Source organism: Paenibacillus dendritiformis (assembly GCF_945605565.1).
GTDB classification, from domain to species: domain Bacteria; phylum Bacillota; class Bacilli; order Paenibacillales; family Paenibacillaceae; genus Paenibacillus_B; species Paenibacillus_B dendritiformis_A.
The window spans coordinates 1,255,631-1,370,973 of sequence record NZ_OX216966.1; the positions used below are offsets into that span (position 1 = coordinate 1,255,631).

Annotated in this window: 94 protein-coding genes and 2 pseudogenes (2 of these 96 running past the window's edge); 71 read left to right on the plus strand and 25 right to left on the minus strand. The window is 55.6% G+C overall.

Annotated elements, in window-relative coordinates; all coding sequences use genetic code 11:
- Nucleotides 1–690, minus strand: the 5' portion of a protein-coding gene (locus NNL35_RS05550) for an alpha/beta hydrolase (protein ID WP_006678623.1). Its footprint begins 333 nt before the window's first position; 690 of the gene's 1,023 nt are visible here — the first part of the coding sequence; it begins with the start codon at nucleotides 688–690; its stop codon lies off the left edge, out of view.
- Nucleotides 691–1,060: 370 nt separating this feature from the next.
- On the opposite strand from NNL35_RS05550, the gene NNL35_RS05555 reads away from it, so the two are divergent.
- Together NNL35_RS05555 and NNL35_RS05560 are read left to right on the plus strand one after the other, a co-directional pair.
- Complete coding sequence (locus NNL35_RS05555; protein WP_006678621.1) at nucleotides 1,061–1,810, plus strand: IclR family transcriptional regulator; 750 nt, start codon at nucleotides 1,061–1,063, stop codon at nucleotides 1,808–1,810.
- Nucleotides 1,811–2,407: 597 nt separating this feature from the next.
- Nucleotides 2,408–2,575 (plus strand): hypothetical protein, encoded by a 168-nt coding sequence (locus NNL35_RS05560; protein WP_254553009.1) that lies wholly within the window; start codon nucleotides 2,408–2,410, stop codon nucleotides 2,573–2,575.
- Nucleotides 2,576–2,995: 420 nt separating this feature from the next.
- Here NNL35_RS05560 and NNL35_RS05565 read toward each other — a convergent pair whose 3' ends face one another.
- On the minus strand, nucleotides 2,996–5,326 hold the full coding sequence (locus NNL35_RS05565) for a helix-turn-helix domain-containing protein (protein ID WP_238535458.1): 2,331 nt from the start codon (nucleotides 5,324–5,326) through the stop codon (nucleotides 2,996–2,998).
- Here NNL35_RS05565 and NNL35_RS05570 point away from each other — a divergent pair.
- The 6 genes from NNL35_RS05570 to NNL35_RS05595 all read left to right on the plus strand — a co-directional run bounded on the left by NNL35_RS05570 (nucleotide 5,315) and on the right by NNL35_RS05595 (nucleotide 12,312).
- On the plus strand, nucleotides 5,315–5,587 hold the full coding sequence (locus tag NNL35_RS05570; RefSeq protein WP_006679520.1) for a hypothetical protein: 273 nt from the start codon (nucleotides 5,315–5,317) through the stop codon (nucleotides 5,585–5,587). The genes NNL35_RS05565 and NNL35_RS05570 overlap by 12 nt on opposite strands.
- 104 nt (nucleotides 5,588–5,691) lie before the next feature.
- Nucleotides 5,692–6,672: an ABC transporter permease gene (locus NNL35_RS05575; RefSeq protein ID WP_006679521.1), complete on the plus strand. Its 981-nt coding sequence runs from the start codon at nucleotides 5,692–5,694 to the stop codon at nucleotides 6,670–6,672.
- A 47-nt stretch (nucleotides 6,673–6,719) separates the two neighbouring features.
- Nucleotides 6,720–7,601, plus strand: a complete 882-nt coding sequence (locus NNL35_RS05580; RefSeq protein ID WP_006679522.1) for a carbohydrate ABC transporter permease — start codon at nucleotides 6,720–6,722, stop codon at nucleotides 7,599–7,601.
- A 57-nt stretch (nucleotides 7,602–7,658) separates the two neighbouring features.
- The gene (locus tag NNL35_RS05585; RefSeq protein ID WP_254553011.1) at nucleotides 7,659–9,188 is read left to right on the plus strand and encodes an extracellular solute-binding protein; all 1,530 of its coding nucleotides are present in this window, start codon (nucleotides 7,659–7,661) and stop codon (nucleotides 9,186–9,188) included.
- A gap of 69 nt (nucleotides 9,189–9,257) precedes the next feature.
- The gene (locus tag NNL35_RS05590) at nucleotides 9,258–10,544 is read left to right on the plus strand and encodes a Gfo/Idh/MocA family protein (RefSeq protein WP_006679524.1); all 1,287 of its coding nucleotides are present in this window, start codon (nucleotides 9,258–9,260) and stop codon (nucleotides 10,542–10,544) included.
- 535 nt (nucleotides 10,545–11,079) lie between these two features.
- The gene (locus NNL35_RS05595; protein ID WP_254552890.1) at nucleotides 11,080–12,312 is read left to right on the plus strand and encodes an IS110 family RNA-guided transposase; all 1,233 of its coding nucleotides are present in this window, start codon (nucleotides 11,080–11,082) and stop codon (nucleotides 12,310–12,312) included.
- A 123-nt stretch (nucleotides 12,313–12,435) separates the two neighbouring features.
- On the opposite strand, the gene NNL35_RS05600 is transcribed toward NNL35_RS05595, so the two are convergent.
- Nucleotides 12,436–12,591, minus strand: a complete 156-nt coding sequence (locus tag NNL35_RS05600; protein ID WP_254553013.1) for a hypothetical protein — start codon at nucleotides 12,589–12,591, stop codon at nucleotides 12,436–12,438.
- Between the two features lie 64 nt (nucleotides 12,592–12,655).
- Between NNL35_RS05600 and NNL35_RS05605 the strand changes: the two genes are divergently transcribed.
- The 7 genes from NNL35_RS05605 (at nucleotide 12,656) to NNL35_RS05635 (ending at nucleotide 26,526) form a co-directional block, all read left to right on the plus strand.
- Nucleotides 12,656–13,054, plus strand: coding sequence for a hypothetical protein (locus NNL35_RS05605; protein WP_254553015.1), 399 nt, complete (start codon nucleotides 12,656–12,658; stop codon nucleotides 13,052–13,054).
- A complete protein-coding gene (locus NNL35_RS05610) occupies nucleotides 12,975–13,529 on the plus strand; it encodes an RNA 2'-phosphotransferase (protein ID WP_006678505.1) in 555 nt (184 codons plus the stop codon). The genes NNL35_RS05605 and NNL35_RS05610 overlap by 80 nt, the downstream gene beginning before the upstream one ends.
- A 524-nt stretch (nucleotides 13,530–14,053) precedes the next feature.
- Nucleotides 14,054–20,137: a 5'-nucleotidase C-terminal domain-containing protein gene (locus NNL35_RS05615; protein WP_006678506.1), complete on the plus strand. Its 6,084-nt coding sequence runs from the start codon at nucleotides 14,054–14,056 to the stop codon at nucleotides 20,135–20,137.
- A gap of 316 nt (nucleotides 20,138–20,453) precedes the next feature.
- Entirely contained in the window at nucleotides 20,454–21,575 is a 1,122-nt protein-coding gene (locus NNL35_RS05620; protein WP_006678507.1) for a response regulator, read from the plus strand.
- 79 nt (nucleotides 21,576–21,654) lie between these two features.
- The gene (locus NNL35_RS05625; RefSeq protein ID WP_006678508.1) at nucleotides 21,655–24,702 is read left to right on the plus strand and encodes a hybrid sensor histidine kinase/response regulator; all 3,048 of its coding nucleotides are present in this window, start codon (nucleotides 21,655–21,657) and stop codon (nucleotides 24,700–24,702) included.
- Nucleotides 24,703–25,035: 333 nt separating this feature from the next.
- Nucleotides 25,036–26,157: a cytochrome P450 gene (locus NNL35_RS05630; RefSeq protein ID WP_006678509.1), complete on the plus strand. Its 1,122-nt coding sequence runs from the start codon at nucleotides 25,036–25,038 to the stop codon at nucleotides 26,155–26,157.
- A gap of 189 nt (nucleotides 26,158–26,346) precedes the next feature.
- A complete protein-coding gene (locus NNL35_RS05635) occupies nucleotides 26,347–26,526 on the plus strand; it encodes a hypothetical protein (RefSeq protein WP_006678510.1) in 180 nt (59 codons plus the stop codon).
- Between the two features lie 131 nt (nucleotides 26,527–26,657).
- On the opposite strand, the gene NNL35_RS05640 is transcribed toward NNL35_RS05635, so the two are convergent.
- The 3 genes from NNL35_RS05640 to acnA all read right to left on the minus strand — a co-directional run bounded on the left by NNL35_RS05640 (nucleotide 26,658) and on the right by acnA (nucleotide 32,023).
- Nucleotides 26,658–27,566, minus strand: a complete 909-nt coding sequence (locus tag NNL35_RS05640; RefSeq protein ID WP_006678511.1) for a Gfo/Idh/MocA family protein — start codon at nucleotides 27,564–27,566, stop codon at nucleotides 26,658–26,660.
- 112 nt (nucleotides 27,567–27,678) lie between these two features.
- On the minus strand, nucleotides 27,679–29,082 hold the full coding sequence (locus NNL35_RS05645) for a hypothetical protein (RefSeq protein ID WP_006678512.1): 1,404 nt from the start codon (nucleotides 29,080–29,082) through the stop codon (nucleotides 27,679–27,681).
- A gap of 214 nt (nucleotides 29,083–29,296) precedes the next feature.
- Complete coding sequence (acnA, locus tag NNL35_RS05650) at nucleotides 29,297–32,023, minus strand: aconitate hydratase AcnA (RefSeq protein ID WP_006678513.1); 2,727 nt, start codon at nucleotides 32,021–32,023, stop codon at nucleotides 29,297–29,299.
- 323 nt (nucleotides 32,024–32,346) lie between these two features.
- Here acnA and NNL35_RS05655 point away from each other — a divergent pair, with 323 nt between their 5' ends.
- The 10 genes from NNL35_RS05655 (at nucleotide 32,347) to NNL35_RS05700 (ending at nucleotide 45,219) form a co-directional block, all read left to right on the plus strand.
- On the plus strand, nucleotides 32,347–33,342 hold the full coding sequence (locus tag NNL35_RS05655) for an amidase domain-containing protein (protein WP_006678514.1): 996 nt from the start codon (nucleotides 32,347–32,349) through the stop codon (nucleotides 33,340–33,342).
- A gap of 121 nt (nucleotides 33,343–33,463) precedes the next feature.
- On the plus strand, nucleotides 33,464–34,585 hold the full coding sequence (locus NNL35_RS05660; protein WP_006678515.1) for a D-alanine--D-alanine ligase: 1,122 nt from the start codon (nucleotides 33,464–33,466) through the stop codon (nucleotides 34,583–34,585).
- Between the two features lie 967 nt (nucleotides 34,586–35,552).
- The gene (locus NNL35_RS05665) at nucleotides 35,553–36,056 is read left to right on the plus strand and encodes a metallophosphoesterase family protein (protein ID WP_006679433.1); all 504 of its coding nucleotides are present in this window, start codon (nucleotides 35,553–35,555) and stop codon (nucleotides 36,054–36,056) included.
- A gap of 187 nt (nucleotides 36,057–36,243) precedes the next feature.
- Nucleotides 36,244–36,573 (plus strand): hypothetical protein, encoded by a 330-nt coding sequence (locus NNL35_RS05670; RefSeq protein WP_006679432.1) that lies wholly within the window; start codon nucleotides 36,244–36,246, stop codon nucleotides 36,571–36,573.
- A gap of 563 nt (nucleotides 36,574–37,136) precedes the next feature.
- Nucleotides 37,137–39,347, plus strand: a complete 2,211-nt coding sequence (locus NNL35_RS05675; protein ID WP_040734136.1) for a hypothetical protein — start codon at nucleotides 37,137–37,139, stop codon at nucleotides 39,345–39,347.
- 43 nt (nucleotides 39,348–39,390) lie between these two features.
- On the plus strand, nucleotides 39,391–40,581 hold the full coding sequence (locus NNL35_RS05680; RefSeq protein ID WP_006679430.1) for a HEAT repeat domain-containing protein: 1,191 nt from the start codon (nucleotides 39,391–39,393) through the stop codon (nucleotides 40,579–40,581).
- A 31-nt stretch (nucleotides 40,582–40,612) separates the two neighbouring features.
- On the plus strand, nucleotides 40,613–42,001 hold the full coding sequence (locus NNL35_RS05685; RefSeq protein ID WP_006679429.1) for a glycosyltransferase family 2 protein: 1,389 nt from the start codon (nucleotides 40,613–40,615) through the stop codon (nucleotides 41,999–42,001).
- A gap of 33 nt (nucleotides 42,002–42,034) precedes the next feature.
- A complete protein-coding gene (locus NNL35_RS05690; protein WP_006679428.1) occupies nucleotides 42,035–42,832 on the plus strand; it encodes a response regulator in 798 nt (265 codons plus the stop codon).
- Between the two features lie 94 nt (nucleotides 42,833–42,926).
- The gene (locus NNL35_RS05695) at nucleotides 42,927–44,285 is read left to right on the plus strand and encodes a nucleotide sugar dehydrogenase (protein ID WP_040734133.1); all 1,359 of its coding nucleotides are present in this window, start codon (nucleotides 42,927–42,929) and stop codon (nucleotides 44,283–44,285) included.
- On the plus strand, nucleotides 44,272–45,219 hold the full coding sequence (locus tag NNL35_RS05700; protein ID WP_006679426.1) for an SGNH/GDSL hydrolase family protein: 948 nt from the start codon (nucleotides 44,272–44,274) through the stop codon (nucleotides 45,217–45,219). The genes NNL35_RS05695 and NNL35_RS05700 overlap by 14 nt, the downstream gene beginning before the upstream one ends.
- 738 nt (nucleotides 45,220–45,957) lie before the next feature.
- On the opposite strand, the gene NNL35_RS05705 is transcribed toward NNL35_RS05700, so the two are convergent.
- On the minus strand, nucleotides 45,958–46,125 hold the full coding sequence (locus tag NNL35_RS05705; RefSeq protein WP_254553017.1) for a hypothetical protein: 168 nt from the start codon (nucleotides 46,123–46,125) through the stop codon (nucleotides 45,958–45,960).
- A 280-nt stretch (nucleotides 46,126–46,405) separates the two neighbouring features.
- Here NNL35_RS05705 and NNL35_RS05710 point away from each other — a divergent pair, with 280 nt between their 5' ends.
- Entirely contained in the window at nucleotides 46,406–47,062 is a 657-nt protein-coding gene (locus tag NNL35_RS05710) for a stalk domain-containing protein (protein WP_254553019.1), read from the plus strand.
- Nucleotides 47,063–47,380: 318 nt separating this feature from the next.
- Here NNL35_RS05710 and NNL35_RS05715 read toward each other — a convergent pair.
- The 4 genes and pseudogenes from NNL35_RS05715 to NNL35_RS05730 all read right to left on the minus strand — a co-directional run bounded on the left by NNL35_RS05715 (nucleotide 47,381) and on the right by NNL35_RS05730 (nucleotide 50,821).
- Nucleotides 47,381–48,084 (minus strand): annotated as a pseudogene (locus NNL35_RS05715) (Crp/Fnr family transcriptional regulator).
- Nucleotides 48,085–48,155: 71 nt separating this feature from the next.
- A complete protein-coding gene (gene rd / locus NNL35_RS05720) occupies nucleotides 48,156–48,320 on the minus strand; it encodes a rubredoxin (RefSeq protein ID WP_006679878.1) in 165 nt (54 codons plus the stop codon).
- Between the two features lie 15 nt (nucleotides 48,321–48,335).
- The gene (locus NNL35_RS05725) at nucleotides 48,336–49,556 is read right to left on the minus strand and encodes an NAD(P)/FAD-dependent oxidoreductase (RefSeq protein ID WP_006679877.1); all 1,221 of its coding nucleotides are present in this window, start codon (nucleotides 49,554–49,556) and stop codon (nucleotides 48,336–48,338) included.
- Between the two features lie 29 nt (nucleotides 49,557–49,585).
- Nucleotides 49,586–50,821, minus strand: a complete 1,236-nt coding sequence (locus NNL35_RS05730; RefSeq protein WP_006679876.1) for an FprA family A-type flavoprotein — start codon at nucleotides 50,819–50,821, stop codon at nucleotides 49,586–49,588.
- A gap of 357 nt (nucleotides 50,822–51,178) precedes the next feature.
- Between NNL35_RS05730 and NNL35_RS05735 the strand changes: the two genes are divergently transcribed.
- From NNL35_RS05735 to NNL35_RS05785, 11 genes and pseudogenes are all read left to right on the plus strand, one after another.
- Complete coding sequence (locus NNL35_RS05735; protein ID WP_006679875.1) at nucleotides 51,179–51,520, plus strand: cupin domain-containing protein; 342 nt, start codon at nucleotides 51,179–51,181, stop codon at nucleotides 51,518–51,520.
- 135 nt (nucleotides 51,521–51,655) lie between these two features.
- The gene (locus tag NNL35_RS05740) at nucleotides 51,656–52,216 is read left to right on the plus strand and encodes an RNA polymerase sigma factor (RefSeq protein ID WP_006679874.1); all 561 of its coding nucleotides are present in this window, start codon (nucleotides 51,656–51,658) and stop codon (nucleotides 52,214–52,216) included.
- A 300-nt stretch (nucleotides 52,217–52,516) separates the two neighbouring features.
- Nucleotides 52,517–53,011, plus strand: coding sequence for a zinc ribbon domain-containing protein (locus tag NNL35_RS05745; RefSeq protein ID WP_006679872.1), 495 nt, complete (start codon nucleotides 52,517–52,519; stop codon nucleotides 53,009–53,011).
- On the plus strand, nucleotides 53,008–53,625 hold the full coding sequence (locus NNL35_RS05750) for a CPBP family intramembrane glutamic endopeptidase (protein ID WP_006679871.1): 618 nt from the start codon (nucleotides 53,008–53,010) through the stop codon (nucleotides 53,623–53,625). Before NNL35_RS05745 ends, NNL35_RS05750 begins: the two co-directional genes overlap by 4 nt.
- Before the next feature lie 99 nt (nucleotides 53,626–53,724).
- Nucleotides 53,725–54,048, plus strand: coding sequence for a hypothetical protein (locus NNL35_RS05755; RefSeq protein ID WP_006679870.1), 324 nt, complete (start codon nucleotides 53,725–53,727; stop codon nucleotides 54,046–54,048).
- Between the two features lie 195 nt (nucleotides 54,049–54,243).
- A complete protein-coding gene (gene uvsE, locus NNL35_RS05760) occupies nucleotides 54,244–55,245 on the plus strand; it encodes a UV DNA damage repair endonuclease UvsE (RefSeq protein ID WP_006679869.1) in 1,002 nt (333 codons plus the stop codon).
- 118 nt (nucleotides 55,246–55,363) lie between these two features.
- Nucleotides 55,364–56,134 (plus strand): enoyl-ACP reductase FabI, encoded by a 771-nt coding sequence (gene fabI / locus NNL35_RS05765; RefSeq protein ID WP_006679868.1) that lies wholly within the window; start codon nucleotides 55,364–55,366, stop codon nucleotides 56,132–56,134.
- A 227-nt stretch (nucleotides 56,135–56,361) separates the two neighbouring features.
- On the plus strand, nucleotides 56,362–57,219 hold the full coding sequence (locus NNL35_RS05770; protein ID WP_006679867.1) for an inositol monophosphatase family protein: 858 nt from the start codon (nucleotides 56,362–56,364) through the stop codon (nucleotides 57,217–57,219).
- Nucleotides 57,220–57,379: 160 nt separating this feature from the next.
- Nucleotides 57,380–57,634, plus strand: a complete 255-nt coding sequence (locus tag NNL35_RS05775) for a hypothetical protein (RefSeq protein ID WP_006679866.1) — start codon at nucleotides 57,380–57,382, stop codon at nucleotides 57,632–57,634.
- Nucleotides 57,635–57,809: 175 nt separating this feature from the next.
- Complete coding sequence (locus NNL35_RS05780) at nucleotides 57,810–59,228, plus strand: sulfatase family protein (protein WP_006679865.1); 1,419 nt, start codon at nucleotides 57,810–57,812, stop codon at nucleotides 59,226–59,228.
- A gap of 167 nt (nucleotides 59,229–59,395) precedes the next feature.
- A pseudogene (locus tag NNL35_RS05785) lies at nucleotides 59,396–59,509 on the plus strand (cupin domain-containing protein); the annotation flags it as partial.
- A gap of 1,036 nt (nucleotides 59,510–60,545) precedes the next feature.
- Here NNL35_RS05785 and NNL35_RS05790 read toward each other — a convergent pair.
- On the minus strand, nucleotides 60,546–61,901 hold the full coding sequence (locus tag NNL35_RS05790) for a C39 family peptidase (protein WP_006679863.1): 1,356 nt from the start codon (nucleotides 61,899–61,901) through the stop codon (nucleotides 60,546–60,548).
- Nucleotides 61,902–62,084: 183 nt separating this feature from the next.
- Here NNL35_RS05790 and NNL35_RS05795 point away from each other — a divergent pair, with 183 nt between their 5' ends.
- The 7 genes from NNL35_RS05795 (at nucleotide 62,085) to NNL35_RS05825 (ending at nucleotide 68,951) form a co-directional block, all read left to right on the plus strand.
- Entirely contained in the window at nucleotides 62,085–62,726 is a 642-nt protein-coding gene (locus tag NNL35_RS05795) for an RNA polymerase sigma factor (protein ID WP_006679862.1), read from the plus strand.
- A complete protein-coding gene (locus NNL35_RS05800) occupies nucleotides 62,674–64,377 on the plus strand; it encodes a DUF4179 domain-containing protein (protein WP_006679861.1) in 1,704 nt (567 codons plus the stop codon). The genes NNL35_RS05795 and NNL35_RS05800 overlap by 53 nt, the downstream gene beginning before the upstream one ends.
- Nucleotides 64,378–64,620: 243 nt before the next feature.
- Nucleotides 64,621–65,418, plus strand: coding sequence for a hypothetical protein (locus tag NNL35_RS05805; protein WP_006679860.1), 798 nt, complete (start codon nucleotides 64,621–64,623; stop codon nucleotides 65,416–65,418).
- Nucleotides 65,419–65,454: 36 nt separating this feature from the next.
- Entirely contained in the window at nucleotides 65,455–66,825 is a 1,371-nt protein-coding gene (locus NNL35_RS05810; RefSeq protein ID WP_006679859.1) for an ABC transporter substrate-binding protein, read from the plus strand.
- A 137-nt stretch (nucleotides 66,826–66,962) separates the two neighbouring features.
- Nucleotides 66,963–68,339, plus strand: a complete 1,377-nt coding sequence (locus NNL35_RS05815; RefSeq protein ID WP_006679858.1) for an ABC transporter substrate-binding protein — start codon at nucleotides 66,963–66,965, stop codon at nucleotides 68,337–68,339.
- Nucleotides 68,336–68,647, plus strand: coding sequence for a hypothetical protein (locus NNL35_RS05820; protein ID WP_006679857.1), 312 nt, complete (start codon nucleotides 68,336–68,338; stop codon nucleotides 68,645–68,647). Before NNL35_RS05815 ends, NNL35_RS05820 begins: the two co-directional genes overlap by 4 nt.
- Before the next feature lie 76 nt (nucleotides 68,648–68,723).
- A complete protein-coding gene (locus NNL35_RS05825) occupies nucleotides 68,724–68,951 on the plus strand; it encodes a hypothetical protein (RefSeq protein WP_006679856.1) in 228 nt (75 codons plus the stop codon).
- Between the two features lie 69 nt (nucleotides 68,952–69,020).
- Here NNL35_RS05825 and NNL35_RS05830 read toward each other — a convergent pair whose 3' ends face one another.
- Entirely contained in the window at nucleotides 69,021–70,136 is a 1,116-nt protein-coding gene (locus NNL35_RS05830; RefSeq protein WP_006679855.1) for a phosphotransferase, read from the minus strand.
- A 664-nt stretch (nucleotides 70,137–70,800) separates the two neighbouring features.
- Nucleotides 70,801–71,943 carry a tryptophan synthase subunit beta gene (gene trpB / locus NNL35_RS05835; RefSeq protein ID WP_040734446.1) on the minus strand — a complete coding sequence of 381 codons (1,143 nt, stop codon included), beginning with the start codon at nucleotides 71,941–71,943 and terminating at the stop codon, nucleotides 70,801–70,803.
- Between the two features lie 323 nt (nucleotides 71,944–72,266).
- Here trpB and NNL35_RS05840 point away from each other — a divergent pair, with 323 nt between their 5' ends.
- From NNL35_RS05840 to NNL35_RS05855, 4 genes are all read left to right on the plus strand, one after another.
- Nucleotides 72,267–73,148, plus strand: coding sequence for an ROK family protein (locus tag NNL35_RS05840; protein WP_006679852.1), 882 nt, complete (start codon nucleotides 72,267–72,269; stop codon nucleotides 73,146–73,148).
- A gap of 838 nt (nucleotides 73,149–73,986) precedes the next feature.
- A complete protein-coding gene (locus NNL35_RS05845) occupies nucleotides 73,987–74,943 on the plus strand; it encodes an acetamidase/formamidase family protein (protein WP_254553021.1) in 957 nt (318 codons plus the stop codon).
- 41 nt (nucleotides 74,944–74,984) lie between these two features.
- Nucleotides 74,985–75,749 carry an alpha/beta fold hydrolase gene (locus tag NNL35_RS05850; protein WP_006679851.1) on the plus strand — a complete coding sequence of 255 codons (765 nt, stop codon included), beginning with the start codon at nucleotides 74,985–74,987 and terminating at the stop codon, nucleotides 75,747–75,749.
- Nucleotides 75,742–76,791: an ATP synthase beta subunit C-terminal domain-containing protein gene (locus NNL35_RS05855; RefSeq protein ID WP_040734439.1), complete on the plus strand. Its 1,050-nt coding sequence runs from the start codon at nucleotides 75,742–75,744 to the stop codon at nucleotides 76,789–76,791. Before NNL35_RS05850 ends, NNL35_RS05855 begins: the two co-directional genes overlap by 8 nt.
- Before the next feature lie 125 nt (nucleotides 76,792–76,916).
- On the opposite strand, the gene NNL35_RS05860 is transcribed toward NNL35_RS05855, so the two are convergent.
- Complete coding sequence (locus NNL35_RS05860; protein ID WP_006679945.1) at nucleotides 76,917–78,476, minus strand: IS1182 family transposase; 1,560 nt, start codon at nucleotides 78,474–78,476, stop codon at nucleotides 76,917–76,919.
- A gap of 221 nt (nucleotides 78,477–78,697) precedes the next feature.
- On the minus strand, nucleotides 78,698–79,711 hold the full coding sequence (locus NNL35_RS05865) for a LacI family DNA-binding transcriptional regulator (protein ID WP_006679235.1): 1,014 nt from the start codon (nucleotides 79,709–79,711) through the stop codon (nucleotides 78,698–78,700).
- A gap of 391 nt (nucleotides 79,712–80,102) precedes the next feature.
- On the opposite strand from NNL35_RS05865, the gene NNL35_RS05870 reads away from it, so the two are divergent.
- The 9 genes from NNL35_RS05870 (at nucleotide 80,103) to ptsG (NNL35_RS05910) (ending at nucleotide 92,279) form a co-directional block, all read left to right on the plus strand.
- On the plus strand, nucleotides 80,103–81,416 hold the full coding sequence (locus NNL35_RS05870; RefSeq protein WP_006679234.1) for an ABC transporter substrate-binding protein: 1,314 nt from the start codon (nucleotides 80,103–80,105) through the stop codon (nucleotides 81,414–81,416).
- A gap of 2 nt (nucleotides 81,417–81,418) precedes the next feature.
- Nucleotides 81,419–82,297: a carbohydrate ABC transporter permease gene (locus NNL35_RS05875; RefSeq protein WP_238535445.1), complete on the plus strand. Its 879-nt coding sequence runs from the start codon at nucleotides 81,419–81,421 to the stop codon at nucleotides 82,295–82,297.
- A complete protein-coding gene (locus NNL35_RS05880; RefSeq protein WP_006679232.1) occupies nucleotides 82,284–83,123 on the plus strand; it encodes a carbohydrate ABC transporter permease in 840 nt (279 codons plus the stop codon). Before NNL35_RS05875 ends, NNL35_RS05880 begins: the two co-directional genes overlap by 14 nt.
- Before the next feature lie 35 nt (nucleotides 83,124–83,158).
- Nucleotides 83,159–84,823, plus strand: a complete 1,665-nt coding sequence (locus NNL35_RS05885) for an alpha-glucosidase (protein ID WP_006679231.1) — start codon at nucleotides 83,159–83,161, stop codon at nucleotides 84,821–84,823.
- Nucleotides 84,820–85,767, plus strand: a complete 948-nt coding sequence (locus NNL35_RS05890) for an MTP-1 family protein (protein WP_254553023.1) — start codon at nucleotides 84,820–84,822, stop codon at nucleotides 85,765–85,767. The genes NNL35_RS05885 and NNL35_RS05890 overlap by 4 nt, the downstream gene beginning before the upstream one ends.
- 37 nt (nucleotides 85,768–85,804) lie before the next feature.
- Nucleotides 85,805–86,872 carry a BtaManbiosPhlase gene (locus NNL35_RS05895; protein WP_006679229.1) on the plus strand — a complete coding sequence of 356 codons (1,068 nt, stop codon included), beginning with the start codon at nucleotides 85,805–85,807 and terminating at the stop codon, nucleotides 86,870–86,872.
- 66 nt (nucleotides 86,873–86,938) lie between these two features.
- On the plus strand, nucleotides 86,939–89,503 hold the full coding sequence (locus NNL35_RS05900) for a beta-mannosidase (protein ID WP_254553025.1): 2,565 nt from the start codon (nucleotides 86,939–86,941) through the stop codon (nucleotides 89,501–89,503).
- Between the two features lie 48 nt (nucleotides 89,504–89,551).
- A complete protein-coding gene (locus NNL35_RS05905; RefSeq protein ID WP_006679227.1) occupies nucleotides 89,552–90,568 on the plus strand; it encodes a zinc-dependent alcohol dehydrogenase family protein in 1,017 nt (338 codons plus the stop codon).
- A gap of 118 nt (nucleotides 90,569–90,686) precedes the next feature.
- Nucleotides 90,687–92,279: a glucose-specific PTS transporter subunit IIBC gene (gene ptsG / locus NNL35_RS05910; RefSeq protein WP_006679226.1), complete on the plus strand. Its 1,593-nt coding sequence runs from the start codon at nucleotides 90,687–90,689 to the stop codon at nucleotides 92,277–92,279.
- A gap of 405 nt (nucleotides 92,280–92,684) precedes the next feature.
- On the opposite strand, the gene NNL35_RS05915 is transcribed toward ptsG (NNL35_RS05910), so the two are convergent.
- The 3 genes from NNL35_RS05915 to NNL35_RS05925 form a co-directional block, all read right to left on the minus strand.
- Nucleotides 92,685–92,852 carry a hypothetical protein gene (locus NNL35_RS05915; protein WP_254553027.1) on the minus strand — a complete coding sequence of 56 codons (168 nt, stop codon included), beginning with the start codon at nucleotides 92,850–92,852 and terminating at the stop codon, nucleotides 92,685–92,687.
- 449 nt (nucleotides 92,853–93,301) lie between these two features.
- Entirely contained in the window at nucleotides 93,302–94,513 is a 1,212-nt protein-coding gene (locus NNL35_RS05920; RefSeq protein WP_006679549.1) for an MFS transporter, read from the minus strand.
- Nucleotides 94,514–94,541: 28 nt separating this feature from the next.
- Nucleotides 94,542–95,126, minus strand: a complete 585-nt coding sequence (locus tag NNL35_RS05925) for a TetR/AcrR family transcriptional regulator (protein ID WP_006679548.1) — start codon at nucleotides 95,124–95,126, stop codon at nucleotides 94,542–94,544.
- A 157-nt stretch (nucleotides 95,127–95,283) separates the two neighbouring features.
- Between NNL35_RS05925 and NNL35_RS05930 the strand changes: the two genes are divergently transcribed.
- Together NNL35_RS05930 and NNL35_RS05935 are read left to right on the plus strand one after the other, a co-directional pair.
- Nucleotides 95,284–95,877, plus strand: coding sequence for an RNA polymerase sigma factor (locus tag NNL35_RS05930; protein ID WP_006679547.1), 594 nt, complete (start codon nucleotides 95,284–95,286; stop codon nucleotides 95,875–95,877).
- The gene (locus NNL35_RS05935; protein ID WP_138985676.1) at nucleotides 95,834–96,787 is read left to right on the plus strand and encodes a hypothetical protein; all 954 of its coding nucleotides are present in this window, start codon (nucleotides 95,834–95,836) and stop codon (nucleotides 96,785–96,787) included. Before NNL35_RS05930 ends, NNL35_RS05935 begins: the two co-directional genes overlap by 44 nt.
- A gap of 59 nt (nucleotides 96,788–96,846) precedes the next feature.
- On the opposite strand, the gene NNL35_RS05940 is transcribed toward NNL35_RS05935, so the two are convergent.
- The 4 genes from NNL35_RS05940 to NNL35_RS05955 form a co-directional block, all read right to left on the minus strand.
- Entirely contained in the window at nucleotides 96,847–97,488 is a 642-nt protein-coding gene (locus tag NNL35_RS05940; protein ID WP_006679545.1) for an SGNH/GDSL hydrolase family protein, read from the minus strand.
- Nucleotides 97,489–97,642: 154 nt separating this feature from the next.
- The gene (locus NNL35_RS05945) at nucleotides 97,643–97,828 is read right to left on the minus strand and encodes a hypothetical protein (protein WP_006679544.1); all 186 of its coding nucleotides are present in this window, start codon (nucleotides 97,826–97,828) and stop codon (nucleotides 97,643–97,645) included.
- Entirely contained in the window at nucleotides 97,809–98,969 is a 1,161-nt protein-coding gene (locus NNL35_RS05950; protein WP_006679543.1) for a hypothetical protein, read from the minus strand. The genes NNL35_RS05945 and NNL35_RS05950 overlap by 20 nt, the downstream gene beginning before the upstream one ends.
- 45 nt (nucleotides 98,970–99,014) lie before the next feature.
- On the minus strand, nucleotides 99,015–100,208 hold the full coding sequence (locus tag NNL35_RS05955; protein ID WP_040734219.1) for an MBOAT family O-acyltransferase: 1,194 nt from the start codon (nucleotides 100,206–100,208) through the stop codon (nucleotides 99,015–99,017).
- Between the two features lie 1,262 nt (nucleotides 100,209–101,470).
- On the opposite strand from NNL35_RS05955, the gene bioD reads away from it, so the two are divergent.
- Genes bioD through NNL35_RS05980 form a run of 5 tightly spaced genes read left to right on the plus strand, consistent with a single transcriptional unit; the run spans nucleotide 101,471 to nucleotide 106,220 of the window.
- Nucleotides 101,471–102,265 (plus strand): dethiobiotin synthase, encoded by a 795-nt coding sequence (bioD, locus tag NNL35_RS05960; RefSeq protein ID WP_100226238.1) that lies wholly within the window; start codon nucleotides 101,471–101,473, stop codon nucleotides 102,263–102,265.
- Complete coding sequence (gene bioB, locus NNL35_RS05965; protein WP_006675145.1) at nucleotides 102,262–103,272, plus strand: biotin synthase BioB; 1,011 nt, start codon at nucleotides 102,262–102,264, stop codon at nucleotides 103,270–103,272. The genes bioD and bioB overlap by 4 nt, the downstream gene beginning before the upstream one ends.
- A complete protein-coding gene (locus NNL35_RS05970; RefSeq protein WP_254553973.1) occupies nucleotides 103,272–104,516 on the plus strand; it encodes an aminotransferase class I/II-fold pyridoxal phosphate-dependent enzyme in 1,245 nt (414 codons plus the stop codon). The genes bioB and NNL35_RS05970 overlap by 1 nt, the downstream gene beginning before the upstream one ends.
- Nucleotides 104,513–105,352: an alpha/beta fold hydrolase gene (locus NNL35_RS05975; protein WP_006675143.1), complete on the plus strand. Its 840-nt coding sequence runs from the start codon at nucleotides 104,513–104,515 to the stop codon at nucleotides 105,350–105,352. The genes NNL35_RS05970 and NNL35_RS05975 overlap by 4 nt, the downstream gene beginning before the upstream one ends.
- Nucleotides 105,312–106,220, plus strand: coding sequence for a methyltransferase domain-containing protein (locus tag NNL35_RS05980; RefSeq protein ID WP_083835485.1), 909 nt, complete (start codon nucleotides 105,312–105,314; stop codon nucleotides 106,218–106,220). Before NNL35_RS05975 ends, NNL35_RS05980 begins: the two co-directional genes overlap by 41 nt.
- Before the next feature lie 67 nt (nucleotides 106,221–106,287).
- On the opposite strand, the gene pfkB is transcribed toward NNL35_RS05980, so the two are convergent.
- Both pfkB and NNL35_RS05990 read right to left on the minus strand, forming a co-directional pair.
- Nucleotides 106,288–107,223: a 1-phosphofructokinase gene (gene pfkB / locus NNL35_RS05985; protein WP_006675141.1), complete on the minus strand. Its 936-nt coding sequence runs from the start codon at nucleotides 107,221–107,223 to the stop codon at nucleotides 106,288–106,290.
- 141 nt (nucleotides 107,224–107,364) lie between these two features.
- The gene (locus NNL35_RS05990) at nucleotides 107,365–108,234 is read right to left on the minus strand and encodes a class II fructose-bisphosphate aldolase (protein WP_006675140.1); all 870 of its coding nucleotides are present in this window, start codon (nucleotides 108,232–108,234) and stop codon (nucleotides 107,365–107,367) included.
- A gap of 90 nt (nucleotides 108,235–108,324) precedes the next feature.
- Between NNL35_RS05990 and NNL35_RS05995 the strand changes: the two genes are divergently transcribed.
- The 7 genes from NNL35_RS05995 to ptsG (NNL35_RS06025) all read left to right on the plus strand — a co-directional run.
- Complete coding sequence (locus tag NNL35_RS05995; protein ID WP_006675139.1) at nucleotides 108,325–109,383, plus strand: SIS domain-containing protein; 1,059 nt, start codon at nucleotides 108,325–108,327, stop codon at nucleotides 109,381–109,383.
- A 193-nt stretch (nucleotides 109,384–109,576) separates the two neighbouring features.
- A complete protein-coding gene (locus tag NNL35_RS06000) occupies nucleotides 109,577–110,368 on the plus strand; it encodes a DeoR/GlpR family DNA-binding transcription regulator (RefSeq protein ID WP_006675138.1) in 792 nt (263 codons plus the stop codon).
- An 866-nt stretch (nucleotides 110,369–111,234) separates the two neighbouring features.
- Nucleotides 111,235–111,720, plus strand: coding sequence for a PTS sugar transporter subunit IIA (locus NNL35_RS06005; RefSeq protein ID WP_006675137.1), 486 nt, complete (start codon nucleotides 111,235–111,237; stop codon nucleotides 111,718–111,720).
- Nucleotides 111,721–111,744: 24 nt separating this feature from the next.
- Nucleotides 111,745–112,005 carry an HPr family phosphocarrier protein gene (locus NNL35_RS06010; protein WP_006675136.1) on the plus strand — a complete coding sequence of 87 codons (261 nt, stop codon included), beginning with the start codon at nucleotides 111,745–111,747 and terminating at the stop codon, nucleotides 112,003–112,005.
- 108 nt (nucleotides 112,006–112,113) lie between these two features.
- Nucleotides 112,114–113,853: a phosphoenolpyruvate--protein phosphotransferase gene (ptsP, locus tag NNL35_RS06015; RefSeq protein WP_006675135.1), complete on the plus strand. Its 1,740-nt coding sequence runs from the start codon at nucleotides 112,114–112,116 to the stop codon at nucleotides 113,851–113,853.
- Nucleotides 113,854–114,071: 218 nt separating this feature from the next.
- Nucleotides 114,072–114,929 carry a glucose PTS transporter transcription antiterminator GlcT gene (gene glcT / locus NNL35_RS06020; protein ID WP_006675134.1) on the plus strand — a complete coding sequence of 286 codons (858 nt, stop codon included), beginning with the start codon at nucleotides 114,072–114,074 and terminating at the stop codon, nucleotides 114,927–114,929.
- 308 nt (nucleotides 114,930–115,237) lie between these two features.
- Nucleotides 115,238–115,343: the 5' end (the start) of a glucose-specific PTS transporter subunit IIBC gene (ptsG, locus tag NNL35_RS06025; protein WP_006675133.1), read on the plus strand. 1,460 nt of this gene lie beyond the right edge of the window; only the first 106 of its 1,566 coding nucleotides appear in the window; the start codon lies at nucleotides 115,238–115,240; the stop codon falls past the right edge of the window.

Consider the following 115,343-nt stretch of genomic DNA (forward strand, 5'->3'; position numbering starts at 1 on the left):
CAGCGGCACGTACTGCTTCAGGTTGTGGTACAGCGTATCCGGCTCCAGCAGGAAGGTGCTGTCCAGAATCATCGCGTCGATGTCCTCGGTCATGAGCGCGGCCTGGAGGGCAGTGCCGGCTCCCATCGAGAAGCCCCAGACGACGATATGGGAGGCTCCCCGTTCCTTGGCCAGGTTCACGGCGCCGAGCAGCTGCTCCTTCTCCAGCTTGCCTCCGGTGGCGGTTGTCTTGTGCTGCTCCGAGGCGAAGCCGTAATCGAACATGATGACGTTATAGTCAAGCCGGTGGGCGAACTGGGCCAGATCGTACATCGGCACCCAATATTCTTCGCGGTTGGCGCCATAGCCGTGGCTGAAAATGATGGTGCGCGACGACGCGGAGTCCGAAGGAATATACCAGCCGTCGACGAGCGTATGGCCGTCGGCCGCCGGAAAGGTCACCGTCTCGTAAGGCATTCCCTTGGCCTCCATCGGATTGGAGAAGAGCGGAGGCACCTGCGGGTTCGCGAACATCCAGGCGATAAAGCCGTGCAGAGCGAGGAAGATGACCGATGCGGCGAACACTGTCGACAAGGACAGGGCGATCACGATATGCTTCAGGCGGATGCGGCGTGCGGCCGCAGGGGCCAGACCCGAGGGCCCGATCCATTCCGGTTGAAGCGCGGGTGATGTGACGACAGGTGTGCTCATGGGCATGACCTCCTTCTGGATGTGCGGGAAAGGGAGAAAAGCTCGCAAAGCGAGGTATCGACATAAAATGACATTAACTAGATCGAAAGTCTTGGTTTTTGGTAAATAAAAGCTTTCTGTTGAAAGCGTTTCATTTGCTCTGAAATGTACTACTATCGTATGCCGCGAGCCGCATAACGTCAATAAAAGTGCATGATTTGTAAGGTGTTTGTAATCGTCCCGTAACATTGCAATCCCGGTGTAAAAAATGTCGAAATCCGGGTCATTGGTCGGGGTGACGATCGGCGGTCCGTCCCTTTACGGCATCGGAAAAGGGGGTTATACTAGATGTAACGTAGTTTCACTCAATGGAACGAAAGAGGGAGATGGCGTGGAGGAACGAGGAAAATTAACCGTCCGTGCCGTGGAACGGGCGCTCGATATTTTGATGTGCTTCACGGAGCAGTATGAGATGAGCTTGACCGAGTTGGCCGCTCGGGTCAACTTGAATAAGAGCACCGTGCACCGGCTGCTGACGACGCTGGAGGATCGCGGCTTCGTGCTGCGCAACGGCGACAAGTACCGCCTTGGCTACCGGGTATGGGAGCTGTCCGCGAACCTGACGCAGGTCGGCGACGCCGCCCAGCTGCTGCTTCCCGAGATGGAGGCGCTGCGCGACCGGCTGGGCGAGACGGTGAGCCTGTATGTGCGCGACGGCTCGGACCGGATTCGCATTCAGGCGGTGCAGAGCAACCAGGCGATCCGGCGGGTGGCCCCGGTCGGGGCGCGGCTCCCGCTGTTCGTCGGCGCGTCGAGCAAGGTGCTGCTTGCCTTCGCCGATCCGGCCGAGCGCGAAGCGGCGCTTCGGGATGCCTTTTGGCCGCCGAGTGTCGACAGCGAGGCATGTATGAACCAGCTGGAAGAGGTGCGCCGTCAAGGGTACGCGGTAAGCATCGAGGAGCGCGAGCCGGGAGCGGCCGCTGTATCGGTGCCGATATTCGACCGCGGCGGCAAGCTGGCAGCGGCGCTGTCGGTCTCCGGCCCGGTCAGCCGGATGTCGCTCCAGACGCTGGAGGCGTATGCGCCGCAGTTGACAGAGGCCGCCCGCCGGATGGCGACGATGCTGCGCTCGATCGGATAACCTGCCAAATGATATCAACAAATGGCGATGTTCCGTTAATTGCTTCCTATGCCGTAGTGTGCGGCGGGCTGCACAAGCACACGGGGATGCCTCACAGGCACTGCAAAATGATGGAGATGACGAGTTAACAGAGAGTGTGGATGCGGGAAAAACGGCGGCGCTTGCAAACCGGTGGAAGAGGGATGAAGCAGTGAAATGCTGCGCGGATGCATCAATTTCTCTTCTTTAAGCCGCTATTTGATGAAATTCCTGCAAAAGTGAGGCTGTTGGAAAACCCTGTTTTTTGCGAAGGGGTGGAGATGGTCCATTTTCCTCATCAAAACTTTGACTCTCAGAGCGTTTTAAGTCGATTTATTCTACCGGGAGACGAGATCCATCACAGGCGAAAAGTCCCATAGACTACTCAATGGCCTGATTTTACGGGATCCAAGCGACCGCGTCGGATCCCGGGGGCATCATCGCCTTCAGGAAGCATCATCGCCTTCAGGAAGCATCATCGCCTTCAGGAAGCATTATCGGCCTGCTGGAAGCATCGTTGCCTCCTGGGGGTTGGACGTGCGGAGGAAATTGCTGCTATTTTACAGGAATTTCGGCTTAATGAGTCCACATCCCAAGGAATTGCTGCAAATCTACATCATTTTAGGCCCTTTTGCTTCAAGCCGAAGCGAAACGGGGGAAATTCCTGTAATTTTGCAGGATTCCCTTTCTGGAAACGTCGTCCATATCGAATTGCTGTATTTATGCAGGATTTCGCTTACCGAATAGGCGTGTCTGGAGAAATCGTGGAGTTTTGCGGATTTCGCCTGCCGGATGGGCGTGTCTAGGGAAATGGTGCAGTTTTCAGGCCGTAGAAATATCCATTTTCCTACTCAAAACTTCTTTCTCAACAGCCTGAAAAGTACATGATTTCCATCGATTTTTGCCTTTTATCGATTGGATAATCAGAAATTGATGCCGTTTTGCAGGATTCCTTGTGACGGAGTACACGTCATAAAGGAAAAGTGTATTTTTACAGTTTTTCGGCGAGTGGAGCTTTAAGAATCAGGGGGGCTGTCTCATTGTAGTAAAAACTACTTATGGGACAGCCTCGTTTTTGTCCATGAATTCGAGGTCAGGGACTGGCCGGATCTCCGCACCGGGAACTGCGAGTGAAGGGAACAGCCTCTTCTCCGCGCGGGGATGACCTTATCCGGCATGCCGCTGCCGGTATTGGCCGGGTGTCATGCCTTCCAGCTTCTTGAACATCCGGTTGAAGTAAGAGGGCTGGTAGCCGACCGATTCCGCGATCTCGTTGATTTTCATATCGGTCGACAGGAGCAGCTCCTTGCATTTGTTCATCTTGAGCGACGTCAAGTAATCGACGTAGTTGGAGCCGGTCATCTGCTTGAAGGCCTTGCTGAGCTGGGATGCGCTCACGCCGGCCTCGGCGGCGACGGTGTCGAGCGACAGGTCGCTCATATAATCGTGGCCGATGCGCTCCAGCATCTCCTCGACCAGCCGCTTCATATTCGCGCTGTAGCTCTTGTTCAGCGAGGCGATGTACGGCTTGATGATGCGGGCATGGAACCAGGCCAGGCAGGCGCGCGTGTCGCGCAGCCCGTTCAGCTCCTCCTGCAGGCCTGCCGCATCGAACACCGCATACGGGTTGTGCCCGGCCTGGAGCATCGCGCGGTGGATGTTGCCGACGAGCCGCATCAAGGCCTGGTGGATCAGCCATTCGGCCGCCCCGCCTGCATGAAGAGCGGTGACGAACTGCTCCACCGCTTGCACGGCTTCCTCTTCCAAGCCCATATTGAGGGCGTGAATGATGTCCTGCTCCAGCTCCAGCGGGAATTCGACGCTGCCCGCCGTCTGGGACAGGACATGCTCCGCATCCAGCAGCTGGCTGCCGGAATCGAAGGTGCGATGGCGCAGGGCGCGCCGCGCCTGCTCGAGCGCATACGGCACGTCGAGCCAGGACGAAGTCGGCCCGCTGATGACGATCGTCGCCTCCAGACGGAGCACATCGCGCAGGGCGCGCAGACATTGATCGCAGAGCTGCTCGATCCGGCGCCGGGATTCGTCCGGTTCCGTCCCCGGCAGGATAAGCACGGCGCCGAAGGAGCCGTCGAGGAAGTTGATCAGGTGGACGTAATCGGCCGCCTGCTCGGACAGCTCCTGCACGATGTTGATGGCCGCATAGGCCATCAGATGCTCGTCCCGGTCGGAGAACGGCTCCCGGCCAACCCCCAACTTATGCGGCTGAACAACGACGGCCGCGAAGCGTTTCCCCTCGATATTCACTTGCAGCAGCTTCAGCTTCTCGCGAATCTCCCGCTCGCTCAGGTGCGAAGCCTGACCGGTCACGAACTGGTTGATGAATGCTTCGCGCACGGAAGGAATGGATTGATCGAGGCGGCTCTGCAGCGTCTCATTCGCGAACCGGTACTGCTTCCATTCCTTCTCGATATAGTCCAGCTCATTATGGACCGCCGACTCCGGCGTCCGCCAGCCGCCGAGCATCGTGACGACCCGGCGAATCGGCCGGTACATCCGGCGCGAAGCGAACCAGCTGAGCGCAAGCGCGGCCAGCAGGGCGAAGGCCCACAGGACGAGCACGACATGGGTATACGGCCGGGTAGGGGCCGTAATGACCGACAGCGGGGTTCCCGCGATATAGGTCCACGTTCCGCCCATTTTCTCGAAGGAGACGGTATTGACGAGCAGCGAGTCCCCGCCTTCGATTGGCATCTGCCATGTTCGCGGCGGAGGGAGCCGTCCGGGTTCGGCCGGGGCAGGCTCTTCCTGCAGATGCTCTCGAATGAGCGGTAGCGCGTCCGGATGGTCCGACGTCGTCGCGGAATGGCCAATCACATGCCCCTCCGCGTCCAGCACATACGACAGGTTGTCCGTATTGGCGAAGATATGCAGCTTCGACGGATTGATGTAGATGACGATCGCGCCGAACGATGTCGATCCGTTGAACGGGAGCTTGAGGACGATCGCGTGCGGCGCGCCGCCCTTGGCGAACGGGCGCACGAGATCATGCACCCAGTAGATGCCCTTCTCTTCCTGCAGCAGCCGGCCCCAGCGCCCGGCATCTTGCGGATCCTCCAGCGTGCGGAGGCCGAGAGCAGGCTGCAGCACTTTGTTCTGCTTTTGCACGTACAGGTACACCTGGTCGATCAGCGGATCGGCATTTTCAATCAAGGTGAGCGTATCAAGCAGCTGGAGCGTCTCCTCGAATTGATGCCCGAAGTCCATGTCGGACACGGACGGCTTGAAATGCGGCTTCACGACCATGTTCAGCGCATATTGGACAAGCTGGGAGAATTGCTCGTCAATCTGCTTCGCCGCATCCTGGAGCGCGTCCTCGTTCTTCTGCTGGAACTGGTTCACCATATGCTGGTTCCCGATATATAAATAAGCCGCGCTGATGACCGTCAGCGGAAGACAGGTCAACAGCACAGCCATTGCGATGGTCTTCCAATAAAACACGCCTTTCGAAGACAACAGGCTTATCCATTGTCGCCTCAACGGTTATCCTCCCATCATGCAGCGGATTCGGATCGCGGAAGTCCGGATGCCGTTGTCTTCATCATACTGAATGACATGCAGGTTGAAAAGGCTTCCAATCAAAATTGTCCCGTTGGAAAAGGGGAGAAAAAGCGCCGGAGAGGGCTGGAAAAAAAGTGCAACATCCGGAAATCCGATCGGGCGGAAACGGCGCTGCAGCGGCGTTCCGTCCAGGCAGGACGCGGCTTCTCGACCTTGTGCGGCATAGCGGTAAAGGGGTGAAGCCAGTCTGGAAAAAAAGTCAAATTGCATGGAATGATGATAGCGTTTACATTAGCACTACCAAGCCATAAAGCTTCGATTCGAATAGAAAGCGAGGGTGACCGATGAGCTCACAGCCAACGAATATCGCCGCCGAGCGAACAGCAGGTCCAGCGCCCCGTGTTCGCGCTCGTGCCAGCAAGCGTAAGCTATGGTCCGATCTGAAGCGCGACAAGTATTTATATTTGTTAGCCCTGCCGGGACTGCTGTTTTTTCTCATTTTCAAGTACATTCCGATTACGAATCTGGTCATTGCCTTCCAGGATTACTCTCCGTACTTCGGCGTCACGGGCAGTCCCTGGGTCGGGTTCGAGCATTTCAGCCGTTTTTTCGCCAATGAAGATTTCTATATGCTGCTGCGGAATACGCTGGCGATCAGCTTCCTGAATCTCCTCTTCTTTTTTCCGGCGCCGATCATCCTGTCTCTCATGCTGAACGAGGTGCGGAACTCGGTGTTGAAGCGCACGGTGCAGTCGCTTATTTATATTCCGCATTTTCTGTCATGGGTGCTTATTTACGGCTTGACGTTCCTCATGTTCTCCCAATCGGAGGGGCTGGTGAACAAGCTGCTCGTAGCGATGGACAAGGAGACGGTCGACATTTTGTCTAACCCGAATTATTTCTGGGGCTTGCTGACGGCGCAATCGATATGGAAGGAGGTCGGCTGGGGCACGATTATCTTCCTGGCGGCGATCGCCGGCATCGATCCGCAGCTGTATGAAGCGGCCGTCATGGACGGAGCGGGGCGGATGCGCCGCATCTGGCATATTACGCTGCCGGGCATGCGCAATGTCATCATGATTCTGTTCATTCTCCGCCTCGGCACGATTATGGATACCGGCTTCGAGCAGATTTATCTGATGATGAACTCGGCAGTAACCCATGTGGCGGATGTATTCGATACCTATGTGTACCGCATCGGAATCAAGCAGGGCGAATTCAGCTACAGCACGGCCATCGGGCTGTTCAAGTCGGTCGTCGGCGTCATTCTCGTCGTGACGGCGAACAAGGTAGCGAAGCGGTTCGGTCAAGACAGCTTGTACTAACTTGTTGTATAACCTCGATTAGAAAAGCAGGAAAGGGGTCGAATGCCATGAGAGAACAGTGGCGGGATCGGTTGTTCCAGGCGAGCAACGTGACGGTGCTAATTCTGTTCAGTATCGCCACCGTGTTCCCCATTTACTATACGATTGTGCTGTCGTTCACGGATCCGACGGAATATTACATGCGGCCGTTAATTCTGTTCCCGCAGCAATGGACGCTGGACGCCTATAAATATTTGCTGTCCAACGGGCTGTTCATGAGCTCGCTCGGAATCAGCGCCTTCCTGGCGACCGTGGGCACGGCGTTCAGCCTTATCGTATCGGGAGGACTCGCTTATGCGCTGTCCCGCAAGCGGCTGCGCTTCCGCAAAGCCATTATGATGATGATTCTGATTACGTTCCTGTTCCAACCGGGGCTGGTGCCGCTGTATCTGGTCGTCCGCAATCTCGGCCTGATCGACAGCGTCTGGTCACTGATTTTGCCGAGCTTGACGAGCGCCTGGTACGTGCTGCTGATGAAGGGGTTCTTCGACAGTATCCCGGACAGCCTGGAGGAAGCCGGCCGCATCGACGGCTGCAACGAGATCGGGGTGTTCTGGCGCATTATGCTTCCGCTGTCCCTGCCGGCGCTGGTCGCCTTCGGCCTTTTCTTCGCGGTAGGCTACTGGAATACGTACTTCAATGCGCTTATGTTCATCAACGACCAGAGCAAATGGCCGCTGCAGGTGCTCCTGCAAAATATGCTGGTCGATCCGACGGCGATGGGCGGCGGCACGGGTGGCGGCATGGACTTCCATGTGAACCGCCAGATGCCGACCGAGACGCTCAAAATGGCCGCGGTCGTCATTGCGACGCTGCCGATTATGATGGTGTATCCATTCTTGCAGAAGCATTTCGCCAAGGGTGCGATGGTTGGCTCTGTCAAAGAATGACGCGATAAGGATGCACACAAAAAGAAGCATGTTCACGTAAAAAAAGGAGGGTCCACGATGATTCACAAGCAACCACGCAAGCTGGCTTCCGCGTTGAAAACATCGATGCTCATTCTGCTCGCCTGCTCGCTGCTGCTGACGGCATGCGGCGGCGGAGGCAAGAGCGCTTCGTCCGGAGGAGACGGTCCGACGAAGATCTCGATTCAGACGTTGAACTATGCGACAGACATGGTCAACAGCAGCAGTCCGATCTGGAAAGAGCTTGAGAAGCGCACCAATACGGAGCTGGACATCACCTGGCTGACACCGACGACGATCGAGGACAAGGTCAATGTCATGCTCGCTTCCGGCGATATGCCGGATGTCGTCTTCGTGGAGACGCTCAACAACGCGCAGCTCCAAAAAATGATCAAACAGGGCGTCTTCTGGGATTTGACGCCATTCATCAAGGATTATCCGAACTTGACGGACGGGGTCAAGGCGTCGATGTGGGACGAGACGAAGGTCGATGGCAAAAATTACGTCATTCCGCGCTATTACCCCAGCTTTGGCGGCGGCGCCTTCGCGATGCTCCGCAAAGACTGGCTCGATGCGCTGAACCTGGAGGTGCCGACGTCGCTCGACTCCCTGTTCGACGTGCTGAAGGCGTTCAAGGAGAAGGATCCGAACGGCAACGGGCAGGCGGATGAGATTCCGTATGCGGCCTCTCCGAGCTCGATGGCCTTCGTCTACAATATTTACAACGAGACGCAGGGCAACTGGAAGCTGAAGGACGGCAAGCTCGTGCCGATTATTACGGAAGACGCCTCCCGCGACGCGCTGCTGTGGATTAAGAAAGCATATGATGCGGGTTTGTTCCCGAAGGATTTCGCCATCTTGAAATTTTCGCAAATACTGGATACGTTCCGCAGCAGCAAGGTTGGTGGCACAGGCTTGTCCATGAACCATGTCTGGGTAACCGGCAAGCTGATCCGCGACATCGACCCGAAGGCGGATCTGTATCCGCTGCCCTACTTGGAGAATCCGAACGGCTATAAATATACGCCATCCGGCGCCGCGTACTACGGAGTGTATTTGATTCCGAAGAAGGTGCCGGAAGATAAAGTGAAGAAAATTCTCGAGCTGTTCGATTACGGCAACAGTCCGGAAGGGAATATTTTGACCTACTATGGTCTGAAAGATATCCATTACAAGGAAGAGAACGGGAAAATCGTGCCTACGGAGCAGGCGAAGAAAGATTTGACGGGAGACGGCAACATGTCGAGCCTCTTCCATCTGATTAGCGACGATATGGCCATTGGTGCCGTCGGCATGCCGGATGAGCTGTACGAACGCAACGTCGAGATCGTGAACGAGCGGAAGAAGCATGTCGTACCGGAACCGGAGCGGGGCCTCTACTCGGAAGCGTATAATCGCTACTTTCCGGAGATAAAGAAAAAAGTTGACGATATGCGTACAAAAGTAATTATTGGCAAAGAGACGATTGAGGAGTATGATAAATTTATCGAAACAATCAAAAAAGATAAAGATTTAGTCAAAGTTATTGACGAAATGAATCAGGATTACCAAGCCGCCCAAGCAAAATAAGCAGAGTATGCCGGGGGAACGCCGCTTCGTGCTGGCGTTTCTCTGCGTCGTCCAAAGGAGAGATGTCATATGAATCCGATTACAGCAATTGTCATTGGCGCAGGCGACCGGGGGGCGCGCGCTTATTCGCCGTACGCCCTGGATAATCCGCACGAGCTGCAGCTTGTCGGCGTGGCCGATCCGAATGCGGAGCGGCGGCAAGCCTTCGCCGAGCAGTTCGGCCTCAGCGACGAACAGCAGTTCGAGACATGGGAAGCGATCCTGGAAGGGGGCCGGCGTGCCGATGTAGCTATTATCTGCACGATGGACCGCATGCATTATGAGCCGACGCTGCGGGCGCTGGAGCTTGGCTATCATGTATTGCTGGAGAAGCCGATGTCGCCGGAGCCGCGGGAATGCGTCGAGATGGAGCTGGCGGCGAAGAAGCATAACCGGCTGCTGACGATATGCCATGTGCTGCGCTATACGTCGTTCTGGTCGGCGATGAAGCGGGAGATCGATCGCGGCGCGATCGGGGATATCGTGTCTATTCAATTGAACGAGAATGTGGGCAATATGCATATGTCCCACAGCTTCGTCAGAGGCAACTGGCGCAACAGCGACGAATCGAGCCCGATGATTTTGCAGAAGTCGTGCCATGACATGGATATTTTGGCGTATCTGATGAATGAGCCCTGCGTGCGGGTCAGCTCGTTCGGATCGCTGATGCATTTCCATGCAGGGCATAAGCCGGAAGGGGCGCCGGCCCGCTGCATCGAGGGCTGTCCGGCGGAGCAGACCTGCCAATACCATGCGCCGCGCTATTATCTCGGCGAGGGCATCGACTGGGCGCGCAAGATTACGGATGACTACACGAAGGAAGGCATCCTGAAGGCGCTGCGGGAAGGTCCGTACGGACGCTGCGTCTATCAGACGGACAACAACGTCGTCGACCATCAGGTCGTCAACCTCGAATTCGCGAGCGGAGCGACCGCGATGTTCAGCATGTGCGGCTTCACGCACGACAATACGCGCATCGTGCAGGTGATGGGCACGAAGGGAGACATCCGCGGCAATATGGAGGATGACTCGTTCACCATCACCGACTTCGTGACGAAGGAGAAGCGGAGCGTGCAGCTCGCTCCGTCCATCACGGGCCACGGCGGCGGCGATTCGGGCATCGTGCGCTCGTTCCTGAAGGAAGTGCGCGGCTTCAGCTCCGGCACGGAGAGCCTGTCCTCGGCATCGGTATCCGTACGCAGCCATCTGATGGCCTTCGCGGCCGAGCAGTCCCGCCTCCAGGGCGGCCAGGTCATCGACCTGCAAGCGATGTACGACGAACTGGCGGGCGCGGTCCCGGCAGGGAAGGCGGAATAGCATAGCAAGGCGATTAGGCGATCACCCCTGGAGTTGGTGCGGGGTGATCGTTTTTGTTTTTCCTCGGTTGCACCATCGACGCCGGCCGCAATCCTGCAAAAATCAGGCTGTTGAGAAAGTCCAAAGGATTTTTGGGCACTTCATCAGGACCTGTCTCTCAGTAGAAAAATTTTATCTGATCGAAGTGCCTGAAAACTGCACAATGAAGTCTCTATCCGATAGGCGAAATCCTCAAAACTGCACGGTTTCGCAAGACACGTTGATTCAGTAGGCAAAATCCTGCACAAACCCCCATGACGTCTACGACGTCACCCCCCAGAATGAAAATAGGTAGATGTAAACTTTTAAAGTTACTGTAGATGGTAATCATGAGACTAACAAATCCAAGGACGACTGTATTATTGGGGTACGACCCTGTTGCACAAACCGTCCAATTGCGATCGCGAGAACCGCCCAATGCACACCCAAGTGCGTGTATAAAATTTCCTTATTCAGGTCGCATGATTTGTTAGTACACATGAAAGCAGGTGCAAGCATGGATGCCGTACGCGAATGCTGTTGCGGATTAGATGTCCATCAAAAAACAGTAGTTGCCTGTATCCTTTACGGGGATTTAGAATCCAAGCCCAAGAAAGTCATCGAAAGCTTTGGAACAACAACTACCGAACTACTCCGACTTCAAGATTGGCTTAACGCACATGAGTGTAAAGAAGTAGCCATGGAGAGCACAGGTGTGCTGTGGAAACCGGTATGGAATATTTTAGAGTCTAGCTGCTATTTAGTGTTGGCAAACGCTAAACAAATCAAGAATACACCAGGGCGTAAGACAGACAAGAAAGATGCGGAGTGGATTGCACAACTTCATCGTTGTGGTCTCATTCAACCAAGCGTGGTGTTGCCGCAGCATTTGCGGGATTTACGAGATCTAACGAGGTATCGTCTGAGAATCGTGGTGACCATTGCTTCTGAGAAGAATCGTATCCATAAAATTCTTCAAGACGGAAACATCAAGCTTACGAGTTTTATGAGCGATTTGTTCGGCGTATCCGGGCGTCTGCTTCTGGAAAAGCTCATGGACGGAGAAGTGCTCGTAGAAGATGACGTACGCGAACTTGTCAAAACCAAGCTAAAAACAAAAGTGCCTCAGTTAGTTGAAGCTCTGAATGGTCAGCTACGGCGACATCATCGTGTTATGATGCGTGCACACTGGAAGCACCTGCTGTTCGAGGAAGCAGAACTGCAAGAAATTGAATCATTAATCGACGAACAGCTTGAGCCTTATCGAAAAGAGATTGAGTGTTTAGACAGCATTCCCGGAATTGACAAGTCTTGCGCTTCCGCTATATTTGCAGAAATGGGGCCGGATATCGCCACGCGTTTTCCCACGGTCGAGCAATTCACCTCATGGGCAGGGGTGTCTCCAGGTAATAATGAGAGCGCGGGGCGCAAGAAAAGCCGGAAATGCCTGCAAGGGAACAAGTATCTGAAACGTAGCATAACGCAAGCGGCATGGGCAAATTACAGGTCAAGGAATCGAATAGGTGAGCACTTTAGACGGATACGGAAACGACGAGGCGAAAAAACAGCAAGCGTAGCAACCGGACATCTCTTAATTAAGATCATTTATGCCATGATGAAAGAAGGAACGCCATACAAAGAAATAGACATGCAGGTACGCATGTCTAAACAAAGAACAGCTAATTTTTACGTAAAGAAACTCCAAGAGCTGGGCTTTGCACTTCAACTAACTGAAAACGAAACAAGCTAAATTTTGAAAATGTTGTGATCATTTTCGGGGGGTGAGTCTTTTTTTGCTTTCTTAGAGTAATAATGGCCCGAAAAAGTTCTATTCATACATTTTGAAAGGGCTGTCGTGCTTACTTCAACGTTTTTATTTTCGTATAAAATACAGCAATTCGGTAGGGACGACTTCACCAGAAAGGAAATCCTGTAAAACTGCAGCAATTTCACCCGTTTCTCTTCGACTTAGCTCAAAAGGGCCTAAAATGATGTAGCTGTGCAGCAATTCCTCGAAATGTGGACTCATTGAGCCGAAAATCCTGTAAAATAGCAGCAATTCCCTCCACACGTTAAAACCCCAGGAGATTAGGATGTCTCCAGAAGGCGATGACGCTCTGAATGCCAAGTTTCGATTAGGTACTCACCCCTCCGAAAAAAAGGGGTTTTCCAACGACCTGATATTTGCAGGATTCCCTTTTTTGCATATCGGTGTCTATCAAAAAGCTGCATTTCTGCATCATTTGGAAGGTGTCGGAATAGAAAAATTGTATCCCCCTGAGCCAAGAGCAGGAGAGGAGGGCGAGCATATGCTACACATCGGCTTCCCAGGAGGGCCAATGACCGATGAATCGATTGCCAAGGCAGCGTCGTATAGGAATAGTAGAGTTCATGTTATGGAGGCGCTATTTGATGACGAGACGGGATATAGATGTGTTCAAATTAAGCAAGGAAATATCGTATGCGCTGAGGCATGCGCCTTGGGAGTATGAATTAGAATTGGATGAGGAAGGCTGGGTAAGCCTGGAGCAGCTGCTGCAGACGCTTCGCCTGGACCAACGATGGGAGTCTGTCAATGAGCAGGATATCCACAATATGATGGAGGCGGCGGACAAACAACGGTTTGAGGTTGCGGAGGGGAAGATTAGAGCGTTATACGGTCATTCCGTGCCCCGCAAAATCGTCAAGCAGGCGGAGACTCCTCCCCCGGTGGTGTATCATGGAACGGCGAGACGCTTTGCAGCGCAAATCTTGAAGGAAGGACTCCGGCCGATGGGGAGACAATATGTCCATTTATCCGCTGATAAAGAGACAGCCATGCTGGTCGGGAAACGAAGAGACGCTGCCCCGGTGTTGTTGAAGGTGGATGCCGAGACGGCCCGGAACGAAGGGATTATGTTTTATCCGGGCAATCATACGATATGGCTGGCGGACTTTATTCCTCCCAAGTATATATCCATAGAATGAGCCGAAGGATGGGATGATCAGGATGCATGGGTGAACTTTGTTCTCTCTGGGTAGACGGATTGCGATCTTGTCCACGTATAAGTGGACAAGAGGGGGATATGGCTATTGAACAGAGATGAGTCTACATATCGTGCATCAATCCATCCCATAGTCCCATATATAGGGTTTGAACGGTTGGGGAGCATCTATCTCTTCCGCAGAAAAGTGTCCACTATTTGAAAGACATTTCTTCGTATTTTCCACAACGAGAGGACGTATGATGGGGCTGCAGCAACGTTGACGAGATAAGCCGCTGCCTTCGGAATAAGCGAGAGAAAATTAGAATAGCATCGCGTTATTTACCTTGATTGATTGCCTGTCTTTCAAGGTTTCTTTTTGTGGAATGATAAGGAGGGATTGGTAAGGCAATTCCGGCATGAATAAACCGGGTTTCTTCATATATTCTTTACAGTCCTCTAACACCAAGGTTATACAGACAAGCTACGATTTGTAATGATAACCCATATTGGGAAGGGAGCGACAAAATGGTACATCGGATCTGGACAAAGTCAATCCGTGTCATTGTGGCGGCCGTATTGCTGCTGTCTTCGATCGCGCCAGCGGGATGGACCGCAGGAACGGCAGCCGCTGCAGCGAAGGCGGTGCTTACCGTCGCCGATGCGATCGCGAAGAACAATGACGGCAAGTCCTACACGGTGGAAGGGTATGTTGTCGGCTTTGCTATCAGCAGCACCACATTTACGCGGGATAGCGCGAAATTCAACTCCGATACGAATCTGGTCATCGCAGACAGCGCTGAGGAGACGGCAGAGGACAGAACGCTGTTCGTCCAAATCGCGTCTCCGTTCAGACAAGAGTTCGGCTTGCAATCGAATCTAGGCCTGATCGGTTCCCGAATTCGAGTCACCGGAACGCTGGAAGAGTATTTCAAGCCTCATCGCGGCGTCAAATCAACCACCTTCATGGAAAAGGTCACCGTCACGCCTCCGGATCAAGCGGCATCCGTAACCGCCATTCCGCCTTCCGGAGCGGTGCAGGCGGGGACGCGGGTGAGTCTCTCGTCGCCAACCGTGACCGCCTCCGTCTACTACAATCTGAACGGCAACTCCGATAAGTCCGAATTCATTCCATATACGCAGCCGATCGAGATTACTGGCCCGACGACCATCAAGGCCTATGCCAAGCAGGATGGGCTGAAGGACAGCGATATCGCCGAATTCATCTATTCGGTTGTAACGTCCTCCAGCATTGCAGAGGCAAGAGGGGGGAATGCAGGCGATACCGCCCTGGTGCAAGGCATCGTGACCTACAGGGAAGACACGGGAAGCGGCTTCTCCAATCTGTATATTCAGGACGATACGGCGGGCATTGTCGTCCGCGGCCAGAATATTACGGCGGAGCAAGGGGATAAGATCGAGGTGCAGGGCAGGCTTGAGCTGTACAACGGTCTCCTGCAGTTGAATAAGGAGCCGGGAGGCAGTCTCCGAATGGTGGAGCCGGGCTTGCCTCTGCCGGCGGCAAAGCCGATCACCTCGGCGGATTTTGCCCAGGAGGCCGGGAAGCAGTACGAAGGCCAGTTGGTGGAAGTCGCCGCGGCTGCGATCGACCGCAGCAGCGGCTCTACCTACTATGCCACTGACCAGCTTGGCGCAGGCATTGTCATTTACGCCAAAAACGTTCCCGCAGCGCTTGCGGTCAGCCGCACCTACGAGAGGATTGCCGGCGTCTTGTCCTATCATAGCTCGTACGGGTACCAGCTGATTCCGCGAGCATATGCGGATGTGGTGGAGACCGAGCTGTCCGTAACGGCCAGCCTGCCATCCGGGAATGTCGCGAAGGGCAGCGAGATTGCGCTCAGCACGCCGGCTTCCGGCGGCGTCATCTACTATACGCTGGACGGAACGGAGCCGACGCAGGCCAGCGCCCGCTACGCAGCGCCGATCGCGATCCAGGAGGATACGACGATCAAGGCCATCGTTGTGAAGGATGGAGCTATCAGTGCGGTCTATACGTTCACGTACAAGGTGCTGAAGGATACCGGCCATCTCCTGATCCACGATATTCAGGGCGAAGGCCATCGCTCTCCGTACGCGGATCAAGCCGTGACGGGCGTGGAAGGCATCGTGACGTTCAAGCGGGATAAGAGCAACTTCTACATTCAGGAAAGCAATCCGGACCGGTACAGCAAGGATGGCCGGGCCTCGGACGCCATTCTCGTCTATCACAAGGACAGCCCGGCGAAGGTCGGGGACCAAGTAAAGGTAGCCGGCGTAGTCAAGGAATATAAGGAAAAGACGTATTCCAGCAATCCGGTCGATCTGACGACGACGGAAATCGCGGCATCGAGCGTGGATATTATTTCGCATGATCAGGATCTGCCTCCTCCTGTTGTGCTGGGGAAGGATCGAATGATTCCGCCATCGATCATTACGGACGGCTATCAATTGACGGATGCTTATTACGATCCGGAACGCAATGCGCTTGATCTGTACGAGAGCCTGGAAGGGATGCGCGTCATGATCGAGAACCCGGACATTATCGGCCCTTATAAATATGAAATTCCGGTCAGCGTGCGGCAGGAGGGCAGCCATCCCGTCGTGTCTCCGGCGGGCGGCCTCGTGCTGACCGAGGGTAGCCTCAATCCGCAGCGCGTGCTGGTATCCCTTGACTATATGACGCCGAAGCCGAATCCGGTCGTCAAGACGGGCGATCGATTTACAGAGCCGCTTATCGGCGTCATCGCCTACTCCTTCAGCAATTATAAGCTGCTGCCGGAACGGCTGCCGGAGGTGGAGAGCGGCAAGGGAAAGCCTGCGGTGACGAGTATCGTGGCGGACAGCGAGAAATTGACAATCGCTTCCTTCAATGTCGAAAATTATTGGAACGATCCGAGCACGAAGGGCAAAGAGAAAACCCGCAAAATCGGAGACGTTATTGTGCGCAACCTGAAGTCCCCGGATATAATCGGATTGATGGAAGTACAGGACAATAACGGGGACACGGATAATGGCGTTGTCGATGCAAGCCGCAACTATGACGCGATTATCGGGGCGATTCAAGCGGCCGGCGGGCCGGTCTATCACTATACGGATATCGACCCGGAGGACAAAATGGACGGGGGCGCGCCGGGAGGCAATATTCGCGTCGGGTTCCTGTATAATCCGGAGCGGGTGACGCTGGCCAACAGCCAACAGAATGCGAAGGGCGACGCGAAGACCGCCGTTCGTTACGGTCCGGACGGGTTAACGTACAATCCGGGACGGATTGAGCCGGCGAACGAAGCGTTCGACAGCTCGCGCAAGCCGTTGGCCGCCGAGTTCCTGTTCCGGGGCGAGCGGGTGCTGGTCATCGCCAACCACTTCAACTCGAAGGGCGGCGATCATGCGCCGTATGGAGGCATTCAGCCGCCGCAGCGCTCGAGCGAAGTGCAGCGGGCGAAGCAAGCCGCGCTCGTTCACAGCTTCGTGAGCGAAGTGCTGACCCACAATCCGCAGACGAACGTCGTGCTGATCGGGGATTTGAATGATTTCCAATTCTCCGACACATTGCGGGTTGTCGCGGGGAATGAATTGTTCAATCTGGTAGACGGACTGCCGGAAGCCAGGCGCTACTCTTATATTTATGAAGGCAACTCGCAGACGCTGGATCATATTTTGGCCGATAACAAGCTGGCCAAGCGGGCAGAGCTGGACATCGTGCATATCAATGCCGATTTCATGGAAGCGCATGGACGGGTGAGCGATCATGATCCGCTGCTCGCTCAGCTTCAGTTCGGCAAGCCGGATGACGAAGAATTCCAGTTGAGGCTGCTTCATACAAATGATACGCATGCGCATCTGGACAGTGTGCCGCGCCGTATTACGGCCATTAAGGAAGCGCGTGGGGGCGCGGATCATTCCCTTCTTCTCGATGCGGGCGATGTCTTTTCCGGCACGCTGTATTTCAACAAGTATGAAGGTCTGGCGGATCTGGACTTCATGAACCTGGTCGGCTACGATGCGATGACCTTCGGCAATCATGAATTCGATGCCGGGCCGGCGAAGTTGGCGAACTTCATCAAGCAGGCGAAATTCCCATTCGTCAGCTCCAATATCGATTTCGACAAGGAGCCGGAGCTGCAGGGCATGTTCCAGCATGAGATAGGCCATCCGGGAGCGGAAGCGAGCATTTACCCGGCGATTATCCTCGATGTCGATGGCGAGAAGGTCGGTGTATTCGGCTTGACGACGGAGGATACGGCATTTCTGGCTTCTCCGGGCGAGCATATCGCCTTCCGCAATTACGCGGAGAGCGCCCGGGCAACGGTGGCCATGCTGCGCGAAGAAGGAATCGACAAAATTATTGCGCTGACCCATCTCGGTTATGAAGTCGACCGGGCGCTGGCGGAGAGCGTGGAAGGCATCGATATCATCATTGGCGGCCATTCGCATACGAAATTAACGGAGCCGGCCGTCATCGAGCGGGCAGACGGCGAACGGACCTTGATCGTCCAGACCGGCGAATACGGCCGGTACCTCGGCGAGCTGGATGTCACCTTCGACCGCAACGGGGCATTGACGGACTGGAGCGGCAAGCTGACCGATATCGATGCGAAGGATGCCTCGGGCCAATATGTCTTTGCCGACGATGCGGAGGCCGCGGCGAAGCTGGCCGAGTACGCCGGGCCGCTGGAGGAATTCAAGAAGCAGGTCATCGGCAAGACGAAGGTATTCCTGGACGGCGAACGCGGCAGCGTGCGCAAGCAGGAGACGAATCTGGGCAATCTGATTGCCGACAGCATGCGCGCGAAGGTGCAGCGTCTGCTGAACGAGACCGGCGTTAAAGGGTATGTAACGATACAAAATGGCGGCGGCATTCGGGCCTCGATCCAGGCGGGCGATATTACGCTGGGCGATCTGCTGACGGTCATGCCGTTCGGCAACAATCTGTCCGCCGTGAAGATGACGGGCGAGGAAATTATCGCTGCCCTGGAGAACGGCGTCAGCGGCGTGGAGACGGGGCAGGGACGCTTCCCGCAGGTGTCGGGCATGCGCTTCTATTACGACTCCACGAAGAAGGGCGAGACGGTCGACGCCGTGACCGGCGAGGTGACGCAGAAGGGCGAGCGGATCGTCAAAGTGCAGGTGAAGAATGACGACGGCACCTATGCCGATATCGATCCGCAAGGCTATTACATCGTGGCGACGAACTCGTTCATGGCGGACGGGGGCGACTTCTACCGCTCGATGAAGCAGGCGAAGAACGACGGCCGCTTCTATGAGCTGAACATTGTCGATTATGAAGTGTTCATCGAGCATCTAGATCGCATCGGCATCATCAACGCCGGGGTGGAAGGGCGGATTACCGATCTGAAGGGCGGCAAGCTGCCGGAAGAGCCCGGCCCGAATCCGAATCCGAATCCGGGCCCGGGGACAGGTTCAGGCTCCGGATCAAGCTCCAGCTCGGATTCACCCTCGAATCCAAGTCCAACGCCAAGTCCGAAGCCTGCCGAAGATAAGCCGGGAACCGTAACGGCGACACCGGAAAAGCTGGCCGCTATCGGAGGCGGCGCCATTGTCTTCGAGATGCCGGCCGGGACTGGCGAAGTGAAGTTCCCGTCCAATACGTACGGGCTGCTGCTTCAGAACAAGCTGGAAGTGAAGTCGGAGCATATCTCGATCGAGATCCCTGCCGAATTGATGAAGCAGCTAATCAACAAATGGACGGACAACGAGAAGCAAGGCTCCGTCATCTCCTTGAAGCTGGCGCCGCTCGCGAAGGAAGCGGCGAACGAGAGAATCGCCAAGGCCGAGAGGGCATCCGGCATGAAGGTGAGGCTATCCGGCGATATGTACGAACTTGGCCTGATGATCACGCTCGCGAACGGAACGACGGAGAAGCTGACCTCCTTCGATCAGCCCGTTGTGCTTCGGCTCACCGCTGATTCGGGCTTCAAGCCGAGACGGGCAGGGATATATGCTGTCTCCGGCAGCGGAACGGCCACGCAGGCAGAGGGAGACTATGATCGTGTCGAGATGGCTGCACTTATTCGCGAGTTCGGCACCTATGCGATCCTGGAAATGACGAAGCCGTTCGCCGATCTGCCTTCCGGCCATTGGGCCTACGGCGTCATTCAAGAGCTTGCGCTGAAGCGGATCATAAGCGGCACCAGCGCTACGAAGTTCGAGCCGGCCCGGGCCATTACGCGGGCGGAGTTCACCGCGCTGCTGGCGCAGGCGCTGAAGCTGAGAGGGACGGGCGGCAAGGCATTTGCCGACGTCGACGCGGATGCATGGTACGCTGCGCCGGTCGCGGCGGCGCATGAGGCGGGGATCGTCAGCGGCAAGAGCGCGAACCGCTTCGACCCCGCGGGCGCAGTTACCCGGGAAGAGATGGCGGTCATGCTGGTCAAAGCTTATGAAGTGAAGACAGGCAAGAAGCTTGCCGTCAACGCGAAGCGGACATTCAGCGATGCGGACCGGATTTCTCTCTGGGCTGTCGAGCATGTGAACGCCGCGGCCGGGGTTGGCTTGATGAAGGGGCGGGCGACAGGGCGGTTCGTTCCGGGAGCAGAGGCGAATCGGGCGGAAGCTGCGCAAGCCATTTACAATTTGCTAATCGATAACTAAGCCGGAATAACAAAACAGGGCGGGCAGAGTGATATCTGCTGCGCCCTGTTTTGTTGTTGACCGGATGGCAGGCCAATGGAATCATTATTGTCGTACTGAGGAACAATTTAACAATCATTGTCGTATAATCTAGTAAAGGAGATACCCTGCATCGTATATAATAGAAACAACCGAAGCACATGCCCAAGTGAATTAGGGCACATTCCTTCGGGTAAAAATGTTGTCAGGGCGTATCATAGTTAGATATCGATATCTTTCATGAGCCTGGCTGCCGAACGAAGGGGTATCAACTATATAACCTGCGGAGGGAAGGCCGATGAGAGCCATATTGATCGATGATGAGTATTTGGCGCTTGCTTATTTGAATGACCTGTTGGCCGAGACAGGGAAAATTGTAATAGAAGGAACCTATCAGGATCCGAAGCGGGCCCTGAAGGAAGTGGAAGACATTGCGCCGGATGTCGTGTTTTTGGATATCGACATGCCGGAAATGACGGGGATTGAGCTGGCGGAGCGGATTCAGTCTTCGCTCCCGGCGACCCAGATCGTGTTCATTACAGCCTATGATCATTACGCCGTCAAGGCGTTCGAACTCAATGCCATCGACTATTTGCTGAAGCCGGTAGAAGTCGAACGGTTGACGGCGACGCTGGAGCGGCTGGCGGAGCGGGCGGCCATAACGGTGCAGGCCAAGAAGCAGGCGTCCATCCGCATGATTCGCTGCTTCCAGAACCTGCATATCGAGTTCGAGAATCCGTCGCAGAAGCCGATCCGGTGGCGAACATCCAAAGCCCAGGAACTATTCGCCTATTTGCTGCATCATCGGGGAAGGCAGGTTCGCAAAGAAATTCTTCTCGAGCTGCTATGGCCGGACATGAATGCCAAGAAAGGGTATGCCCAGCTGTATACGGCCATTTATCAAGTGCGCAAAACGTTGGAGCCTTACCTCGAGCAGTTGAAGATCATCAACTGCGAGGACAGTTATATGCTTGTCCTTCAAGACGCGGTTATCGACTGCGTGCAATGGGAGCAGGAGACCGAAGCGCTGCCCCCTGTCGGACAGGATACGATTCTGGCCTATCGGGAGCTGCTGCAGCAGTACAGCGGCGATTATTTGGCCGATTACAGTTACTTGTGGGCAGAGGGAGAACGTCAGCGCCTTCGTTCCCTGTGGCTCCATCTCGTGAACGAGGTTGCCGACTATTACGTGGCGGACAACGATTTCCCGGCTGCGCTCGAGGTCTATCACCGACAGGTCAATGTCTACCCTCGAATTGAGTCCGGCTACTATATGCTGATGCGGTTATATGCGGAGCTGGGGGACCGGAATGCGGTGGAAGCCACCTATGCCAAGCTGTGCGACATGACGCAGAACGAGTTCGGGATTCCGCCGCAGGCGGCCTATCAATCGTGGTATGAGAGATGGAGCGGCAACTAGAAGAGATGATTTAGAATGTACATAATCTAACAGGTAAGGCCGGATCGGCCGCAATGAGACAAAGAAAGTTGTAGATCCTATGTCCATACGAAAAATTATGATAACCGCCGGGTTGGTCTTGGTCATTCTGACGAGTATCCGCCTGTTGTGGATAGCGAAGTTCACGGCGCCGGATTCCCCGCAAGCCGAACAAGGCGTGTTGGATTTGCGCGGCTGGGATATTTCCGCCGAACGGGTCTTTACGCTAAATGGAGAATGGGAATTCTACCCCGGCGTATATTTGCAGCAGGGGGATCATCCCCCTGCAGACGAGCGGCATATGCTGCAGGTGCCCGGCAATTGGAAGGCGAATGTGTTCGAGGCGGGCTATGGTTACGGGACGTACCGGCTTCGCATTTTGATTGATCCGGGAGAGGGAAAGTCGTTGGCTATTCGGGTTCCCAATATTCAGAACTCGTCCGAGTTGTACGTGAACGGCCGTCTGCTGGCGCATTCCGGCCGTCCGGCTGCAGATGCCGAGCACAACATTGCCCAGAACATTCCTTATTCCGCGTTCTTCGTTCCTGACGGCGGCGAGGTCGAGCTTGTCATTCATGCCGCCAACTTCATGAACCGGCGCATCGGCGGCATCGCGCGCCCGCTGTTATTCGGCACGGCGGAGGCCGTAACCGGCGCGACGTGGCTGAGCATCGGCACCCAATTAATGGTATGCATTGTCCTCTTCATGCATGTTGTGTATGCCATCATTTTGTATTTCATTGGAGGGCGGCAAAAAGCGCTCATTTATTTTTCGCTTCTCGTCATCAGCGCGATCATCATGACCCTGGTGGATGATGACAAGGTGCTGCTGGATTGGCTGCAGCTCGACTATGAATGGTATGTCAAGCTGATTTATATATCGATGTTCGGCGTCTCGGGCTTCCTGCTGCAGTTCGCCAAGCATTTATTTCCGGAGTATAGACAGGTTGCCGCCTTTCGATGGCATGGAGCCGCGTGCTTAGCTGTGTCCTTCTTCATTTTTTGTGTGCCGGCCCGGGTTACGTTAAGCATTGATATTTTATACAGCCTGGTCATTATCTTCTCCTACCTTATCGTTCCCGTTATTATGCTGCGCGCGTCCATGAAAACGGAACGTGATGCCATTTACTTATTGATCTCGGCGATAGCCGTTACAGTCAATATTATGTGGGGAAGCATCAAGACGAGAGTGTGGTTCGAATTGACCTACTATCCGATCGATTTGATTATCGCCTTTCTCGCCTTCGCCACGTTCTGGTTCAAGCGATTTTTCCGGACTTCGGCCCAGATGGCTGATTTGAACGTTCAATTGATTAAGGCGGACAAGGTGAAGGATGAGTTCCTGGCGAACACTTCGCATGAATTGCGGACTCCGCTGCACGGCATCATTAACATGGCCCAGAGCGTGCTCGAGGACGAGCGGCGATCGCTGACCGAACCGAACCGCAAAAATTTGGAGCTGATCGTAGCGGTCGGACGCCGCATGTCGCATCTGCTGAACGATCTGCTCGATTCCTCCCAGCTGAAGCAGGAGAAGCTGCGGCTTCAGCTGCAGCGCGTGTCCGTCCCCCCGGTGGCGATCGGCGTGATCGACATGCTGTCCTTCATGACCGAAGGCAAGCCGATCCGGCTGGAGATGAACATTCCGGAGGAGCTCCCTCCCGTCATTGCCGACGAGGAACGGCTCATTCAGATCCTGTTCAACCTGCTTCACAACGCGATTAAATATACGGACGAGGGCGCCGTGTTGGTCGACGCCTATGTCCGGAAGGGGTACGCGCATATCGGCGTCTCGGATACCGGGCGCGGGATGGACGAAGCGACGAAGCGAAGAGCATTCCAGGCGTATGAACAGGGAGAAGCGAGCACGACCGTCGGGGGCATCGGCCTCGGCTTAAGCATTACGAAGCAGCTGGTTGAACTGCATGGCGGAACGCTAAAGGTGGAATCGGAGGTAGGAACCGGTTCTGTGTTCACCTTCACGCTTCCGCTGGCGCAGACGGCAAGCCCGGTCTGGAAGAGAGGGAAGGCGGAGCCCGCCTTGCTTCGAAGCCGCCGTACCTCTCTGCCTGCCCCGGGCGTTCCAAACAGTTCGCCGGAAATGGCCGCTGCGGCAGACGGCATGAACATATTGGCTGTCGACGATGATCCGGTCAATCTGAACATTCTGACCAATCTGCTGTTCGCGGAAGGATATAATGTCGCGACCGCCATGAACGGCAGGGAGGCCGCCGCCATGCTGGATCAGAAGCGCTGGGATCTGATCGTTGCCGATGTCATGATGCCGCATATGTCCGGCTATGAGCTGACCCGCGCCGTTCGCGAGCGGTTCTCCATGTCAGAGCTTCCGGTGCTGCTGCTGACGGCTCGCAGCCGGGCGGAAGACATTGATTCCGGCTTCCGCGCCGGAGCGAATGATTATGTGACGAAGCCCGTTGAAGCCTTGGAGCTGAAGTCGCGGGTGCGGGCATTGACCGACCTGAGACGGTCGGTCGGGGAGCTGCTGCGAATGGAAGCCGCCTATTTGCAGGCCCAGATTAAGCCGCATTTCCTGTTCAATACGTTGAATTCCATCGTGGCTCTGAGCAAGCTCGATGCCGATAAGATGCGCGCGCTCATTGAATCGTTCAGCAAATATTTGCGGCTGAGCTTCGATCTGTGGAATGCGGAGCATCTCGTCCCGCTGGAGCACGAGCTGGATCTCGTGCGCGCTTACCTGACGATCGAGAAGACGCGCTTCGGCGACAGGCTGGATGTGATCTGGGACGTGAACTACGAGCTCGATGCGGAGCTTCCGCCGCTGACGATTCAGCCGCTCGTAGAGAATGCGCTCCGTCACGGCATTCTGAGCCGATCCCAAGGAGGAACCATTCATATTCGCATTGATGCGGAGGCAGACGGAATCCGGATCGCCGTGGCGGATGACGGGGTCGGCATGGACAGTCATACGTTGGAGCGGTTGCTGACAAGCGGCAAGGGCCCGCAAGGTGGAATCGGCCTGATCAACACGGACAAGCGGTTGCGGAAGCAGTATGGCCAAGGATTGAGCATTCAGAGCATGCAGGGGGAGGGGACGACGGTATCCTTCCACATTCCGAATAAGCGGTGACGAGGCCGCTCCAGTAGACAAAGCCCGCAGGTTCCCTCATGACAAGGGGCTTGCGGGGCTTCGTGAGCCGCCCTCGCTGCCTCTCACATAGGCTTGTTGCATGATGAGGAATGAATGAGAAGATGCCCGTCCCGAGACCGATTTACAGGTTATGGGTTATATGGTACCTTCGACTTGGAACTGACGGTCAGTCCAATTCTACTTGGGGGATAGTTGAGAGGATGAGCAGGCAGGAGCAGCACATTTCTCCGGAGGAGCTGGAGGAGATACTGTTCCGCATCGTGATGAATGGAAGCTTGATCTAACGCATGGGAAGAGAGGAGAGATTGAACCATGGAGTGGGCACGTGAACATGACTTGCTGCCGCTGTCTCATTTCGCGAAAATGCGGGCGGAGAGTCCGCTGGTGCTGGAGAATAATGTGTGGAATGTGTACCGGTATAATCGGCTCAAGGAGATTTTTGCCGATCATGATCATTTCTCTTCGGATGCGATGACCGAGGAGAAGGAGCCGATCGAGTTCAGCATTTTGCGTATCGATCCGCCGAAGCATCGCCAGATGCGTACGCTCGTGACGACAGCGTTCACGCCGCGGTCTATTGAAGAGATGATTCCGCGCATCGAAGCGGTAACGCATGAGCTGCTGGATAAGGCGGCGCAGGAGGGGCGGATGGATGCGGTGCGCGATTTTACCGGGCCGCTTCCGGTCATTATCATCGCGGAGATGCTCGGCATTCCGGCCAGCGATCGCGAGCAGTTCCGGGAATGGTCGGACGCGCTGGTCAGCAATGACTATGAGCGCTATGTCAATTGCCAGAAGGAGATGTCCGTATATTTCGAAGCGATTGCGGAGGAGCGCCGCCACAATCCGCAGGACGATCTGATCACCCGGCTGGTGCACGCGACCGCTGACGGGGAGCCTCTGTCCTCTATCGAACTGATCGGATTCTGCATTCTGCTGCTCGTCGCGGGCAACGAGACAACGACGAATCTCCTCTCTTCGGCCCTGCTCTGCTTCGACAGCGATCGCGAGGCTTGGCGTGATATCCGGGAGGATCGCTCGCTTTTGCCAGGGGCAATCGAGGAGGTGCTGCGCTATGCGTCGCCTATCCAGGTCATGGACCGCCGCATCAAGGAGGATGTGGAAGTAGATGGTCAGCTATTGAAGGCAGGGCAATATATACTCCTCTGGATTGGCTCGGCGAATCATGATGAATCGGTCTTCGATCAGCCATCTGTCTTCAATATCCGCCGCCACCCGAACCCGCATGTCGCTTTTGGCCACGGCATTCACTTCTGCCTCGGGTCCCAACTCGCCCGGTTGGAGGCGAAGATTGCTCTGAACGCGATGCTTGACCGGTTCCCGAACTACCGCCGCGATCATTCTCATCGGCTGGAACGCATCGACAGCCAGCTTGTGTTCGGCGTGAAGTCCCTGCCGATTATTCTGGATTAAGCAGCGTGGACGTAAGAGCTTCGAAGCGCTCGTACGCCTATGCCTCAGGCAGCCCTGCCCCGATGGAGAAGGCTGTCTTTGTTAATTTGGTGCAACGCATGAAGGCAATATACGTATAGTCTGGTATAGAGTTGCAAGGGAAGATGAGTTCTCTCGCATCCGGCATGAATCGAAGGGAGGGTTAGCACCTTGACTTTTGTGTGGGAAAATATGATCGTCGCCCTCGTTCTCATGCTGCTGCCTGTCTTGCTTATCATTGGCGTGGTCGTATATGCTCGGAGAAGACGGAGCCGCTCGCACGCCGCGCAGAACGACTGGGAGGGGAACAGCCGCACACCGGACAGGGGCATCGAGCCTCAGAGAAGGTAGCGGCGCCGGGCGGAGAGGCTCCGCCCGCCAGAACCGCCTGCCCGGCTTGTTGGACGGAATATGCGGCATTCACCGCCCCCTGGATGCTCCCTGGGAAGGGAACGCGTCAGGGGGCGTTCTTATTGCCTTGCTTAAAGCAGCCTTACCGTACGATTCCCGGCGAGGCTCGCATTGGCCGCTTCCAGAAAGGCGATAAGCTCCAGCGTCTCCGTGAGCGGGACATCCGGCTCCCGGGTCTGGAAGAAAGCCATAACCCGTTCCAGCAGGCTCGCATAGAACGGCTTGGCATCGGCCGCCACATCGGCATAGCGAGATTGGCGCTCGCCATGAACGAGCGCGCCGAACGCTCCGCCCTGGCGGCCGCGGATCGTCGCCACGCGCCCGTCCTCCCAGCGGGCGGTAATGCACTCCCCGCCGGGGATCGCTTCCGCCCGGACTTCCCGGCACCCGGGCCCCATGGCCGCGTACAGCATCTCCGCACAGTGGATGCCGTAATAGAACAGCCCCGGCGCGCCATCTCCCCGCGGCGTCGGACCGAAGGCATCCACGCCTTGCACATAGGCCCTGCCTTCCGCCTCGGCCGTCACTTCCTGCACCGCCGAAGTGAGCGCTTCCGCATAGCGCAGCGCGGAGCTGCTCATGACCGGCGTGCCGTATTGGGCGGCCAGGTCCGCGATGCGGTTGGCGGAGGCGGTGGAGAGCGCCAGCGGCTTGTCGATGAAGACGGGCTTGCCGAAGGGCGCCACCGCCGCGAACTGCGCTTCATGCACGCCACCGTCGACCGACTCCAGCAGCAGGACATCGCATTGCTCCGCCAATGACGGGAGATCCGGCACGAGGGTGACGCCGTACTGCCCGACGAGCTCATCTGTATACGCTTTCAAACGGGATATGCTCAACTCCAGCCCGGGCGTCCCGCCTTGATAGGCGGCGACGACCTTCCCGCCCGGCACATGATAGGGATGAGTGTCATCATTCAGCAGCGCGGTGAAGGCCGTGACGTGGGATGTATCGAGTCCGATAATTCCGATTCGGAGCATTATGCTACCTCCTAGCTACTTTTTGGATAATTGCTCCTTCTATCGTACTCTGATTTTGGCGCAGGCGCCAGACATTTCTTGTCCTGACGCGGTATGACCTCCGCTGCCGCTCTCACTGAAGCGCCAACAGAAGAATGGCGGCGAGCGTAGTTGCCGTCAGACCGATGACGACGGGAATCAGATTGCGGCGGGCGAGCTCGAATGGGCTGACGCCGCAGATGGCGGCCGCAGGGATAAGCGCCCACGGAATAAGCGTGCCGCCCCCGACCCAGATGCCCGCGATCTGGCCGAGCGCCGTCAGCGTCGCCGTTCCGCCGCCACTGGCGGCTCCGAACAGGGAGGCGACCGATCCGGCGAGCGAGATGCCGGAGAAGCCGGAACCGTCCAGGCCCGTTATGGCGCCGACGACGGCCAGCGTCCCGGCTCCGACGGCCGGGTGGAGCGGCACGCTATGGGCCAGCGCGATGCCGAGATCATTGACGATCCCTTGGGACGCCTCCGGCAGCCCGTGATGGAACAGATCGAAAAAGGCCGCATCACCAAGATAGAAGAAGGCGGCGATCGGAATGACGGGGCCGAACACTTTGAAGCCGAACTGCAAGCCTTCGATCAGGTAGGCGGTCGTCGCCTCCAGCGCCTGCTTCCGGTGGGTGAGCCCGGCCAGGAGCACGAGAATCGCGATCGCCGTACCGCCGATAAGGGCGGTGGCCTCTCCGCCTTGCAGATGGAGGCGGAACAGCAGGATGACATCGATGGCGAACAGCAGCGGGATAAGCAGCGCCACCGCCGTCTTCGCCCGGGCGGATAGAGGCAGGCGTGCCGGCTCGCTGCCGGCGGCATTGTTCGCCAGACCGGTCGCCATCGTAAGCCGGCCGGCACGCATATCGCGGCACATCATCCAGTAGGAAACGGCCACGGTGACCGCGCCCATGACGAGGACGAGCGGCACGCTTGCTTGCAGCACCTGCTGCACAGGCACGCCCGCCGCGTCGGCGGTCAGCTTCGGCGCGCCCTGGATGACGAAGTCGCCGGACAGCGCGATGCCGTGGCCGAACAGATTCATGGCCATGGCGACCGCCAGCGGGGGAAGGCCTACGCGGACGGCAGCCGGTAGCAGGACGGCACCGATAAGGGCGACGGCTGGGGATGGCCAGAAGAACAGGCTGATGAGGAACATCAGGAGCCCGACCGTCCAATAGGCCGGGCCCGGCCCTCGCATCAGCCGCGTGAATGGCGAGATCATCGTCTCGTTCACGCCGGAAGCGAGCATCACGCGGCTCATCGCGACGATGATGGAGATGATGAGGATCGTCCCCAGCAGTTGCTCGAGCGCATAGATGAAGCTCGTGAACATGCCGCTCACCGCCGAGCTGGCGGACGAGGTGGCGAGCAGTCCTAACGCAAAGATGCCGATCAGGCAGACGACCGTGGTGTCCCGCCGCAGGACGAGGCACAGAATGATGAGGGCGACGAACAGCAAATAGACGGCGTGAATGCCGGTTAATGCGACTGTCATGCAGAATCGCCTCCGTTGGATATGCCTTGGTCTCAAGATAGTTCATCCTATGCGGGAGCCTAGCTGTTGGGAAGCGGTTGGCATCGGGGACAGATAGAAATAATTGCGGCGGAACCCTATGTGGGGAACAAAAAAGAGCTGCTCCCGGCGGTCATGGACCTTTGGGAACAGCCCCGTTTTTATTTTTCAATAGTTGCGCAGTCAAGCATTTCGCTTACGCATTCGCCTTTTCTCCGGCAATCATTTGCCGCAGTACGGTTTGCAGGATGCCGCCGTTGTGGTAGTAGTCGACGTCAACCATGCTGTCCAGGCGGACCGTAACCGGGAATTCGAACGTCGTGCCGTCTTGGCGAGCCGCTGTGACTTGCAGCGTTTGTCCCGGTTGAATGTCGTTCGACAAGCCGTTGATGCTGAACATTTCCGTGCCGTCGATGCCGAGCGCCTTCCAGCTGTGGCCTTCCTGGAATTGCAGCGGAAGCACGCCCATGCCGACCAGATTGCTGCGGTGGATGCGCTCGAAGCTTTCGGCGATGACCGCTTTGACGCCGAGGAGGTACGTTCCCTTCGCCGCCCAGTCGCGGGAGCTGCCTGTACCGTATTCTTTACCGGCAATGACAACAAGGTTCGTGTTCTCTCCTTGATATTTCATGGATGCATCGTAAATGGACATCACCCCATCGTTCGGCAAATACTTCGTCACGCCGCCCTCGGTGCCCGGAGCCACCTGGTTGCGGATGCGGATGTTCGCGAACGTTCCGCGCATCATGACCTCGTGGTTGCCGCGGCGGGAACCGTAAGAGTTGAAGTCTTTGCGTTGAACGCCGTTCGCGATCAGGTATTCCCCTGCCGGGCTGTCCGCCTTGATATTGCCGGCCGGCGAGATGTGGTCCGTGGTCACGGAATCGCCAAGCAGCGCCAGGACGCGGGCATTCTCGATATCGGCGATATCTCCGAGCTGGGTGCCCAGATTCTCGAAGAACGGCGGATTCTGGATATAGGTAGACTTCTCATCCCATTCATACAGCTCGCCTTCCGGAACCGGAATCGCATTCCAGCGCTCGTTCTGCGTGAAGACATGCTCGTATTTTTCGCGGAACATCGAAGCGTTGATCGCTTGCGCCATCGCCTGCTTGATCTCTTCCGAAGAAGGCCAGATATCTTTCAAATATACAGGCTGGTTGTTCTTGTCGTATCCGATTGGCTCGTTATCCAGGTCGATATTGACCGTGCCCGCGAGCGCGTAGGCGACGACGAGCGGAGGCGAAGCCAGGTAGTTCGCTTTCACTTGCGCGTGAATGCGGCCTTCGAAGTTCCGGTTACCGGACAGAACCGCCGCGACCGTCATGTCGTGATCGGCAATCGCCTGGCTCACTTCATCCGGCAGCGGACCGGAGTTCCCGATGCACGTTGCGCAGCCGTAGCCGGCGACATGGAAGCCGAGCTGCTCCAGCGAATCCATCAGACCGGATTTCTTCAAATACTCCGTAACGACCAGGGAACCCGGCGTCAAGCTGCTCTTCACGTAAGCCGGCTTGCGCAGTCCGCGCTCGACAGCCTTCTTCGCCACCAGGCCCGCACCGAGCATAACGCTTGGGTTGGAGGTGTTCGTGCAGCTCGTAATCGCGGCGATGACGACAGCGCCTGTCGACAGTTGGCTTGTCTCGCCGTTCGGATGAGCTACTGGCACTTTCTGCTCGATTTTGCTGTCGGACAAGCCGTATCCGCCTTTGTCGATCGGCGTGCGGACGATATCGAGGAAGGACTGCTTCATATTCGACAGCTCGACGCGGTCTTGCGGACGCTTCGGTCCGGCAAGGCTCGGCACGACCGAACTCAGGTCGAGCTCAATGATGTCGGTGAAGACAGGGTCCGGCGTATCGGTATGGCGGAACATGCCTTGCGCCTTGTAGTACGCTTCCACCAGAGCGACTTGCTCCTCGGTGCGGCCGGTAAGTCGAAGGTAGTTCAGCGTCTCATGGTCTACCGGGAAAAATCCGATCGTCGCGCCGTATTCCGGAGCCATGTTGGCAACGGTCGCTCGATCCGCCAGGCTGATCGATTCGAGACCCGGGCCGAAGAACTCGACGAATTTGCCGACGACGCCTTTTTTGCGCAGCATTTGCGTAACGGTCAGCGCCAGGTCGGTCGCGGTCGCGCCCTCTGCAAGCGTTCCCGTCAATTTGAAGCCGATGACTTCCGGCGTAATGAAATAGAGCGGCTGGCCGAGCATGCCGGCTTCGGCCTCAATTCCGCCAACGCCCCAGCCGACCACGCCGAGACCGTTGATCATCGTCGTATGGGAATCCGTACCGACGAGGGAGTCAGGGAAGACTTCGGTCACGCCGTCGACTTCCTTGGTCGCGGCCACGGAAGCCAGATATTCCAGGTTCACCTGGTGAACGATACCGGTAGCCGGCGGCACCGCACGGAAATTATCGAATGCCGTCTGAGCCCAGCGCAGGAAGCGGTAGCGCTCTTCGTTGCGCTCGAACTCCACGTTCATGTTATATTCCAAAGCTTGATCCGAACCGAAAGCGTCGACCATTACCGAGTGGTCAATAACGAGATCGACTGGAACGAGCGGGTTGATGCGCTTCGGATCGCCGCCCGCTTTTTTCACCGTATCGCGCATAGCCGCCAAATCGACGACAACCGGTACGCCGGTGAAGTCCTGAAGAACGATGCGAGAGGGAATGAACGGAATTTCCTTGTTTTCATCTTGACCTTCCGCCCACTTTGCAATTTGGTTGACGTGATCCTTCGTAATCGCGCGGCCATCGAATTGGCGAACGGCAGCCTCAAGCAGGACTTTGATCGAGAACGGAAGGCGATCAATTCCTTGGTAGCCTTGCGCGCCCAATGCTTCCAGGCTGTAATAGCGGTACGACTTGCCGCCGACCTTCAGTTCGCGCGCCGTAGAGAAAGCATCTGTTCTTGCCATTGAAAATTACCTCCTTCTAAATTCTGTTCATCCGAAGCCCGCCATGGAGCTTCACGCTGTCATGCTTCATTTGTTTTACATTGTCCGTTTCATCTGATGAAACCCGATTTCATAAATTGCTTACATCTTTAGTATATCGTGTTCGCGAGACACCGTAAAGAGCTTTTCCCGCACAAACGTGCCTAAATCTACCGCTTCGACATGCGAAGCGGCATTTCTGCATACAATGGATAGCAAAATACCGGGCCGGCGGAGAGAAAAGAGCGATAGGCTCCGTCCGCGGCTGATGCGGCAAAAGTGAGTGAAGGAGGTGGAGAGAGGAGATGCGTCACGACTGGAAAACGACCCTTTATTTGTACGTAGATCAGCATAATCGTTCTGAAATCGACGATCGGCCCCGGGCCATACACGCGCCGGTGACCGACATGGAGCATGCGCTCCTCACGAGCGAACGGGCGCGGAGACTGGCCTCGTGGTACGAGAGCCGGGGGGCAAGTCCGACCAAGAGCGAGACGAAGGCGAAGCTCCTGCGCACCCATGAGGCTGATCAGGAGGTTACGGTAGACCTCGAATTCCATATCCGGAGAGGCTATGAGCAGAAGGGGCTGCCTCTGAAGGATGAGAGAATTGAGCGAGAGCGGTTGACCTTGCTCAAAGAAGGAACCGGGTGGGTCGTGTCCCGGGTGGAGATTCCGGTGCCGGAGCGGCGGGGACAGCAGTTCTTCGGAGCTGAGCAGGAGCGGGCATCGCGTTCGAACCGCTCGCTGCCGCTGTTGAACCGGAATGTGCTTGGGCCGTCCACCTCGCTGCGGGCCATTCCGTACCGCCGCGACAAAGCGGTCGCTTACGCGGACGAATGGTGGAATGAACCGAACCCGCGCTTCCTCAGCTTCGAGGTCGATTGCACCAATTATATCTCGCAATGTCTCTTTGCAGGCGGCGCACCGATGAACTATACTGGTAGAAGAGATTCGGGCTGGTGGTATAAAGGCATGGTTAACGGCCAAGAAGCGTGGAGCTACAGCTGGGCGGTCGCCAACAGCTTGGAGCGGCATTTGACGAACAGCACGTACGGCCTGCGGGCCGAGCTGGTCGATCATCCCGGTGATCTGCAGCTCGGTGACGTCATCGCGTATGATTGGGACGGCAACGGTCATTACCAGCATACGACGATGGTCACCGCATTCGATGCGAACGGCATGCCGCTGGTGAATGCTCACACGGTAAGCAGCCGCCACCGGTACTGGGATTACCAGGACTCGTATGCATGGACGGAAGCGACGCGGTACCGCTTTTTCCATATTGTCGATGCATTTTAGGTTGCCAGGCGGGGAAGGAGACAATCCGTTCCCGCTTATTGCGGTGTGGCCCGATGTGCGAGGCGTGACGGGCATTCTGGGAGAAGACAACAGGCGCATCTGGCGCTAACCGGAGGGGAACATGGAACAAGAACGCAAATTGCGCGTCGGTCTCATCTACGGCGGCAAATCAGGGGAACATGAAGTATCGTTATCTACAGCTTTTGCGGTGATGGGAGCGATGGATTACGGCAAGTATGAGATCCTTCCTTTTTATATTACGAAAAAGGGAGAGTGGCGGGTTGGCACATGGCGGGACCGGCCGTTCGCGAACCAAGAGGAACTGATGCTGGAATCGTTCAGAGGGGGAACCGTAACCGCGATGGAGATGCTGTTCGCCGGCATAGACAACGCGGAAGGGCAGTCGGAGGACGGCGTGAACCGGCGCCAGATCGATGTCGCCTTCCCGCTTCTGCATGGCACGAACGGCGAAGACGGCACCATCCAGGGACTGTTGGAGATGGCCGACATCCCGTATGTCGGTGCAGGCGTGCTCGCCTCTTCCGTCGGAATGGACAAAGCCATCATGAAGCAAGTCTTTGCTCACGCGGGATTGCCGCAGTGCAAATACGAGCATTTTCTCCGCTGGGAGTGGGATCAGAATCAAGCGGAGATTATGGACCGGGTGCAGACCGAGCTGGGCTATCCTTGCTTCGTGAAGCCGGCGAACCTCGGCTCCTCGGTCGGTATTTCCAAAGCCCGCGATGCCGCGGAATTGAAGCAGGCTATTGAATTCGCGCTGCAATACGATCGGAAGATTATTGTAGAGGAGTTCGTTGACGCGCGGGAAGTCGAAGTGAGCGTTCTCGGCAATGACGAGCCGCAAGCGTCCATACCGGGCGAGATTATCTCATCCAATGAATTTTACGATTATAAGGCAAAATATATCGACGGCAAATCAGAAATCGCCATCCCCGCGCCGCTGGACGAGGAACTGCTGGAGCGCATCCGCGAGATGGCGCTGCAGGCCTACCGTGCCATCGACGGCTCCGGACTGTCGCGCGTGGATTTCTTCGTCCGCCGTTCCGACATGGCCGTCCTGATTAATGAAGTCAATACGATGCCGGGCTTCACTCCGATCAGCATGTACCCGATCCTGTGGCAGGAGATGGGCATCACGTATCCGGCTCTGCTCGAACGTCTCATTCTGCTCGCTCTGGATCGCTTCGAGACGAAGCAGAAGCTGCAATACGAGAACGTATAGCTTCACACTTCACAGCTTGCTTCCAGCGCCCAGGCGCTTGTCGATGGCAGGCTGAATAAAAGCAATGAGAGGGCCTGCCGGACATGGACAGCATGTGTCGGGCGGCTTCCCGAGAAACCCGGTCTTTGCTAAGACTTCGGGTTTCTTTTTCATTTGGGCGTGTTGAAAGGGAACGATGCATATAATAGGAAGAAAAACGGTAAATAGCACCCGCCAAGGTGAACACTGGCATGCGGTGAAATCGGTGGAAAGGAAATGTCGAATGGGAGGGTATGCCTTACGAACCCCTTACGGTCACTATCCCCTTGCTTCATAAAACAAACAAATACCGCGTCTACTGAACACCATGCACGCCAATAGGGAACGAACCCGGCCCACATTCGGTTGTCGCTCTACATATGAGCATGTACCTACCTGCTGAGCGCTCCAACCCGGCCCGTTCGGACGGTCTGCGTCCTATCCCACGCTGAGCGGAGGGGATAGTGCCTGTAAGGCCCGCCGTCCCCGTCCCATCCCGCGCTGAGCGGAGGGGATAGTGCCCGTAAGGCCCGCCGCCCCCGTCCTATCCCGCGCTGGCGAAAGGGATAGTACCCGTAGGGCCCGCCGCCCCATGTCCTATCCCGAGATGAGCGGAGGGGATAGTGCCCGTAAGGCCCGCCGCCCCCGTCCTATCCCACGCTGAGCGAAAGGGATAGTGCCCGTAAGGCCCGCCGCCCGGTCCTATCCCACGCTGAGCGAAAGGGATAGTGCCCGTAAGGCCCGCCGCCCCCGTCCTATCCCGCGCTGAGCGAAAGGGATAGTGCCCGTAAGGCCCGCCGCCCATGTCCTATTCCGCACTGACCGAGTGGGATAACGCGGCAAAGGGATCGACGTGAGGCGGGAGTTGTGCCACAATAGATATCAATCAAGAAGAAGGCTGCGAGTGAGCATCCTATTTCAGGGAAAAGAAAAGGAGGAAGGAGAGCCTATGCGCATCGGAATCGTGTCGGATACCCATATGCCCCATCGGGGACAGAAGCTGCCTCGCGCGCTGGTCAAAGGGCTGCGCGGCGTTGATCTCATCCTGCATGCGGGAGATTGGACATCTCCAAGCGTCATCCCGATGTTCGAGTCGCTGGCCCCGGTTAACAGCGTCGCCGGGAATAATGACGGTGCGGATATTGTGAAGCGCTTCGGCCGCCGCAAAATCATTGAGGCTGGCGGTATCCGGATCGGGCTCGTTCATGGGGACGGGGCAGGCCGATCGACGAAGGATATCGCCTTCCATACTTTCCGCAATCACGGTGTCGATATCATTGTCTTCGGCCATTCGCACATCCCGTATATGGAAGAAAGGGAAGGAATCCTGCTCTTCAATCCCGGCTCCCCGACGGACAAACGGCTTCAACCGAAGTATTCGTACGGCCTGTTGGATATCGGAGAGGATCTGTCCCTCAGGCTTCGCCATATCTATTACCGCAGCAAGGAGTAACCGAACAACCTCCGCTCTCATCTCTATCCGGCGGGCTGGCATTATGGGCTGGCCCGCTTCTGTTATATGTTGGAGTAGGGGTTACAGGGAGCCGCGGACGAGGAGCGAGAAGTTTCTGTGCTGATGCCTCCGGAATGCGCATAAGGTGAAGTGTACCTTATTTCAATCCGATCGGAGGTTCAGGCCCTTGCATCAGCCATATTCCGCTCATCATTACCCGGATCCGCATCAACAACAAGTTGTCTATCAGATGGAGCCGGGCACGGTTCAAGCCTTGCATTCTATACGTGACCGGGTTCAGCATATGGGTCGTATGTATAAGGATCGGCATGTGCGGGTTCAGACGATAGACGGGGAAGTCTATGATGGCATTATCGTCAATGTGGACAGATGTCACCTCTATTTGTACACTAGACCGCTGACGGAGCAGCGGGCATTGTCAGGGGCGTATTTTGACAATGTCATTCTCCCGCTTGTTCTATATGAACTGCTGGTCATCACGCTGCTTTATACGTAATCCTGCCTGAATTGAGGCGGATTTGTCCTCAATCCTTGCATGCTACATGCAAGGATTTTTCTTTTCTGGAGAGAGGGAGGAGAGCTAGTCCTTTTTTATCCATTTTAGTCCAGCCATTTTTAGGATTATTTTTACATGAAAATAGTAGAAATTAACTAGAAATTGTTAAAACCATTTTGATGCATTGAGTGTTAATATAAAATATGACTAAAGAACGAAAAAACTAGGTATTATTGGTAAAATGGTTACAATACCGAAACTTTTAAAGGAGGCATGCGTCTAACCATGACAACTAAAGAAAACCAGAACCAGACTCCTGCTTTTCTCCTCACTGATAGACGGGACTAACCGAATAGACCGTCTGATCACGGGCTACTGCCTTCCGCCCGCATAGAACCATTTTTTTGACTCAAGGGTCCTGAACAAAAAGAGTCTAAATAACCATGTTAAACCATTGGTTTTCTTGGTTATAGTTAATGTTAGGTGTTGCGGCTGATTCCCGTGGCACTCGATAAGTCACAGGAAATTCGTTGTGCAGGAAAGGGTGAACAATACTACGACCCATGAGCCGGAGAATGAAGTGGAATCTCATTACAGTTGTTGTCTTGCTTCTCGCTGTCGGCGGGCTGGCGGGGTATTATTTACCCGGTCTGCTGTATCCGAAGCAGATAGCCTATGCTGATGCGAGCGGCATAAAGCTGAAGTTCAAAACGGAAGGAGATCAATTCCTCGAATACAGGAATGAGCAGTTCGAACCGTTATTTGTGAAAGGAGTCAATCTTGGGGCGACGGTTCCGGGACACTTCCCGGGTGAATTTCCGGTCGATGAGGAGACGTATTTGCGCTGGTTCCGCCAAATCCATGATATGGGTGCCAATGTCATCCGCGTCTATACGGTGCACCAGCCGGTCTTCTACAAGGCGCTAGTGAAGTTCAATCGGGAGGAAGCGGAGCGCCCGCTCTATTTTATACAAGGAATCTGGTCCCCGGAGGAGCAGCTCATCGAGAAGCAGGATGCGTATCTTCCGGAGATCGAACAGGAGTTCAAGCAGGAAATCGAGAAGGCGGTCAAGGCCGTCTATGGGGATCTGGATATCCCGGTCAACCCGGGGACAGCAGGGGGAAAGTACAAGCAGAATGCAGGACAATATTTGATGGCCTGGCATCTCGGGACCGAGTGGGACCCGTCGATGGTCGATAATACGAACCGCCTGCATAAGGATGTGAAGCCCTACCAAGGAAGCCGGTTCCAGGCGACGGAGAAGGCAACGCCGTTCGAGAGCTGGCTGGCAGAAATGATCGATCATGCGGCAGAGCTGGAGAGCCGTTACGGCTGGCAGCACCCAATGACGTTCACCAACTGGGTGACGACCGACGTGCTGACGCATCCCGGCGAACCGCTGTACCAGGAAGATATGGCCAGCGTCGACGCCCGCCATATTCAGCCGGTTGACTGGAAGGCCGGATATTTTGCGGCATACCACGTGTATCCGTATTACCCGGACTTTTTCCATCTGGACAAGACGCTGCAGACGGTGAAGGACGAGAATGGCCAGTTCAATACGTATAAAGCGTATTTGCGCCTGTTGAAGGCGGAGTATCCCGATATGCCGGTCATGATTACCGAATACGGGGTGCCGGCTTCGATCGGCATCTCCCATCTGGGCATGGGAGGCCGCAATCAAGGAGGCCATGACGAGCGGGAGCAAGGCCGCATTAACGCTTCCTTGACGAAGGACATTTATGACGAGCAGTTCGCCGGCGCGATTCTGTTCATGTGGCAGGATGAATGGTTCAAGAAGACCTGGAACACGATGCGCTTCGAAATTCCGGAGGATCGCCGTTCCTACTGGCTGAACGTGCTGACGAATGAACAATTGTTCGGTATTCTCGGCATGTATCCGAGCAAGGAAGAGCAGATCGTGCTTGACGGCGATTGGAGCGACTGGGAGGCCCTGGAGGACAAGGTTCAAGTGAAGACCGAGCTTCCGGGCATCCGGGAGATGTGGGCGACCCATGATGAAGCTTACGTCTATCTCGCGCTCAAGCTGGACAAGCCGTTCGATCCGAAGTCGCAGCAGTTGCACATCGGATCCAGCGTGCTGGAGGGGGGCAACCGCACCATGCCGGAGCTCCCGGGCCTGAAGCTGGATGAAGGGCTGGAGACGCTCATCACGCTCGGTACGGATCAAGAAAGCGAGATTCGCATCACGTCCAACTATGATTTCAACAACCGGCTGTATGGTCCGTCTGGCTATTGGATGGTGGAGCCGGGCAAGAAAGAGCTTCAAGACAATTCAGGGATATTCAATCCGTGGAAATTGGCAGTCAGCCTGAAAATGGAGCCGCCAGATACGCGAACGGCGCATCCGTTCCAGGACGTGACGGTAGGCAAGCTGATCCGCGGGACGAACAATCCGCAGGATGAACAATATCAATCGCTTGCCGCCTGGCAGTACAAGGGGGACTTCATCGAGCTGCGCATCCCATGGATGCTGCTCGGCTTCGCCGACCCGAGCTCGAAGCAGGTCATCAGCTACGATCCGGTCAAAGACAAGCGGACGTTCACGACCGTGAAGACGGAAGGCATCCGGTTCCTGCCTTGGCTGTCGGATCGGGGACAGGCTTCAGCCGGGAAAAAGGCCGTACCTTACGCTTTCCTAAATATCCCAGTATACCAATGGGATGACTGGGAGCAGGTTGGCTATACCGAACGATTGAAGCAAAGCTATACCGACATGAAAAATATATTCGAGCAGCTGGGTGCAGAGTAGCGGCCCACGCTGCGCTTTATACCGACAAAGGAGGCACGCGTACATGTTTTCCAGTTTGGGAGTCGCTCTCGGCTTCATTTACGTTTGTCTTGGCTTGATTGGAATCGGTGTACTCATTTTGTTATTGATGAAAGCACGCAATAACCGGCTAGCCAAGCATCAGGAGATTTATTTGGAGAAGCATCAGCCCTATTTCGTGTATTTGCAGAGACATATGCTGGACCCGGATCCGTTCCAGCCTCCCAAGGGGCCTCTTCGTCCTCTGGAGATGCGGGTGATTCAGGAGAAGCTGATGGAATGGATGGAAAAATTCAGCGGGGAGCAGCAGCAGAAGCTGTCGGCGCTCTGTGAAGAGATGGGTCTGGTCGACCGCGACATTAAGGAATTAGGCAGCCTGTTCTATTCCAAGCAGATGAAGGCGGCGTTCCGATTGGGCGGAATGCGCTCCGAGCGGGCGGTACCCCATCTGACGAAGGCGATGATGCAGGAGAAGGACGGTCCGCTTCTACAGGTGCTGGCGCGTTCCGTGGCCAAATGCGCCAACGATGCGGAGCAGCTTCATACGATGCTGCAGCAGTTGACGCGCCACCGCCAGAGCCATTTGCTGGCTGCGGAGGTATTGGAAGAGACGCGGGTGAACGCGACCCCGATGCTCGTCCGCTGTCTCAAGGACGAGTCGGACAATATGGTCAAGGCGGCATTGCTCGCGTTAAGCGGACAGACAGACGTCGCGTTGACGCCCGCCCTGCTTCCGCTCGTTGACAGTCATGACAAAGAGATCCGGGCCCTCGCGGTCAAAATGCTCGTTCGCGCCGGACATGCGCTGACCGAGAACAACATCCGCGAATGGATCAAGGATCCGGAATGGGAGATCCGAGCCGCTGTGGCAGAAGCGCTCGGACATTCCAAGAACACGGATCGAATCCCGGTGCTTAAGCAAGCATTGACCGATTCCAATTGGTGGGTTCGCTACTACAGCGCGAACAGCCTGTCCAATATGGGGGATGAAGGCTTCCATGCGCTGTGCGAAGCAGCGCTGGAGACCGACGATCACTTCAAGTCGGACATGGCGAAGGATCGCATACACAAGGAGCTTCTGCGTGAACACTTCTTTGCTGGCCGGCGAGAGCAGGGTGCCGGATATCAGCCGAAGCGGATCATCTATGAGCAGTATTTCGGCGAGGCCGCGATCGCTCCGCTACTTGGCAGAGTAGGAGGCGATTATTCTGCTTAGAGATCTGCTGCTTGTCTATGGCATCGTCATCATGTACTACGTCATTATTGTCAACTCTATTTATTTCGGCATAATGCTGTGTTCTTTTAAGAGCATTTTCTCAATTGTTCGCCGCAAGCGTTACGCGCTGCGCAGCAATCTCGCAGGCTCGGAGCATGTACCGCCGGTATCGCTGCTCGTGCCTGCCTATAATGAAGAATTGACGATTATCGAGAATGTGAAGTCGCTCATGACGCTCAATTATCCGACTTACGAGATTATCGTTGTCAATGACGGCTCCAGCGATAGTACGCTGCAGGTGATGATCGAAGAGTTCGGGATGTACCGCATGGACAATCTGGCCGTGCGCTACGCGGTAAAATGCACGAAGTTCCGGGGCGTCTATTACAATCCGGAATTCCCGAATCTGTATCTCATCGACAAGGCGAATGGCGGGAAGGCTGACTCGCTCAACGCGGGAATCAACTTCTCGCATTATCCGCTCATCTCGTCGATCGACGCCGACTCGCTGCTGGAGAAAGATTCGCTTATCCAAATGGCGAACCTGTACATGTCCAATCCGGAGGAGTATGTGGCCATCGGAGGCAACGTACGGATCGCCAATGGCTGCAAAATCGAGAACGGCACCGTCACCGATGTGAGACTGCCGAAGAAGTGGTGGCCGATGTTCCAGACGCTGGAGTATTTGAAGGCGTTCCTCGGCGGCCGCATCGGCTGGGGCGCGATCAACGGGCTGATCATCGTCTCGGGCGCGTTCGGGCTGTTCCGCAAGGATTATGTCATCAAGGTCGGCGGGTACCGCGATGGGTATCCGGGCGAGGACATGAACATCATTATCAAGCTGCACCGCTATATGTTGGAGAATAAACTGCCGTACCGCGTCGCGTTCTGCCCGGAAGCGGTCTGCTGGACCCAGGCGCCGGATACGTATCATATTTTGTCCAATCAGCGCAAGCGCTGGGGACGCGGGAATCTGAAAAACATGATCGAGAACTACGACATGGCGTTCCGTCCGAAGTACAAAGTATTCGGCTTGCTGTCGATGCCGTATACGATTTTGTTCGAGGCGCTGAATCCGTACTTCAAAGTCACGGGCTTGCTTGCCCTTCTCGGCTATGCCTTCCTGGACATGACGCAGTGGCCTATCGTGCTTATCTTCATGCTGATTAATTTCCTGTCCGGCATGCTGCTTGCCATCGGCTCGCTGCTGCTGGAGGAGATCGCCTTCAAGCGATATCCGCGGATTAGCGACCTGCTGCGCATGCTCGCGTTCAGCGTGCTCATGTTCTTCGGCTATCGTCAGTTGGGAGGTCTATGGCGGATTCAAGGCCATATTCAATATTTCCAGAACAACAACTCGTGGGGGGCGATGACCCGCCAGAGCTGGCAAGAGGACAGCAAGCCGGTCAAATCGGCTTGACGATAACAGTTGGGAAAGGTGGTATTTCCGAAAATGCTGAACACGGTAATGAAACCGGAAGCTGCACCGTCTGTCAAAGAAAAGGTCCATCGCTTGTGCGCCAATGTCAGCGACCGCCTGGGGGTGATTCTTCTTCACGCTCAACCGTTCGGTTCGAACTGGGAAGCGCAGGTACGGGAGTGGCTCTCGGCTGACCGGAATCTCCGCTTCGAGCTGCTGCGGGATGCGGCGCATGACATTCTGGCCGTGCTGCTGCCGGACTGCGCGCTCGACATGACCCACTATCATGCGCTGCAGCTGAAGATGCTGCTCGAGCAGAGCCATGTCGGCAAGCCGATCGTATGCGCGATAGCCGCGCTGGATAACCCGGCGGAAGCGGAAGCGCTCCTCTTCAACCGCTGGTTGGAGCTGAAGACGATGGACGGTACCGCCGGCATCTGCGTCCTGCACGATGAGCTGGAGGCGCCTGATGCGAAGAAAATTCTCATCGTCGACCATGACGACAGCGTGCGCGAGTTCCTGCAGATTCAGCTCAAGCTCCAAGGCTATGAGGTGCACGCGGCAATCGATGCGATCACCGCCCTGGACCTGATCCGGAAGGAAGGCTACGACCTGATCGTCACCGAACTCAATCTGTATGGGTTGAACGGCTTGCCGTTCATTTCCCAGATTCAGAAGATGGAACTGGCCAAAGAGCCCAAAATCGTCATTCTGTCGGAGCAGCGCGTAGGAAGTACAATCGAGCACTGCTTCCAGCAGGGCGTCAGCGATTATATTACGAAGCCATTCTCGCCGGCGGATTTAGACGCCAGAATCAAAAGCTGTTTTTAAATAGATATATAAGTGCGTTCCCGCAGGCCGGTAAGCGGACTGTGGGAACAAACTCTATAATCCAATTCTTCTATGGAAGGTGAAGCCTGTGAACATGTATGCCGCCAATTTGAAACACAACATCGAAAATCAATCGTCTGTCGTCGGAGTCATCGGTCTCGGATATGTCGGTCTTCCGCTTGCGGTCGAGATGTGCAAGCAAGGGTTCCGCGTCATCGGAATTGACTTGAATCCTTCCAAGATCGCCAGCATCCGCAAAGGGCACTCCTACATTAAGGACGTCAGCGATGAGACGCTGCAACAATGCATGGACACAGGACGGTTCATGGCTACGAACGAATACGAGCATATCCGCGAGATGGATGCGGTCAGCATTTGCGTCCCGACGCCGCTGAGCGAGAATCAGGATCCGGACACGTCGTACATTACGCAAGTCGTGGATCAATTGAAGCAGTATATGAAGAAGGGGACCCTCATTACGCTGGAGAGCACGACTTATCCGGGTACGACGGAGGAGCTCATTCAACGGGAGATCGAGAAGCTAGGCTACCGCGCGGGAGAGGATTTCTTCCTCTGCTTCTCGCCGGAGCGGGTCGATCCTTCTAACACAAAATACAATACGTTCAACACGCCGAAGGTCATCGGCGGCGCCACCCCGACCTGCCTGGAGCTGGGGGCTGCGCTCTACAGCCGCGTCGTCATGAAGGTCGTGCCGGTCTCGTCCACGAAGGTGGCCGAAATGTCCAAGCTGCTGGAGAACACGTTCCGCAGCATCAATATCGCCTTCATCAACGAGATGGCGATGATGTGCGACCGGATGAGCATCGACATCTGGGAAGTCATCGAAGCGGCTTCGACGAAGCCGTTCGGATTCATGCCATTCTACCCGGGACCAGGCATCGGCGGCCACTGCATCCCGCTTGATCCGATGTACCTGTCCTGGAAGGCGAAGGGCTTCCGCTTCTACAGCAAATTCATCGATATCGCCCAATCGATCAATGCGAACATGCCTTACTATGTCGTGGAGAAGGCCGGACGGATTCTGAACCAGAGCTCCAAATCGCTCAATCATTCCAAGATCCTCATCCTCGGGATGGCGTACAAATCCGACATCGACGATCTCCGGGAGTCGCCGGGACTGGAAGTGTACGAGCTGTTCAAGGCGAGCGGCGCCAATGTCGATTACTACGATCCGCATGCTACTCACTTCATTAGCAAGTCGGGCAAAATGGTGCGTACTATCGACTACAATCTTGAGGACTTCGGAACGTATGACTGCATGGTGCTGATTACGAGTCACCAGTCATTCGATTATGAAGTGCTGGCGGATCTGGGCATTCCGATTCTGGATACCCGCAACGCCTTCAAGGGCATTGAGCGGCCGAATATTTTCAAGCTGGGCAATTCGGTGCAGCAAATTCAGAGCGAGTGGGATCAGGTTGTTCTGGTCTAGACCGCTTCTATGGCTGTTCCGTCGGAGCGAGGAAGGCGGTTGGCGGCCCTCGTTCCTTACCGGGCAGCACGGGCTGAAGGTGGCCGTGCTGCTCTGCTATATGGTGGTCGCTCCTCTGCTGCTCAGCCAGGCCGGAACGGAGAATACGCGGGCGACCTGGCTGTGGGAGACGAAGTGGATGGCGGAAGTGCCGGCCGAGGTCGTCTCCTTTGCCCAGGAGCAGCGGATCAATCTGATCTATCTGCAGATTGATCAGGAGCAGGAAGCGGAGTCTTACCGCCGCTTCATCCGCATGGCCCGCGAGGCCGGCATCCAGGTGCATGCCCTCGAAGGGAAGCCCGAGTGGGCCAAGCCCGACCGCCGTGAGGAGGGCGTCGGCTTCATCCGCTGGGTCCGCGATTACAATGCGGCCGTTCCGGAGGAGGAGCGGTTCAGCGGCGTCCATTTCGATGTCGAGCCTTATCTCCTGCCGGGCTGGAAGGAGGAGCAGGCCCGCATCGTGAAGGAGTGGTCGGACAGTATGGACCGCTGGATTCGTGAGGCCCGGGATGCGGGGCTGTTCATCGCGGCCGACGTGCCCTTCTGGCTGGACAAGATTCCGGCGCCAGGGGATGAGGTCTCGATGAGCGTCTGGGTGCAGGAACGGTTCGACGCCATCACGATTATGGCGTACCGCAACCACGTCAATGCGATCTATGACGTGGCCGCCGCCGATCTGAGCATCGGGGAGCGGCTGAACCGGCCGGTCCTCGTCGGCGTCGAGCTGGGCCAGACCGACGAAGGCGAGAGCGTGTCGTTCCATGGCCAGTCGGAGCATTATTTTGCTTACCATCTTCGGGCGCTGGAGCAGCAGGGCGGAAGCCATCCGTCCTTCGCCGGCGTCGCCATCCATCATCTGAGGGCATGGTACGACAAGGTGTATGGAGCGGAATGAAGAAAATAGATTATTGCAAATAAGATGAGGGGCTGAATAATCCGGCCCCTCGATATTGTAATCATTTGATACCCAGCAAAGGATAAAGTGCCTGTAATCACTGATCTCATTATTCCAAAGTCGGCATGAAACGTTGGTGCTCCACTATCCCCTTTAGCTGCTTTAGCCTTTACAACTCTCATTTGTGAGTAACGAATACCTGGATTCTCTTCATCAAGGGTAAAATACCGGTTTGTAACGAGTTCACCGCAGGTAATTTCCGTTGTATCGCCAGATATACATATGATAGAACATAGAACTTCTTCGTCTTCTCTCTCCCAACCATTGATAGACAGGCTTTCAACTCGATTGTTATAAATAAACTTGCCTGCCTCTGATGAAGAAATTGGAATGCTGAGAGCATCAGATAAACTTGGTCAATGTCCTGCTGTAAAATATAATAATACCGTCCTCCCCTATAAGCAGTAAATGCTCCTGTACATCATTGGCACTTTATTTTGACTCGTCCCCCAGTAGAAAAAATTGATGTAAAACGCTCTAAGTGCCAATTTTTTCTTAGGAAAATGGACAATCTCCACCCCCTCGCAAAAAAAATGGGGGGTTCCAATGGTCTGAAAACAGCACAATTTCCCTAGACACGTCTATCCGGTAAGCGGAATCCGCAGAACTGCACGATTTCTCCAGACACGTCTATCCGGTAGGCGAATCCGCAAAACTGCATGATTTCTCCAGACACGCTTATTCGGTAAGCGAAATCCTGCGCAAATACAGCAATTCGTAATGGACGACCTCACTAGAAAGGGGATCCTGCAAAACGGCAGGAATTTCACCCGTTTCGCTTCGACTTGGAGCAAAAGGGCCTAAAATGATGTAGATATGCAGCAATTCCTCGTGATGTGGACTCATTGAGCCAAAATTCCTGTAAAATAGCAGCAATTCCCTCCACCGTTCAAGCCCCAGGGGCAACGATGCCTCCAGAGGGCGATGATGCCCCCAGGATCCGAGCGTTTATCCAATTTCGGCTGTAATATTTACTTGAATGAAAAAAGAGTGAGGATGTGAGAAAGCATATGAGAAAATTTTTTCTATGTACGATTATCATTTTCCTTGTTTCAAATTTGGCAGTGTAGTGAAGGCGGAAGTTCAGAAAGGACAAAAAATAAGCGATAACGTACTCAAATCAGATGTGACGATAAAAGTGAACAACAATGTAGTCGAAGCGGATGAAGAGTCTTCTCTTCTTCATTACAAGGGACGAACCTATCTGCCGCTTCGCGCCGTTGCCCAGGCGATGGGCGGATGGGTCAGTTACGATCCGCGAACGAAGCGGATTGATATCGATCATCAGCCGATGAAGACGATGAAATCGAGCAAGAACGCGAGGACCCGGAAGGGAAACTTCACGTTGTCGCTCTATTCATCGAAGACCGTATATAAGGCAGGAGAGCCGATAGACATCTGGTCGACGCTACAATATGAAGGTGATGATCGTATAGAAATCATTCATCCGAATCGGATGATACTCTATTCCATTCGGGACGAAGCGGGGCAAGCTACAGAGGACATGACCCAGGTTGCGCGCAAGCAAACGGTATTCGAGCCGGGGGACATGGTGCTGGATGCCCTGAATTCCTTTCATTTGGTAACTTATAATTTTCTATATAATAGAGACACTGCACCGGAGGCTGTCGTAAACGATCCGTTCAGCGACAATGTAAGGCGCGCTTTCTTGCCAGCTGGCAAGTACCGAATTCTGGCTTATACTTCTTCATTGGAAGAGGAGGGAGCCGGAGAGAAGCTCGATGAACTGCGGGTGGAGTTGGAGATCGAGGTGCAGGAGTAAGCGGAGCAAGAGGTGTCAATGGTATGGAGTTCCTGGGCCTGCACGCTGGCGGACCCAGGATTGGGCATTGTCCAACGGGCGCGAGAATTTGAGCCGTGTCGGAGGCATGCCCTCAGAAGCAGGGGACGGGATTCAAGCGTATAACGAGCGGGCTGCGGAATTGGAATGCCGACAGGAAATTCCATAGTGCTGATTACGGAGGGTGAATGGTAACCCGTAGGCCGGGCACTTTACAAGTGCCTCTGCCCTACGGGCTGCTAAGGGGGTGCTTGGCCTTAGATGGAAGTGAATAGAGGGGATTGCAGCTCCATATATGACCTAATCAATATATTCGTTGAGCTTTTGCGCATTCAGGATCGTGATTTCCCGAGTGCCTTTGATTTCAATGATACCCAGCCGTTCGAACTTGCTGAATTTGCGGCTGATCGTTTCCCGTGTCACGCCCACATAATTGGCCAATTCTTCGCGTGACAGGGGGAGTTCTATCTTGATCCGATCCTGCGCTCCTTGAACCGGTTTGCCGTATTTATTCCCGAGCTCCAGGATCATATAGGCAATACGTATTTCAGGGTCCTTGGTAGCCAGGCTTTGGGCCAGGTTTTCCGTATGCGCCAATCGTTTGGTCACCGTTTTGAGAAGCTTCCACGAAATGTCCGGGTTGTTGCGGACAAGATGCTCCATATCATCTCTGGTGAACATGCAAATGTCGGTCTTTTTCAGCGCATAGGCACTAAAATTACTCAATTCATCGCTATTGAATATATTCAACTCGCCAAAAAAATCACCGTTGGACAGGATATGCAAAATTTGCTCTTTTCCTTGAGGCGTCACTTTCAACAGCTTGACATGGCCTTGCTTAATAATGAACAAGGTGTCCGAAGGCTGTTCCTCCAGAACCACTCATACTTTCGATGTTTGATCATGGCGCTGACTTTAGCCAATTCCTCATCAGAAAGAGAGGCGAAAATAGGAACCTTGCGGGTGCAAGGCTCCTTGGCGTATTGGCAGGAATCTTCTGTCATCGTCTCCACTCCATTCCCTCTATCTGCTGCATATGCAGTCCGCAAACATGACCGCACATTATTTCATGCTGTTAGTTTTCAATAGGCGCGAATTGGCTCTTGTCTTCCCCGCACACTGGGCACACCCAATCCTCGGGAAGCTCCTCGAACGCGGTGCCAGGCAAAATATCTTCATCAGGATCGCCTACGCTTGGATCGTAAATATATCCGCAAGGCTGACATATATATTTTTTCATAATACTCTCTCCTTGTCATTGCAATCTTCTGGCGATTTCATTCATGACTTCCTCTATGCTGCAGCTTGCAACATCGATTCCATCCAGAGGAAGCGTTTCTTCAATAGCGGCTTTATACGGTAAGGAAGCGGCAGCGTTATCGAAGGCAATCGCTCCGCACAGGGAACCGCCTTTGATAAAAATCCGTCTGTAACGCCCTTGCGCCGAATCGGTTATGCTGGTATCGCACTGTTGTGCATCCACCAGACCGATAGAAAATAAGGGGGTGTTGAATGTGTTGGACAAAGTCATCGGAACCGGCCGCTGGTAAACCGCTTTGTGGTTGGCCATATTGGCCCCGGCCACTTGTCCCTGCTCAATGGCACTTCCCCACAGGCCGTCCACCTGGCCCTGGAATTCGGCGCAGTCTCCGGCGGCATAAATATGGCTATTGTTTGTCTGCATTCGCTCGTTGACGATAATGCCCGAACCGGCTTCCAGGCCTGCCTCGCGCGCAAGCGCTATGTTCGGAATGGCTCCAATCGAATAGACGATATGCTCGCAAGCGAGAATCGAGCCGTCTTCAAGCTCTATCCCGTCTGCGCGGCCTGCGCCAATGATGCGGGTGACGCCTTGACCCAGACTGACCTCCGCTCCGCATTCAACGGAATTTGTCATCAATATCGACGCAGATGGGGCGTCCAACTGCCGGGGCATTAGCCGCGGTCCGGCCTCGATAATCTTGACGGAATATCCGGCCTGGATAAGCGCCCAGGCTGTTTCCAACCCTTGAATGCCGCCCCCGATGACACAGACCCGGTCCCCGGTCTGCAAGGCTGCCTTGAACTTGTCCGCATCATGCCTGTCCCGAATGTTATGCACGTTGGGAAGGGAAGCACCCTCCAGACTCAGCTTGCGATTCGTGGCTCCTGTACATAGAAGAAGCTTATGATACGCTATCTCGCGGCCGTCAGCGGTTATAACCGCTTTTTTCTCGGTATGAATAGAAGAGATCCGGGTGCTGTCATGCACTGCAATTCGGTTTTCGCGGAACCATTTTTCTTTCTTGATTAGTATTTTTTCACTGTGCAAATCGGTAAACAAGCCTTTCGATAGCTTTACCCTGTTGTATGGAAGGGCCGGTTCTTCCCCAAAAATGGAGATTTGCGCTTCATTGTCATGATCTCTGATCGCTTTGGCTGCATGTACGGAGGCAACTCCGCTGCCCACAATAACATAATGGCGGTTCTCGGCCATATTCCTCTTCCTTTCCTTGCCTGATCTCATTAGACCGCACTAAGCAGCAAGTCCGAGATGAATTCGGCAGCATTTCTGATTTTTTTGATTTTGTCTTCCTCCTGTGGAGAGAAGCGCACGCGCACAGGGAATTCCACATGCGTCATGCCGGTTGACTTGATTACGCTGGAGGTGCTTTGTACGGTCATGTTCGTCTGATTCAAATAATCCTGAACCACCTCAATCGCCTCGCCGCTCCAACCGTAAGATCCGAAGGCTGCCGCAAGCTTTCCTGCCAGGTCCATCTTCTGCATTTTCTGCAGCAGGGCCTCCAATTTTCCGGTCATATCCGCATATTTCGTCGAACTGCCGACCAAGACGGCGTCCGCAGTCCCGATGCTGTGCAAGATGTCAGCCTCGTCAGCCTTGTCCACGTCCCACAGTTCGACGGCGATATTGTTTTCATGAAAGCAATCTCTCAAAATATGGGCCATTTTTTTGGTGTTATTTTTGAGCGTTGCATAGACGATGGTTACTTGTTTGCCGTCCTTCGTGTCGGTGCTGAGCTCGGCATACAAGCCGATGTACTTGGCGATGCCGCGCCGCAGTATAAAGCCATGGGAAGGGGCAATGATGTCGATCTCCAAATCCCGGATGGCTTCCATCAGTGTCCGGACATATCTTCGGTGCGGATGGATAATGGCCCGGTAATATCCAATGAAATCCTCCGTGATATCCAATTCCGCTTCATCGGCAAAGAGATGATCCACGGCGACATGGGTGCTGAAAATATCGCAAGGAAACAATATTTTATCCTCTATGCAATACGTGATCATGGTTTCTTCCGTATGCAGATAGGGTGTTTCTTTGAAGAGAAGCGTCTTGCCTCCGATATCAAGCTGATCTCCATCCTTGACCACCAGGTAATTGCGGTGGTGAAGCTTGTACATTTGTTGAATTTCCGGTACGGCAATTTCCGTACAGACAATCGTGGCATTGGTTGCCTTGGCAGCCAGCGCCGCCAGACCGCCTGAATGATCGGGTTCGGTATGGTTGATGACAATATATTGGATATCAAGCGGATCGATCATTTCCGATATTTTGTCGACGAACTCTCTTCCGAACGCGATATCTACCGTATCTATAACCGTTGGTTTACCGGTTTTGAGCAAATAGGAATTATAGGTTGTCCCTTTTGCTAACAGAAGACGATGAAAGGGAACCTCGCGGCGATCGATTTTTCCGACCCAGTAAATATCTTTGGACAGCTTATTTTCCGTGTGCATTTGACTAACCTCCTGCGGTTCAATTTGGATGACACCCTGATTCTATGCCTGCTTGCCGAAAAAAAAGAGGATTGAAATCAAATTTTCTGAAAATAACAAAAAGGGTCCGAAGCGAGGTGGTGACTTATTTCCGGTTTTGTGACTGTAATCACAAGTCGAAAATGCCAGTCCAATATACTAGAAGTAAATTCACATCCACCAGTTATGAAGAGGCGGTGTAAGAGAGTTTTTGTCAAGGAAATCAAGTGCAATGTGAATGGCGACGATTGCTGCGAATATGAAATTCGTTTTTAGAGAGAAAAGCGGCGTTTTGAACAGAAATTTAAAAAAACAACCTAAACAGGAGAGTGATTTTGAATGCAAAAGAGTAACCTGGCCCAGTTTCAGGAATATCAGGACAATAAATTTACGAAGCGCATTATTCACAAGGAAGCGGAAAATGTCATTTTTATGCTGAATTTTAGTCCGGGAGCCGAGCTGCCGACCCATAATCATCTGGGCGCCAACGTATATATTCTCGTTGTTGACGGGGCGGGCACCGTAATCAGCGACGGGACGGAAACTGCAGTAGCGGCAGGGGATGTCCTTCATATTACGGGAGATGAGCGCTTCTCTTATCGCAACGGCACAGACGCGGTGTCCAGCTTATATGTCGTCTTGACGAAAACGCCCGACGAGCGTTACGCCCAAAATATTTGAGAATTCCCAGAATAGTAAATCCCTTTGCGGTCACGAAGCGTGATTGCAAGGGGATTTTTATTTTTTTCCTAAATCAGTACGTTGCGGCGAACGAAAGAGACTGTCAGGCGTAATACAACATAAGGGGGGGAGGATGTGGGGAACGCGGAATCGGTCCGCTATGATTTGGAAACGGCGTTGGAACGATACAAGCATCCTCTCTACCGCTACTGTCTTCACCTATGCGGCTCGGCTTCGGATGCGGACGATCTGTTCCAAGACGTGTGGGTTCGCGCCTTGAAGCATTGGGATCGATATGATGGGAACAGGAGCCTGGAGAATTGGCTGTTCACCATCGCGACGAATCTGTACCGGGACCGCTATCGCAAGGCGAAGCGGTGGCTGGGCCGCATGAAGCAATATTTTAATCCGGAGCTCCAGCAGCGGGACATCGCGAATATTCCAGGGTCTGCGGATGACCCTGAAGACCTATTGATAGCTTCGTACCGCAAGGAACTGGTTCGCCGCGCGCTAAGCAGGCTCAAGGACGAGCATCGCATTCTCCTCGTGCTGTATTACTTCGAGGAGTGCACTTATCAGGAAGCGGCCGAGATATTGCGCATCCCGGAGGGGACAGTCAAATCCCGGCTGAATTCGGCGAAGAAGGCATTGAAAAGGGAAGTGGAGGTGGCAGAACGTGAAAGAGACGGAGATTGAGAATATTCTTCGGGAAATGGGCCGAGAACAAGCGCAGGTTCCTCCGCATGTAATGTTGCGCACGCGGGAGCGGATTCGAGCCAGATCCATGACGCCGGTTCTTATCGCGTCTCTGCTCTTAAGCGTGCTTGGTTATGGGGTTTTATCCTTATGCTTCGTGCACCTTATGCCTCATTTGCACTGGATCGGGTGGGGGATGCTGGGATACGCCATGATTACCGCGATCAATGCGGTGGTGATATGGGGGGCAGGCATGCTGAACCCTTCCATAAAGCGCTCCGGAACATGGAGGGATTGCTTATGAGAACGAAGCGCTTATTTATTGCGATCACGGCTATCGTCGCGATATTTGCAATCGGCATCGGCGCGTTCGGCATCGTGGAGATGTCGCGGGCCGGTGAGTATTTGTTGGCCTATGTCCTATTCCCGGGAGCGCTTCTGGCCATGGCGGCGCTGGTGCTCATCATTGGAAGATTTATATATAAAGATGCCGCCCGGCACGGCATGGATCCGTGGCTATGGATGACGATTGCGGTATACGTGCCGAACCTGATCGGAGTCATCTTATATTTTGTGGCCCGCAGCCGGAGCGAGGCCCCGGATCACGCTTCCATTCCATGCCGCAACTGCGGCCGCTTGTTGACTGACGATCAACTCTATTGTCCCCGCTGTGGAACGGAACGCGGACGGCTTTGCGAGCGGTGCCGGAACCCGCTTCATCCTTCGTGGGAATATTGTCCCGGCTGCGGGGCAGGCCCGTTCAAGCACGGACAAGAGATGAAGAGTAAGGAATGAATAAGATGAATATCGCATCCATAATGGTGAGCGCCATGCTTCAAGTCGGCCTATTCACAGCGATTCCGTTCGTATGGTGGTTGGTTACGGCCCGAAGACATCAGTCTTTCCTGCGCTGGCTTGGTTGGAAGAGGCCGGTGATCGAGCACAAAAAACGATTTTATTTGCAGCTGCTGAGCATTATTCTACTATTTACGCCAGTCATGCTGCTCCTGTATGTTTTTGTCGATTCATCGGATGCGGCCGTGTCGCAATTTTCCGGGCAAGGCGTATCTGCGCTCGTTCCCGTATTCTTCTATTCTTTTATTCAGACGGGGTTATCGGAGGAAATCGTCTTTCGGGGCTTCCTGTGCAAGCGCCTATCAGCAAAGACGGGATTCTTTGCCGGAAATATAATTCAAGCTTCGTTATTTGGATTGATGCATGGCGCATTGTTCTACTCTTCCGTACCGCTGTACGCAGCGATTGCCCTTGCAATCGCAACGGGGGGGATGGGATGGTTCATGGGATGGATAAATGAGAAAAAGGCGGGCGGCTCCATCCTTCCGAGCTGGTTTATCCATGGATTTGCCAACTTGGCCAGTTCTTTCGCTGCCATGGCAAACATCATCTAAGTTGGTCTTCTCGGGGCCGCTAGTGATTGCCCGGTTGCCACATCCCCTTCCATCATGGTTCAATATTAGAGAGATTATAACGCAAAGGAGCGGGGACGGATGGGATTTCAGACCGAGTTCAATTCCGTATGCAAGTTCAAGAAGGAGCAGGAATTATATGAACTGCTGGAATACGGACGCTGCAAAATGACCAAGGAAGGCTTCCGGATTTATCCGACCGGCCAGATGGTCATCGCTTATTCGCCGGACAATACAGCGGTTGCCATTGTGAAGATTAGCGCCTCCATCGCCGAGATTAATTTCCAGGGCGAGGAAGTGACGGCGGTCGAGATGGAGCTCGTCCGCAGACTGAACGAAGAAGAGTCCCGGGTTCAGACCGCTCTGGCCCATGAGATGTTCTTCGGCAATCCGAACCGCGCCTAGCTCCGCCTGCGCGTCATGGAATAGAAGCGCCAGCAGCCGGTTGTCTCGGCCGAGGGGCTTCTATTTTTGATCCGGGGCGAGAAAAGAGGAGTCAATGGACCGCGTGCCACGGTTCCGGTTGGGAGAAATAGGGCATTCTAGGAATAAGAACGCCTGCGCGCAGTATGCGCCGCAGAGGAAAAGGAGTCTGATTCCATGCTTGTCCGATTCGGGTACGTGGCCATGTCGATGCTGGTGGCGAACGCTTCCCCGTCTCGCACGATGACGTATAAGCGCTTCCAGGGGCTGGCCGATCGAGAGGCGGCGCTGCGCAAGCTGGAGCGGATTGCGGCGGAGAATCTGCATAATACCCTCCGGCTGCTAAAGCATAACCGCGCGCATGATATCCGGCTGTACCGCATGTCCTCGAAGCTGATTCCGCTGGTGACCCACCAGGAGCTGGCCGATTGGGATCCGTTCCCGGGGCTGCGGGATGATTTCGCTGCCATCGGGGATTATGCGAAGCGGCACGGCATGCGCCTGTCGTTCCACCCCGATCACTTCACCGTGCTCAGCACGACGCGGAAGGAAGTGCTGGAGAGCTCGAAGCGCGATCTGGCCTATCATCTTCGGATGCTGGAGGCGATGGGGCTCGACGCGCGGGCGAAGAACAATATCCACATCGGCGGCGCTTACGGCAACAAGCGAGCGGCCGGTGAGCGGTTCATCCGCCATGCAGGGGAACTGCCGGAAGAACTGCTGCAGCGTCTGACGCTGGAGAATGACGATAAGACCTTCACGGCGGCCGAGACATTGGCCGTCTGTGAGCGGCTCGGGCTGCCTATGGTGCTCGACATCCATCATCATCAGGTCAATAATGAAGGCGAGCCGCTGGAAGAGCTGTGGCCCCGCATCGCGAGGACATGGGAGACGCCGTATGCCCAGGCCGGCGCCTCGCCGGACGATCCGCTCCCGCCGAAGATTCACGTCTCCAGCCCGAGGAGCGAGAAGGATCCTCGCGGCCATGCCGACGAAGTCGATGTTATGCCGCTGCTTCATTTTTTGCGGATGGCTGCCGCCCATACGGAGCGGCTGGACGTGATGATTGAGGCGAAGCACAAGGATAAGGCCTTGTTCAAGCTGATGGATGATCTCGCCGCTTATGAGGGAGAAGGGGTTGCGCTCGCGGATCAGGCCAGCGTCCGAATCGCTCCATAATGGACTTCCACTTGAAAATGTGGCGAAAATACGATACGTTGGACACAGAACGTTTACCGCTTGATCGCGTCTCTGATGCGCGGTGAAGCGAGTGAGCGAGAGGAGGAAGGTTGAAGCAATGACTCAATTATTGGCAGGTAAAAATATCGTCGTCATGGGCGTAGCGAACGATCGCAGCATCGCTTGGGCGATTGCGCAGTCTTTAGCCGCTCAAGGCGCAAGATTGGCATTTACATATGAGAGCGAACGGGTAGAAGGCCGTGTGCGCAAGCTGGCGGAGACGATTCCGAATTCGATCATTCTCCCTTGCAACGTGACCGTCGATGAAGATATCGATGCGCTGGCAAGCCGCCTTCGGGAAGAATTCGGCACGCTGCACGGACTCGTGCACAGCATTGCCTTCGCGAAGACGGAGGAGCTGCAAGGGATGTATGTCGACACGTCCCGCGCAGGCTTCGCCCTGGCGAATGACATCAGCGCTTACTCGCTCGTCGCGGTGGCCCAGCGCCTGCATCCGCTGATGACGGAAGGCGGCAGCATCATGACGATGACGTATCTGGGCGCTGAGCGCGCGATGAAGAATTACAACGTCATGGGCGTGGCGAAGGCAGCGCTTGAGGCGTCGGTTCGCTATTTGGCGAACGATCTCGGACAACATAACATTCGCGTCAACGCCATCTCGGCCGGACCGATCCGCACATTGGCTGCGAAGGGCATCAGCGATTTCAACTCCATCCTCAAGGAAGTGGAAGAGAAAGCGCCGCTCCGCCGCACAACGGAAACCGCAGAGGTGGGCGACACCGCGATGTTCCTGATGAGCCATCTGTCGCGAGGCATCACGGGAGAAGTAATCTATGTAGACGGCGGTTTCCATATTATCGGAGTATAAGACGATAGTTACGGGACGCTGCAGCAGGCGTCCGCCTTGCGGGATCGATCTCATTCGAGGACGGTTCCTCAAGGCGGATTTTCTGTATCTTCCGGTGTAAAGGCAGGAACGAGACTCGCGGCGTGAAGGCAGGGCCGATCAAAAAATCTATGAAACTTGGCTGTGGCAGTAACGTATAATTGATGGGGTAGTTCGTTCCATTTTTTACAGAAAGTAGCGTGATTGTTTTGAATACGAAGGAAAAAGTTCCATACATCGTCTCCAGCAAAAGCCACACCGCGGTGGCGGTGAATTGCGCGGCGAAGGCAGGCGAATGGATCAAGAGCAAGCTTGGGCAGTTCAAGTCGCTTCATATAAAGTCATCCATGCACGACCTTGTTACGGAAGTGGATAAAGGCGCGGAGCAAATGATCCGCAGGCTGATCTTGACGCATTTTCCGGACCATGCCATTCTGGGCGAAGAAGGGGTGGAGCCGGGAAGCGACGCCTCCAAGCAAGCCTGGGAACAGGTCAAGGACGAGGAATATGTGTGGGTTATCGATCCGTTGGACGGCACGACGAACTACGTTCACGGGTTCCCGTTCTATTCCGTCTCAATCGCGCTGGCGCATCATGGCGAAGTCATCGTCGGCGTCGTCTATGACCCGATGCGCGACGAGCTGTTCGTCGCGGAGAAGGGCAAAGGCGCCTATGTGCATGGCCGCCGCATGCAGGTCGCGCCGGAGAAGGAATTGTCCGGCAGCCTGATTGCGAGCGGCTTCCCGACCGAGCGTACCCGCGCTCTGCCGGCCAATCTGGCGGGCATTCAGGCGCTGGCTCCGCAGGTGCGCAATATCCGCACGGCGGGCTCGGCTGCGCTGCACATGGCTTATGTCGCAGCCGGAAGGCTGACCGGATTCTGGGAGCTGAATCTCAATGCATGGGATTTGGCGGCAGGCAGTCTGCTTATTCGTGAATCCGGCGGACAGATCACCGACACGCACGGACAGCCGTATCATCTGGGCGTGCGCGATGTCGTCGCGAGCAACGGCGCCATCCATAACGCCTTCATCGGAGCGTTGGAGGCGGCGGAAGCGCAAGGGTAACAATCCGGCTTCTCATTGCGAACCGGTGAACCCGGCCGCTGTGGGTCCTTCGAGCCGCATGCCCGGGTGCGGGTTGACCGGTTGATCATCATGAGGAGTGTGTTTTCTCGAACAAGCCCATGGATTGGGTATACTACGGTATGAAGGAGGGGGATCGCTCATGCCCGAATCAGAGGAGCGCCGGCGGCTGGAAGCCCGGCTAAGCGAATATCTGACTGAAGGAGACATGGAGACGGAGGAGCAGGAGGAAGCGGTGCGGAGACGTCTTCCGCCCCGCACCGAGATCCGGATCCAGACGGCCCTCGACCCGATTGTCGAGGAGACGAAGAAGTATCGAAGCATGGCGAAGGAAATCGACAGCCGGTACGATGAGTATTTGAAGCGAGTGAAGGAAGACAAGCCGAAGGATTCGTGATTGCATGATGGGGACCTGTGCTGTAATACGGCAGGGTTCTCCCTGTCATGCGCACGAAGGGTTACCGTTAACATTTATTATAGTTTATAAGAAGGACAGGCTCTTCGCTGCATCAACATTATAATATATGGATGGTCTGGGCAGGAGCCGGCTCTGACCGAAGGAGTGGACAACGATGACGACCGCATCATACCGAAGACCGAACATATTATTTGTGATGTCAGATGACCATGCTTCCCACGCGATGAGCTGTTACGGCAGCCGCATCAACGAGACGCCTCATATCGACCGGATTGCGAATGAAGGGATCCGCTTCGACAACTGCTTTTGCACCAATTCGATTTGTTCACCGAGCCGGGCCTCTATCTTGACAGGGACCTACAACCATCTCAATGGAGTGAAATCGATCGACGATCATTTCGACGGAAGACAGCAGACGTTCCCGAAGCTGCTTCAGCAGCACGGATACCAGACGGCGATTGTCGGCAAATGGCATCTCGGACATGGAGGCCATGCCAATCCGACCGGCTTCGATCATTGGAGCGTCCTCGACGGGCAGGGCGAATATTTTAATTCCGAGTTCCTGGAGGCGAATGGCAGCCGCCGCATCGAAGGTTATGTAACCGATGTCATCGCAGACCTGTCGTTGGATTGGCTGCGGAAGCGGGACCCAGACAAGCCGTTCATGCTGATGTGCCATCATAAGGCGCCGCATCGGCCTTGGCAGCCGGATGAACGCCACAGCCGCATGTACGAGGACGTGGAGATCCCGTACCCGGAAACGTTCGATGACGATTACGCCAATCGCTCGCAAGCTGCTGTCGAAGCGAAAATGCGAATTGGGCGCGATATGGTCACGACCGATACGAAGGGAGATCCGCCGGAAGGGCTGACGGAGGAGGAAGTGAAGCGGTGGAAGTATCAGCGCTACATTAAGGACTATCTGCGCTGCGTGGCGTCGATTGACGACAATGTGGGACGGCTGCTCGATTATTTGGACGAGGAAGGAATTGCGGAGGATACCATCGTCATCTACACCTCCGATCAAGGCTTCTTCCTCGGCGATCACGGCTGGTTCGACAAGCGGTTCATGTACGAGGAGTCGCTGCGCATGCCGTTCATTGTCCGTTACCCGCGTGCGATTGCTCCGGGCAGCGTGACCGAGGCGATGGCGCTGAACGTTGATTTCGCGCAGACCTTCCTGGACTATGCGCAGATCGAGGCGCCTGCGGGCATGCAGGGATATTCCCTCCGGCCGATATGGGAAGGGGAGACGCCTGCCGATTGGCGGACCTCAATGTATTACCGGTATTGGATGCACCTGGACGAGCATCACAGCGTCTATTCGCATTACGGCATTCGAACGCACCGGTATAAGCTGATTTACTATTATGCGCAGGCTTTGGGCACGCCGGGTTCGGTCGACGAGAATCGGCCTCCGGAGTGGGAACTGTTCGATCTTGAGCAGGATCCTTGCGAAATGCGCAACGTATACGGTGAGCCCGGCTATGAGGCGGTGGTGAGCGAATTGAAGGCAGAGCTTCACCGGCTGCAGGCGGAAGTGCTCGATACGCCAGTTGAGGAAGTATCCTGATCGTAGATTGCGAACGGAGTTCCGCGTTGCTGCGGGCTCCGTTTTTTGGTTGGCGGATGATTGCCGGGAGGGCTATCGATCCGGGGACATATAGCCAACCAAGGCGGGAGGCCCGTATAATGGGGAAAAGCCGAAATAACGGAATACGGAATCAGGAGGCGGTACGCATGTGTCCGATTGGCCAATGGGAGACCGCCGAGCCGGGCGTTACCCGCAAAATATTGAACCCCGGACAATCGTTGATGATGATGGAAGTGCATTTTGAACCGAATGCGGAAGGTTAACAATACATAAACTGATGAAAGATGCTCCGGTTGGCCGGAGCGTTTTTTATTTTCCGCGTGTGGCGCGTGTTGTATCGCAGGGAGGGGAGGTAGAGGAGATGAGCGGAAGTTCGGCTTAGTCTAGGGGAGTTTTTCAGGGGCAAGGTCCGTAATGTATGGGGGCGTGTCCTTTTGTCCATTATCCCATTGGCTCATTCCCGTCTCTCAATTGCTAAGAAAAAGAACTGAATTTACAAGCATATACGAGATATTGAAGAAATGAAATGAACATATAAATGGAGTAGGCCAAAGTAAACGAAACTGCCTTAATACCGGGGGTGGATATGAGCGAACGGGATAGCGTTGTAAAGGGAAGTCGGGGATACGCTCGGTTATGAGGCATTGGGATAGTAACGTAAAGGGCCGCAAGTCATGAGGTGAGCTTATGAGCGAATGGGATAGTGATGAAAAGGGCACTTGGAGAATCGAACAGTTATGAGGCGTTGGGATCGTGATGAAATGAACTGTTCGATAATATCTAACAAGCAGATGGCGAAGGGATTCGGGCGGGATTCGGGCAGAAAGATATCCATTTTGGCGGAATGATTTGAATTTATTCCCTTTTATGGCATGATGGAGAGGAGGCCTCGCCGCTGGATTGAGGTTCAAACAATGACAACGTGGGTATATCATGTAGACACAGACAACCAGATTCGCTGCTTCATACCGCAGGACTATGTGCAGCCCGTTGGCAGTTGGGGGCAGGCATAGATTTGACAGGGGAGGTGGATGGAATGGGTGAACTGATTCCTTGGATGGTCGGATTGTTCATTTTGGTTGGCGCCGTGCTCTATGCGTTATGGTATTTCAATAGCCGGGTATCGAACCATCAAGACGAAGAAAATGTATAGGCACAAGAAGGGAAGGATGCGGAACGCGGATTCAAGTTCGGTACGCATCCGGTTCTGTTGACATTATATTATCCGCTCAAAAAGAAGCCCGAAGCTCTCCTGGCATCAGTCAGGAAGGCTTCGGGCTTGGTCGTTGATCCGCATCATTCCACGGACTCTTCCGGCGGCAAATAGGTGATGGCCTGGCTCCCCATCTGCTCCCAGCCTCTCTGGAAGGCGGAACGTCCGATGCGATCGCGCCGGCCGAGCGGATCATTGATATAGACATATTTCTCGTCATAGCCCGTGACGATGAAGGAATGCTCGAAGTAGGTGACGCGCACCGGGCCGTCCGGGGTCTCCCATGTGACCCAATATTTATCCGGCACCTCATCATACATCGTCGTGTGAATGACCCAGACCGGGGTGCCCTGCCCGACGATCCACAGCAGGTGCTCGACCGACGTGCCGGTCAAGTCGGCAATGCGGCCCGGCAGGTAGCGTTCGGCCAGCTCGGCAATCGGCTCATGGTAGACGCCGAGTCCCGGGTTGGCGAAGGTGTACATGTCACCGACGAATCCCTTATGCGGATTGCCGAAGTGTACCTTGCCGCCAGTTTTCTTATACGGCGTCGGGTCCCGGCGGATCTCCCGGGCGAGCTCCATCTTGTCGACGTCGACATCCGCCGTCTTCAGCAGCATAGCCAGGGCAGTCACTTCGCAGCCGCGCGGCAGCTCCGGCAACTGCAGAATGAGCGGCGCCCCGTTGTAGCGGAACGACTTCGGCGCCGGCTTCTCCGGGTCCCACATGACATGCTGCCCGCGATAGGTTACCCGGCGTCCGGGCGCCTGCCGGGCGTAAGCGACGGCGTCTTCCCAGCGGCGGAAGACGCGCTCGAAGCGCCCGCCAAGCTGGACGCCATAGGGCCCGAACGTATCATAGTCGATGTATTGGGACAATTCCTTCCGCCAGTCATTCCACTCTGCCTCATCTGGCGCATCATCGCGATTCCTGAGCGCGATCACGCCGTCCCGGGCGTAAATATTGCGCCCGAGCGCCTCGCTGACCGGGCGAAGCGGCACGTACGTCAACCCGTCCTTGACGTGCGGGGTCGTCTTGACCGGGGACGTGGCTCCCGCAATCTTGACTTCCGGCTTGTTCAGCCGGTAGGTGACCCGCGCTTCGTCTTTGGTGAAGGTGATCGTGCCTTTGGCTTCATCATAGGCCAGTTCGGCCTCCAGCTTCGAAGCGAGGAAGCGGGCGGGAACCAGGGTCTCGCCAGATTGCTGGTATGGCGATGCCTTGTTCTCCCGCTCATCGATCGGAACGAGGTAGCGGCCGACGTAGGCGGTATTGCTGTGCAGCATGAGGACGATATCGTCCGTAGGCATGCCGAACGAGAAGGACAGCCCGCCCTCTTTGAATTTGGAGGCGAACAGGAATTGTATCGGAAAGGCGCACAGCGCCAGTAATATCAGGAACAGCAGCCAGCGATTGAGCCGCCGAACGAATTGTGGCAATTTCAATATCCTCCTCAGACATACTCCCTTATGTATATCGGCAAATGGTCCGCATTTCATTAGCGGCCCCGATTTTTCAGACGGAGACGGGGGGATTTCTACGTTGCGGCGGCTTTGTTGCGAAAAAATTTGATAATAATGAACCTTTTCTCCCGCTAAGTTGTTACCTTAGTAGAGTAGAGCATGGGAAAGGTGGAGGGCCTGTTGACGGACAGGGAGTTTTTCGAGCGGTACAACACGGAAGTGTACAGGACCTGCTACTATATGCTGCGCGATGCGTCAGATGCGGAGGATATATGCCAAGAGGTGTTCGTAAAGGCGTTAACCTCGGGATGGCGGCAGGTGGAGCACCTCAAAACATGGCTTATGCGCATCGCCGTCAACCACTGCTTGAACCATCTGCGGCGGAGCAAGACGAGACGAATGAAAGAGAAGGTGCTGCTCTTGTTCCAGCGGGAGCAGGTGGAACCGTCGGTGCACGCCGTGGTGGAGCAGCAGGAGACGGAGGATGAATGGAAGCGCCGCATGGCGCGATTGCCGGATAAAATCAGGGTGGTCGTGACCCTTCGCTTCACGAATGATCTGGCGCTTAAGGATATTGCCGACATATTGGATATCCCGGTTGGTACGGTGAAGTCGCGCCTGAATCGGGGCCTGAAGCTGATGAAGGCCATGCTGGAGGAGTCGGGCCAGCTGGAGCCGGAAGGGATAGGAAGGCCGGGAGATAACAGCATACATAACCAGGTTAGAGACAGGAAGGAAGGTGCGAATAATGAGCAAGGAGACACGCGTGGAGACGGACCTTGCCCGGCGGCTCGGCGATGAGGGGGGCCACGACTATCCCGATTTCGATGCGATGTGGACAAGGATTGATCTGGCCAGACAAGAGTCGGAGGCTGAATCTGCAAGACGGCAAGGCCGGACGATGTTCCTGCGCGGACGCCGCTTGGCGGTCTTGTCGGCGGTCGCGCTGGTGCTGATCGCGACGCCGGTGCTGGCTTCCATGTCGGGACATTGGGATTTTACGTTCCGGCCGGGCGTGAAGTCGGCGCTGAACCACGGATTCGGGCAGACGATTGACAAGTCGGTTACGAACAACGGCGTCACATTTACGGTCGATTCGGCCATGTCCGATGACAACGGGACCACGCTGTTATACAGCTTCGATCCGGGGGACGAGGAGCCGCTGGAATGGAGATTCTCCGAGGTGGAATTGCGCACGGCTGACGGGGAACCCGTAGTGAAGGTGAATGATGTTCAATCGATGCGAATGAACTGGAAAAAGGGGTACTACTCACATATTTGGGATAAGGAAAATAAACGATATAACGGTTTTTTGGAAACGCCATGGACCTTCGACGGCAAGGAGACGGAACTGCAGCTTAGCGTGCGGGGACTGCAGGAGTATAACACCAAGCGGTTGCCGCTGGCTCTCGATCTGGCCGAGACTGGCGTGCAGACGTTCCCGGTTCAGGATGGCGGCATTGAATCCGCAAGCATTCAGATTTCGCGGGAAGCGGAAGGGAAAATGGTGCTCAAATCCCTCTATACGTATTGGGATGAGCGGATCGCGAATACGAATCTTCCCGCGATTCTGGTGAAAAAGGACGGGAAGCTCATGGAGCGATCCGGTACACGGGTCGGGCTCGATAACGGCAAGTGGGCGGAGCAAGAGATTTATCAGTTGGACGACATTCATCAGCAAAATATCACGTTCGAGCTCGCCTACATGACGCCGGGCAAGAAGATAGACGGCGAATGGAATCTCGGAGGGCTGCGGCTGAACAAGGAGAAGGCTTTGCATGCATCGGCGATCCGCACCCTGGACGTGCCGGTGCGAACGACGGAGGGAGAGGCCGTCGTCCGCAAGCTGTTCATTCGTCCGACAGGCATTCGGGTCGAGATTGAGCATGGCAATTCATACTCGCGGTTGCCTTATAAGGGCGTCTACTTGTCCGTTGGCGGCCGGAAGCTGGAAGGGGAAGAATGGTTAACGGACAATACGGGCGAGGGATCTCATTATGTGCAGACGTATGTGTTCGACGCTCCGCCTGATCTCCGCCTGACAGCGGATTTGCCGATGGAGTTGCTGCTGCAATATGAAGTAGAGGAAAAATGGGATTACAAACAACCGATCCTTCTTTCACATATTTCGGGCGAAAAGCAGACGTTGACGATGGACGTCGGAGAATATCCGGTGAGGTGGACCTACTACAAGCAGAACGGTGATCTGTATGTAGAAAGCGAAAGCTCGGACGAACGATTCGGCGGAATCAATCAGACGTTCATTCGCCAGGAAGATCGGCGCATCCCCGGACATATCCTGTTCGATTGGATACCAGGCGCCGGACTTAACGATAGCCTCAACAAGCGGGTGGACGTCTATCCCGGCTTTGAAGAAACGGAAGCGGAGATGTATATCTTTATGTATTTGGTCAGACATCCGGAACGGGAGTTAACAGTGAAGCTTCAATAAAGGGACGTTCTTCCTTCCGCGCTGCGGCAGCGATTGCGGAGAGCTTGCCGCAGCGCCGGACCGACCAGAGATTTCTGGTTGGTCTATTTTTTTGAACTATCTTCAAAAAAGTGAACCTATTCTCGCCTAGCTGTGTTTATAACATAGAGGCTTGCGCCTAAGGGATCCCAAAGCAATGCATTGCGGCCTGGCCTTGAACCGAAGATCGATCAAAAACGAAACGCTGGAGAGGGGAAATAGAACATGAAAAACATGACCAAAGCGGCGATTGCCGCGACGAGCTGCCTGCTGCTGTTCAATTCGATGCACATCGCCGCGGAGGCGGCGCCGGCCAACACGGCCAAGGAAGTGACGGTACTGGCCGCAGCGAAGGCACCTTCCGCCGCGGAGAAGAAAAAGGCGGTGGAGTCGGAAAAAGCGAAGTATGCCAAAATGAAAAAAAATCCGGGTGACTATTACATATTGTATGTAAGCGATAAGTCGCTTAATGGCGGCGATCACTTTTCCAACTATCTGAATATGTACAATTTCAAAAGCTATGAAGATTACATGAAAGTAGCATCCAAGCTGAAGACTCCCGTATTGAAGCGTCCGGACGGCTTGCCGGAAGGGTATAAGTTCACCAAAGCCAACATCGAGCCGCCGATTCTGGCCTATGGCGACAAGTATCGGAAAGAAGTGAAAGCGGAGGCCAAAGACAAAGCCGCTTACTTGAAGCTCATCAAATGGACGGAAGCGGGCCAGGTCGATCTCGAATTCAAGAACGGAAAAGATGTCGTGAAGCTCCAATTTAGCCTGATGAGCGCAGAGATCGCGAAGAAGCGCGGCAAGCAGAAAGATTACCACTTTACGGCGGCCGACGAATGGGATGAAGAGACGAAGAAAAAATCCCCTCAATCCGTTAAAAATATACTGAGCTGGACAGACAACCAATATCAATTTAACATTTCGACGAATCCGGAAAATCCATTGACGAAAGAAGAACTGATCGAGCTTGCGGAAAGCGCTGTCCAGCAGCCGGCCGGAGCGAAAGCCAAGTAACGTTTCCGCGTGGCCCAGTAAAGGAGAATGAAAACGATGATGCGACTATCCGCCATTGCCCAAAAAGGCTTGCTTCTGCTTGGGGTCGTCGTCTTGCTCAGCGGCTGCTTCGGGTCGAAGCCCGTCTTGGAAGAGCTTGGCGAGGAGGGCAAGGGAACGATAAAGATTCTTTATTATAACGAAGATGATTTTTACCGGGAATACGGAAATGCGTTCAACGTCAAGTTCCCCAATATCGAGTTCGATATTGTGAGCACGAAGGAGCTTATGGACAAAAGGAGAAGCGGCGAGGATTTCGATTACCGGAGCGAGCTGGCGAAATGGGTGGATCTCCATAAGCCAGACGTGCTGCTGCTTGGCGGGGACGAGTATGAAGAGTATGCACAGGCGGGCAAGCTGTTCAACCTGGAGCCGATCATCAAGCAGGAGCAGTTCGATGTGGACGGGTACATGCCCGGCTTGATTGACTCGCTGCGGGAGAAGGGGGGAGGCTCGCTTTATGGGCTGACGCCGAATTTCCTCACCAGCGTCATCTTTTATAATGCCGACCTGTTCGCCGAGCACGGCATCGAGCTGCCCCGCAGCGGCCTCTCCTGGCAAGAGCTGTTCGATCTGGCCGCTCGCTTCAAGGGCGCCGGCACGGCCGACGAACCCGTGTATGGATTGTACGCTGGCGATGGCGATGCGGCGGAACTGCTGGACAGCATCGCCCGGACGCTAAAGCTGCAGAGGTTCGACGCGCAAGGGGAGAGCGTGCTGCTGGAATCTGAGGGATGGAAGCAGGCGTTCCGCATGACTGCGGATGCGGTCCGCAGCCGTACGGTGAAGGTGCTTGGGGCGGGCGAGGCCCCGAGCTATCTCCCGTCCGATGATCTCTTCATGAACGGGCAGGCCGCCATGGTCATCGCGGGTTCAGGCTTGGCCTACAACATTAACGATCCATCGTACAGCAAGAAGGCGAAGAAGTTCGAATGGGGCATAGCGCCGGTCCCCGTAGACCCCGCGAATCCCGGAGAATCGCCATTTGCGTCTTATCGAGAGACGTTCGCCATATCGGCGGAGTCCGCGAACAAGCGGGCGGCTTGGGAATTCATCAAGTATGTCGCCGGGCCGGAGAGAGCAAGCGCGGATGCGCAAGGCATATTGTATCAGCTGCCGACTCGCATCGGCTACGTCAAGGACCTCAACGGGAAAAGCGCGGAACCGTTATACGTGCTGAAGCCGATGGATCGGAAATATGAACGCACAGACAAGAAGATTCCCAAGTCTTTTGACGACGCTTATGCGCCCCTGCTGAACGAAGCGCTGCAAGCCGTGATCGATCAGACGAGTTCGGTGGACGAGGCGTTGGCGAATCTGCAGCAGCAGGCGCAAGCGGCGCTTCAGGCGGCCCGCAGCGGCCAGTAGGGACCGGGAATCGACGCGGAACGAATGGGGACGGGCGGGCTTGCGTTCGCCTGTCACCATACATAGGGAAGCTTGCGGCAGGCGGGCCTCCGCCGGTAAAGAGGCAAGACCGCCAGCTAAGGGGGAAGGAAGAAGAGATGAGGTTATCAGGTAAATGGAAGATAACGGGGCTGCTGCTTAGTATTGCGATCCTGTTGAATGGTTGCATGGCAGGCAAGCCCGTACAGGACGAGCTGGAGGAGGACGCCCCCGGCAGTCTGAAAATATGGTACCCGGATGTGGAGCCGTTCCATACCAAATATGGGCAAATGTTCGCCGCCAAGTTCCCGGGCATCCAGGTGGACGTGCTGCAGGCGCGAGAATGGTTAGAAGAGGCGCGGCAAGAGGATTACGAGAAGGAACTGAAGAGGCTTATCGAATTGCATAAGCCGGATGTGCTGCTGCTGGATCAGGATGAATATGAAGTACTGGCCCGGGCGGGCAAGCTGTATAATCTGGATCCGGCAATCATGCAGGACCAATTCGATCTGAACGGATATATGCCGGGCGTGATCGACATGCTGCGGGAAAAGGGGGACGGTTCGCTCTATGGGCTGGCTCCATTCATCCGGCCGCGGGTCCTGTATTACAATGCGGATTTGTTCAAAGAGAACAGCATCGATCCCCCTTCCAACAAGATGCAGTGGCCTGACACATTCGCGCTGGCGGCTCGGTTCGCGAATACCGGGACAGAGGACGCCCCCGTCTATGGCCTGATTGGCAATGAAGCTCACGATGTGCTGTCCCAGGTTGCGTTGACCCTGGATCTGCAATTATTCGATGCGAAAGGCGAGAACGTCGTGCTGCAATCGGAAGGATGGAAGCAGGCCTTCCAGATCGCGGCCGATGCGATCCGGAGCAAGGCGATTTCGGTCCGTTCCCCGAAGGAAGCGGGGGAGGGCCCGGAAGGTTACGGTTATTTCCTCGCCATAAATAAGTTCCTGAACGGCGAAGCGGCGATGTTGTTCAGTGATCATTACTTTGCTTCCCAGCTCCGCAGCAAAGCGAAGACCTTCGACTGGGGCATGGTCACAGTTCCGATCAATCCGGCGCGGCCCGATGAATCGACTTCGGTCTCCGTGCCCCAGATACTGGCTATCGCCGCGGATTCTCCCCGCAAGCAGGCGGCTTGGAACCTTATCCGCTTCATCAACGGACCGGAGGTGGCCAAGGCCAGATCGCGTACGGCCGGAAGCGACCTGCCGGCGATAACCGATTATGTCTCCGGCGGCGATCGCGCCGATACGGAGGTGTTCTATATGCTGAAGCCGGCGCCTCAACATAACGAACGCGTGATGAAGCGGGTTCCGGACAGCTTCTATGAGGCGTATTCATTGCTGGCGAATGAAGCGCTGCAATCCGTGATCGATAACGAGAAGCCGGTGGATGAGGCGCTGGCCGAACTGGAGCAGAAGGCGCAGGCCGTGCTGGAGTCGGCCCGCAGCAAGGCGCAGGAGGCGCATCAAGGCAGATGATGACCTCGCCGACCGGAAGAAAACTTGGTGTGTCGGAAGCTGCCCTGTGGAAGAGAGGTAGAAGGATAAGGGATACGATGAAAAATAGCTTCAAAGAGGCGGCAATCGCGGCCTTCTGCATGCTGTTGCTGTTCGGTGCGATGAACGCGGTTGCCGAAGCGGTTTCGCAATCCACGAACAAAGCGGCGGCCAAGCCGGCCGCTTCTTCCGACGCGAACAGGCAGAAGCGGATTGAAGCAGAGACGGACAGATTAATAAAAGCAGCAAAAATCCGGGTGATTTTTTTGCCCTTTATGTCAATGACATGATGTTGAATCCGCAGGAACACATCACTTTGACAAGTATGACGACTATAGTAAGCAGGCATCCCAACTGACCACTCCCTTGCTCATCAAACCCGACGGGTTGCCGGAAGACTATGTCTTTTCCAAAGCGGAAGTGAAGCAGCCGATTTTGCCTAACGGCTATACCTATTCCGCCGCTTTTGGGATGAAAACGTTGAAATGGCAAGACAAAGAAAAAGGCATTGAATACCGGGTCTCCGTCAATAAGAGCAGTCCGTTGGGCAAAAAAGAACTGCTGCCGATCGCGGAGGCCATGATTCAAGAATAGATGCAAGGGGCCGTCCCAAGTCATGAAGGCATGACAGGGGAGGCCCTTTGATGCGCTTCGGCGGTTAGGTTAACACCCCGCCTCCGGCAAGAGCGCGATTGCTTCCTCCGCCCGTTCGAGCACGCATCGCGCGATCCGGCAGCGCTGCGCGAATCGCTCGGCGGCTTCCGCATCCGGAGCCGGCTGCCGCGCTGCCTGCACCAGCTTCGGCACGAGCATGCCGCAGCGCAGGCCGGCCGAGGCGGCGAAGCCGAACCGGACCGCCTGCGCCGGTCCGCGCCAGCCGCTCTTGTTCAACCCCTCGCCGTAGGCATCGAGCAGCATGCCGGGGAAGGCGCCGTCATCAAGCCCCTCCGGCAGACTCTGATGCAGGCAGAGCCCATACATGCGTCCCAGCTCCTCGCCGACGCCGGCAATGCCCGCGAAGGCCCAGTCGATGGCGGTTAACGTTCCGTCCCCGCCCCAGATAAGGTTCGGCGGCCAGGCGTCGTTATGGGTGAATACCTGCGGAATCCGCCGCAAGCCGGCGAGCAGTTCGGCACGCCGCCTAGAGAATGCGGCGAAGCGCTTCGCTGCGGAGAGCGGGAACTCTGCCCGCAGCCGGGGATGCTCCCATGTATCCGGCGGCCAGGCGCTCCCATCGTCATAAGGCTCGGAAGCGGCGACCCAGGAGGAGAGCCAGCCCCGGCACAGCCATGGCTCGTCCGGGAGGGGCCAATCCTGCAGATAGGCCCCATTGAATAACCCGAGCCGGTAGGCGGCGTTCAGGTAATGGGTCGCCGTCCACTCCTGCGTATCCAGGCCGGCGGCTTCCTCCAGCCAGAGACGGAACGAACCATCAGGCTGTTCCTCCACGCCATAGCAGCGCGGGGCTCGAATGCCAGGCAGCTCTTCCAGCAGGCCGGATTGATAGGCCAGAGCTTCGCGCCTCCAGTAATTATAATGCCCGGGATCATCGGCCGCCGCAGGGATGACCAGCTTGACGACAAAAGACCACGGCAGCGTCCGCCCGGCCAATGCGGCGGTTCCGGCGACGCGGTACAGCCCGCCTGTCACCTCGTTCGAGGCTTGCCAGCCGAGGCGGGAACATGACCAGTCTCCGACGATGGCCGCCTCGTCGCCCAACTGGCGGCGGACATAGCCGGCGGCTTGCTCTTGGGACGGTCTCCATTCGGTATGAATCACAATTGCGCCTCCTTCTATTCAGGGGGGGTGTCCTTATTTCATCAAGTCTACCATGAAAGAATGAAGAGGAGGGTGCTTCAGAGGGATTGAAAAATGATTGGGGTGAGGGGGCAACCGAGATGTGGAGGCGGGAAAACGGAGGCAGGCAAGGCGGCGGCGGAAACAGCAACGAACACAGCGGCAGACACAGCGGCAGACACGGCGTCGGACATAGCGCCGGGTACAGTGGCGAACACCGCGGTGGACATATCGTGGACACAGCGACGCATATATTGGCGGACATATCAGTGGGACACAGCCCGGGCACAGCGACGGACATATCGTGGACATAGCGACGCACATATTGTCGGACACAGCGATGGAACCAGCGGCGGAAGTGGGAAGAGGCTGTAAAATCCTGCGTGGATACAGCAATTTTCTCTGTTTAGGGTGCATTTCGAAGAAATTCCTGCAAAAGTACATTATTTTCAACAATTTTGGTCGTTGATCGATTGAATAGTCCAAAATTGATGCAGTTTTGCAGGAACTCCTGTAACGGAACACTCGATATAGAGGAAAACTGTACTTTTACAGTTTTTTAAGCAAGCTGATCGGTGAGAAGAAGGGGCGGGGCTGTCTGGCTGCAGCTAAAAAACTACTTATCAAACAGCCCCTGACCTATCAATCAATTGCCGGACTGAAGCATCTCGAACACCTGCTGCACGTCCTTGTCTCCGCGTCCCGACAGATTGACGATGATTATCTGATCGCGGCCTAGCTGCGGCGCCAGCTTCAAGGCGTGGGCAACGGCATGTGCGCTCTCCAGCGCCGGGATAATGCCCTCCGTCTTCGACAGCACCTGGAACGCTTCCAGCACTTCCTCGTTCGTGACGGTCACATATTCGGCCCGCCCGCTCACCTTCAAGTGGCTGTGCTCCGGTCCGATGCCCGGGTAGTCGAGGCCGGCAGCGATGGAGTACGTCGGCGCCGGGTTGCCTTCCTCGTCGAGCAGCACGAGACAGCGGAAGCCGTGAAGGACGCCCGGGACGCCGTGGTTCAAGGTGGCGGCTTGATCGGGCTCCACGCCGATCAGGCGGACGGACGGTTCGTCCACATAATGGGCGAATGCTCCGATTGCGTTGCTGCCGCCCCCGACACAGGCCAGCACCGCGTCCGGCAAGCGGCCTTCCTTGTCCATAATCTGGCGCTTCGACTCTTCGCTGATGATCGCTTGGAAATGCTTGACCATCGACGGGAACGGATGCGGGCCTACCGCCGAGCCGAGCAGGTAGAACGTGGACTCATAATTTTCAACGAGATCGTTCAGCGCCTCGTCGACGGCATCTTTCAAGCGGCCCTGCCCCTTCGTGACCGAGACGACCTTCGCGCCGAGCAGCTCCATGCGGAACACGTTCAGCGCCTGGCGGCGAATATCCTCGGCGCCCATATAGATAATGCACTCCATGTCGAACATGGCGCAGACGGTGGCCGTGGCGACACCATGCTGGCCCGCGCCGGTCTCGGCGATGACGCGATGCGCGCCCATGCGCTTCGCGAGCAGAATCTGCCCCATCACATTATTGATTTTATGCGATCCGGTATGATTGAGATCTTCCCTTTTCAGATAGATCTTGGCGCCGCCGAGCTTCTCGCTCAGATGCTTCGCATACGTCAACGGACTCTCCCGCCCGACGTATTCGCGCAGATACGTTTTGAATTCATCGATGAATTCCGGGTCGTCCTTATAGCGGTAGAAGGCTTCCGCCAACCGATCCAATACGCCTTGAAGCTGGGGCGGAACGTAGCTGCCGCCGAATTCGCCGAACATGCCTCGCTGTGATGTCTGTGTGCTCAATGATAACGCCTCCCTGTGCGCCCAGCGCTTCTATTTAATTTGATATTTTAACGCATTACCGGACCGACGTTCACGAAAACTTGTTCCGATTCTCCCGCGGGGAAGGGTAAAAAATTCGACAAATGTGTCATAATCTTAGATGCGGCTCGATTCGTGTTGGAACGTGTCGAGACGAATGGTATAATGAGACCGATGGAAGCGTTACCGCTTGGAAGGCGGCCGCTGCGGGCTGCGCGGCACCGATAGACAGACAGGGCGCAGCCGTACCAGGCATGGAGAAGGTGAGGGAGAAAGTGATGACACGTATAGGAGCGATTGAAGGCGGAGGCACCAAATTTGTCGTCGCCGTCGGCACGCCGGACGGACAGGTAGGAGAGACGGAGACATTCCCTACGACAACGCCGGAAGAGACGATGGACCGTACGGTGCAGTTTTTTAAGGATAAGGGAGTCGACGCCATCGGCTTCGGCTCGTTCGGACCGGTGGATCTGAACCCGGCGAGCGCCACCTATGGCCATATTGCGAAGACACCGAAGCCGCATTGGAGCGGGTATGACGTCGTGGGCCATTTGAAGCGCCATATTAACGTGCCGATCGGATTCGATACGGACGTGAACGGAGCCGCGCTGGGCGAGGCGACCTACGGGGCGGCCAAAGGGCTGAGCAGTTGCCTCTATATTACCGTCGGCACCGGCATCGGGGCAGGGGCGGTCGTGGAAGGCAAGCTCGTTCACGGGCTGACTCATCCGGAGATGGGCCATATTTTCGTGAAGCGCCATCCGGAGGATACGTATGCGGGCAAGTGCCCGTACCATCAGGATTGTCTGGAGGGCTTGGCGGCCGGACCGGCGATTGAAGCGCGCTGGGGCGTCAAGGCGTATGAACTGGGCGAAGATCACAAGGCTTGGGAGTTCCAGACGTATTATCTGGCTCAGGCGTTGATGAATTATATTTTGACCATGTCCCCGGAGAAAATCATTCTGGGCGGCGGGGTATCGAAGCAGCTTCATCTGTTCCCGCGTATTCGCGAGGAAGTGAAGCGGCTGCTGAACGGCTATGTGCAGCATCCGGCCGTATTGGACACGGACAGCGGCTATATCGTGCCGCCAGGTCTGGAGGACCGTGCGGGAATTACCGGAGCGCTGGCGTTAGGGATGCAGGCGCTGAAGCAGCAATAACCGAATCTTTCACCGTCAACCTCGTCTCGGCCAGCGCCGTGGCGAGCACGACCTTGCGAGTGAAGAGAGGTTGGCCATAGATAGGTGTGCACAAGGAGACGGGCAAGACGGGACAGCAGTGAAATATGACGTGAAGCAGAGATTAGGAAGGGACAGCAGAGAATGTAGAGGCGGGAAGATAGCGGCGGAAGCTGGATGTTGCAGTGAAATCCTGCGTTAATACAGGAATTTACGCCCTTTGAGCCGATATTTTATTCAATTCCTGCAAAAGTACATTCTTTCCGCCGATTTTTGCTTTCTATCGGTTTCATATGCTGAAATTGATGCGGTTTTGCAGGAATTCCTGTAACGAAGCAAACGTTATAAGGGAAAACTGCATTCTTGCAGCTTTTCGGCAAGTCGAGCGTTGAGAATCAGGGGGGGTGTCTCATGGCAGCGAAAACCTGCTTATGGGACAGCCCCCTTGATGTGCTTGGGGCGGTTCGGCAACTTCCGGAAGCTTGGGACTATGGACGTGACCTTGAGCGAGACAATGTACGAAGATGTGCAAGGCGTCTCTACACTGGGGCATTTGCGGGATTTGCGAGATCTGATGAGGTATCGTTTGGGTACGGGCACGGGCACGGGAAACCGGCTTGATTGCGTTCCGCCTGGTGCGGCTATATAGAACAACCATCGTTGGAGTTATCTCTAGCGGTGGTTGTTTTTTTATAGGGTAATTGTTTTTACGTTAAGGAGAAAATAATGATTGACTTCAAAAGTAATTACAATTACTTTATAAAGTAACGAGACGGCAGCATCCCTTCGCCGTCTTGCACGACGGGCTGAGGAGGATGCTATGCCGAAGATTCATGAATTGAACCCGGATGCAGACACGCTTCACGGCTTTTTTAGCAAAGATTTGGAGCCGGCGTTAACGATCGATTCCGGGGATACGGTTATTTTTCGCACGTTGGACGCCGGATGGGGCTTGGAAAAGCGCTCTGCGCCGGGGGAGCCGAGAAAGAAGTTCACGGAACGGAAGCCGAGCCGCCAATGTCCGCACTTTGGACACGCGCTGGTCGGTCCGGTATTTATCCGGGGAGCCCGGCCGGGGCAGACGCTGGAGATCAAACTGCATGAGATTGTACCCGGTTCATGGGGATGGACATCGGCGGGAGGATTTCCGAGCTACTGGAATGAGAAGCTGGGAATGACCGAAGAGCCCGAGGTTTACCTTGATTTTGCTTTGGACGCCGACCGGATGGTGGGGCGAAGCCAGTTCGGCAATTTTGACTACGCTGTCGGACTAAAGCCATTCATGGGCATTATGGGCATGCCGCCGCCGGAGCCGGGCCAGCATACGACCTTCGTGCCCCGGGCTTCCGGGGGGAATATCGACTGCAAGGAGCTGCAGGCCGGCAGCACGCTGTATTTGCCGATCCCGGTGGAAGGGGGGCTGTTCTCCATCGGAGACGGTCATGCGGTCCAGGGCGACGGCGAAGTGGGCGGCCCTGCGCTGGAGTGCCCGATGGAGAGAGTGAGCTGCACGTTCACGGTAAGGGATGACCTGCCGCTGGCGACGCCGCGGGCCAAGACCGCCACAGGGTGGCTGACGATGGGATTTCATGAAGATCTGGAGGAAGCGATGTGGATGGCCCTGCATGATATGATCGACTGGATGTCATCGCTCTATCGGATTTCGCGTACAGAAGCGTATGCTTACGCCTCATTGACCGTCGATCTCCGGATTACGCAGATCGTGAATTCAGTCAAAGGCGTCCATGCGCTGCTGCCGTACAACGCACTGCGGTAAGCCTATATCACCGGGAGAGCCGGCACAGGGAGGATGTTACAATGAACGTGGAAGAACGTTATGTGAACAACCGGGGCGTGAACATTCATGTCATGGAAGCGAACCGCGGGTCGAAGGACGGCTGGCCGCTTGTCGTCATTCCCGGATTAGCGGAGGCGGCGGAGGATTATAGGGAGGTCGTGGAGAAGCTATATCCAAGACATTGCGTGGTCATTACCCTACGGGGACGCGGCCGCAGCGATGCCCCGGCAAGCGGGTATACGCTGAAGGATCATGTCAGCGATATCGAGGCGGCCATCGAAGAACTGGAGGTGCGGCAGTTCGTGCTCATGGGCTTCTCCAGAGGGGTGGCCTATGCTCTTGGGTATGCGGTACAGCATCCGGATAGAATCCAGGGGCTCATTATCGGAGATTACCCGGCGGTCCATACGCGATTGAAGCCGGGCTGGGTCGAGTTTTTCTCCTCGCTTCCGCCTTGGCGGGGCAAGCCGCTGTCCGAGCGAATGAGCACCGAGGCGCTGCATGCCCTGCAGCAGGAGTCCGACCCGGTTATGCTGTGGGAGCGATTGCCGTCGCTGCATTGTCCCGCTTTGATCATCCGTGGCGGAACGCAAGGCGCCGCCTTGTCGGCGGAGGCGGCCGGGCAATACCGGGAGATGCTTCCGCAAGCCGGGATCGTCGTATTCGAGGAAAGCGATCATAATATTTTCGAGCCGGATCCGAATGTATTCATTCAAGCGGCCGAGCGCTTCATGAACGGGATATGGCCGCACATTAACGATAAGAAGGGTGTAGATGTTGGATAATCTGAAGCTGAACGTATCATTGCTGAGACAGCGGGTTCCGAATCTGACGAGCGCGGCCCGGACGGTTGGATTGCGGCCGGCTACGGTCTCCAATCTATGTACAGGGAAAATTCCGGTCGGACGGGCGGAGGTGCGCACGATCGCGGCGCTCGCCGAGCTGGCGAAATGCAGTCTGGATGAATTGATTTTGCGCGGGGAGGCGGTGGACATGATCGAGACGCGCATTAAGCCGCTCGATTTGTTCGCCCCGCTGGCCAAGGGCGGAACGGTCGGTTTGGTGGCCCGTCCGGGGATGGGGCAGCTCGTTCTGCTGGGCGAGCTGTTCCACAACCTGGGGAAGGAAGGGTACGGTACGATCCTGCTCAAGCCGGAGGGAGAGTATCCGGAGCTGAGCGATTTGCTGGACGGCGTCGATCAGGTAAGCTATTCGATTGAGGAGACGTATCGGCTAATGGCCGATGCCGGCCCGGAGCGGGAGATCGTGTTCGCCGCGGACCGGGAGCATGTGCTGACAGGCGGCATCTATGACTTGCAGGAACGGCTGCTGCAAGCGGGGATTACCGGGGTCACGACATTTCTGGTCGACCTGAAGGGGCTCGCCGTCGACGAGGATCTCCCGTACGGGCCGTTAGAGACGCTGTGGCATTTCGATGCTGACCTCGCGGCCAGACTGAAGTTCCCGGCGGTGAATCCGCTCTACTCGACCTCCTCCATTCTGGAGGGGGTGCATCTCGACCCGAACCATCTTGCCGTCCAGCAGCGGGCCCAGAAGCTGCTGCGGCGCTACCGGGAACTGCGTTCCCTCGTCCAGGTGAAGGGCCTGAACGGCATTCCGGGCTCGGAGCGGCATACTTATGATCGAGGCGAGCGTCTGGAAGCCTATCTCACTCAGCCGTTCCATGTCGCCGAGGCTTATACGGGCCGGCCTGGCGCGGAAGTCGGCCTGCACGACATGCTGCAGGACGTGCAGGCGATACTGAACGGCAGCGCGGATCATCTTCCTGCCGAGAGTCTGCTGTATATTGGGCGGCTTCCGTCCTAAAGGGAAAAGTTCATAACGCTATGACGAAAAGAGAGGCTGTCCCAAAAGTAGGTATGCTCACTTGAAGGGGCAGTTCGCTTGATGGAAACCTGTGCAAAAAACAAAGAAATGGCGATGCTAGGTGGTTATCCCTGCATCGCCATTTCTGACTTTTGGTCGATTGCCGCCTTCTTAAGCAAATTGTGGGCGAGCGAAAGCCACCCGACCTCGAGGCTCACTTTGGGCAGGCCTCGAAGCAGAAAACGTCTGAATCCCCGATTGTTTTTCATTTGTCCAAATACACTCTCCGGTTCAATCATTCTCCGAACCGACAGCGCGTATCCTTCCTCACTCCTGAGTTTCTCCCGTGCTTGCTGCTTGTAACGTAGGTATTTCAAACTCACGCTGATTTCCCGGTTCCCTTTTGCTTTCGTACAAGTTGCTTTGAGTGGACATCCTTCGCAGCTTTCGCTTCGGTAGTGTCGCTTCCGTACCTCATATCCGCTTTCAGTCATTTCCTTGCTTTCGTAACGAAACAGCAGTTGGCGACCCGCTGCACACGTCCACCTATCTTCGGCTTCGTCGTACTGCCAGTTGTCCAGCTTACTGATATCTTGCTGCCACTTCTTCGACTTTTCCTTGTGGTATGTGCTGTATTTCACCAATGCTTCTAGTTGTTCGCTTTCCAAGTAAGCATAGTTTTCTTCTCCGCCGTACCCTGCATCTGCGATGACTGTTTTCGGCAGCTTGCCAAGAGCTGCTTTAACCTTCTCCAAATGCGGCTTAAGGCAGCGCGTGTCGGTCGGGCGTTGATGCAAGCTGTAGCCGATAATGAACTGGTTTTCCGTTCCAATCTGCACATTGTAGCCGGGCTTGAGTTGGCCATTACGCATGTGATCTTCTTTCATCCGCATGAAGGTGGCGTCGGGATCTGTCTTGCTGTAGCTGTTCCGGTCGCCGAGGCGCTCTTGATGGGTCTCATATTTTTGCAAACGCGGGAGGAGGTCTTTTCGGAGTGCGCGCACCGCTTTTTTAAGAGACTTGTCCTTCGGTTGGGTTTGCAGTTTTGCCTCCAATTGCTGAACGGCCGCCTCCAGCTTTTCGCTGGTCAGCGCGGATGCTTCGCCGAGCTCGGCAAGGTCTTGCCCAGCCTGCTCCTGATCTTCCTGCTTCTCCGCCGCTTCGATCGTTGCAAACAATGTCTGTACTTTTTCTTGCAACTTCGCTTTCTGTTTTACAACGGCCTTGCCCCAGACGAACGTGTACCGATTGGCATTCGCCTCAATTTTGGTACCGTCGACAAAGTAATGCTCGAGCTTTACATACCTTTCCTCAGCAAGAAATTGAAGGACGCTTGTGAAAACGACCTCCAGCACATTTTTCATTCTCTCGGAGCGAAAGCGATTAATGGTACGGAAATCTGGACGCTGTCTACCAGCTATCCACATAAACATGACATTCTCTCGGACCGCTTTGGCAATTTGGCGAGAGGAGTAGATCCGCTGTGTGTAGGCGTAAATAATAACTTTGGTAAGCATTTTAGGATGGTAACTGTCGCGTCCTCCGCCAGGATAGGCGGCTTTAAAGATCTGGTCGTCCAAACGATTGACCGCCTCGTTGACGACTCGAACAAGGTGATTTTGGGGAATGTCGTCCTCCAAGTCCATTGGCAGATACAGTTGGTCCATGGTATATTGAATGTACAAAGAAACCTCTCCTTTTGGTATGTGGTTGGGTGGTACCTCCATTTTACCAAGGAAAGGTTTTTTTTGTTTTACAAATTGAAGAAGGGGTGTCCTTCAGTCATCTAACGATGACCTTTTGGGACAGCCCCTGCATGCAGCGGCGGGCATCTGCGGCCAGACGCCCGGGAAGAACGGACAAGCGGAAGCGCTTGTCCGTTCGGCATGATGATGGGCTGCCGTCCTTACTTCCGTGGCGGAGCCGTAGATTCACGTACGATCAGTTTGGTCGGCAGGAGCAGCTCGGTGAACGGCTCCTCCTTATGCTCCATGCGCCAGAAGAGCTGCTCGACAGCTTTGCGGCCGAACAGGTTCAAATCGACGGCCATCGTGGTCGTCATCGGCGTGGCCAAGCGGGACAACTGCCCGTTATCGAAGCTGCATACCGAGACGTCGTCCGGCACCTGGAACCCTAGCTGATGCAGCGTGGAATTGACGAGGAACCCGAGTCCGTCGTTCACGCAGAACCAGGCTGTCGGTTGAGCGCTCAGCGCTTGCATCGTCTCCATGACATAATCGGCCTGCTCAACGGCATCGGTCACGATCCATTCCGGTTGGGCTTCGAGGCCCATATCGCGCAGAGCGAGCCGGAATCCTTCCAGCCGTTCATAATAGCTCGGCGAGAAATCGATATTGCCGATATATCCGATGCTCCGGTGCCCCAAATCGCACAGATGCTGAACGGCCTCATAGGCGCTGAAGCGATTGTTCGTCAAGATGCAATCGGCATGAATGGCCGGATGATGGTGGTCAATAAGCACAGTCGGTATTCCGGTGCCGATAACCGCATTCGTGAAGGCCGTGCTTAAGTGGGACAGAATCAGAATCCCGTCCACGTCTTGATTCTCCAAGAAAGACGGCAAGGCCAACTCAAGTTCCGATTCCTTGTTGATGGATTGGATGAGCAGGTGTTTGCCGCGTCTTCTCGTTTCTTGCTCCACACTCAAATAAATTTCCCCGAAAAAGCTTTTTTGCGCGAACGCGAAATCCGAGGCGATCAAGGCGATATTGCCGGATGGCTCGGATACTTTCTTTTTCCGTGCGGAGGGGTAGGTATATCCCATTTGCTTCGCGGTCTCAAGGACAAGCCGGCGCGTCTCTTCGCTTACTCCATCCTTGCCCGACAGGGCTTGCGATACGGAGTTTTTGGAAATATGAAGCCGATCCGCAATATCCTGCATTGTCACTTTTACTTTCATCAGCGACCAACACCTCTTTTCAACTTGCATGCTTCCGTAATCATATTTTGGAATAATAACCAGTTCAAGATTGCATAATACCCGAAGCGGAAATGCTCTCCGCTCTGCAATCGGTTTATACCGTAATTATGCCAGAAAAGATAGAATTACAAAACAACATTACAAAATAATAATAACGTTACTTACGAAAATAGTAAAGCGGAACAATTTCATGACGAAAAATGTCGAAACAGGAGGGTTGCGTGAAAAAACGGATTGACAACCGACTTACAAATGATTAATAATGTGATTACAAACGCTTTCAGTGCGTTTAGTCATTTTATTTGTAACGTTACTGTTCTATGTTGTCATCTTGAGGTTGAGTCATGTCATTAAGAGGAGGTCTTTTTCCATGAAAAAGAAACTGTCAATTCTGCTCATACTTACGATGGTCTTCTCGCTTTTGGCTGCTTGCGGCAAAGGGGAAGCGCCGAAGGAGTCGGCAGACGGGGTAACCACCATCGAATTTTGGGCGGCGCCGAATCCGCCGCAGCAAGCGTACTGGATGGAAATGGCCAAAGCATACGAGGCTGTAAATCCGAAGGTCAAAATCAATGTCAGCGCCATTAAAGAATCGCCTAGCTCGGAAGCCAGCATTCAGGCGGCGATTGCGGGCGGAAGCGCTCCGGCCATCTCGGAAAATATCAACCGCGGATTCGCCGCGCAGCTGGCCAAGAGCCAGGCGCTCGTTCCGCTGAACACGCTGCCGCAATTCAATGATATCGTATCGAGCCGCAATATGACTAATACGCTCGAGCCTTGGGAGTTCGCTGACGGCAATCAATACGTGCTGCCGATCTACTCCAATCCAATGCTGTTCGGCTGGCGCATCGACATCTTGAAGGAACTGGGTTATAACGAGCCGCCGAAAACATACAGCGAAATGCTGGATGTCGCCAAAAAGCTGAAAGCGAAATATCCGGATAAATATGTATGGGGCAAAGGCGCGGATCTCGTCGATCCTACCGCTTGGAAACGCTGGTTCGACTTCTTCATGCTCTATAACGCCGCATCCGACGGCAACAAATTTATTGACGGCGACCAGTTTGTCGGGGACGAGGCAGCCGGCGTGAAGATGCTGGAGTTCGTCGACAATCTGCGCAAGGAGAATGCGATTTTGGCGAAGAACGTAACCGACCCGTTCGAGTCGGGCATCGGTATCTTTACGGATCTTGGCCCGTGGACGTTCAACTACTGGGCAGAGAAATTCCCGGAGATGAAATTCAACGAAACGTACACGCTTGCGCTTCCTCCAGTGCCGGACGGAATGAATCCGGCTGAAGCGAAGACGTTCTCCGATGCGAAAGGTCTCGTTATCTTCTCCAGCGTGCCGAAGGAACAGCAGGAGGCGGCTGCCGAGTTCATCAAATGGGTGTACTCCGATGCGAAGAACGATGTGGCATGGTTCGAGAAGACGAACTTGCCTCCGGCGCGCGATGATTTGGCTGAACTGCCTGAATTCAAGGCTATTATGGAACAATCGCCCGAGCTTGAACTGTTCGCGAAATCCGTTCCGCTTGGTATTCCGGCGATTGACAATGCCCGTTACAACGAGCTGCAAACGCTGATCGGTCAAGAGGCGTTCAACAAAGTGGTCATGGGCGAAATCGATCCGAAGACCGGCTGGGACAACATGAAGAAGGCGATTGAAGGGGAACTTCAATAATGATAGATAAGAACAACAATCGGTTGGGCTGGTTATTCACCAGTCCCTACCTGATTTATTCGCTTATTTTCTTTTTGGGTCCGCTGATTTGGTCTTTCTTTCTCGCATTCACGAACTGGGACTTAATCGCCCCGACCTATGACATCGTAGGACTGAAAAACTTCATGAAGGCCCTGTCTTCGCCAGGCGTGCAGTCGGCCTTCTGGGTCACGTACAAGTTCATGCTGGTGTTCGTGCCGCTCGTTACGATCATGTCGCTGGGCGTGGCCGTGCTGGTGCAAGGGCTCCCGAAGTTCCGCAGCTTATATCTGATCGGGTTCTTCCTGCCGTATCTGTCATCCGGCGTCGTGGCATCGCTTATCGTGAAGGGCTTCCTGTCCTTCAACAGCCCGGTGAACGCCTTCCTGCGCGATACGTTCGGGCTTGATATCAACTGGCTCGGATCGCCGTTGTCGGCATTGTGCATCGTGGCGCTGATCATCGCCTGGAAATTTACCGGATACTATGCGCTTATTTTGACATCCGGTCTCGAGAACATTGACAAGGAAGTATATGAGGCGGCGGCAATCGACGGCGTAACGGATCGCCAGCGCTTCTGGAAGATCACGCTTCCGCTGCTGTACCCTGCGTTGTATACGACGCTCATCCTGTCATTCGGCGTCACCTTCGGCATCTTTACGGAGGTCTACCAACTGACGGGCGGAGGACCGAATTTCGCCACGAACACGTGGCAGATGGAGATTTACAACCAGGCGTTCAAAAACTTGCAGGCGGGTTATGCTTCAGCCGTAGCAATCTTGGCGTCCGTTGTCACGTTCATTTCCATCTTCGTCATCAAAAAATTGCTGGAAACGTGGGGTAAACGAAATGGTTGGGTCTAAGCAAAACAACAAGTTCCGTCTGACGGTCCGTTATATCGTTGCGACGCTCCTGCTTCTGGTTATGGTCTATCCGTATCTGTATATGGTATTGAATTCGTTCGCCGACTGGGCGGAGGTCGATCGCAAGCTCGTTCCGGCAAGCTTTTCCTTGAAATCGTACGAGTGGCTCTTTACCGGGGGCGAGGCGGGCATCCCGCGTCCATGGCTGAATGCGTTCCTGAACAGCATTCTTGTCTCGGTCGTGTCGACGGCGCTGATGATGCTCTTTGGCGTCATGGTCGCTTACGCCTTGTCGAAGCTGAACTTCAAGGGGCGGGACACGGTGAACAACTTTGTCCTGTTCCATATGTTCTTTCCGGCGATCATTCTGCTCATCCCGAACTTCCTCGTCATTCAGAAGATCGGCTTGTACGATACGTACTGGGCGATGATTATTCCGAAGGCCGTCAGCCTGTGGGCGATCTTTATGTACACGAACTTTTTCAAGGCGATCCCGACGGTGTTCATCGAGGCGGCGAAGCTGGACGGGGCGTCCGATTTCAAAATTTTGTACCGCATCATGATGCCGATGTCGCGCTCCATTACGGCGGTTATCTTCCTGTTCCTGCTGATGGAACGGTGGACGGAGCTGCTGTGGGACATGATCGTCGTGCGCAGCGACAATATGCTGACGCTGAACGTGCTCTTGTCGCAAATGTTCGGGCCTTACGGGGGCTATCCGGGTCCGCTGTACGCCGCATCGGTGCTGCTGACGCTGCCGATTATTATCATGTTCCTGGTGTTCGGCAAAAAGTTCAAGGAAGGCATGCAATTCAGCCTCAAGTAAGGAAACTGCCAGGATAAGCAATGGGAGTGGAGAGAATGGAAGCACCGTGGTGGACATCGGCCGTTTTCTATGAAATCTATATGCCGAGCTTCTGCGACGGCAATGGGGACGGCATCGGCGACTTCGCCGGCATAGCGTCGAAGCTGGATGAGCTGGCCAAGCTGGGCGTGAACGGCCTCTGGCTGACGCCGTTCTATCTGTCGCCCAAGGTGGATAACGGCTACGATATCGCCGACTATACCGCCATCGATCCCGATTACGGCACGATGGAAGACTTCGACGCGTTCATCCGCGAGGCGCATGCCCGGGATATCCGGGTTATCGTCGATCTGGTGCTGAACCATACATCGTCGGAGCATCCATGGTTCCGGGAATCCCGGTCGACGCGTTCGCATCCGAAGCGCGACTGGTACATCTGGAGGGACCCGGTGAACGGCGGGCCGCCGAACAATTGGGAATCCTTCTTCGGCGGTCCGGCTTGGGAATTCGATGAAGCGACCGGACAATATTACTATCACGCGTTCGCGAAGGAACAGGTCGACTTGAACTGGACTCATCCCGAAGTCCGGGCGGCGATGAAGGGCGTGATGGACTTCTGGCTGGATCGGGGCATTGACGGCTTCCGGCTCGATGTCATCAATTTTTTGAAAGTATCCGGGACATTCCCGGACAACCCGTACGATGCGGAGACGGGAGAGCAGCAGCATGTGCATGACAAGGATCAGGAAGGCATCCTGGACGCCATCGCGGAGCTGTCCGCCCACGCGCATGCACGGCAGGGAACGTTCATGGTCGGCGAGGTCGGCTCCGAGGATATGGACGTGCTGCGCCGCTATAGTGGCACTGGCTTGTTGGATGTCGTGTTCAACTTCAATCTCGGCAGCCAGGAGACGTTCTCGCTCGAACGCCTCTATGACGAATTGAGGAGGATGGAGGAGGCGCATGCCCCCGACCAGCTTCCGACGCTGTTCTTCAGCAGCCATGACATGAGGCGCCATATCACCCGGTTCGGGGAAGGGAATCCCGGGCTGGAGGAGGGGCGGGCGAAGCTGATCGCCGCGCTGACGCTGACCGCGAAGGGCGTGCCGTTCCTGTATTACGGCGAAGAGATCGGGATGCGCGACTTCGTGGCGGAGACGATCGAAGAGATGCGCGACGTGCAGGGGCTGACGGCTTACCGGCTCGCGCTGGCGGAAGGCTTGAGGCCGGAGGAGGCGCTGGAGAAGGCCTTGGCGAAGAGCCGGGATAACTCACGGACGCCGATGCAGTGGACGGACGAGACCTATGGCGGCTTCTCGGATGCGGCGCCGTGGATCGGCATGGGCCCGCGGCATGAGGTGCTGAATGTGCGGACGCAGCAGCGGGTTCCGGATTCGATCTATTCGTTCTACCGGCAGCTTATCGCGCTCCGGAGCCGGCATCCGTCGCTGCATAGCGGCGATTATGCGCGGCTGGATCGACAGGGGAATGTGCTCTTCTACGTGAAGCGGGCCGCCGGCGAAGTGGCGCTGGTGGCGCTGAACTTCGGGATGGAGCCGTATGCTCTGCCCGTCGGCAGCCTGCTGGCCGGGACATTCCGCTTCGTCTTGTCCAACCACGGGGAGCCGAGCGGAGCCAATGAATCGTTCATCCTTCGTTCGCAGGAAGCGGCCATTTGGATAAGCGAGAACTCATCAGTGAAGGAGACGTGCCATACATGACAGGGAACCAAGGCAGCGCAATCACATGCGCGGCACTGCTGAAGCAATATATGACGCGCAGCCCGTTGGCGGCGAACGCGGAGAAGTTGAAGTTTACCGGGGTCGGCAGCAAAGATGTATACAATATTACCGCTCCGTTCGAAGACGAGGGGGAGCAGGTCATCGCCGGACGCGTCGAATCGCGTGACAGCGAGCACTCCGAGGTCTATTTCTTCGTCGAACGGAACGGGGAATGGGTGCCGCGGGAAGGCGCGCCGACATTCGAGCTTCAGGATCCGTTCCAGACCCGGATCGGCGGCGAGCTTGTACTCGGCGGCGTGCAGATTTATCCGCATCCGACACAGGCGAACGCGCTGATGTGGCGCACGGTGTTCTACAAAGGGAAGCGCATCGCCGATCTGAAGCCGTTCTTCACCGGCCCGGACGGCATGAAGGATCTGCGGCTGGTCGAGCTTCTGGACGGAAGCATCGGCGTTTTTACCCGTCCGCAGGGAGAGAAGGGCGGCCGCGGCCAAATCGGATTTACCCGCGTGGAGCGGTTGGAGGACTTATCGCTTGAGCTTATTGACAACGCCCCGCTGCTGGAAGGGCAATTCATCGCCGAAGAATGGGGAGGCGCGAACGAAGCGCATCTGCTAAGCAACGGCCGTATCGGCGTGCTGGGACATATCGCATGCTTCGATGACCAAGGCGACCGCCACTATTATCCGATGGCGTTTGCGCTAGATCCGGCTACCGGCGAGCACACCGCCATCGAGCTTATTGCCGTGCGGGATCAATTCCTGCCGGGCGCGGCGAAGCGTACCGACCTCGTGGACGTCGTATTCAGCGGCGGTCTTGTGCGCAACGATGACGGCACGGCGGTGCTGTATGCGGGCATAAGCGATGCGGAGGCGCACCGTCTGACCATTGCCGATCCGTTCCTGAAGTTCGAACAGGCATAATCGCAATTATCATTTTACAGCTTAAGGAGTCTACTGCATGAATATTTATCGGTATGAAGAAAATCCGCTTATTACGCCGGCCGACGTCAAGCCGCATCGCGACGACTTCGAAGTGATCGGCGCGTTCAATGCGGGCGTCGCGACTTATAACGGCGAAGTGCTGCTGCTGCTCCGCGTAGCCGAGCGTCCGATCAGCACCGACCCGAACATTGTGAAGGCACCCGTGTTCAACCCGGAGACGAAGGAACTGGACATCATTGAGCTTCGCGTGGACGACGAACGTTACGATTTCTCCGATCCGCGCGTCATCCGCAACAAGTCGCAGAGCGCGACATTCGAATATTTGACTTCCATCTCCTATATCCGCATTGCCCGCAGCAAGGACGGGCACCGCTTCACGGTAGACGATGCGCCATTCGTCTATCCGTCGACGGAATTGGAGACGTTCGGCATCGAGGATCCGCGCGTGACGCAGATCGGCGATACGTATTACATTTATTTCTCGGCCGTATCACCGGTCGGCGTCGGGGAGTCGATTGTCTCGACGAAGGATTTCGTCAATGTGACGCATCACGGCATGATTTTCAGCCCGGATAATAAGGACGTCCTCATTTTCCCGGAAAAAATCAACGGCAAATATTATGCGCTGCATCGTCCGACGACGAAAAGCATCGGCAACCCGGAAATCTGGATTGCCGAATCGGATAATTTGCTCTATTGGGGCAATCATCAGCATCTGCTTGGCTTGCGTCCGGGCATGTGGGACAGCGGGCGCATGGGCGGCGGAGCCGTCCCGTTCAAGACGGAAAAGGGATGGCTGGAGCTGTACCATGGCGCGACGAAGGAGCACCGCTACTGCATGGGCGCCGTGCTGCTGGACTTGAATGACCCAACGAAGGTCATCGCCCGCTCGGAGCAACCGGTGATGGAGCCGGAAGCCGATTACGAGAAAAACGGCTTCTTTGGCGATGTTGTCTTTGCTTGCGGCGCCGTCGTGGAAGGCGATACGGTCAAGATGTACTATGGGGTAGCGGATACATCGATGGCCTGCGCGGAGCTGAGCGTCAAGGAAATTTTGGAGAGCTTGACCTATATAGATGAATAGAAAGCAGCAGAGACAGGGAGACGCCAAGGCCGGGAGGTCTTGGCGTCTTCTGGATAGGAGCGCGATATGAGACTGAACGAGAACTGGAAGCTGCGCGATTTCAATATCGGCGAGGCGCGCGATTTGGAGGTGGCTTCCCCCGAGTATATCGATTATTTCTGGATGACGGCGAAGGTGCCGGGGGATGTGCATACGACGCTGATCGAGAAGGGCATTATCGAGGATCCGTTCTATGGGCATAACGATCAGACATGCCGCTGGGTCGAGGAGAAGGTGTGGTGGTATCGCACGACGTTCCACTGGGACGGGCAGTTGGAGGATATGGAGCGGATGGAGCTTGTTTTTGAAGGGCTTGATACGTTCGCGACCGTGTATTTGAACGGGGTGGAATTGGGCTCGACGGACAATATGTTCATCCGCCATTCGTTCGAGGTGACGCGGGAGCTAAACCAAGGCAAGAACGTTCTCGCGGTCAAGCTGGATCCGGTTCACCTGCATGTACAGAGCAAGATGCAATATTATTGGTCCGGCTTCAGCAAAAAAAGAATATGGACGCGCAAGGCGCAAAGCCATTACGGCTGGGACTGGGGACCGCGGCTCGTCTGTGCGGGAATATGGAAGGATGTCCATCTCGTGAAGCGGCGCCGTGCGTATGTGGACAATGTCTTCGCTCATACGGTGGAGGCGAAGGAAGACGAAGCGATGGTCGAGGTGGCGGTCGAAGCGCGAGTGTTCGACCGCAGCGAAGCCTGCATCGCGGAGGTGGCCATGCTGGATGCCGAAGGCCGGCGGGTAGCGGGGGAGACGCTCCCGCTTGATATCGGCCTGGGCTTCGTGCAGGACGGCGCTATCTGTGCGCATGGCCTCTCCGGCAGCGCGCGCCTCAGGGTGCCGAAGCCGCGGCTGTGGTGGACGCATGATCTGGGCGAGCCTTACTTGTACAGACTGGAAGTGACACTGCGGAGCGGCGGCGACGCAGTGGATGATTGGAAGCAGCGCTTCGGCATCCGGACGCTGGAACTGATGCTGCATGACGAAGAAGGGCAGGATGCGTTCACGTTCGTGCTCAACGGGGTGAAGCTGTTCGCCAAGGGCGCGAACTGGATTCCGATCGACAGCTTCATTGCGGCGGTGCCGGACGAGCGTTATTCGCGGTATATCCGTCTGGCGCAGGAAGCCAATATGAACATGCTGCGCGTCTGGGGCGGCGGCATCTATGAGCGGGATATTTTTTACGAGGAGTGCGATCGGCTCGGGCTGCTGGTCTGGCAGGACTTCATGTTCGCCTGCGCCCTCTATCCGGACTATAACCGCAACTTCATGGATAATGTGCGGCGGGAGATCGAGCAGGTCGTCAAGCGGCTGCGCAGCCGGACCTGCCTCGCCCTCTGGTGCGGCAATAACGAGAACGACTGGCTGTATGAAGCGCTGCATTCGAGCGGGGAGATCCCGCATCCGTTCTATGGGGAGAAAATTTACCACGAGCTGATGCCTGCCCTGCTGGAGACGCTCGATCCGACGCGCATGTTCTGGCCGAGCTCGCCATACGGGGGCAACGATCACAATTCGCGCGAGGTTGGCGACACGCATAATTGGCAGGTATGGCATGGCAACATCGAGCCCCGGGCCTTCGGCGAGCCGCAGGTGCAGGACTATAGCGTCGAAGGGCTGTCGTTCAAAAAATTCAAGGGCGACACGACGAAGTTCGCCAGCGAATTCGGCATGCATGCCTCCTCGAACCGCTACACGCTGCAGCGCAACATTCCAGAGAGCCAATTCTGCTGGGGCAGCGACGAGATGATGTACCGCAACAAGGATATTCATCATCCGAAGGGCATCCTGCTGATGGAAGGCTATACCGGAGCCCCTTCGAATATGGAAGAGTACATCAATTACTCGATGCTGACGCAGGCCGAAGGGCTGAAATATGGCATTGAGCATTACCGCCGCCGCAAGCCGGATACGAGCGGCGCGTTGTTCTGGCAGATGAACGACTGCTGGCCGGGCACGAGCTGGTCGGTCATCGACTACTACGGGCTGCCGAAGGCGGCGTATCATTACGCGCGGAAGTTCTTTGCCCCGGTGCTGTTGACGGCGGATCACGATGCGGGCCGGGCGCTGCATCTGTGGGCGCTCAATGACCGGCTGGAGCCGTATGATGATCAGGTCCGGCTGGCCGTGTACCGGATGGATGGAACGAAGCTGTGTGAGCGCGAATATGAGGTATCCCTTGAGCCGAATGGCAAAAGGGAACTGGATGTGCTGTCCGAAGCGGAGCTGACGAACGGGGCGAATCCGGCGGAGGTAGTGTGCGTCATCTCGTCCCGAAGCGGCCTCACGGAAGATAACTATGTCTACTTGCGCGACTATAAGGAGATGCGCTTCGAGCCGGCGCAGCTGCAGATCGGCGTGGATGAGGAGCCCGGCGTCATCCGCATCGAGACGGACCGGGCGGCCCGCATGGTCAAGATCGAGCTGGATGAAGCGTGGATTGCGGCGAGCGACAACTTCTTCGATCTGCTGCCTGGGCGAACGAAGGAGATTCGGGTCTCGCAGGCGGAAGGCAAGCGGATTCCGTGGGCGACGCTGCGCGTCACGGCCTTGAATTCATCCGGCAGCCGTGAACGGTGACGGGGTAGAGAGAAGGAGAACAATCATACGGGAAAAGGGATGAGGAGCATGAAAGCGGCAGTTCTGCGCGGAACGAAGATAATGGAGGTAACGGAATGGGCCGAGCGCCTGCCCGGCCAGGACGAGGTGCGGCTGCGCGTCGTCTGCTGCGGCATTTGCGGCACAGACCAGCATATTTATCATGGCCATCCGGGATCGGCGGAGGTGAAGCCGCCGATCGTGCTTGGCCATGAGCTGGCCGGCATCGTCGACGCCGTGGGGGAGGCGGTCACGGATCTGCGCCCGGGCGACCGGGTGTCCGTCGACCCGAATATGTATTGCGGGGCGTGCGAATATTGCCGCGGCGGCCGCGCTCACTTGTGCGATCGGCTGCAGGCCGTCGGCGTGACAAGGGACGGCGGAATGGGTGAATACTGTGTTGTGCCGGCGGCCAACTGCTACAAGCTGCCCGACCAGGTGAGCTGGGTGGAAGGGGCGATGGCCGAGCCTCTTGGCTGCGTGCTGCATGGATTCAAGAAGCTGGAGCTGCGGGCGAATCAGCATGTGATGATTATCGGAGGCGGCTTCATCGGCCAGTTATTCCTGCAGCTCGCCGCGGCCGCGGGCGTCGCGCGCATTACCGTATGCGAGCCGGCTGAGCACAAGCACAGACTCTTACGGGAACTGGGCGCCGAAGCCATCGTCTCGCCGCTGGAGGAAGGCGCAGCAGACGAGCTGCGCAGCACAGCCGATGTCGTGATCGAGTGCGCCGGCCGTCCGGAATCAGTGGAGCTGGCCTTGGAGGCGGCCCGCAAGGGCGGCCAAGTCCTGCTCTTCGGCGTCGCTTCTCCCGAAGCGCGGGCGAGCCTGTCGCCATTCGAGGTGTTCAGCAAGGAACTGCGGATCATGGGCTCGTTCATCAATCCGTACACGCACGAGGAGGCGCTCGCTTTGCTTGCGCAGCATATCGTAAGTATTGAACCGCTGATCAGCCATCGCTTCCGCCTGGACGAACTGCCTGACGTCATGGCCCGGTATGGCGAGATGAATGTCACCAAAGCGGTCATCATGGAGGAACAGCTGTAAGGGGAACGCCCAGAAATCCGAACTCACTCGCATGCATAGCGCCATAACGGATTGGAAATGGTAACAACAGGGTTCTTTTCCATTCCGCTCAGCGGCATATCGTGAGGAGTTGAGTTCCATGTTCAAATCGATATTCGGCGTTCTTCAAAAGGTCGGCAAGGCGCTCATGCTGCCGGTCGCCATTCTGCCGGCGGCCGGCATCCTGCTCGGCATCGGCAACGCCCTGCGCAATCCGGATCTGATCGCTCGTATTCCGGTGCTGGGCACCGGCGCTGTCAGCATGATCTCCAGCGTGATGGAGCAAGCCGGAGGCATCGTATTCGACAACCTGTCCTTGCTGTTCGCGGTCGGTGTGGCCATCGGTCTCGCTGGCGGGGACGGGGTAGCGGGGCTTGCCGCCATCGTCGGCTATTTCGTCATGAACGTGACGATGAAAGTCATTATGAATGTGACGCCGGAGATGGTGGAGAGCAACTTCGCCTATGCTATCGTGCAAGGCGTGCCGACGCTGCAGACGGGCGTCTTCGGCGGCATCATTATCGGCATCACGGCGGCCGTGCTGTACAAGCGCTTCTTCAAGATCGAGATGCCTTCCTATCTCGGCTTCTTCGCGGGCAAGCGCTTTGTTCCGATTATTACGGCCGTCACGTCGCTTGTTATCGGCATTGTGATGGTGTTCATCTGGCCGCCGATCCAGAGCGGGCTGAATGCATTTTCCCATTCGCTTATCGATTCCAACCGCGCGCTGGCGGCCTTCATCTTCGGCATTTGTGAACGGGCGCTCATTCCCTTCGGGCTGCATCATATCTTTTATGCGCCTTTCTGGTTCGAATTCGGGGAATATGTGAGCAAAGCGGGCGATCTCGTCCGGGGAGATCAAAAAATCTTCTTCGCCCAGCTAAAAGACGGCGTTGAATTGACGGCGGGCACCTTCATGACCGGAAAATATCCGTTCATGATGTTCGGCCTCCCGGCAGCCGCGCTTGCGATCTATCATGAGGCGCGCCCGGAGAACAAGAAGCTTGTGGCCGGGCTGATGGGATCGGCCGCATTGACGTCCTTCCTGACCGGCATTACGGAGCCGCTTGAATTCTCCTTCCTGTTCGTGGCGCCGCTTCTCTTTGCCGTGCACGTCCTGTTCGCGGGCCTGTCCTTCCTGACGATGCATCTGCTCGGCGTCAAAATCGGAATGACGTTCTCCGGCGGCGTTATCGATTATTTGCTGTTCGGCGTGCTGCAGAACCGGACGCCGTACTGGCTTGTCGTCCCGGTCGGATTGGTGCTGGCGCTTATCTACTACTTCGGATTCCGCTTCGCCATCCGCACCTTCAACCTCCGGACGCCGGGAAGGGAAGAGGCCGCGCCTGCTGCGGCGGCTAAGGCGACAGCGGCGGCGGGAGAAGAATTGCCGCGCGGCATCCTGACGGCGCTTGGGGGCAAAGCCAACATTGCCTCCCTGGATGCCTGCATTACGCGCCTGCGCGTGCAGGTCAAGGATAAGGGCAATGTGGACAAGGAGCGCCTGAAGGAACTGGGCGCCTCGGGCGTGCTGGAGGTCGGCAACAATGTGCAGGCGATATTCGGGACCCGATCCGAGACGATTAAGCATCAGATTCATGAGCTGATCGGCCGGGAGGACATGGAGCTGGACAGAGCCGGGCCGGAGGAAGACAAGGAGTCCGGGAAGCGTCCGGAAGGGGAGCCAGAATGAGACAAACAAACTTATCCATTTTGGACTTCGGCGGCAGCTGCCTCATGCCGGGAAATAACGGTGTAGCTTCAATCATTTTTCTTCTGCTGTGTCAGAGCTGAGGGCGCGCGGGGTAAATGTCGAGGTGAAGAGCTTTGATTGGGGGTGTCCCAAAAGTAGTTATTTCACTACAGTGAGACAGCCCCCCTGATTCTCAAAGCTCGACTCGCCGAAAAACTGCAATAATACACTTTTCCTTTATGACGCGTACTCCATTACAGGGAATCCTGCAAAACACAGGCTATTGAGAAAGATATTTTGAGTAGGAAATGGATATTTCTACCGGCCTGAAAACTGCACCATTTCCCTAGACACGCCCATCCGGCAGGCGAAATCCGCAAAACTCCACGATTTCTCCAGACACGCCTATTCGGTAAGCGAAATCCTGCATAAATACAGCAATTCGATATGGACGACTTTTCCAGAATGGGAATGCTGCAAAATTACAGGAATTTCCCCCGTTTCGCTTTGGCTTGAAGCAAAAGGGCCTAAAATGATGTAGATTTGCAGCAATTCCTCGGGATGTGGACTCATTAAGCCGAAATTCCTGTAAAATAGCAGCAATTTCCTCCGCACGTCCAAGCCCCAGGAGGCAACGATGCTTCCAGCAGGCCGATAATGCTTTCTGAAGGCGATGATGCCCCCAGCATCCGACGCGGTCGCTTGGATCCCGTAAAATCAGGCTATTGAGTAGTCTATGGGACTTTTTACCTGTGATGGATCTCTTCACCTGGTAGAAAAAATCGATTTAAAAACGCTCTGAGAGCCAAGTTTGGATGAGGAAAATGGACCATCTCCACCCCTTCGCAAAAAAAGGGGTTTTCCAACAGCCTGATCCACGCAGCATTTCACTGCTTCATCCATCTTCCACCGGTTTGCGCGCCGCCGTTTTTCCCGCATCCACATTCCTCTGTTAACTCGTCATCTTCATCATTTTGCAGTGCCTGTGAGAGACTCCCTAAAGTGAATCGGACGAAGTTCACCTATTCGGCTTCTTCGGCGTCGTGTTCTGCAAATTGCTTCTCCTTCCACATCACGGTAATGCCGAGGCCGATGACCATAATGACGGCAGAGAACAGGAAAGGATAGTGAATGTTAACGTCGAACAGCATTCCAGCCATCGCCGGTCCGGCGATATTGCCCAGGCTCGTATAGGTGGAGTTCATTCCGGCTACGAAGCCCTGCTCTTTCCCGGCCGCTTTGGATAGAAATGTCGTCAAAGCCGGCCGCAGCAGATCAAAGGCAAGGAAGATGAAGCACGTTACCGCCAGCACGATCCAAAAGCCGGAGATGACGGTGGACACCACGGCCAAGATGGCCCCGGTAATCAAGCACAATTGAATCAGTTTCTTTTCCCCGAGTATTTCTACCATTTTTCCGAACATAAAGATTTGCACCACGACGCCGAAAATGGAGCTTACCGTAATAATGACTGCAATATCCTTTGGCGTGAACCCGAATTTATGATCGGAAAAGAGGCTGAAGACCGTTTCGTATGCCGATAATCCGAAAGCGAGCACAAAGACGATAATAAATGCGATACAGTAGAGCGGTTGAAGCGACTTTTTCATATCGGCGAGAAAGCTGCTTTGCTTTGCATTCGCGGAAATCTCCGCAAGCTGCTCCTTCGTGAGCTGTTCTTTTAAAATAAACACGGATAATATGCAAGCGAAAAAGGCGATTCCTGCCGCAAAGAAGAAGGGCATGCGTATGCCGTATTCCGCGATAAAGCCGCCGATGCCGGGGCCGATAATAAAGCCGGTGCTAATGGCGGCCGAGACATAGCCCATCGCTTTCGGCCGTTCCTGAATGGAGGTAATATCCGCGACATAAGCCGTAACCCCCGGCGTAATAAAGGCGGCGCTAACTCCTCCCAGCAGCCTTGAGATATAAAGCATCGCTGCATTCCCGGCCAACCCGAAGACGAGCTCGGATACGCTGAACAGGAATAGGCCGATGATAATAATCTTTTTTCTGCCGTAACGGTCAACCCAGCGTCCGGCGAGCGGCGACATCAGCAGTTGGGCCACGGCGAATACGGCGACCAGGTAGCCCATCGTTTTGCCTGACAAATGCATCATGTTCATGAAAGACGGCATGACGGGGATGACAAGACCAATGCCCAGGAAGGCAATGAATACATTGCTTAGCAGAATAAGCAAGACCGCTTTTTGTTCTTTGATTGTTTTCTTCATATCATCAACCACTTTCTTTCTGTCAAAATCAAGGATGTGCAATCCCTCGCCAAAATACGGTCCAGGAGGCCTCCAATTTCTCCTTCAGCCGCTTCTCATCATTGCCGCCGTACACAAGCTCCAGCATAATGGAATCGACGACGCCCAGGAAAGCGAGGGTAGGTGTTTTCGCCGCCTCTTCGACGATGGCTTTCTCATCGATCCAAGCCTGAAATTTGCGTTCCAGCATCGCCTGCACCTTTTCTTCGATATCAATGACTTCCTGTTCGATCGCTTTGGCAAGGTGGGCGGGCGGAAAAAAGGACATGCGGAGCCAAAACGTCAACCGCTCGTCTTGTTGGAAAAGATCGATGACCAATTGCAGAAATCCGTATAAAGCTTTCTCGGGATGCTGGGAGCCTATGCTGCTAAAATATTGAAGCTTGGAAGAGAGCTCCGTCTCCTTCGCATCACGCAGCACTTGGAGAAAAAGATCGTCCTTTCCTTTAAAATGGGCGTAGATCGATTGCTTTTTCATGCCGACATCTTCCGCAATGAGAGACAGGGATGCTCCCTCATAACCATGCATGGTGAAATATTTCAAAGCCGCATCCTTAATTTCTTCGCTTTTCAATCGAATCACCTCTGTATTAACGAACGTTCGTCAGTTATATTAACAAATATAGTTAATCGAAGCAAGCAGATCTTTTAAATTTTACATTACTTTTATAATTCGCTGTCACATTCCTGTGTCGATGGTTCGTTGTATAGAGTGAAAGGGGGGGGACGGCGTGGATGAAGCGGAGCTGCGTCAGATTATTGCTGATGTGGTGGAGGGGGATACTGAAAAATTCGAGACTATCGTGCAATTCTACCAAAAACCGATCTTTCACTACTGTTATCATATGTTAGGCCATTATTCGGAAGCCGAGGACAGCGCCCAAGACGCGTTTTTGAAAGCATTTCGGGCTTTGGCGAAATATAATCCCGATTTACCGTTCTGCGCGTGGTTGTATAAGATTGCCTATCATCAATGTATCGATGTGATCCGCAAGCGGAAGCTGGTGAAATATTTGCCCTTCTTTTACCGGGATGACAAGGAGAATAAACCCGTAGAGTTGCAGATCGAAACCCATTATTTTGATGAATTCGTGCATCGGGCCATGTCGAAATTATCGGCGGAAGAGCGGAACCTGCTGATTCTACGCTGCGTTGAGGATAAGAGCTACGAGGAAATTAGCCATATTCTTAACCATACGAGCGTCAATCTGCGCAAAAAATACGAGCGTGCAGCCGCAAAATTCCGCAAGTATTATGCCCAAGCGAAGGGAGTGGGAACGTATGAGTTGGAACAAGGATCAGGATTTGAGAAAACTGTTTTGTGACCCACGGATACCCGATGCCGACTTGACTGGAAGCGTGATGACGAAGCTGGATGCGGGACAAACGAAAAAGGAGCGATTTTTTGTGAAATATAAAGTGAGTCTACTCGTGTTGGCCGGAATGCTGTTGACGGCATCCACCGGCTTTGCGACGGTTCAATATCAATCTTTAAAAAATAAGGAAGGCGAAATCGTCTATCAGGTCAAACCGTTAAAAGAGGAGCCCCATTCAAAGCAGAAAAGATCGGAGGAAGATATATTACGCTTCAGAAAAATCTTTGAGCTCGAGGATAAGCTGCTAAAGAACGGAGAGGCCGCGCTTATCTATGTCGTTCCCCACAACTCGAAGCATAAAGCGGAGCTAAGATTCAAGCCTGCCATCTTTCAAAATCTGTCTCAATTGCGCGGCAAAATTGCGGATAAGTCGATCACAATTCCAGAGAGCGTGAACGGAGATTATAAATTTAAACAAGCGAAAGTTTTCTTTAGATCCGTCTTGGATGTGAATCCGCCTTCCGCAAAAGAAGAGGCGGCTATCGCGGAGAAGCTGCGCAAGCAGGCGGAGGAATCGAATAAGGAATATGCCATAATGCCGGTAGAAATGTCGGATCAAACTTTTCATATCTCTCTCGAGTATAAAAACGGCAAGGATAAAATTGATGTTATAATCCGTTCAAGCGGGGACAACCAACCAAGCATGCACTACATTGATGAAAAAATTGACTTTAAACAGCAAAAAATTGATGTGAAGGGCGTAGAGATGCTTTACACGGATTATTCCTCTTCCCATGAGATAGCGTGGGTATACGAAAGCCCGGATAAAAAACAAAAGCATACCTATAAAATCCAGGCAAATACGGATAAAGTAAGCAAAGAGGACATGATTAAAATCGCCGACGCGTATCTGAAATAATCAAAGAGAGCGGAACGATGTTGTTCCGCTCTCTTTATTGTCAAAGCAGACGGAGGAGATCAGGAGGCTGGCTTGCAGGCGGCAAGATAGGGGGCCAATCGTTTGGCAATAAGCCGGTGTCCCTGATCATTGGGATGGATGGGCAGGAACCCGCTCAATGCGTCTTCCAGCTTTCCTTTTCGATATCCATAGATAAGATCGGCTTGTTTGCCTTCGAACCACGTATGAACAGGTGCGACGCTGGCGCCGTAGCTTTGGGCGGCTTCTTTGGTCGCGTGATTTAACCGGTCTATCGACATGATTGCAAGAGGGCTGTTCGGAAACGGATTATATTGCGTGCAGCAAATGATTCGGGCATGGCTGTTGTTTTTGATGTGAGCCAGGATGGCATGCAAGGTTCGCTTGTAACGGCTTAAAATCACTTTGGCAGCCAAAGGCTGCCGGCTTCGAAACGCGGACAGCGCCGCATTCGCCAGATCCACTCCTCCAATCCATACCGAGACCACAGCAGAACGGCGAATCAGGGAAGACCCTTGCCATATCGCGGCATCCAATAAATCATAGGCGCTCCAACCGGGACGCGCCAGCACAAATACCCGGTAAGGGCATGAGATCGATCCGGCCAATCGGGGGTATGCCCTTGCCGCAGAAGAGGCATTCTCCCCGAATGTAATCGAATCACCAAGAGCTGTATAGATCATAGGACAATTCCCCACCTACTCCTCATTATCCAGACGAATCCTTAACGCATCTTAGAGGTATGATATGGCAAACATCCACAGGTTGTGTGGACGCTTGTCATCCCAGGAAGGGGAAAGAAAACGGCGTACAAGGATTTGTACGCCGTTAGGTGTGTTAGAAGTTCATATAAATAAATTCCTGCGTCTCACCGGAGAAGAACAAAATACCGAGCACGATGGCGATCAGGACGATGGCTCCGCCGAGAGCTGCTCCCACCATCATCAGCGCCCGTCCGACACGATGAGTGAGACGGCGGGATCTCGTCTGGGCCAGTCTGGCGCTACGGGGTTGTAATTCCATATTCCTTCAACCTCTTATACAAAATTTCGCCGAACATTTTATTTCCTTTGTCGATAAGATGAGCCGGATCGCGATAATATTCGTGCGGGATCGTATTGTCCTTATCCTTATTGAATTCGATATACGGATAGCCTTTGGACTCAATCAGCTTCTGATAAGCCCCCATCACCTTGGTATACTCGTTCCAGTTGAACAGCTTCTTCTTCGCAATATGCTCTTTATCCAGCGGAGCGGAATAGAATACGGCTTTCTTGTCATGCTCCTGCAGCAGATCCAGCGTTTTCTCGATCATGAACAGCCCGAAGCTGTTATCCTTGTCGAAAGGCTTATTCCAGCGATAAAGCTCTTTGTAATGCTTGTCGATGCCTTCCTTTTGGGCGTCTTTCAACTTGTCGTAGGCTGTATACATCGGGGTATAGCTTTCTTTTATCCCTTTTTTCTCGTCCTCTTTCTTTTTGATTTCCCGGCGGATTTTCTCCATCGGCGTACGGGTCTTGAACAGACGGTAGCTGATCGCGTCGCGATCATGATAGAGGGTCCACTTGTTCAGGAAATGGGACGTGACCCAATTGTGAATGTCGCTCGGAAGCGACTGGCGGTTCTTGTCCGGGAAATCATCCAGCCAGCTTCGCGGAATATTTTGGTCCAGCTTCTCGACAAGCGACGGATAGACGATGACATTCGGCTCATTATCCGAGACGACGGCGATGCCGTAGTTGATCTCATAGACGACATAATCGACATTATCTATCATCGAGGCGAGCAGGGCATAGGTCTCCGTGAATCTTCCGCCGGCAATTCCCAGGTTGACCACGCGGCTGTCTTTCAAATGAACCTGAAGGACGCCGGCCGAGGTGTTCTCCCCCTTCTTCACGGTCGTGCCAAATACCGTGGAAGGCCCGAACATGCCGATGACCTTTTTGCCGTCATTCGGCTGCTCCTTCAAATATTCCACCCACAACGGCGTATAGACGATCGAATCGTAGGTCGGAACGCGGAGTTCCTTTTTCGCATGTGTCACGACTTCTTGCCTCATTTGTTCGACCACTTGATCGGCTCCATTGCCCAGTCCGAGCAATCCGACCAAGGCGAAGGAGATAAGCATGACGGACACGGTCTTGTTCAGAAATAAATTAGCCATTATACCTCACACTTCCATTCCATCAATAATCGAAAATCGGTTAACCTATCGCATGCCGAGCAGCCGGAGCATCAAATCCCATCCGTCTACAATCGGCAGAATGAAAAATACGCGGCTGATCGTGACGCCAAAGAACGTAATCAAAATCGCGATGGTTGTCGTTCCCGGCTTGAGCCACTTCGGAACAGGCTTTAATGAAGGCTTGATCTGCTTCACGTAAAAGCGATGGATACATAACATCACGCCATGGAACATGCCCCAGACGACGAAATTCCAAGCGGCTCCGTGCCAGAGGCCGGAGACGGTCATCGTCGCCATCAGATTCAAATAGACCCGGGGCGCGGAGACGCGGCTTCCGCCGAGCGGGAAATACACATAGCGGGTCAGCCAGGAACCGAGCGAGATGTGCCAACGGTTCCAGAACTCGGCTACGCTGCGGGCCAAGTAAGGGAAGCGGAAGTTCTCCGGCACGACAATGCCGAACAAGCGCGCGGTTCCGATCGCAATATCCGAATACCCCGAAAAGTCAAAATAAATGACGAATGTATAGGCGACGAGCGAGATCCAGAGCGTTGCCGTGTCCGAGCCGGCTATTCCAGCCTGCGAGTATACCGGTTGCGCCAGCAAATCGATCGAACCGGCCAGCACGAGCTTTTTGAACATCCCGAATCCAATCCGGGTTACCCCAATCATCACATGGTCGATGTGAAATTTCGAGGTAAGCTGGGGATAGAATACCTGAAACTGCTTAATCGGCCCGGCCACCATCGTCGGGAAGAAGAAAATAAACGACAACAGTCCTTCCGGCCGATGTTCCGGCAAAGTTCCACGCTTGCGTTCGACCAAGTAATGAATCAGCTCGAACGTAAAGTAAGAAATGCCTAACGGCAGCACAATCTGCTCCGCCTTCGGCAAGAAGGGCTGATGCAAAAACGAAAACAATTCATTTAACGTATCCAGCATCATATTCGTGTACTTGAAATAACCAAGCACGAGAATGGCGCCGATAATGCCCGCGGGATAAATCCACCGCTTGGTCCACTTCGCCGCAGCCTTAACCACCATAATGGCGATGACAACCTCGGCAAGCAACAGGAACAGATAAGAGCCTGCATAATAATAGTAGAATGTGACGCCTGCGGCAAAGAGCACCCAGGGTCTGACACGATGCGGCATGAGGTGATACGTGACGACAGCCACGAGCACAAACAGCCAATAAATCCAATCTGTATAAATCATAATTTCCGTATCCACCATCCAAATTGCCAAACTATCTGTATCTTAAACCTTTGTTCATCTTACAACATCTAGTAGTTAAATTATATGAAAACTTCATAAAGACCCCTTATTATTTTCTTAAAAACGACAAAAAATCCCTTTTAGCAAACTCTTCCTTCCCTATAATTAGATGCGTGAAACGGCCCGAAAGTTTTGAATTATTTCAAGAATTAACGGCGGCAATTTTTTGCAGACAAAAAGGAGCATGGCGTTCTTTTATTAAGTGGGTATTCCATAAATTGGAACATAAGCGTGTGCTCCGTTTCTTGGCCTGATGGGATGCTCTAGTTTCTCTTTTGATCGCTATCCCAACGAGTCAGGAGTGGTGTGTGGGGAACGTTAATTGGTTGGCCGGGTGGTCGAAGTGTCTGCTGTCTCTTTTGAGCGCTATCCCAACGAGTCAGGAGTGGTGTGTCGGGAACGTTAATTGGTTGGTCGAGTAGTGGAAGTGTCTGTGTGCCCTTTTGATCGCTATCCCAACGAGTCAGGAGTGGTGTGTAGGGAACGTTAATTGGTTGTTCGAGTAGTGGAAGTGTCTGTGTGCCTCTTTTGATCGCTATCCCAACGAGTCAGGAGTGGTGTGTTGAGAACGTTAATTGGTTGGCCGGGTGGTCGAAGTGTCTGCTGTCTCTTTTGAACGCTATCCCAACGAGTCAGGAGTGGTGTGTTGAGAACGTTAATTGGTTGGTCGAGTAGTGGAAGTGTCTGTGTGCCCTTTTGATCGCTATCCCAACGAGTCAGGAGTGGTGTGTTGGGAACGTTAATTGGTTGGTCGAGTAGCGGAAGTGTCTGCTGCCTCTTTTGAACGCTATCCCAACGAGTCAGGAGTGGTGTGTCGGGAACGTTAATTGGTTGGTCGAGTAGTGGAAGTGTCCGCTGACTCTTTTGATCGCTATCCCAACGAGTCAGGCAAGGAGCGTGGGGAATGTAACGCGTCAGCAGGATTGTAGCAACGGTTGCCCTTCACAGAATGAATGGGGAAAATGGCGGAGTGCGGTACTTCTGATTCGAGGGGATAGTGGAGCAAAGAATCGAAAGGTATGTATGAAGTGCAGGCGCCGGGAAGAGGAGCTACCTCATGTCAGCCTGCCATATATGTAAACCTGATAATAGAAAAAAAGGTTTACGAACTCTTGTCGTCATCATGCCATTCTTGTAAAATAAAACGTTGTAACGTTAACTTTGTATCAGTTCATTTTGGTTTACAGAAAAGAGGAGAACGTATGATGCCAGATAACCTGCCTAAACCGGTGAATGCCGCCGGCCTGTTCGTATCCTCGACCGGGACAGAGGTAGGGAAGACGGTCGTTGTTTCAGGGATTGCCGCTTACCTCCATTCGGTTCGGAGGCGCAAGCTCAGCCTCTGGAAGCCGGTGCAGAGCGGCGTGGCGTTAGGGTCTCCGGATGCGGACAGCTACCGGCTGCGAATGGGCAGCGGAATGTCCGAGCTCGCCGAGGAGGACATTGCGACGTGGACGCTGCGTGAGCCGTTGGCGCCCTGGATGGCATGTGAACGGGAAGGGATTCGTTTTTCTATGGAAGCCCTGATGGAAGAAGGCAGCCGGCGACTGGAGTCGGATGCGTTCCTGCTGGTAGAAGGAGCGGGCGGCATTGCCGTTCCGTTGACGCGGGAGATGACGATGGCGGATCTGGCTCAGGAGCTGGGACTTCCTGTGCTGCTCGTGTCTGCCCCCGGATTGGGCACGGTCAGTCACACGGTAACAGCCATCCATTATGCCCGCGAATGGGGCAACGATGATATTGCTGTCGTGTTCAGCGGTCCGCCGGAGGCGGCATCGGAGAGGGAGATCCAAGAGAATGCCTGCATGATCGAAGCGATGACGAATGTACCTGTATTGGGGCTGATGCCATGGCTGCCGCAGCCGGAAGGCATACAGGCGGCTGATCTGTTCGCTTGGGCGGCATGGCGGGAGCGATGGTTGCAATGCACAATGCGCCTGTCTCGGCTGACGAAGTGGTTGGCAGACCGGGAATGGGGAAAAGTGAAGGAGCGATGATGATGAGCAAAACATTGCAAGAGCAGCAGATGGATTGGCGCAAGCTGGCGGATAAGTCGTTAGCCGGCGAAGGAATAAGCCGGGAAGAAGCGTTGGAAGTGCTGCGGGCGGACGATGACGAGTTGCTGGCGATCATGGATGCGGCTTACCGGGTGCGGCGGCAATTTTATGGGAATAAGGTGAAGCTGAATCTGATTATTAATGCAAAGAGCGGACACTGTCCGGAAGATTGCGGTTACTGCTCGCAGTCCCGGGTGTCCGATGCGCCGATCGAGAAGTATACGATGCTGGAAAAGGATGTGCTGGTGGACGGAGCGCGCAAGGCGATGGAGATGCAGGCCGGAACGTATTGCATCGTAGCCAGCGGGCGCGGGCCGACGCCGCGGGAGCTCGATCAGGTGGTCGCCGCCGTGGAGGAGATCAAGGCGACGATGCCGATGAAAATCTGCGCCTGCCTTGGCATTTTGTCGCAGGAGCAGGCGAACCGGCTGAAGCAGGCCGGCGTCGATCGCTATAATCACAACTTGAACACGAGCGAGGACCATTATTCTCATATCACCTCGACCCATACATACGCCGATCGGGTACATACGGTTGACACCGCGAAGCAAGCCGGGATGTCGCCTTGCTCCGGGGTGATTATGGGAATGGGAGAGACTGATGAGCAACTGGTGGACGTCGCATTTTCGCTGCGGGAGCTGGATGCGGATTCGATTCCGGTCAATTTCCTGAACCCGATTCCGGGAACGCCGCTCGGCCATCTGCATGATCTGGACCCGCGCCGCTGCTTGAAGGCGCTGGCGATGTTCCGCTTCGTCTGCCCGACGAAGGAGATCCGCGCGTCCGGCGGGCGGGAGGTCAACCTTGGTTCGCTGCAGCCGCTGGCGCTGTACGCGGCCAATTCGGTGTTCGTCGGTGATTATTTGACGACGGATGGGCAAGAGGCGACCGCGGATCACCGGATGATCGCCGATCTCGGCTTCGAAGTCGAGCGATGCGCTCTGTGATGGAGCCGATGATGGCTGCGGAGAATGCAGGACGCTGGAATTGGATGCGCTCCGAACTGGACGCCTTGGAGGCGGCGGGCCGGCTGCGCAAGCTGGAGCCTGCGGCGTGGCTGGAGCACGGATGGATCGAGCGGAACGGCAAGCGGCTGCTTCATCTCGCTTCGAATCATTATCTCGGCTTCGAGCCATGGCTTGATGATGATGGATGGGCTGGGCTTGCGGCGGAGTGCCGCCGCCTCGGCGAGCCGGCCGTGCGCATCGGCTCCGGGGCTTCCCGGCTCATCACCGGTCATGATCCGCAGCATGACGCGCTGGAGCGGGAATTGGCCGCCTTCAAGGACACGGAAGCGGCGCTCGTGTTCAGCAGCGGCTACATGACGAATGCCGGCGTCATTCCTGCGCTGGTCGGCCGGAAGGACGTCGTCTTCAGCGATCGGCTGAATCATGCGAGTATTACGGACGGCATCGTACTGAGCCGGGCTCAGCACATTCGCTATCCGCACCGGGATATGGATCGGCTGGAAAAGGCATTGAAGCAGTGGCGTACCGGAGAAGCGGGCGTCCCGTCGCGGCAGGGGCGACTGCTGATCGTGACCGACGCCGTGTTCAGTATGGACGGGACGGTGGCGCCGCTCGCCGATCTCGTGACGCTGAAGGAGCGCTACGGCGCGATGCTGATGGTCGACGAGGCGCACAGCGGCGGCGTGTACGGACCGGGAGGGCGCGGGCTGTGCCATGCGCTCGGGCTGCATGCGAAGGTGGATATCATCATGGGCACCTTCGGGAAAGCCTTTGGCGCGGTCGGCGCTTATATTGCCGCAGAGGATATTGTCGTCCGCTACCTCATCAACCGGGCGCGGACGCTCATTTATAATACGGGGCTGCCCCCGCTTGTGGCCGCCTTCATCCGGCAGCGGCTGCGGGACGTGCGCGCCGCCGATTCTGCCCGCGCCGAGCTGATGCGCAAGGCGGCGCTGTTCCGCGCGCGGCTGCAAGCCGGGGGCCTGGACACGGGCCCCGGCGACAGCCATATCGTGCCGGTGATGTGCGGCACCGACCAGCGCGCGGTCGCGCTCAGCGCCGCGCTTGCGGAGGCGGGCGTCGCCGGCGTGGCGATTCGCCCGCCGACGGTGCCCGAAGGGACGGCGCGCATCCGCTTCGCGCCGACCCCGGCGCACCGCGACGCCGACCTGCTGCAGGCGGCGGATGCGGTCGTGCGCCTGGCCGCGGAGGCGCGGGCATGAGCGGGACGCTCGGGCGGCCCCGGCCGCGGCAGCAGGCGAAGCTGCTGTGGATACATGGCTGGGGCCTGAGCGCCGAGGTGTGGCGGCCGCTCGCGGAGGCCTTGCCGATGTTCGCGCACCGGTACGTGTCCTTCGGCGCGTGCGAGACGGCGGATGACCTGCGGGAGGCGGTGCGCGCTCCGCTCCGGCAGGAGCCGGACGGCCCGTGGCATGTCGTAGGGTGGTCGCTTGGCGGCATGCTGGCGATCGAGCTGCTCGCCGGGCTCGCCGCCGGGAGCGGCCAATGGGCGGGACTGCCGCGCATCGAGAGCGCCCTGCTCGTCGGCACGACGCTGCGCTTCGCCGCCGAGACCGGGGAAGCGGGGTGGCCGCCGCGCGTGCTGGCCCGCATGCGGCGCCGCCTGGCGCAGGCGCCGGAGGAGACGCTGCTGGCCTTCCTCGGCCAGCTGGATGCGGGCCCGGCCAGCCCAGGCGAGCCGTCGCTGGCGGAGAAGCTGTGGCGGCAGCTCGCCGCTGCTCCCGGCTTCACGCCAGCCGGGCTCGATGCGGGGCTTGCCTATTTGGAGGCGGCGGATCTGGCCCCGCAGTGGGCGCGCATCGCCGCGCTCCCGGCGGCGGAACGGCCGCGCCTGCTGTGGCTGCACGGCGCGAACGATCGCGTGTGCCCGCGGGCCGCGATGGAGCGGGCGCGGGCATCCTTCGGTTCGGGGCTCCGAACCGCCGTAATACCGGATGCGGGGCATGCGCCGTTCTTGTCGCATCCGGAGGCATGGCGAGAGGAGGTGAACGCGTGGTATGAAGCGATCACACACGATGGCTGGGGGAGCGGGGAATGACCCGGCGCCTGCCGGCGCGGGCGCTCGGGTCGATAAGAAGCTGGTCGCCCGCCGCTTCGGCAGACATGCGGCGGAATATGACGGCTACGCGGAAGTGCAGCAGGTGATGGCCGCAGGTTTGGCGGAGCGGGTGCGGCGGCATCACCAGGGCCCCGCGGCGCGAATGGCCGACATCGGCTGCGGCACGGGCGGATTGGCGGTTCGGCTCTGCCCGTACTATTCTGCGGCCGAGCTGACGCTGCTCGATCTGGCGCCGGCGATGCTTCGCCAGGCGGAGCGGAAGCTGCGTCGCCACGGCTGCCCCGGCGGGCAGGTGCGCGCGGTAGCGGCCGACGCCGAAGCGTGGGCGGCCGCCCAGCCGGAAGGCGGCTACGACCTGATCGTGTCGAGCGCCGCCTTCCAATGGTTCAACACGCCGGCCGCGACACTGCGGCGGCTCGTGCAATTGCTCCGGCCCGGCGGGCTGCTGGCCTTCGCCACGTTCCTGCCGGGCACGCTGCACGAGCTGCATGCCGCGTTCCGGCAGGCGGACGCCGAGCAGGGCCGGGCGCCCCGTCCGCGCGGGCAGGAGTATCCGTCCGCAGCCGATTGGCACGGCTGGGCGCGGGACGCGGCCGGGCCCTTCCTGCTCTGGGAAGAGGCGAGCTGCCGCTGCGAGTACGGCAGCGTGCCGGAGATGCTGGCCCAGGTCCGCCGCATCGGGGCCGGCAATGCACTCGAGGCGGGCGCAGCAGGCGCCTCCGGCATGAGCCCCTCCCTGTACCGTCGGATGGTACAGGCGTATCAAGAGCGGTTCGGCGGCCCGGACGGCCGCATTCCGGCCACCTATGCGTTCGTCTACGCGCTGCTGCGGAGAGAGCAGGAATGAGTCGCAGCCGAAAGCCGAATAGGCCGCCTGCGGTGCATCTTGGCACCACAGGCGGCCTGTTCCGGTGTTATCCGATCCGTTCGACGTGAATCTGTGTGCGAAGCGACTCGACATCGTCCAGCCGCACTTGCCCGGCGGAAGGCATCAGTGAATTGGCCGTGCCGCAAGCGGCTCCGAGAATGAGGCCGTCTTCCGCGGACAGGCCGCGCTTATCGGCGACGACGAGCCCGGCGACCATGGAATCACCGCTGCCGACGGGATTGATCGCTTCGACGGGAGGCAGGGTGACGCGGTAGAGCGCGCCCCGGACACCGGCCAACGCGCCGCGGGCGCCGAGCGAGACGACGACCCGCTCGATGCCGGAGGCCATCAGCCGCCGGATGGCCGGCAGCACTTCGTCTTCGGAGGCATCGGCCCCTCCGCCGGTCAGCTTGCCTATCTCATGCTCATTCGGCTTGATAAGAGCGGGTGAGCTCTTCACGCCTTCCTCCAACGCGGCGCCGCTCGTATCCAGAATCGGGATCGCGCCCGCGCGGCGCGCGATCTCGACCAATTCGGCATAGAGCGCGGGGGGACAGCCCTGCGGCAGGCTTCCCGAGAAGACGATGTGAGTGGACTGGGCAGCGAGCGCCGCCACTTTGTCCCGCATCGCGTCGAGATCGGCCGGGGTTACGGCCGGCCCTTGCTCCAGCAGCTCGGTCTGCGTTCCGCGCCCCGGATCCAAAATGTTGAGGCATACCCGCGATTCACCCTCCACGTGCACGAAATCGGCGGGAATCCCTTCTTCGCCCAGCTTGTGCAGAATCATCTGCCCGTGGAAGCCGGCCGTGAACCCGGAAGCGGTCACCTCTTCGCCCAGCGCACGAATGACGCGGGCGACATTGATCCCTTTGCCGCCGGCGGTGGCGGTCATCTGCTCCACCCGGTACAGCTTATCGAGTGCGAAGCCGGGTACGATATAGGTTTTGTCTATCGCCGCGTTGAGTGTCACGGTCGTAATCATGTCGCTTCTCCTTTCAAATTCCGCCGCTGCGGGAAGGCTCCACTCCGATAGGGAAGGAGTGGACGGAACGGCTCGGCTGCAGGGGACAGAAGTGTTCGGTACCACAGCGGAGAATGGAACGCCTTCGTTCCTCGATGCGGATTAGCGGACGGCGTCCGCTTGGCCGAGGCAGCCGGCCATCTCCATTTTCTGAATAGCCAGCGCCTTGACGGCTTGCTTGGCCGGAATCATATATTTGCGCGGATCGTTCTCATCCGGATTGGCCGCAAAGATGGCCTTGATGGCGTCGGAGAAGGCGATGCGCAGCTCGGTTGCGACATTCATCTTCGCCATGCCGAGCTTCACGCAGCGCTTCACCTGATCCTCCGGAATGCCGGAACCGCCGTGCAGGACGAGCGGAACGGCGACCTGCTTCGCGATCTGCTCCAGCCGATCGAAGGCGATCTTCGGCTCTCCCTTATAGATGCCGTGCGCCGTTCCGATAGCAGGCGCCAGCGTCGGCACGCCGGTGGCGGCGACGAAGGCGGCGCATTCTTCCGGCACGGCCAGGCGGGCGTCTTCCTCCTCGACGATGATATCGTCTTCCACGCCGCCGACCTTGCCCAACTCGGCTTCGACATTGACCCCGGCAGCCAGGGCAACGCGGACGACTTCCTGCGTCATCCGCACATTGTCGTCATAAGGATGCATGGAAGCGTCGATCATGACCGAAGTGTAGCCTGCGCGGATGCAGCGGACGATTAGATCGTAATCGGTGCAATGATCCAGATGGAGCGCGATCGGAACCGAGGAGAGCTTCGCTGCGGTCGTCGCCGCAGCCACGATATATTCCGGACCGAGATGCTTCACGGTGCCGACCGTTGTCTGCAAAATGAGCGGAGATTGGGTGTCTTCGGCCGCTTCCACTACCGCTTGCAGCATTTCCAGGGTGTGCACGTTGAATGCGGTAATTCCGAAGCCTTGCTCGCGGGCGGCCTGCAGCATTGAAGTTGAGCTGATGAGATGTCCCATAATTGTAACCTCCAGCAGTTAATGATTGATTCAATCAAAAATATGACTTATAATTTCATTTAAGATGATTATAAGGGAGGAATTTGGGAGATGTCAATTCAAGATACGCATACGTACCGGGAAATCAGCGAGCAGGCTGCCGCGCTTCAAGACGCATGGAATCAACTTCAATCCCAGCGAGGATGGGTAGATAAATATGTAGGGAACGCGCAGTTCGAGGAGATCGTATTTATCGGATCCGGCTCATCCTGGTACCAGGCGATGACAATGGCGGCGACGTACCGGGCATGGACGGGCAAGAGCGCGTCCGCCATTCCTTCCTCGGAGCTGTTCTTGTTCCGCAACCAGACCGTGACACCATCCAAGAAGACGCTGCTGGTCGGCGTATCTCGTTCCGGCGAATCGCATGAAGTCATTCTGGCGCTCGAATCGGTGGCCGATCTGCCGAACTGGACGACCTGCGGCATTACATGCCATCCGGAGAGCAAGATGGCGAAGATGACGGAATGCCTCGTCTCGCCGTCGGGAGCAGAGAAGAGCACGGTCATGACCAAATCGCTCAGCAGCATGACGTTCCTCATGCAGGCGGCAATCGCGCTTGCGTCCGGCAGCGAAGCGGCTTACCGCGAGCTCGAAGCCGTATTGCAATCTGACGCGGCGTTGGTTACAATGGCGGATGACAAGGTGAAAGCATGGGTCGAATCGAACCAATTCGACAGAACGATCTATCTCGGCATGGGCGCGCTGTACGGCTTGGCGCTGGAAGCCTGCCTGAAGCTGAAGGAAATGACGTATACATGGACCGAGGCCTACGGTACGCTGGAATTCCGCCACGGCCCGAAATCGATCGTCGATGCGAACACCCAGATCGTGCTGCTGCTGTCCGAACAAGCCCGCTCCTACGAGCTGAAGGTAGCGGAAGAGATGAAGCAGTACGGTGCGACGGTCGTCATTATTACCGCCCAAGCGGGAGCGGACACCGCATTTGCCGATCTCGTCTTCGAGGTAGGCCATGGAGATGCGAGCGATGAGGCCCGGGCAGTTTTGTATTTACCATATGTACAATATAATGGTTATTATACGGCGGTAACCCGCGGCTTGAATCCGGACGATCCGCGCAACTTGACTCAGTTCGTAGCCATTGACTAGAAGCGGCATGGCGCCGGTTCCGGGCAGGGAACAATCGCAGCCCGTGAGCCGGCCATATCGCGTTGCGGTTCCCCTCGTCCAGGCAGCCAGGGGCGGACATCGCTGGTAGGGTTGAGGAATCCAGTTATCCTTAGGGCGGCGAGGCCCGGCTCTCTTCCTGCTGCGGGGGAGTATGATAGGAGTGTAATGAATAATGAGTGAGACGTTATCCAAAGGCGAGCAGCGCCGCAGGCAGATTTTACAGCGGTTGAAGCAGAATGGCCGCATTACGATTCCGGAGATTATCGAGAACTTCGATTGCTCGGAGGCGACAGCACGCCGGGATTTGGACGTATTGGAGCGGAAGGGCGAGCTGATTCGCACCATCGGAGGAGCGATATTCGAAGGGGCGGGAGCCATTCGTGAAGTTCCGTTCGTGGAGAAGCGCCAGCTGTTGTGGCTGGAGAAGGAAGCCATCGCCAAGCGGGCGTTGGATTTCATTGAAGAAGGCGACAGTATCTGTCTTACCGGCGGCACGACCACCTTCCTGATCGCGAAGCTGCTGAAGGAGCGGCAAGGCATTACCGTCGTTACCAATGCGGTGAATATCGCGATGGAGCTGTCGGACTGCGACGGCATTCAGGTCGTCGTCATCGGCGGCGTCATGCGCAGCAACAGCTTCGAGCTGTGCGGCCCGCTGGCCGAGCGCACGATCGAGCATCTCAACATCGAGAAGCTGTTCATGGGGATTGACGGTTTTTCCCCGGCGAAGGGCATTACGACGTACTCCGAGCTGGAAGCGCAGACCGCACAGATGCTAATGCGGCAGGCCCAGCAGACGATCGCGGTATTCGATCATACGAAGGTCGGCAAGGCCTCGCTGTTCTCGGTCGCCTCCATCGGGGAGCTAACGGCCTGCATTACGGATCACGAACTGCCGGAAGAGATGGCTTCGGCCCTCGAGGAGGCAGGAATAGCTTGTTATTATGCCCAGCTTCCGGATTGAGAGGCGGGCTTTTTTATTTTGGCGGAACGTAAGCAGTGGAGGCCGGACCAAAGCTGCAAAAGTACAGTATTTTCCATCCCCAGAGGCGATAATTGGCGGAAATGCTGCAAATCAGCATCTTTTTCTCCCAATTGTCTCCTTTTCTAAGCCCCAACGCAGGTAATTCCTGCATATTTGCAGGATTTCCTATGCCGCATCCCAGTGCCAATCAAATTACTGCATTATTGCAGCATTGGCGGACCCAGCCGCATGCAAAAGGCGTTGCCAGGCCGGCAAGGGGAAGGCCGTAAGCGACAAAAAGACACGAATCTATTCTAATTTACATAAAATGTAAATCGGAGACGCGCCAGCGGGAAGACATGAACTCCTTCCGCTATACATAAAGCGGCATCCGGGCGCGGAGGCAGCAGCCGTTCTTCATCTGCCCCAGACAGCGGCAAGCCAAAACATCCCCAACAGGCGGCAGGGGGCGCATAGTTACGCTGCGTTTTGCTCGCTTTGGAGAAGGCCGTTCAGGTTATCGGTATGATTTTATCCGGGAACGCACATCTTAATGGGTAACCGCCCATTTACAGCTCTTGGCGATTATGTCATTTTGGTAACAGCAGTTACGCACGCTTGCATCCGGTATGCGCTCATGTTAGAATAGTGTTGACATTTACACTGCAAGCAGCGTGTTACTAGTACGACTAGGCATGAGCTAAGCGGCCGTTCACAGCGTGAACTGCGTGCTTTAGCCCATGCCTTTTTTGCTTTGTACGAGAGATAACGACATTGCAGGGATTCCCGTTATTGGTCCTATTCCGTGCTTCCGCTGCGGATGCGCGGCAGGGCATCATCAGTGCTTACTACGAGGAGGAATTCACATGTTTGGACTTGGCAAAAAGAAGAAAACGATATCGGTCGTTGCACCTATAACTGGCAATGCCGTTCCCCTGGAACAAGTGGACGATCCGGCATTCGCCCAGAAAATTATCGGAGACGGCCTGGCGATTGAGCCGGAGCAAGGGGTGATGGTCGCTCCGTTCGACGGGCATGTCATCCATCTGATTGATTCCCATCACTCGCTCGTCCTGGGGCATGAATCGGGGTTGGAGCTGCTGTTCCATATCGGCGTGAATACGGTGTCTCTGAAGGGCGAACCGTTCACTCCGCATGTGAAGACGGGAGACAAAGTGAAGCAGGGCGATGTCTTGATCGAGTTCGATATGGATAAGATTCGCGCAGCTGGCCTTCCTGTCATCACGCCGGTGGTCGTCGCGAATGGCGATGCGGTTGCCGAATTGAAGACGAAGCTGGGTCCCGTCAAGAAGAATGAGACGGAAATTATGGAAATCGTAATGAAAAAATAGGTTTTTGTGAAAGAGGAGGCCATCATGGAGAAACAATTCACGATCAAAAATCCGCAAGGCGTTCATGCTCGTCCGGCGGGAGCCATTATGAAAAAAGCGGCTGAGTTCCCGGATTCGCAAGTATCTCTGGAGTTCAACGGCCGCAAAGTAAGTGCGAAAAGCATCACGGGCGTGCTGACGCTCGGCATGAAGGCCGGCGACGTCATTACGGTGTCGGCTGAAGGCGATAAAGCCGAGCAGGCGATTGATGCCGTAGGCGCCGTGTTGGAATCCGTTCTCGATTAATTCGGGAGAGATACGGTTATAGATATGACGAACGGCGAAGATATGCCGATACGACACAATAGACACCATACAGACGGGATTGAGAACAGAAGGAGTGGAGGAACCGTCATGTTGCTACAAGGGATTGCCGCCGCTTCCGGCTATGCTATCGGGCAAGTGTTCGTCCTGCAGGAGCAGGAAGCTTCGGTGGAACGGGTAGACATCGCTCCCGGCGACGCGGATGCAGAAGTAGAGCGGCTTCAGAATGCGGTTGCACAGTCGAAGGATGAACTGGAAAAGATTAAGGCAAGCACGGCGGCCCGGCTTGGAGAACATGAGGCGGAGATCTTCGCTACGCATCAGCTCCTCTTGGAGGATGAGGAATTCATCGGGCAGGCCATCGCGCAGATTCGCGCCTTGAACGTGAACGCCGAATATGCGCTGCATGAGGTGACCGAGCAGTTGGTCGCGATCTTTGCCGGCATGGATGATGAATATCTCCGCGAGCGGGCAGCCGACTTCCGCGATGTCAGCAAGCGGGTGCAGCGCCATCTATCCGGCGCCAAGGCGGCTTCGCTGAATGATTTCGATGAAGCGGTCGTCCTGTTCGCCAATGATCTGACGCCATCCGATACAGCGCAGCTGGATCGGTCCAAGGTGGCTGGATTCGTTACGGAGATTGGCGGACGCACGTCGCACTCCGCGATAATGGCCCGCTCGATGGAGATTCCGGCGGTGGTCGGGCTGACGGATGCGATGCGCAGCGTCAAGACGGGCCAGATGGTCATTGTGGACGGCTCAAGCGGCATCGTGCTGATCGAGCCCGATGCCGAGACGTTGGCCGCCTACCGGGAGAAGAAGGAGAAGTTCGAGCTGCGCCGGGAAGAGATGAAGCAGTACAAGGATCGGCCTTCGGTGACGGCGGACGGCCATCAGGTCGAGCTGGTCGCCAATATCGGGAACCCGCAGGATGCGCTTGGCGCGCGGAATCACGGGGCGGAAGGGGTTGGCCTGTTCCGTACGGAGTTCCTGTACATGGGCCGCGACACATTCCCATCGGAAGAGGAGCAGTATCATGCCTATACGGCCGTCTCCCAGACGATGGGAGCGGAGAAGCCGATCGTCATTCGGACGCTTGATATCGGAGGAGACAAGGAATTGTCTTATCTGGAGCTGCCGAAGGAGATGAACCCGTTCCTCGGGTACCGTGCGATTCGGCTCTGTCTTGACCGCAAGGATCTGTTCAAGACGCAGCTGAGAGCCATTCTCCGCGCCAGCGCGCACGGCAACATCAAGCTGATGTACCCGATGATCGCGACGATTACCGAGCTGCGGGAAGCGAACGAACTGCTCGCCGAAGCGCGGCAAGAGCTGGATGCGGAAGGCGTGGCTTATAACCGCGAGATGGAAGTCGGGATTATGATCGAGGTGCCGGCCGCGGCGATTGCCGCCGACCAGCTTGCCGAAGAAGTCGACTTCTTCTCGATCGGCACCAATGACCTCGTCCAATATACGATGGCCGCCGACCGCATGAACCAGCAAGTGTCGCATCTGTCGCAGCCGTTCCATCCGTCCGTGCTGCGGCTGATTAAGATGGTCATCGATGCGGCGCACAGCCACGGCAAGTGGGCCGGCATGTGCGGAGAGATGGCGGGCAATCTCAAGGCGATTCCGCTGCTGCTTGGCCTTGGTCTGGATGAGTTCAGCATGAGCGCCAGCTCGGTGCTTCCGGCACGCGTGCTGCTGAGCCGGCTTGATCGGGAAGCGATGAAGCCGTTGGCCGAGGAAGCGCTGCGGCTGACGACGGCCGAAGAGATACAATATCTTGTCGTGGAGCGCATTCCGGCGATTCAGGAACTTACCATATAAAGAAACTTGTCCAGGCTTGAGGGAGAAAGCAGGAAGTGTTCTCTCTCAAGCTTGACAATTTTCGATAATTTTCATCGAAACCTTGACGTTTTTTCAATTTTTATTGAAGATGGTTGCGCCCTATTTTACAATAAACTTACGTGACTGCATGATTTTTTTCGTAACCGTTTCCACCTGTCTGCTCGCAATCACCCATCTGATGAGAAAGGAGCTTACCGTTGTCTAGCGAACGCCGCTTTGAGATTATGCGCGCCTTAAGCAACAATGTTGTGTTGGCGAAGGAAGTGCTGACGGACAAGGAAACCATTCTCATGGGAAAAGGAATCGGGTTCGGGGCGAAGCCCGGGCAAGCGATACTTTCCGGTGATACGCGAATTGAGAAGACGTTTTATTTGGATAATAAGCAGAATCTCTCGCAATATCAGATGCTGTTCGAGCAGATTGATCCAGAAGTGATTGACGTATCGGAACAGATCATTTCCCTGGTGGCTTCCGAATTGACTCCCAATCTGAATGAGCATATTCATCTTGCGCTGCCGAGCCATATCGAGTATGCGCTGTATCGGCTGCGGCATCAGATCGAGATCGAAAATCCTTTTCTATGGGAAATCCGGACGCTGAACCCGAAGGAATTCGAGCTTGCTTCCCGCGCGGCGGAGATCATTGGACACCAATTCGGCGTCGAGGTGCCGGAGGATGAGATCGGGTTCCTAACGATCCATATCCAATCGGCCGTCGCCCATGTCCCTGTCAACAATGTGGTCCAGCACAATCATCTGCTGCGGGAGCTGGTCGGCCTCATCGAGGCGCGGCGGGGCAGTCCGATTCCGAAGGACAGCATCGATTATTTGCGGCTGGTTACCCATCTGCGCTTCGCGATAGAGCGTATCCGCCAAGGCCAGCATTCCCGCAATCCGTTCCGTGACCGGATGCAGGAGATGGCTCCTTATGAATACGAGGTCGCCGGAGAATGCGCCAAGCTGATGAGCGCCCAGTTGAAAGCGCCGGTATCGGAGGACGAGACAGCCTATATTGCCATGCACTTGTACCGTCTATTCCATCGGGATGCCGAATAACATAGACAGCATCATATCGAATCAAGCGTGTTACTAGTTCGACTAGGCATGAGCTTGCCGGGACCATCCGCTTGCACGGGTGTTGTTCTGCTGCAGGCTCATGCCTTTTTTAGCTGTCCGGGCAGTCGCCGCGGCGAAGCGGGGCGATGACAGGCTGGAGAATATTTCTTCGGCCTTTAATCCATACTTGTATTGATTTTACACCATTATATATTTGAGTCATTGCGGTTCATTAGCGGGAACCTGATCGCAATTTCACACTACTCCCAAGAAAGCAACTACATTCTGTTGAAAGAGGGAAAATAAAGATGAACAACTTCTTTGAGAAAGCGCAGCGATTTGGCAAATCATTTATGCTCCCTATTGCGGTCCTTCCTGCTGCAGGACTCCTGCTGGGTATCGGCGGTGCGCTGT

Bases quoted from the DNA above. Each gene is read 5' to 3' on its own strand.
- NNL35_RS05905 (WP_006679227.1), top strand. From the start codon at position 89,552: ATGAAAGCGGCAGTTCTGCGCGGAACGAAGATAATGGAGGTAACGGAA.
- NNL35_RS05560 (WP_254553009.1), top strand. From the start codon at position 2,408: ATGAGTCCACATCCCAAGGAATTGCTGCAAATCTACATCATTTTAGGC.
- NNL35_RS05745 (WP_006679872.1), top strand. From the start codon at position 52,517: ATGAGAACGAAGCGCTTATTTATTGCGATCACGGCTATCGTCGCGATA.
- NNL35_RS05820 (WP_006679857.1), top strand. From the start codon at position 68,336: ATGATGACCTCGCCGACCGGAAGAAAACTTGGTGTGTCGGAAGCTGCC.
- NNL35_RS05840 (WP_006679852.1), top strand. From the start codon at position 72,267: ATGACACGTATAGGAGCGATTGAAGGCGGAGGCACCAAATTTGTCGTC.
- NNL35_RS05810 (WP_006679859.1), top strand. From the start codon at position 65,455: ATGATGCGACTATCCGCCATTGCCCAAAAAGGCTTGCTTCTGCTTGGG.
- NNL35_RS05585 (WP_254553011.1), top strand. From the start codon at position 7,659: ATGATTCACAAGCAACCACGCAAGCTGGCTTCCGCGTTGAAAACATCG.
- NNL35_RS05660 (WP_006678515.1), top strand. From the start codon at position 33,464: ATGGAACAAGAACGCAAATTGCGCGTCGGTCTCATCTACGGCGGCAAA.
- NNL35_RS05935 (WP_138985676.1), top strand. From the start codon at position 95,834: ATGAGTTGGAACAAGGATCAGGATTTGAGAAAACTGTTTTGTGACCCA.
- NNL35_RS05600 (WP_254553013.1), bottom strand. From the start codon at position 12,591: ATGAGTCCACATTTCGAGGAATTGCTGCACAGCTACATCATTTTAGGC.
- NNL35_RS05995 (WP_006675139.1), top strand. From the start codon at position 108,325: ATGTCAATTCAAGATACGCATACGTACCGGGAAATCAGCGAGCAGGCT.
- NNL35_RS06005 (WP_006675137.1), top strand. From the start codon at position 111,235: ATGTTTGGACTTGGCAAAAAGAAGAAAACGATATCGGTCGTTGCACCT.
- NNL35_RS05880 (WP_006679232.1), top strand. From the start codon at position 82,284: ATGGTTGGGTCTAAGCAAAACAACAAGTTCCGTCTGACGGTCCGTTAT.
- NNL35_RS05575 (WP_006679521.1), top strand. From the start codon at position 5,692: ATGAGCTCACAGCCAACGAATATCGCCGCCGAGCGAACAGCAGGTCCA.
- NNL35_RS05655 (WP_006678514.1), top strand. From the start codon at position 32,347: ATGCGTCACGACTGGAAAACGACCCTTTATTTGTACGTAGATCAGCAT.
- pfkB (WP_006675141.1), bottom strand. From the start codon at position 107,223: ATGATTACGACCGTGACACTCAACGCGGCGATAGACAAAACCTATATC.
- rd (WP_006679878.1), bottom strand. From the start codon at position 48,320: ATGAAAAAATATATATGTCAGCCTTGCGGATATATTTACGATCCAAGC.
- NNL35_RS05775 (WP_006679866.1), top strand. From the start codon at position 57,380: ATGCCCGAATCAGAGGAGCGCCGGCGGCTGGAAGCCCGGCTAAGCGAA.
- NNL35_RS05605 (WP_254553015.1), top strand. From the start codon at position 12,656: ATGTCTCCAGAAGGCGATGACGCTCTGAATGCCAAGTTTCGATTAGGT.
- NNL35_RS05850 (WP_006679851.1), top strand. From the start codon at position 74,985: ATGAACGTGGAAGAACGTTATGTGAACAACCGGGGCGTGAACATTCAT.
- NNL35_RS05590 (WP_006679524.1), top strand. From the start codon at position 9,258: ATGAATCCGATTACAGCAATTGTCATTGGCGCAGGCGACCGGGGGGCG.
- NNL35_RS05610 (WP_006678505.1), top strand. From the start codon at position 12,975: ATGACGAGACGGGATATAGATGTGTTCAAATTAAGCAAGGAAATATCG.
- NNL35_RS05705 (WP_254553017.1), bottom strand. From the start codon at position 46,125: ATGAGTCCACATCACGAGGAATTGCTGCATATCTACATCATTTTAGGC.
- NNL35_RS05900 (WP_254553025.1), top strand. From the start codon at position 86,939: ATGAGACTGAACGAGAACTGGAAGCTGCGCGATTTCAATATCGGCGAG.
- NNL35_RS05615 (WP_006678506.1), top strand. From the start codon at position 14,054: ATGGTACATCGGATCTGGACAAAGTCAATCCGTGTCATTGTGGCGGCC.
- NNL35_RS05645 (WP_006678512.1), bottom strand. From the start codon at position 29,082: ATGACAGTCGCATTAACCGGCATTCACGCCGTCTATTTGCTGTTCGTC.
- acnA (WP_006678513.1), bottom strand. From the start codon at position 32,023: ATGGCAAGAACAGATGCTTTCTCTACGGCGCGCGAACTGAAGGTCGGC.
- NNL35_RS05690 (WP_006679428.1), top strand. From the start codon at position 42,035: ATGCTGAACACGGTAATGAAACCGGAAGCTGCACCGTCTGTCAAAGAA.
- NNL35_RS05580 (WP_006679522.1), top strand. From the start codon at position 6,720: ATGAGAGAACAGTGGCGGGATCGGTTGTTCCAGGCGAGCAACGTGACG.
- NNL35_RS05895 (WP_006679229.1), top strand. From the start codon at position 85,805: ATGAATATTTATCGGTATGAAGAAAATCCGCTTATTACGCCGGCCGAC.
- ptsP (WP_006675135.1), top strand. From the start codon at position 112,114: ATGTTGCTACAAGGGATTGCCGCCGCTTCCGGCTATGCTATCGGGCAA.
- NNL35_RS05950 (WP_006679543.1), bottom strand. From the start codon at position 98,969: ATGGCTAATTTATTTCTGAACAAGACCGTGTCCGTCATGCTTATCTCC.
- ptsG (WP_006679226.1), top strand. From the start codon at position 90,687: ATGTTCAAATCGATATTCGGCGTTCTTCAAAAGGTCGGCAAGGCGCTC.
- NNL35_RS05990 (WP_006675140.1), bottom strand. From the start codon at position 108,234: ATGGGACATCTCATCAGCTCAACTTCAATGCTGCAGGCCGCCCGCGAG.
- NNL35_RS05630 (WP_006678509.1), top strand. From the start codon at position 25,036: ATGGAGTGGGCACGTGAACATGACTTGCTGCCGCTGTCTCATTTCGCG.
- NNL35_RS05945 (WP_006679544.1), bottom strand. From the start codon at position 97,828: ATGGAATTACAACCCCGTAGCGCCAGACTGGCCCAGACGAGATCCCGC.
- NNL35_RS05640 (WP_006678511.1), bottom strand. From the start codon at position 27,566: ATGCTCCGAATCGGAATTATCGGACTCGATACATCCCACGTCACGGCC.
- bioD (WP_100226238.1), top strand. From the start codon at position 101,471: ATGATGCCAGATAACCTGCCTAAACCGGTGAATGCCGCCGGCCTGTTC.
- NNL35_RS05915 (WP_254553027.1), bottom strand. From the start codon at position 92,852: ATGAGTCCACATCCCGAGGAATTGCTGCAAATCTACATCATTTTAGGC.
- NNL35_RS05980 (WP_083835485.1), top strand. From the start codon at position 105,312: ATGAAGCGATCACACACGATGGCTGGGGGAGCGGGGAATGACCCGGCG.
- bioB (WP_006675145.1), top strand. From the start codon at position 102,262: ATGATGATGAGCAAAACATTGCAAGAGCAGCAGATGGATTGGCGCAAG.
- NNL35_RS06010 (WP_006675136.1), top strand. From the start codon at position 111,745: ATGGAGAAACAATTCACGATCAAAAATCCGCAAGGCGTTCATGCTCGT.
- NNL35_RS05955 (WP_040734219.1), bottom strand. From the start codon at position 100,208: ATGATTTATACAGATTGGATTTATTGGCTGTTTGTGCTCGTGGCTGTC.
- NNL35_RS05620 (WP_006678507.1), top strand. From the start codon at position 20,454: ATGAGAGCCATATTGATCGATGATGAGTATTTGGCGCTTGCTTATTTG.
- NNL35_RS05885 (WP_006679231.1), top strand. From the start codon at position 83,159: ATGGAAGCACCGTGGTGGACATCGGCCGTTTTCTATGAAATCTATATG.
- NNL35_RS05780 (WP_006679865.1), top strand. From the start codon at position 57,810: ATGACGACCGCATCATACCGAAGACCGAACATATTATTTGTGATGTCA.
- NNL35_RS05625 (WP_006678508.1), top strand. From the start codon at position 21,655: ATGTCCATACGAAAAATTATGATAACCGCCGGGTTGGTCTTGGTCATT.
- NNL35_RS05815 (WP_006679858.1), top strand. From the start codon at position 66,963: ATGAGGTTATCAGGTAAATGGAAGATAACGGGGCTGCTGCTTAGTATT.
- uvsE (WP_006679869.1), top strand. From the start codon at position 54,244: ATGCTTGTCCGATTCGGGTACGTGGCCATGTCGATGCTGGTGGCGAAC.
- NNL35_RS06000 (WP_006675138.1), top strand. From the start codon at position 109,577: ATGAGTGAGACGTTATCCAAAGGCGAGCAGCGCCGCAGGCAGATTTTA.
- NNL35_RS05975 (WP_006675143.1), top strand. From the start codon at position 104,513: ATGAGCGGGACGCTCGGGCGGCCCCGGCCGCGGCAGCAGGCGAAGCTG.
- NNL35_RS05805 (WP_006679860.1), top strand. From the start codon at position 64,621: ATGAAAAACATGACCAAAGCGGCGATTGCCGCGACGAGCTGCCTGCTG.
- NNL35_RS05595 (WP_254552890.1), top strand. From the start codon at position 11,080: ATGGATGCCGTACGCGAATGCTGTTGCGGATTAGATGTCCATCAAAAA.
- NNL35_RS05800 (WP_006679861.1), top strand. From the start codon at position 62,674: ATGAGCAAGGAGACACGCGTGGAGACGGACCTTGCCCGGCGGCTCGGC.
- NNL35_RS05940 (WP_006679545.1), bottom strand. From the start codon at position 97,488: ATGATCTATACAGCTCTTGGTGATTCGATTACATTCGGGGAGAATGCC.
- NNL35_RS05680 (WP_006679430.1), top strand. From the start codon at position 39,391: ATGTTTTCCAGTTTGGGAGTCGCTCTCGGCTTCATTTACGTTTGTCTT.
- fabI (WP_006679868.1), top strand. From the start codon at position 55,364: ATGACTCAATTATTGGCAGGTAAAAATATCGTCGTCATGGGCGTAGCG.
- NNL35_RS05675 (WP_040734136.1), top strand. From the start codon at position 37,137: ATGAGCCGGAGAATGAAGTGGAATCTCATTACAGTTGTTGTCTTGCTT.
- NNL35_RS05750 (WP_006679871.1), top strand. From the start codon at position 53,008: ATGAATAAGATGAATATCGCATCCATAATGGTGAGCGCCATGCTTCAA.
- NNL35_RS05665 (WP_006679433.1), top strand. From the start codon at position 35,553: ATGCGCATCGGAATCGTGTCGGATACCCATATGCCCCATCGGGGACAG.
- NNL35_RS05970 (WP_254553973.1), top strand. From the start codon at position 103,272: ATGGAGCCGATGATGGCTGCGGAGAATGCAGGACGCTGGAATTGGATG.
- NNL35_RS05730 (WP_006679876.1), bottom strand. From the start codon at position 50,821: ATGCACACGGAAAATAAGCTGTCCAAAGATATTTACTGGGTCGGAAAA.
- NNL35_RS05865 (WP_006679235.1), bottom strand. From the start codon at position 79,711: ATGAAAGTAAAAGTGACAATGCAGGATATTGCGGATCGGCTTCATATT.
- NNL35_RS05755 (WP_006679870.1), top strand. From the start codon at position 53,725: ATGGGATTTCAGACCGAGTTCAATTCCGTATGCAAGTTCAAGAAGGAG.
- NNL35_RS05845 (WP_254553021.1), top strand. From the start codon at position 73,987: ATGCCGAAGATTCATGAATTGAACCCGGATGCAGACACGCTTCACGGC.
- trpB (WP_040734446.1), bottom strand. From the start codon at position 71,943: ATGTTCGGCGAATTCGGCGGCAGCTACGTTCCGCCCCAGCTTCAAGGC.
- NNL35_RS05695 (WP_040734133.1), top strand. From the start codon at position 42,927: ATGTATGCCGCCAATTTGAAACACAACATCGAAAATCAATCGTCTGTC.
- NNL35_RS05735 (WP_006679875.1), top strand. From the start codon at position 51,179: ATGCAAAAGAGTAACCTGGCCCAGTTTCAGGAATATCAGGACAATAAA.
- NNL35_RS05795 (WP_006679862.1), top strand. From the start codon at position 62,085: ATGGGAAAGGTGGAGGGCCTGTTGACGGACAGGGAGTTTTTCGAGCGG.
- NNL35_RS05890 (WP_254553023.1), top strand. From the start codon at position 84,820: ATGACAGGGAACCAAGGCAGCGCAATCACATGCGCGGCACTGCTGAAG.
- NNL35_RS05685 (WP_006679429.1), top strand. From the start codon at position 40,613: ATGTACTACGTCATTATTGTCAACTCTATTTATTTCGGCATAATGCTG.
- NNL35_RS05725 (WP_006679877.1), bottom strand. From the start codon at position 49,556: ATGGCCGAGAACCGCCATTATGTTATTGTGGGCAGCGGAGTTGCCTCC.
- NNL35_RS05920 (WP_006679549.1), bottom strand. From the start codon at position 94,513: ATGAAGAAAACAATCAAAGAACAAAAAGCGGTCTTGCTTATTCTGCTA.
- NNL35_RS05870 (WP_006679234.1), top strand. From the start codon at position 80,103: ATGAAAAAGAAACTGTCAATTCTGCTCATACTTACGATGGTCTTCTCG.